The organism is Rhizobium moroccans (genome assembly GCF_057559155.1).
Genome location: NZ_JBHFJG010000043.1, coordinates 1 through 100,149, shown reverse-complemented (window position 1 = coordinate 100,149; position 100,149 = coordinate 1). Strand labels below are relative to the sequence as shown.

Annotated in this window: 106 protein-coding genes and 2 pseudogenes; 36 read left to right on the top strand and 72 right to left on the bottom strand. The window is 61.6% G+C overall.

From position 1 onward, the window contains the following. The 3 genes and pseudogenes from ACE04I_RS20640 to ACE04I_RS20630 all read right to left on the bottom strand — a co-directional run. Window positions 1-655 (bottom strand): annotated as a pseudogene (locus tag ACE04I_RS20640) (tetratricopeptide repeat protein); the annotation flags it as partial. A gap of 129 nt (window positions 656-784) precedes the next feature. After that, window positions 785-1,267, bottom strand: coding sequence for a hypothetical protein (locus ACE04I_RS20635; RefSeq protein WP_046796008.1), 483 nt, complete (start codon window positions 1,265-1,267; stop codon window positions 785-787). Window positions 1,268-1,272: 5 nt separating this feature from the next. Then, on the bottom strand, window positions 1,273-2,289 hold the full coding sequence (locus ACE04I_RS20630; RefSeq protein WP_046796007.1) for a polyprenyl synthetase family protein: 1,017 nt from the start codon (window positions 2,287-2,289) through the stop codon (window positions 1,273-1,275). 106 nt (window positions 2,290-2,395) lie between these two features. Between ACE04I_RS20630 and ACE04I_RS20625 the strand changes: the two genes are divergently transcribed. The 4 genes from ACE04I_RS20625 to ACE04I_RS20610 all read left to right on the top strand — a co-directional run bounded on the left by ACE04I_RS20625 (window position 2,396) and on the right by ACE04I_RS20610 (window position 4,566). Further along, the gene (locus tag ACE04I_RS20625) at window positions 2,396-2,626 is read left to right on the top strand and encodes a putative signal transducing protein (protein ID WP_046796006.1); all 231 of its coding nucleotides are present in this window, start codon (window positions 2,396-2,398) and stop codon (window positions 2,624-2,626) included. Further along, a complete protein-coding gene (locus tag ACE04I_RS20620) occupies window positions 2,623-3,393 on the top strand; it encodes a tRNA1(Val) (adenine(37)-N6)-methyltransferase (RefSeq protein WP_487206657.1) in 771 nt (256 codons plus the stop codon). The genes ACE04I_RS20625 and ACE04I_RS20620 overlap by 4 nt, the downstream gene beginning before the upstream one ends. A gap of 89 nt (window positions 3,394-3,482) precedes the next feature. Beyond that, window positions 3,483-4,349: a S49 family peptidase gene (locus ACE04I_RS20615; protein WP_046796004.1), complete on the top strand. Its 867-nt coding sequence runs from the start codon at window positions 3,483-3,485 to the stop codon at window positions 4,347-4,349. A gap of 25 nt (window positions 4,350-4,374) precedes the next feature. Further along, window positions 4,375-4,566, top strand: a complete 192-nt coding sequence (locus ACE04I_RS20610) for a hypothetical protein (RefSeq protein WP_046796003.1) — start codon at window positions 4,375-4,377, stop codon at window positions 4,564-4,566. A gap of 11 nt (window positions 4,567-4,577) precedes the next feature. On the opposite strand, the gene ACE04I_RS20605 is transcribed toward ACE04I_RS20610, so the two are convergent. Continuing rightward, window positions 4,578-4,895, bottom strand: coding sequence for a type II toxin-antitoxin system RelE/ParE family toxin (locus tag ACE04I_RS20605; protein WP_046796002.1), 318 nt, complete (start codon window positions 4,893-4,895; stop codon window positions 4,578-4,580). After that, window positions 4,895-5,179 (bottom strand): hypothetical protein, encoded by a 285-nt coding sequence (locus tag ACE04I_RS20600; RefSeq protein WP_046796001.1) that lies wholly within the window; start codon window positions 5,177-5,179, stop codon window positions 4,895-4,897. The genes ACE04I_RS20605 and ACE04I_RS20600 overlap by 1 nt, the downstream gene beginning before the upstream one ends. A gap of 145 nt (window positions 5,180-5,324) precedes the next feature. On the opposite strand from ACE04I_RS20600, the gene ACE04I_RS20595 reads away from it, so the two are divergent. The 7 genes from ACE04I_RS20595 (at window position 5,325) to ACE04I_RS20565 (ending at window position 11,563) form a co-directional block, all read left to right on the top strand. Then, window positions 5,325-6,281 carry a glycine--tRNA ligase subunit alpha gene (locus tag ACE04I_RS20595; RefSeq protein ID WP_046796000.1) on the top strand — a complete coding sequence of 319 codons (957 nt, stop codon included), beginning with the start codon at window positions 5,325-5,327 and terminating at the stop codon, window positions 6,279-6,281. Window positions 6,282-6,393: 112 nt separating this feature from the next. Beyond that, window positions 6,394-6,945: a LemA family protein gene (locus ACE04I_RS20590; protein ID WP_046795999.1), complete on the top strand. Its 552-nt coding sequence runs from the start codon at window positions 6,394-6,396 to the stop codon at window positions 6,943-6,945. An 86-nt stretch (window positions 6,946-7,031) separates the two neighbouring features. Next, window positions 7,032-8,291 carry a 3-phosphoshikimate 1-carboxyvinyltransferase gene (locus ACE04I_RS20585; RefSeq protein ID WP_046795998.1) on the top strand — a complete coding sequence of 420 codons (1,260 nt, stop codon included), beginning with the start codon at window positions 7,032-7,034 and terminating at the stop codon, window positions 8,289-8,291. Window positions 8,292-8,333: 42 nt separating this feature from the next. Then, window positions 8,334-10,277 (top strand): DUF2207 domain-containing protein, encoded by a 1,944-nt coding sequence (locus ACE04I_RS20580; protein WP_046795997.1) that lies wholly within the window; start codon window positions 8,334-8,336, stop codon window positions 10,275-10,277. Between the two features lie 122 nt (window positions 10,278-10,399). Beyond that, on the top strand, window positions 10,400-10,870 hold the full coding sequence (locus ACE04I_RS20575) for an endonuclease domain-containing protein (RefSeq protein ID WP_487207556.1): 471 nt from the start codon (window positions 10,400-10,402) through the stop codon (window positions 10,868-10,870). A gap of 18 nt (window positions 10,871-10,888) precedes the next feature. After that, window positions 10,889-11,026, top strand: a complete 138-nt coding sequence (locus ACE04I_RS20570) for a hypothetical protein (RefSeq protein ID WP_156176904.1) — start codon at window positions 10,889-10,891, stop codon at window positions 11,024-11,026. Between the two features lie 93 nt (window positions 11,027-11,119). Further along, window positions 11,120-11,563, top strand: a complete 444-nt coding sequence (locus ACE04I_RS20565; RefSeq protein WP_046792203.1) for an SRPBCC family protein — start codon at window positions 11,120-11,122, stop codon at window positions 11,561-11,563. 757 nt (window positions 11,564-12,320) lie between these two features. Here ACE04I_RS20565 and ACE04I_RS20560 read toward each other — a convergent pair. The 6 genes from ACE04I_RS20560 to cysG form a co-directional block, all read right to left on the bottom strand. Further along, entirely contained in the window at window positions 12,321-12,953 is a 633-nt protein-coding gene (locus tag ACE04I_RS20560; protein ID WP_046792202.1) for a LysE family translocator, read from the bottom strand. Between the two features lie 165 nt (window positions 12,954-13,118). Further along, window positions 13,119-13,934, bottom strand: a complete 816-nt coding sequence (locus ACE04I_RS20555; RefSeq protein ID WP_046792201.1) for a ferredoxin--NADP reductase — start codon at window positions 13,932-13,934, stop codon at window positions 13,119-13,121. A 144-nt stretch (window positions 13,935-14,078) separates the two neighbouring features. After that, on the bottom strand, window positions 14,079-14,591 hold the full coding sequence (locus ACE04I_RS20550) for a DUF934 domain-containing protein (RefSeq protein WP_046792958.1): 513 nt from the start codon (window positions 14,589-14,591) through the stop codon (window positions 14,079-14,081). Beyond that, window positions 14,591-16,264, bottom strand: a complete 1,674-nt coding sequence (locus ACE04I_RS20545) for a nitrite/sulfite reductase (protein WP_046792200.1) — start codon at window positions 16,262-16,264, stop codon at window positions 14,591-14,593. The genes ACE04I_RS20550 and ACE04I_RS20545 overlap by 1 nt, the downstream gene beginning before the upstream one ends. Window positions 16,265-16,271: 7 nt before the next feature. Further along, window positions 16,272-16,586 (bottom strand): DUF2849 domain-containing protein, encoded by a 315-nt coding sequence (locus ACE04I_RS20540; RefSeq protein ID WP_046792199.1) that lies wholly within the window; start codon window positions 16,584-16,586, stop codon window positions 16,272-16,274. Beyond that, a complete protein-coding gene (cysG, locus tag ACE04I_RS20535; RefSeq protein WP_046792198.1) occupies window positions 16,583-18,034 on the bottom strand; it encodes a siroheme synthase CysG in 1,452 nt (483 codons plus the stop codon). Before cysG ends, ACE04I_RS20540 begins: the two co-directional genes overlap by 4 nt. A gap of 245 nt (window positions 18,035-18,279) precedes the next feature. Here cysG and ACE04I_RS20530 point away from each other — a divergent pair, with 245 nt between their 5' ends. The 3 genes from ACE04I_RS20530 to ACE04I_RS20520 all read left to right on the top strand — a co-directional run bounded on the left by ACE04I_RS20530 (window position 18,280) and on the right by ACE04I_RS20520 (window position 20,489). Continuing rightward, complete coding sequence (locus ACE04I_RS20530) at window positions 18,280-18,858, top strand: deaminase (protein WP_487207555.1); 579 nt, start codon at window positions 18,280-18,282, stop codon at window positions 18,856-18,858. A gap of 15 nt (window positions 18,859-18,873) precedes the next feature. After that, entirely contained in the window at window positions 18,874-19,725 is an 852-nt protein-coding gene (gene mazG / locus ACE04I_RS20525) for a nucleoside triphosphate pyrophosphohydrolase (protein ID WP_046792196.1), read from the top strand. 74 nt (window positions 19,726-19,799) lie between these two features. After that, on the top strand, window positions 19,800-20,489 hold the full coding sequence (locus tag ACE04I_RS20520) for a methyltransferase family protein (protein WP_052760309.1): 690 nt from the start codon (window positions 19,800-19,802) through the stop codon (window positions 20,487-20,489). A gap of 10 nt (window positions 20,490-20,499) precedes the next feature. On the opposite strand, the gene ACE04I_RS20515 is transcribed toward ACE04I_RS20520, so the two are convergent. From ACE04I_RS20515 to dusB, 11 genes are all read right to left on the bottom strand, one after another. Further along, complete coding sequence (locus tag ACE04I_RS20515; RefSeq protein WP_046792195.1) at window positions 20,500-21,393, bottom strand: arginase family protein; 894 nt, start codon at window positions 21,391-21,393, stop codon at window positions 20,500-20,502. Between the two features lie 144 nt (window positions 21,394-21,537). Then, complete coding sequence (locus tag ACE04I_RS20510; protein WP_046792194.1) at window positions 21,538-22,557, bottom strand: acyltransferase family protein; 1,020 nt, start codon at window positions 22,555-22,557, stop codon at window positions 21,538-21,540. Between the two features lie 153 nt (window positions 22,558-22,710). Beyond that, window positions 22,711-24,078, bottom strand: coding sequence for a GTPase HflX (hflX, locus tag ACE04I_RS20505; RefSeq protein ID WP_487207554.1), 1,368 nt, complete (start codon window positions 24,076-24,078; stop codon window positions 22,711-22,713). Between the two features lie 42 nt (window positions 24,079-24,120). Then, the gene (gene hfq, locus ACE04I_RS20500; protein ID WP_046792193.1) at window positions 24,121-24,363 is read right to left on the bottom strand and encodes an RNA chaperone Hfq; all 243 of its coding nucleotides are present in this window, start codon (window positions 24,361-24,363) and stop codon (window positions 24,121-24,123) included. 109 nt (window positions 24,364-24,472) lie between these two features. Next, complete coding sequence (locus ACE04I_RS20495; protein ID WP_046792192.1) at window positions 24,473-25,336, bottom strand: D-amino-acid transaminase; 864 nt, start codon at window positions 25,334-25,336, stop codon at window positions 24,473-24,475. Between the two features lie 23 nt (window positions 25,337-25,359). Then, window positions 25,360-26,736: a Trk system potassium transporter TrkA gene (gene trkA, locus ACE04I_RS20490; protein WP_046792191.1), complete on the bottom strand. Its 1,377-nt coding sequence runs from the start codon at window positions 26,734-26,736 to the stop codon at window positions 25,360-25,362. A gap of 52 nt (window positions 26,737-26,788) precedes the next feature. Beyond that, complete coding sequence (gene ntrX, locus ACE04I_RS20485) at window positions 26,789-28,153, bottom strand: nitrogen assimilation response regulator NtrX (protein WP_046792190.1); 1,365 nt, start codon at window positions 28,151-28,153, stop codon at window positions 26,789-26,791. Continuing rightward, window positions 28,143-30,416 (bottom strand): sensor histidine kinase NtrY-like, encoded by a 2,274-nt coding sequence (locus ACE04I_RS20480; RefSeq protein ID WP_046792189.1) that lies wholly within the window; start codon window positions 30,414-30,416, stop codon window positions 28,143-28,145. Before ACE04I_RS20480 ends, ntrX begins: the two co-directional genes overlap by 11 nt. Before the next feature lie 176 nt (window positions 30,417-30,592). Next, the gene (gene ntrC / locus ACE04I_RS20475) at window positions 30,593-32,044 is read right to left on the bottom strand and encodes a nitrogen regulation protein NR(I) (RefSeq protein ID WP_046792188.1); all 1,452 of its coding nucleotides are present in this window, start codon (window positions 32,042-32,044) and stop codon (window positions 30,593-30,595) included. Beyond that, window positions 32,041-33,177 carry a two-component system sensor histidine kinase NtrB gene (locus tag ACE04I_RS20470; RefSeq protein WP_046792187.1) on the bottom strand — a complete coding sequence of 379 codons (1,137 nt, stop codon included), beginning with the start codon at window positions 33,175-33,177 and terminating at the stop codon, window positions 32,041-32,043. The genes ntrC and ACE04I_RS20470 overlap by 4 nt, the downstream gene beginning before the upstream one ends. Next, window positions 33,174-34,193 carry a tRNA dihydrouridine synthase DusB gene (gene dusB, locus ACE04I_RS20465; protein ID WP_046792186.1) on the bottom strand — a complete coding sequence of 340 codons (1,020 nt, stop codon included), beginning with the start codon at window positions 34,191-34,193 and terminating at the stop codon, window positions 33,174-33,176. Before dusB ends, ACE04I_RS20470 begins: the two co-directional genes overlap by 4 nt. 167 nt (window positions 34,194-34,360) lie before the next feature. On the opposite strand from dusB, the gene ACE04I_RS20460 reads away from it, so the two are divergent. Both ACE04I_RS20460 and ACE04I_RS20455 read left to right on the top strand, forming a co-directional pair. Beyond that, window positions 34,361-35,554, top strand: a complete 1,194-nt coding sequence (locus tag ACE04I_RS20460; RefSeq protein ID WP_082118197.1) for a bifunctional 2-C-methyl-D-erythritol 4-phosphate cytidylyltransferase/2-C-methyl-D-erythritol 2,4-cyclodiphosphate synthase — start codon at window positions 34,361-34,363, stop codon at window positions 35,552-35,554. Next, window positions 35,551-36,051 carry a CinA family protein gene (locus ACE04I_RS20455; protein WP_046792185.1) on the top strand — a complete coding sequence of 167 codons (501 nt, stop codon included), beginning with the start codon at window positions 35,551-35,553 and terminating at the stop codon, window positions 36,049-36,051. The genes ACE04I_RS20460 and ACE04I_RS20455 overlap by 4 nt, the downstream gene beginning before the upstream one ends. A 4-nt stretch (window positions 36,052-36,055) precedes the next feature. On the opposite strand, the gene ACE04I_RS20450 is transcribed toward ACE04I_RS20455, so the two are convergent. The 3 genes from ACE04I_RS20450 to ACE04I_RS20440 are packed head-to-tail and all read right to left on the bottom strand — an operon-like array spanning window position 36,056 to window position 37,686. Next, the gene (locus ACE04I_RS20450) at window positions 36,056-36,502 is read right to left on the bottom strand and encodes a type II toxin-antitoxin system RatA family toxin (protein ID WP_046792184.1); all 447 of its coding nucleotides are present in this window, start codon (window positions 36,500-36,502) and stop codon (window positions 36,056-36,058) included. 9 nt (window positions 36,503-36,511) lie between these two features. Further along, a complete protein-coding gene (locus ACE04I_RS20445) occupies window positions 36,512-37,102 on the bottom strand; it encodes a P-loop NTPase family protein (protein WP_046792183.1) in 591 nt (196 codons plus the stop codon). Window positions 37,103-37,116: 14 nt separating this feature from the next. Then, complete coding sequence (locus tag ACE04I_RS20440; protein WP_046792182.1) at window positions 37,117-37,686, bottom strand: P-loop NTPase family protein; 570 nt, start codon at window positions 37,684-37,686, stop codon at window positions 37,117-37,119. 122 nt (window positions 37,687-37,808) lie between these two features. Between ACE04I_RS20440 and ACE04I_RS20435 the strand changes: the two genes are divergently transcribed. Continuing rightward, window positions 37,809-38,003, top strand: a complete 195-nt coding sequence (locus tag ACE04I_RS20435) for a hypothetical protein (RefSeq protein ID WP_046792181.1) — start codon at window positions 37,809-37,811, stop codon at window positions 38,001-38,003. Between the two features lie 45 nt (window positions 38,004-38,048). Here the strand turns inward: ACE04I_RS20435 and lipA are convergent, their stop codons facing one another. The 11 genes from lipA to ACE04I_RS20380 all read right to left on the bottom strand — a co-directional run bounded on the left by lipA (window position 38,049) and on the right by ACE04I_RS20380 (window position 49,174). Then, window positions 38,049-39,023: a lipoyl synthase gene (gene lipA / locus ACE04I_RS20430; protein ID WP_046792180.1), complete on the bottom strand. Its 975-nt coding sequence runs from the start codon at window positions 39,021-39,023 to the stop codon at window positions 38,049-38,051. A gap of 38 nt (window positions 39,024-39,061) precedes the next feature. After that, window positions 39,062-39,310, bottom strand: coding sequence for a GlsB/YeaQ/YmgE family stress response membrane protein (locus ACE04I_RS20425; protein ID WP_046792179.1), 249 nt, complete (start codon window positions 39,308-39,310; stop codon window positions 39,062-39,064). A gap of 80 nt (window positions 39,311-39,390) precedes the next feature. Further along, window positions 39,391-40,836 (bottom strand): dihydrolipoyl dehydrogenase, encoded by a 1,446-nt coding sequence (gene lpdA, locus ACE04I_RS20420; protein ID WP_487207553.1) that lies wholly within the window; start codon window positions 40,834-40,836, stop codon window positions 39,391-39,393. A gap of 76 nt (window positions 40,837-40,912) precedes the next feature. After that, window positions 40,913-41,551: an SGNH/GDSL hydrolase family protein gene (locus ACE04I_RS20415; protein WP_046792177.1), complete on the bottom strand. Its 639-nt coding sequence runs from the start codon at window positions 41,549-41,551 to the stop codon at window positions 40,913-40,915. A 64-nt stretch (window positions 41,552-41,615) separates the two neighbouring features. Continuing rightward, complete coding sequence (locus ACE04I_RS20410; protein ID WP_046792176.1) at window positions 41,616-42,977, bottom strand: pyruvate dehydrogenase complex dihydrolipoamide acetyltransferase; 1,362 nt, start codon at window positions 42,975-42,977, stop codon at window positions 41,616-41,618. Window positions 42,978-42,992: 15 nt separating this feature from the next. After that, the gene (locus ACE04I_RS20405) at window positions 42,993-44,381 is read right to left on the bottom strand and encodes a pyruvate dehydrogenase complex E1 component subunit beta (protein ID WP_046792175.1); all 1,389 of its coding nucleotides are present in this window, start codon (window positions 44,379-44,381) and stop codon (window positions 42,993-42,995) included. 19 nt (window positions 44,382-44,400) lie between these two features. Beyond that, a complete protein-coding gene (gene pdhA, locus ACE04I_RS20400) occupies window positions 44,401-45,471 on the bottom strand; it encodes a pyruvate dehydrogenase (acetyl-transferring) E1 component subunit alpha (RefSeq protein WP_046792174.1) in 1,071 nt (356 codons plus the stop codon). Window positions 45,472-45,621: 150 nt separating this feature from the next. Then, window positions 45,622-45,939: an FtsB family cell division protein gene (locus ACE04I_RS20395; protein WP_046792173.1), complete on the bottom strand. Its 318-nt coding sequence runs from the start codon at window positions 45,937-45,939 to the stop codon at window positions 45,622-45,624. A 134-nt stretch (window positions 45,940-46,073) separates the two neighbouring features. Beyond that, entirely contained in the window at window positions 46,074-47,348 is a 1,275-nt protein-coding gene (gene eno, locus ACE04I_RS20390; RefSeq protein WP_046792172.1) for a phosphopyruvate hydratase, read from the bottom strand. Between the two features lie 93 nt (window positions 47,349-47,441). Next, window positions 47,442-48,290, bottom strand: coding sequence for a 3-deoxy-8-phosphooctulonate synthase (gene kdsA / locus ACE04I_RS20385; protein WP_046792171.1), 849 nt, complete (start codon window positions 48,288-48,290; stop codon window positions 47,442-47,444). 2 nt (window positions 48,291-48,292) lie between these two features. Continuing rightward, window positions 48,293-49,174 (bottom strand): VOC family protein, encoded by an 882-nt coding sequence (locus tag ACE04I_RS20380; RefSeq protein ID WP_046792170.1) that lies wholly within the window; start codon window positions 49,172-49,174, stop codon window positions 48,293-48,295. Between the two features lie 209 nt (window positions 49,175-49,383). Here ACE04I_RS20380 and lexA point away from each other — a divergent pair, with 209 nt between their 5' ends. Beyond that, window positions 49,384-50,097 (top strand): transcriptional repressor LexA, encoded by a 714-nt coding sequence (gene lexA / locus ACE04I_RS20375; protein WP_046792954.1) that lies wholly within the window; start codon window positions 49,384-49,386, stop codon window positions 50,095-50,097. Here the strand turns inward: lexA and ACE04I_RS20370 are convergent. Beyond that, complete coding sequence (locus tag ACE04I_RS20370) at window positions 50,078-52,585, bottom strand: ComEC/Rec2 family competence protein (RefSeq protein ID WP_487207552.1); 2,508 nt, start codon at window positions 52,583-52,585, stop codon at window positions 50,078-50,080. The genes lexA and ACE04I_RS20370 overlap by 20 nt on opposite strands. 281 nt (window positions 52,586-52,866) lie before the next feature. Here ACE04I_RS20370 and gltA point away from each other — a divergent pair, with 281 nt between their 5' ends. Then, a complete protein-coding gene (gene gltA / locus ACE04I_RS20365) occupies window positions 52,867-54,156 on the top strand; it encodes a citrate synthase (RefSeq protein WP_046792169.1) in 1,290 nt (429 codons plus the stop codon). Window positions 54,157-54,191: 35 nt separating this feature from the next. Here the strand turns inward: gltA and lpxB are convergent, their stop codons facing one another. The 15 genes from lpxB to ACE04I_RS20290 all read right to left on the bottom strand — a co-directional run bounded on the left by lpxB (window position 54,192) and on the right by ACE04I_RS20290 (window position 69,424). Then, window positions 54,192-55,370, bottom strand: a complete 1,179-nt coding sequence (gene lpxB, locus ACE04I_RS20360; protein ID WP_046792168.1) for a lipid-A-disaccharide synthase — start codon at window positions 55,368-55,370, stop codon at window positions 54,192-54,194. Beyond that, window positions 55,370-56,251: an LpxI family protein gene (locus tag ACE04I_RS20355; protein WP_046792952.1), complete on the bottom strand. Its 882-nt coding sequence runs from the start codon at window positions 56,249-56,251 to the stop codon at window positions 55,370-55,372. The genes lpxB and ACE04I_RS20355 overlap by 1 nt, the downstream gene beginning before the upstream one ends. A 5-nt stretch (window positions 56,252-56,256) precedes the next feature. Then, window positions 56,257-57,072, bottom strand: a complete 816-nt coding sequence (gene lpxA, locus ACE04I_RS20350) for an acyl-ACP--UDP-N-acetylglucosamine O-acyltransferase (RefSeq protein ID WP_046792167.1) — start codon at window positions 57,070-57,072, stop codon at window positions 56,257-56,259. Continuing rightward, entirely contained in the window at window positions 57,069-57,536 is a 468-nt protein-coding gene (fabZ, locus tag ACE04I_RS20345) for a 3-hydroxyacyl-ACP dehydratase FabZ (protein WP_046792166.1), read from the bottom strand. Before fabZ ends, lpxA begins: the two co-directional genes overlap by 4 nt. After that, window positions 57,529-58,593: a UDP-3-O-(3-hydroxymyristoyl)glucosamine N-acyltransferase gene (gene lpxD, locus ACE04I_RS20340; RefSeq protein ID WP_046792165.1), complete on the bottom strand. Its 1,065-nt coding sequence runs from the start codon at window positions 58,591-58,593 to the stop codon at window positions 57,529-57,531. Before lpxD ends, fabZ begins: the two co-directional genes overlap by 8 nt. Window positions 58,594-58,644: 51 nt before the next feature. Beyond that, window positions 58,645-60,981 carry an outer membrane protein assembly factor BamA gene (bamA, locus tag ACE04I_RS20335; protein WP_046792164.1) on the bottom strand — a complete coding sequence of 779 codons (2,337 nt, stop codon included), beginning with the start codon at window positions 60,979-60,981 and terminating at the stop codon, window positions 58,645-58,647. Between the two features lie 198 nt (window positions 60,982-61,179). Next, window positions 61,180-62,301 (bottom strand): RIP metalloprotease RseP, encoded by a 1,122-nt coding sequence (gene rseP, locus ACE04I_RS20330; protein ID WP_046792951.1) that lies wholly within the window; start codon window positions 62,299-62,301, stop codon window positions 61,180-61,182. 29 nt (window positions 62,302-62,330) lie between these two features. Then, window positions 62,331-63,164, bottom strand: coding sequence for a phosphatidate cytidylyltransferase (locus ACE04I_RS20325; RefSeq protein ID WP_137326760.1), 834 nt, complete (start codon window positions 63,162-63,164; stop codon window positions 62,331-62,333). Next, complete coding sequence (locus tag ACE04I_RS20320; protein WP_046792162.1) at window positions 63,164-63,913, bottom strand: isoprenyl transferase; 750 nt, start codon at window positions 63,911-63,913, stop codon at window positions 63,164-63,166. Before ACE04I_RS20320 ends, ACE04I_RS20325 begins: the two co-directional genes overlap by 1 nt. A gap of 52 nt (window positions 63,914-63,965) precedes the next feature. Next, window positions 63,966-64,526: a ribosome recycling factor gene (gene frr, locus ACE04I_RS20315; RefSeq protein ID WP_046792161.1), complete on the bottom strand. Its 561-nt coding sequence runs from the start codon at window positions 64,524-64,526 to the stop codon at window positions 63,966-63,968. 47 nt (window positions 64,527-64,573) lie between these two features. Then, window positions 64,574-65,296, bottom strand: coding sequence for a UMP kinase (gene pyrH, locus ACE04I_RS20310; protein WP_046792160.1), 723 nt, complete (start codon window positions 65,294-65,296; stop codon window positions 64,574-64,576). 115 nt (window positions 65,297-65,411) lie between these two features. Further along, complete coding sequence (tsf, locus tag ACE04I_RS20305) at window positions 65,412-66,338, bottom strand: translation elongation factor Ts (RefSeq protein ID WP_046792159.1); 927 nt, start codon at window positions 66,336-66,338, stop codon at window positions 65,412-65,414. Window positions 66,339-66,574: 236 nt separating this feature from the next. Beyond that, window positions 66,575-67,342, bottom strand: coding sequence for a 30S ribosomal protein S2 (gene rpsB / locus ACE04I_RS20300; RefSeq protein WP_046792158.1), 768 nt, complete (start codon window positions 67,340-67,342; stop codon window positions 66,575-66,577). Between the two features lie 214 nt (window positions 67,343-67,556). Next, window positions 67,557-68,486 (bottom strand): hypothetical protein, encoded by a 930-nt coding sequence (locus tag ACE04I_RS20295; protein WP_046792157.1) that lies wholly within the window; start codon window positions 68,484-68,486, stop codon window positions 67,557-67,559. A 95-nt stretch (window positions 68,487-68,581) separates the two neighbouring features. Next, window positions 68,582-69,424, bottom strand: a complete 843-nt coding sequence (locus ACE04I_RS20290) for a cell envelope integrity EipB family protein (RefSeq protein ID WP_046792156.1) — start codon at window positions 69,422-69,424, stop codon at window positions 68,582-68,584. Window positions 69,425-69,534: 110 nt separating this feature from the next. Between ACE04I_RS20290 and ACE04I_RS20285 the strand changes: the two genes are divergently transcribed. The 4 genes from ACE04I_RS20285 to ACE04I_RS20270 are packed head-to-tail and all read left to right on the top strand — an operon-like array spanning window position 69,535 to window position 72,411. Then, a complete protein-coding gene (locus ACE04I_RS20285) occupies window positions 69,535-70,005 on the top strand; it encodes a RidA family protein (protein WP_046792155.1) in 471 nt (156 codons plus the stop codon). Then, a complete protein-coding gene (locus ACE04I_RS20280) occupies window positions 70,002-70,742 on the top strand; it encodes a glycerophosphodiester phosphodiesterase (RefSeq protein ID WP_046792154.1) in 741 nt (246 codons plus the stop codon). Before ACE04I_RS20285 ends, ACE04I_RS20280 begins: the two co-directional genes overlap by 4 nt. After that, on the top strand, window positions 70,743-71,936 hold the full coding sequence (locus tag ACE04I_RS20275) for a GNAT family N-acetyltransferase (protein ID WP_046792153.1): 1,194 nt from the start codon (window positions 70,743-70,745) through the stop codon (window positions 71,934-71,936). 43 nt (window positions 71,937-71,979) lie between these two features. Then, window positions 71,980-72,411 (top strand): HIT family protein, encoded by a 432-nt coding sequence (locus ACE04I_RS20270; RefSeq protein ID WP_046792152.1) that lies wholly within the window; start codon window positions 71,980-71,982, stop codon window positions 72,409-72,411. A 23-nt stretch (window positions 72,412-72,434) separates the two neighbouring features. Here the strand turns inward: ACE04I_RS20270 and ACE04I_RS20265 are convergent, their stop codons facing one another. The 8 genes from ACE04I_RS20265 to ACE04I_RS20230 form a co-directional block, all read right to left on the bottom strand. Beyond that, the gene (locus ACE04I_RS20265) at window positions 72,435-72,776 is read right to left on the bottom strand and encodes an AzlD domain-containing protein (RefSeq protein ID WP_046792151.1); all 342 of its coding nucleotides are present in this window, start codon (window positions 72,774-72,776) and stop codon (window positions 72,435-72,437) included. Next, entirely contained in the window at window positions 72,773-73,519 is a 747-nt protein-coding gene (locus ACE04I_RS20260; RefSeq protein WP_046792150.1) for an AzlC family ABC transporter permease, read from the bottom strand. The genes ACE04I_RS20265 and ACE04I_RS20260 overlap by 4 nt, the downstream gene beginning before the upstream one ends. An 86-nt stretch (window positions 73,520-73,605) precedes the next feature. Beyond that, entirely contained in the window at window positions 73,606-76,128 is a 2,523-nt protein-coding gene (gene clpA / locus ACE04I_RS20255; RefSeq protein WP_046792149.1) for an ATP-dependent Clp protease ATP-binding subunit ClpA, read from the bottom strand. Between the two features lie 10 nt (window positions 76,129-76,138). After that, a complete protein-coding gene (gene clpS / locus ACE04I_RS20250; RefSeq protein WP_046792950.1) occupies window positions 76,139-76,492 on the bottom strand; it encodes an ATP-dependent Clp protease adapter ClpS in 354 nt (117 codons plus the stop codon). A gap of 252 nt (window positions 76,493-76,744) precedes the next feature. Continuing rightward, complete coding sequence (locus tag ACE04I_RS20245; RefSeq protein WP_046792148.1) at window positions 76,745-77,095, bottom strand: phasin family protein; 351 nt, start codon at window positions 77,093-77,095, stop codon at window positions 76,745-76,747. A gap of 218 nt (window positions 77,096-77,313) precedes the next feature. Further along, window positions 77,314-77,517 (bottom strand): DUF3126 family protein, encoded by a 204-nt coding sequence (locus ACE04I_RS20240; protein WP_046792147.1) that lies wholly within the window; start codon window positions 77,515-77,517, stop codon window positions 77,314-77,316. 102 nt (window positions 77,518-77,619) lie between these two features. Continuing rightward, a complete protein-coding gene (cysE, locus tag ACE04I_RS20235) occupies window positions 77,620-78,444 on the bottom strand; it encodes a serine O-acetyltransferase (protein WP_046792146.1) in 825 nt (274 codons plus the stop codon). A 111-nt stretch (window positions 78,445-78,555) separates the two neighbouring features. Then, on the bottom strand, window positions 78,556-79,332 hold the full coding sequence (locus ACE04I_RS20230) for an alpha/beta fold hydrolase (protein ID WP_046792145.1): 777 nt from the start codon (window positions 79,330-79,332) through the stop codon (window positions 78,556-78,558). A gap of 143 nt (window positions 79,333-79,475) precedes the next feature. Here ACE04I_RS20230 and ACE04I_RS20225 point away from each other — a divergent pair, with 143 nt between their 5' ends. The 3 genes from ACE04I_RS20225 (at window position 79,476) to ACE04I_RS20215 (ending at window position 81,263) form a co-directional block, all read left to right on the top strand. Next, window positions 79,476-79,730: a hypothetical protein gene (locus ACE04I_RS20225; RefSeq protein WP_046792949.1), complete on the top strand. Its 255-nt coding sequence runs from the start codon at window positions 79,476-79,478 to the stop codon at window positions 79,728-79,730. 97 nt (window positions 79,731-79,827) lie between these two features. Then, window positions 79,828-80,073: a zinc-finger domain-containing protein gene (locus ACE04I_RS20220; protein ID WP_046792144.1), complete on the top strand. Its 246-nt coding sequence runs from the start codon at window positions 79,828-79,830 to the stop codon at window positions 80,071-80,073. A gap of 23 nt (window positions 80,074-80,096) precedes the next feature. Beyond that, window positions 80,097-81,263, top strand: a complete 1,167-nt coding sequence (locus tag ACE04I_RS20215) for an FAD-dependent monooxygenase (protein WP_046792143.1) — start codon at window positions 80,097-80,099, stop codon at window positions 81,261-81,263. Here ACE04I_RS20215 and ACE04I_RS20210 read toward each other — a convergent pair whose 3' ends face one another. Then, window positions 81,264-82,454 (bottom strand): cystathionine beta-lyase, encoded by a 1,191-nt coding sequence (locus ACE04I_RS20210; protein WP_046792142.1) that lies wholly within the window; start codon window positions 82,452-82,454, stop codon window positions 81,264-81,266. Between the two features lie 358 nt (window positions 82,455-82,812). Here ACE04I_RS20210 and ACE04I_RS20205 point away from each other — a divergent pair, with 358 nt between their 5' ends. The 4 genes from ACE04I_RS20205 to ACE04I_RS20190 all read left to right on the top strand — a co-directional run bounded on the left by ACE04I_RS20205 (window position 82,813) and on the right by ACE04I_RS20190 (window position 87,105). Next, window positions 82,813-83,835 (top strand): amino acid ABC transporter substrate-binding protein, encoded by a 1,023-nt coding sequence (locus tag ACE04I_RS20205; protein WP_046792141.1) that lies wholly within the window; start codon window positions 82,813-82,815, stop codon window positions 83,833-83,835. A 114-nt stretch (window positions 83,836-83,949) separates the two neighbouring features. Further along, entirely contained in the window at window positions 83,950-85,140 is a 1,191-nt protein-coding gene (locus ACE04I_RS20200) for an amino acid ABC transporter permease (protein WP_046792140.1), read from the top strand. A gap of 4 nt (window positions 85,141-85,144) precedes the next feature. After that, a complete protein-coding gene (locus tag ACE04I_RS20195; RefSeq protein WP_046792139.1) occupies window positions 85,145-86,299 on the top strand; it encodes an amino acid ABC transporter permease in 1,155 nt (384 codons plus the stop codon). A 32-nt stretch (window positions 86,300-86,331) separates the two neighbouring features. Further along, window positions 86,332-87,105 carry an amino acid ABC transporter ATP-binding protein gene (locus ACE04I_RS20190; protein WP_046792138.1) on the top strand — a complete coding sequence of 258 codons (774 nt, stop codon included), beginning with the start codon at window positions 86,332-86,334 and terminating at the stop codon, window positions 87,103-87,105. 79 nt (window positions 87,106-87,184) lie between these two features. Here the strand turns inward: ACE04I_RS20190 and ACE04I_RS20185 are convergent, their stop codons facing one another. After that, window positions 87,185-87,844 (bottom strand): hypothetical protein, encoded by a 660-nt coding sequence (locus ACE04I_RS20185; protein ID WP_046792137.1) that lies wholly within the window; start codon window positions 87,842-87,844, stop codon window positions 87,185-87,187. Between the two features lie 640 nt (window positions 87,845-88,484). Here ACE04I_RS20185 and ACE04I_RS20180 point away from each other — a divergent pair. Further along, the gene (locus ACE04I_RS20180; protein WP_487207551.1) at window positions 88,485-88,799 is read left to right on the top strand and encodes a hypothetical protein; all 315 of its coding nucleotides are present in this window, start codon (window positions 88,485-88,487) and stop codon (window positions 88,797-88,799) included. Window positions 88,800-88,924: 125 nt separating this feature from the next. Next, window positions 88,925-89,131: a hypothetical protein gene (locus ACE04I_RS20175; protein ID WP_487207550.1), complete on the top strand. Its 207-nt coding sequence runs from the start codon at window positions 88,925-88,927 to the stop codon at window positions 89,129-89,131. A gap of 6 nt (window positions 89,132-89,137) precedes the next feature. Here the strand turns inward: ACE04I_RS20175 and ACE04I_RS20170 are convergent, their stop codons facing one another. Then, the gene (locus ACE04I_RS20170; RefSeq protein WP_046792135.1) at window positions 89,138-89,419 is read right to left on the bottom strand and encodes a hypothetical protein; all 282 of its coding nucleotides are present in this window, start codon (window positions 89,417-89,419) and stop codon (window positions 89,138-89,140) included. A gap of 81 nt (window positions 89,420-89,500) precedes the next feature. Beyond that, window positions 89,501-90,550: a non-homologous end-joining DNA ligase gene (ligD, locus tag ACE04I_RS20165; protein ID WP_487207549.1), complete on the bottom strand. Its 1,050-nt coding sequence runs from the start codon at window positions 90,548-90,550 to the stop codon at window positions 89,501-89,503. Window positions 90,551-90,702: 152 nt separating this feature from the next. Between ligD and ACE04I_RS20160 the strand changes: the two genes are divergently transcribed. Further along, complete coding sequence (locus ACE04I_RS20160; RefSeq protein ID WP_156176902.1) at window positions 90,703-91,383, top strand: hypothetical protein; 681 nt, start codon at window positions 90,703-90,705, stop codon at window positions 91,381-91,383. 400 nt (window positions 91,384-91,783) lie between these two features. Here the strand turns inward: ACE04I_RS20160 and ACE04I_RS20155 are convergent, their stop codons facing one another. Beyond that, window positions 91,784-92,848, bottom strand: a complete 1,065-nt coding sequence (locus tag ACE04I_RS20155; protein WP_046792132.1) for an IS110 family RNA-guided transposase — start codon at window positions 92,846-92,848, stop codon at window positions 91,784-91,786. A 78-nt stretch (window positions 92,849-92,926) separates the two neighbouring features. On the opposite strand from ACE04I_RS20155, the gene ACE04I_RS20150 reads away from it, so the two are divergent. Then, the gene (locus tag ACE04I_RS20150) at window positions 92,927-93,295 is read left to right on the top strand and encodes a MarR family transcriptional regulator (RefSeq protein WP_046792131.1); all 369 of its coding nucleotides are present in this window, start codon (window positions 92,927-92,929) and stop codon (window positions 93,293-93,295) included. Here ACE04I_RS20150 and ACE04I_RS20145 read toward each other — a convergent pair. From ACE04I_RS20145 to ACE04I_RS20125, 5 genes are all read right to left on the bottom strand, one after another. Then, window positions 93,284-94,186: a LysR family transcriptional regulator gene (locus ACE04I_RS20145; RefSeq protein ID WP_487207548.1), complete on the bottom strand. Its 903-nt coding sequence runs from the start codon at window positions 94,184-94,186 to the stop codon at window positions 93,284-93,286. The two genes, ACE04I_RS20150 and ACE04I_RS20145, sit on opposite strands and share 12 nt — an antisense overlap. 540 nt (window positions 94,187-94,726) lie before the next feature. Beyond that, complete coding sequence (locus tag ACE04I_RS20140; RefSeq protein ID WP_046792947.1) at window positions 94,727-95,092, bottom strand: hypothetical protein; 366 nt, start codon at window positions 95,090-95,092, stop codon at window positions 94,727-94,729. Window positions 95,093-95,405: 313 nt separating this feature from the next. After that, window positions 95,406-95,654 (bottom strand): hypothetical protein, encoded by a 249-nt coding sequence (locus tag ACE04I_RS20135; RefSeq protein WP_046792129.1) that lies wholly within the window; start codon window positions 95,652-95,654, stop codon window positions 95,406-95,408. Then, window positions 95,539-95,775 carry a hypothetical protein gene (locus ACE04I_RS20130; protein WP_052760307.1) on the bottom strand — a complete coding sequence of 79 codons (237 nt, stop codon included), beginning with the start codon at window positions 95,773-95,775 and terminating at the stop codon, window positions 95,539-95,541. Before ACE04I_RS20130 ends, ACE04I_RS20135 begins: the two co-directional genes overlap by 116 nt. Continuing rightward, window positions 95,775-96,458 carry a lysozyme gene (locus tag ACE04I_RS20125; RefSeq protein WP_487207547.1) on the bottom strand — a complete coding sequence of 228 codons (684 nt, stop codon included), beginning with the start codon at window positions 96,456-96,458 and terminating at the stop codon, window positions 95,775-95,777. The genes ACE04I_RS20130 and ACE04I_RS20125 overlap by 1 nt, the downstream gene beginning before the upstream one ends. 620 nt (window positions 96,459-97,078) lie before the next feature. Between ACE04I_RS20125 and ACE04I_RS20120 the strand changes: the two genes are divergently transcribed. After that, the gene (locus ACE04I_RS20120) at window positions 97,079-97,477 is read left to right on the top strand and encodes a DUF1236 domain-containing protein (RefSeq protein WP_046792127.1); all 399 of its coding nucleotides are present in this window, start codon (window positions 97,079-97,081) and stop codon (window positions 97,475-97,477) included. A 419-nt stretch (window positions 97,478-97,896) separates the two neighbouring features. On the opposite strand, the gene ACE04I_RS20115 is transcribed toward ACE04I_RS20120, so the two are convergent. After that, window positions 97,897-99,027, bottom strand: a complete 1,131-nt coding sequence (locus ACE04I_RS20115; RefSeq protein ID WP_046792126.1) for an acyltransferase family protein — start codon at window positions 99,025-99,027, stop codon at window positions 97,897-97,899. 124 nt (window positions 99,028-99,151) lie between these two features. Further along, complete coding sequence (locus ACE04I_RS20110; protein WP_487207546.1) at window positions 99,152-99,898, bottom strand: tail fiber domain-containing protein; 747 nt, start codon at window positions 99,896-99,898, stop codon at window positions 99,152-99,154. Window positions 99,899-99,948: 50 nt separating this feature from the next. Here ACE04I_RS20110 and ACE04I_RS20105 point away from each other — a divergent pair. Then, window positions 99,949-100,149, top strand: a pseudogene (locus ACE04I_RS20105) (IS21 family transposase); the annotation flags it as partial.

The following is a 100,149-nucleotide window of genomic DNA, read 5'->3' as shown; positions in this document are numbered from 1 at the left end:
CCGATTCCTGATTGGTGATCGCCGCGGACAGGTGGTTGCGGGCAGCCGTCTTGTCGCCCGCCACGATCGCCATGGCGCCGAGGTGATAATCGGTGAAGACCTTGAACCAGTCCGGGCCCTTGAGCGCGCGCACGCTTGCCATCGCCGCCTTGCCCTTGCCGGCGCCGACATCCGCCCATGCGGTGATCAGCGCATGGGTCAGCCGGTCGAGGTCGTTAGGCCCCTCGTAGGGGAGTAGCGCCTTTGCTTCCTTGAACTTGCCGTCGCGAATGGCGTCGAGCCCACGTACGATGGTGGTGATCCGCTCGACGGCCTTGTCGTCCTTGAGGGCGTCGGCTTCCTTGAGGCCCTCCTCGAACTCGCCATTGAGGAAGAGCGCGATCATCAGCCTTTCGCGGATTTCGAGATTGGCGGGATCGAAGCCGAGCGCCTTGCGGTAGAGCGTGATCGCGGTCGGATAGTCATGATCCACGTCGGCGGTGCGGGCTGCGAGAAATGCGCCGGAGAAGGAATGCACGTTCTCGGGGGTGAAGGTTACGATTTCCTTCGCGGTGGGAGCTTCCTCGGAAGGAGCGGCCTTCGCCGTCATGCCGAAGGAGAGTACTGCGACGAGAGCCGCGCTGGAAAGCAGAAGAAGGCTGGAGTTCCGCCGCATGAATATGCCTTTCGCTGATGGTGGCGCGACGTTTCGCGCTCGCCGTCCCGCATCACTTGATTCACGATAGAATGGCTTTTTTGGTACCGGACTGCAAGAAATCTCGGGCTTCGTTTCCTGCCGCGGCGATCACGAAGCGAGCAGCGCCATCCGTTCCAGGTCCTTCGGCCGCCCGCAAAGCCGGAAGACGGCGAGAAGGTCGTCACGGCTGGCGATGAAGGTTTTGGCGGTGCGATAGCTGACTTCCTGTCGCTCCTTGATTGCCACTCGATGCCAGGCACCCTCCGAGAGCGCGTCGAAGCCGGCCATGATTTCCACCGGTATTTTGCCGAGATCCGGGCGCAGCAGGATTTGCGAACGAAAACGCTCGGTACCGGTGCCGGCCACGTTGGGAAACCCATGCCGGCGGACAAGCCGCTCCGCGTCGGCAATGGAAATCAGAACATCGATATCGGCAATCGGCGTCGGCATCCGGTATCCGTGGAGCCGCATCGCGGTTCCGCCGAACACGCACCAGGGATCCCGGCACGCCGACATCAGGTCGGCGAGACGGTTCAGCGCCTCTTCGAGCCGATGGTTGTCGTCCCCAGCCCTGTCGTCCGGAGCACCCATCAGCTTTAGTTGACGCGCTGGATCGAGAAGTCGATCACTTCCATGAGCGCGGATTTGAGCGGCGAGGCCGGCAGCGGTGCCAGGGCATCCCGCGCGATGGTGCCGTAATGCTCCGCCCGGCTGATAGTGTCGTTGAGCGCGCCGTATTTGTTGATGAGCCCGAGCGCCTTTTCCAGGTTCTCGTCGCTGCTTTCGCCCTTCTCGATCGCCTCGCGCCAGAAGGCCCGCTCGGCTTCCGTGCCGCGGCGATAGGAGAGAATGACCGGAAGCGTGATCTTGCCTTCGCGGAAATCGTCCCCGACATTTTTGCCGAGATCGGCTGCCTTGCCGCCATAGTCCAGCGCGTCGTCGACGAGCTGGAAGGCAAGCCCAAGGTTCATGCCGTAGGATTTGAACGCGGCGCGGCCGGCCTTGTCGGCATTTGCGATGATCGGGCCGACTTCAGCCGCCGCAGCGAAGAGGGCCGCCGTCTTGGCGCGGATGACGGCGAGATAATCGTCCTCCGTCGTCTCCATGTTCTTGGCGACGGAAAGCTGGAGAACTTCACCCTCGGCGATCACAGCCGCGGCCGTGGAAAGCACGTCGAGCGCCTCGAGCGAGCCGACATCCACCATCATCCGGAAGGCCTGGCCGAGCAGGAAATCGCCCACCAGCACGCTCGCCTGATTGCCCCATATGGTGCGCGCGGTGGATCTGCCGCGGCGCAGGTCACTTTCGTCCACGACGTCGTCATGCAGCAGCGTCGCCGTGTGCATGAACTCGACGCTGGTCGCGAGCTTCACATGGCCATCGCCCCGGTAGCCGAAGAGCGAGGCGGACGCGAGCGTCAGCATGGGCCGCAGGCGCTTGCCGCCCGAAGAGATCAGGTGGTTGGCGACCTCCGGGATCATCTGCACGTCGGAGCCCGCCTTCGACAGGATAAGCTGGTTCACCCGTTCCATATCCGCTTTGGTGAGATCCACCAGTGGCTTGACGGAAGCCGGTTTGTTTTTGCCTTCTTCAAGCGGTATCACGACGCCCAACGATCGGACTCCTGTTCAAATCTTGTGCAGGACAATAGAAAGGGGAACATAGTGCGGCAAGGGCCAAATCGCTTTTTCGCCCAGTTTTGGAAGGGTTTCCCAAGGGATGCGTGAATTAATCCGAACGAATGATGCCGTGCTTCTGTCGTTTGCGGAAAGCCTCATGAAGGATGCGGGCATCCATTGCCTGATCGCCGACCAGGCGATGAGTGTGCTCGAAGGCTCGCTCGGCCTCCTGCCGCGCCGCTTCCTGGTCGATGAGGAAAGGGCGAAACAGGCTCGCCGCATATTGATCGACGCAGGATTAGAGGCGGAGTTGAGGGACGACCAGGCATGAAGGAGACCGTCGATGCCTTTCATCGCGGCCGCTTCCATGTAATCCAGCCGAAGGGGGAAGGACATCGCTCCGGCGTCGACGCAATGCTGCTTGCCTCTCTTGTCGAGGGGGAAGGGCCGATCAGCGTGGCCGACCTCGGCGCGGGCGCGGGCGCGGCCGGACTGGCCGTAGCGTCACGCCTCGATCACGCGAAAGTGCTTCTTGTCGAGCGTTCGCCGCTGATGGCCGACTACGCCCGCAAGACGCTCGCCTATCCCGAAAACGAAAGATTTGCCGATCGGGTGCGGGTGATCGAGGCGGATGTGACGCTCACCGGTAAGGCACGGCTTGCCGCGGGGCTTGATGACGAGGTCCATGACCACGTCATCATGAACCCGCCGTTCAACGATGCAGCGGACCGGCGCACGCCCGACCAGTTGAAGGCCGAGGCTCATGCGATGAGCGAAGACCTGTTCGAGAGCTGGCTTCGTGCCGCGGGCGCGATCATGAAGCCGGGCGGGCAACTTTCCCTGATCGCCAGGCCGCAATCGATCGGCCAGATCATTGCCGCCTGCGGGAAGCGTTTCGGCGGGCTGGAGATCACGGCCGTCCATCCTCGTCCCGGCGAGGATGCCACCCGGATACTGGTTACCGCGATCAAGGGTTCGCGAGCGCGGCTTACATTCAGGGCACCCCTCATCCTGCATGGCGAGACGGGGCATGGTTTCACGAAGGAGGCCGACGACCTCAACAACGGCCGCGCCGTCTATTCCCGCCGGAAACGCTGAAATTACTGAATTTTCACCGATCAACCATTGCGTTTGCGGTCCGCTTACATACATCACGGGTTCACGATTTGCGTCTGACAGGATGGACAATGGCAGGTTTTTTTCAGCGTTTGATGCCGAAACGGTTTCGCAAGAAGGGGGTGACCATCCCCGTCGTCAGGCTTCACGGCGCAATCATGACCGGCGGCGGGCAGTTCCGCCCGGTTCTGAACCTTGCCACCGTCGCGCCCGCTCTGGAAAAGGCCTTCGCCAGGAAGGACGCGCCGGTCGTCGCCATCTCCATCAATTCGCCGGGCGGCTCGCCGGTGCAGTCGCGGCTGATCTTCCAGCGCATCCGGTCGCTGGCCGAGGAGAAGGACAAGAAGGTCCTTGTCTTCGTTGAGGATGTCGCGGCCTCCGGCGGCTACATGATCGCGCTTGCCGGCGATGAGATATTCGCCGATCCGACCTCGATCGTCGGATCGATCGGCGTCGTTTCGGGCGGCTTCGGTTTTCCGGAACTCCTGCGCAAGATGGGTATCGAGCGCCGCGTCTATACCGCTGGGGAGAACAAGGTGATCCTCGATCCCTTCCAGCCGGAAAAGGAAGGCGACATAGAATACTTGAAGACGCTGCAGCTCGAAATCCACACGGTCTTCATCGACATGGTGAAGGCGCGCCGCGGCAGACGGCTGGCAGATGATCCGACGGTCTTTTCCGGCCTGTTCTGGACCGGCACCCGCGGGCTGGAGCTGGGGCTGGTCGATAGCCTCGGCGAGATGCGGGATACGTTGAAACGCCGTTATGGGGCGGATACGAAGCTGGAATTGATCGGCAGCGCGCGGACGCTTTTCGGCCGCAAGGTTCCGGGCGTCGTGTTCGGCGGTGGCCATGCCGGCGAAATTGCCGCGGGCGCCACGGCGGGCCTTGCAGCCAGCCTCGAAGAAAAGGCATTGTGGAGCCGTTACGGGCTTTGAAGACCGCGCGAGGATACGAGGGGAAATGGCGCAGCTCATATTTCTGATTATTTTGTTGGGTGGCGGATGGCTGCTCTACAAGAAATTCATCAAGGATGCAGAAAAGCTGACGGAACGTTCCCGCCGGCAGGAAAAGGAGCGCCAGACCGGCGCGATTGCCACGCTGGAAAAGGATCCTGTGACCGGGGAGTATCGCGTAAAGAAGGACGAGGAGTGAGGCCCGGCCTTCTATTTTCTCCCTTTTATCTGTCGTTCCCAATTTGAGCCCGCATAGCCCACACAGATGATGAACACCGTGCGCGTTTCATCATCCACCGTGAAACAGATGACAGCTTTTTCCGCTGCGGGAATGGCGCGGAGCCTTGGCCGTAGATCGTCGCGAATGCTGCCGATCTTGGGAAGGTCCGCCAGTCGATAAGTGGCAGCTTCTATCTCTGCAAGTTTCCGATCTGCTGTGATTTTGCCGCTATAGTCCTCAATGAATTTGTGGATATCGACCAGATCTTGTTCGGCTCGGGGATGATACTCAAGTCGATAGACTGGCATCAGCTACCCTTGTGCTTTTCTTCGAGCCGTGCACGTACGCGGTCGAAGAGATTATCCTTGTCCATCGCTATCCACTGATCCCTGGGCAATTCCATCCGTCGACGGATTTCGTCCGCCATGCCTGCGAGAGGATCACGGGCCTCGGTTGTTTCCTCGCTCTGTCGCAGGGTGTCGATGCCGGCTTCCAGCACCTTCTCGACCGAAGGAAATTGACCGCTCTCGACCAACTGCTCGGCATAATGCAGATATCGCTCCGATAGGGTCACGTTGTTTTTGACGTTCATCGCGGTTCTCCGGAAATTGCCCGATCCTACCATAGATCGAAATTCAGCGGCATAGTGCAATATGGGCGAACGCATAAATCCTTGACCCTTGGCTGCCCTCGTGGCACTCGTCCGCGACGAAATCACAAAATTCCGGCCATAATCCATGACGAACCTGCCCGACCATATGTCTCCGAAGCGCTCCTTCCAGGGGCTCATCCTCGCGCTCCACAATTATTGGGCGGACAAGGGCTGCGCTGTACTGCAGCCCTATGACATGGAGGTCGGCGCCGGCACCTTCCACCCCGCAACCACGCTTCGCGCGCTCGGGCCGAAGCCGTGGAAGGCGGCCTATGTGCAGCCGTCCCGCCGCCCTTCGGACGGTCGTTACGGCGAAAACCCGAACCGGCTGCAGCACTATTATCAGTATCAGGTCATCCTGAAGCCGAATCCCTCCAACCTGCAGGAGCTCTATCTCGGCTCGCTGGAGGCGATCGGCCTCGATCCCCTGCTGCATGACATTCGCTTCGTGGAGGACGACTGGGAAAGCCCGACCCTCGGCGCTTGGGGCCTCGGCTGGGAATGCTGGTGCGACGGCATGGAAGTCTCGCAGTTCACTTACTTCCAGCAGGTCTGCGGCATTGAATGCTCGCCGGTCGCGGGCGAACTCACCTATGGCCTGGAACGGCTCGCCATGTATGTGCAGGGCGTCGACAACGTCTACGACCTGAACTTCAACGGCCGCGAGGGCGAGGAAAAGATTTCCTATGGCGACGTCTTCCTACAGGCCGAGCAGGAATATTCCCGCCATAACTTCGAGTTCGCTGACACCGCCATGCTGCACCGGCATTTCATCGACGCGGAAAAGGAATGCCAGGCGCTTCTCGCTGCCGGCGCTCCGGGCGCCAGCGCCAATCAGATGCTGCACAAATGCGTCTTCCCGGCCTATGACCAGTGCATCAAGGCAAGCCACGTCTTCAACCTTTTGGATGCACGCGGCGTGATCTCCGTCACCGAGCGCCAGAGCTACATCCTGCGCGTACGTACGCTCGCCAAGGCCTGCGGCGAAGCTTTCCTTCTGACGGATGCCGGCGGTGCGAATTTCGGCAGGGAAGCCGCCTGAGGAAGGCTGGATTTCTCCAGCCCTTTGGCTCTAACCCTTTGGAAATTTGACGCAACCGACGATTTATGCCTAGTGTCCCGCCGTAGACTTCCGGTCTCAGGGGGATTCGCGCATGTATATCCTGCTCGGCATCATCGTCGTCGTCGGCCTCTATCTGGTCTTCCTCTACAACAGCCTGGTGAAAAGCCGGCAGATGGCCGAAGAGGCCTGGTCCGGCATTGACGTGCAGTTGAAGCGTCGCGCCGATCTCATCCCGAACCTCATCGAGACGGTGAAGGGTTACGCGGCGCACGAGAAGAGCACGCTTGAGGAAGTGATTTCGCTTCGCAATCAGGCACAATCCATCCCGAGCGGAGATGTCGCTGCCCGCGCGCAGACAGAAGGGCTGCTCTCCCAGGCGCTCGGCAAGCTCTTCGCGCTGGCGGAGGCCTATCCCGATCTCAAGGCCAACCAGAACTTTTCGGAGCTGCAGGCCTCGCTGGAAACCATTGAAAGCGAGATCCAGATGTCCCGGCGCTACTATAATGGCGCCGCCCGCGACCTGAACGTCAAGGTGGAAAGCTTTCCGTCCAATCTCGTCGCCGGCCAGTTCGGCTTTTCGCAGCGCGAGTATTTCGAAATCACCGACGAGGCGGATCGCGCCGTGCCCGCCGTCAAGTTCTGACGCCGTTGGACTTTGGCGAAGAAGGCATTTATGAGCGGGCTCGCGCCCTTTGATCGACTGCGCGAGCGACGGAAGAGACAGACATCATGGCCAGAGCCAAGCTCACGATAATCCCCCCCGGCAAGCCGCTTATCGGCCGCGCCGCTCCTCCCGGCTCGAAATCGATCACCAACCGCGCATTGCTTCTGGCCGGTCTGGCTAAGGGTACGAGCCGGCTCACTGGTGCGCTGAAGAGCGATGATACGCGCTATATGGCGGAGGCTCTGCGCGCCATGGGAGTGAAGGTCGAAGAGCCCGACGCGACCACCTTCGTGGTGACCGGCTCCGGCAAGCTTCAGCCCCCCGCAACACCGCTCTTTCTCGGCAATGCCGGTACTGCGACCCGCTTCCTGACGGCCGCTGCGGCGCTCGTCGATGGCAAGGTCGTGGTCGATGGCGACGAGCATATGCGCAAGCGGCCGATCGGCCCGCTGGTCGAGGCACTCCGCTCGCTCGGCATCGACGCCTCAACCGAGACCGGCTGCCCGCCGGTGACGGTCAACGGCAAGGGCGGCTTCGAGGCAGAGCGGGTGCGGATCGACGGCGGACTTTCCAGCCAGTATGTCTCCGCACTTCTCATGATGGCGGCAGGCGGCGCCCGCCCCGTCGTCGTGGAATTGCTCGGCGAGCATATCGGCGCGCTCGGCTATATCGATCTCACGGTTGCCGCCATGCGCGCCTTCGGCGCAAAGGTCGAGCGCACCAGCCCCGTCACCTGGCAGGTGGAGCCGACTGGCTACCGCGCCGCCGATTTCCACATTGAGCCGGATGCCTCCGCCGCGACCTATCTCTGGGCCGCGGAAGTGCTGACCGGCGGCCAGATCGATCTCGGCACGCCGGCCACAGATTTCACCCAGCCCGATGCTAAGGCCTACGATCTGATCGCGAAATTCCCGCATATGCCCGCGGAAATCGATGGCTCCCAGATGCAGGATGCCGTGCCCACGCTCGCCGTGCTTGCCGCCTTCAACGAGACGCCGGTGCGCTTCACCGGCATCGCCAACCTGCGTGTGAAGGAATGCGACCGCGTTCGCGCGCTATCGACAGGCTTGACCAATATCCGGCCGGGTCTCGGCACGGAGGAGGGGGATGACCTGATCGTCGCCTCCGATCCGGCGCTCGCGGGTCAGGTGCTGCCTGCCGATATCGATACTTTCGCCGATCACCGCATCGCCATGAGCTTCGCGCTCGCGGGCTTGAAGATCGGCGGCATCACCATTCTCGATCCCGATTGCGTGGCGAAGACCTTCCCGGCCTACTGGGATGTGCTGGCCTCGCTCGGGGTAGCTTACGACGAAGACGCATAAAGGTTTGCAAAAGGCGCGCGGCGCGCAAAGAGGAGGAAGGTCGTGATACGGTGGTTCTCCGGTTTCTGCGTCGCGTTCTTCGCCTTTCTGTCGGTCTTCGTTCTCGCCCTTCCGGCGGTGGCTGAGGAATATATCCGCTCCTATCATTCGGAGATCCGGGTGGCGCCGAATGGCGAACTGGCGGTCGTCGAAACTATTACGGTGAATGCCGAGGGCCGGAATATCCGTCGCGGCATCTTTCGCGATTTTCCTCTGACCATGCAGGATGCGGCGGGCCGCACGGTACGCGTCGGCTTCGATGTGGTATCCGTCACCCGCGATGGCCGGCCGGAGCCCTGGCAGACCGAATCCGTCACCGGCGGCACCCGCATTATCGCCGGTTCGCAGGATGTGCTGCTCGATTATGGCGAGCATACCTACGTCATCACCTACACGACCGACCGGCAGATCCGCTTCTTCGACGATCATGACGAACTCTACTGGAACGTCACCGGCAATGGCTGGCAATTCCGCATCGCCAATGCTTCGGCGCGCGTGACGCTGCCGGAGGGCGCGCGTATTACCCAAACGGCAGCCTTCACCGGCGCTTTCGGCGCGAGGGAACGCGACGCGACCATGTCGGGCAACGGCAATACGGCCGTGTTCGCCACCACGAGAACGCTCGGCCGGCAGGAAGGCCTTACCATCGTCGTCGGCATTCCGAAGGGCGTGATTGCGGCTCCGTCCGCCGATCAGCAGCGAGCCTGGTGGCTGCGCGACAATATGGGTCTTCTGATCGGTTTCGGCGGGCTCGTTCTGGTGGCGCTCTATTATGGCCGCAGTTGGCTTGCGGTCGGCCGCGATCCGGCGCGCGGTGTCATGGTGCCCCGCTGGGATGCGCCGGACGGCATCTCCCCGGCGCTCGTCAATTACATCGAGAACAAGGGCTTTTCCGGCGCGGGCTGGACAGCGCTTTCGGCAAGCGCGCTGGACCTTGCCGTGAAGGGCCATGTCACGCTGGAGGATCTGGATAAATCCATCACCATCCGCCGCACGGACAAGCACGCGGAAAAGGCCCTTCCGGTCGGTCAGGCGGCGCTCCTGCAGGCCGTCGGCGGTCCGGGCGATGCGCTGGTGATCGACAAGGCGAACGGCGACCGCGTGCAGACGGTCGGGGCGAGCTTCCGCCGCGCCATGGAAAGAGAGCACCGCGGCAAATACTACCGTTCGAACACCGGCTATGTGATCGGCGGCATCGCGCTGAGCCTGCTGATCCTGGGCGCGGTGCTCATCTTCGGCAATCTCGATCCGGATATGATCGCCGTTCTGATCGTGCCCACCTTCTTCGCCGTGTTCTTCGGCATCTTCGCGGTGAATTTCGGCAAGGCCATGCGGCGCAAGAGTTCGCTGGCCTCCAAATTCATGATGATCCTGATGATGGGTTTCTTCGGTTTCGTGGCGATCTCCACGCTCTCGGGCATCGTTGTCGGGCTTGCCTCGGAACTGACTGGCATGGACCATTGGCCGATCTTTGTCGCCGTTGGCGGCATCGTTCTCCTGAACGTCATCTTCTTCTTCCTGATGGGCGCGCCCACTCCGCTCGGGCGGAAGATGATGGACGGCATCGAGGGATTGCGGACCTACCTCACGCTTGCCGAAAAGGACCGCATGAACATGGCGGGCGCCCCGCAGATGTCGCCGCAGCATTTCGAAACGCTGCTCCCCTATGCGGTCGCGCTCGATGTCGAAAAACCCTGGAGCCGCGCCTTTGAAACCTGGCTCGCCACGGCGGCGGCCGGTGCGGTGGCAGCGGCTTACGCGCCTACCTGGTATAGCGGGCATTCCATCGGTAATTTCGGCGAGCGCATCGGCGGCTTCTCCTCCTCCATGGCGGATACGATCGCCTCCACCATCCCGACGCCGAAATCCTCCTCGTCCTCCTCCGGCTTCGGCGGAGGCGGCTTCTCCGGGGGTGGCGGCGGCGGAGGTGGCGGTGGCGGGTGGTAGCTTCTGCCGGCGACGGTTCGGCATAGCGTCACCTCCCCCTCAAGGGGAGGGTGAGTGTCTGCCTCGACGGCCTGCCCATATCCGATATGTTGCATCTTGAGATTGAAATTCGGCCGGATGACATGATCAAGAAGAAGCCCTCGAAAACCACTCCGTTCAAGGTTGCCAATGCACGTCGCCTGCGCAATGGCAGCACTGATGCGGAGGCGAAGCTTTGGCGCAATCTGTACCGCATTCCCATGGAAGGGACGCATTTCCGTCGTCAGGTGCCAATTGGCAGGTATTTTGTTGATTTCGCCTGCCATCAAATCGGTCTGGTGATCGAGCTCGATGGCGGTCAGCACGCGGAAGACGCCGCAGTCCTATACGATAACGAGCGCACGGCATTTCTCGAAAACCAAGGCTATCAGGTCATCCGTTTCTGGAACCATGAGGTGACGAGCGAGCTGGACGCCGTTCTCGACACGATATTTGCCATTGTGCAGCAGCGCCTAACTTTGCTAGCAGAGGCCGACAATTTTCACCCCACCCCGGCACTGCGTGCCGACCCTCCCCCTCAAGGGGAGGGTGAGTGCGGCACCGTCAGAAGATAAAAAAGAAAGGATGGCCCGATGGATGAGCAATCGAACGGTAGTTCGCTCTGGAACAAGTTCTTCGACACGGATTCGATCGCCGGCACCGGCCGTATCGTCGGCCTGATCGTCGTCTTCGTCGTCATCGGCGGCGGGATCTCCTGGTTTTTCGGCTAGGGCGCACCTGAAATTTTTTCCGGCCCTGTCGGATCGGCGAACTTCGGTTCGTCCTAGTGTCGTACGCTCCATCAATTCAGAAGGATCACGACCATGCCAAGCACTATTCGTCTGCATCGCGTCCTCGCAACCAGCCCGGAAAAGGTCTATCGCGCCTTCATCGAGGCTGACGCACTTGCCAAATGGCTTCCGCCGAACGGCTTCACCTGCACCGTTCACCAGTTCGAGGGAACGGAAGGCGGCAAGTTCAAAATGTCCTTCCGCAATTTCACGACCGGCAATAGCCACTCGTTCGGTGGCGAATACCTGGAACTCGTACCGGGCGAGCGGGTGCGCTATACGGACAGGTTCGACGATCCCAACCTGCCGGGCGAAATGCAGGTAACCGTCATCCTGAAGAAGGTTTCGGTCGGAACCGAGATCGATATCACGCAGGCCGGCGTGCCCGACCTCATTCCCGCCGAAGCCTGCTATCTCGGCTGGCAGGAATCGCTGCGAAACCTGGCGAAGCTTGTCGAGCCGGATATCAACGAATAGCGCATTCTCCAGGACTGCTCCTTCCAAGCGCGGATTCCTCCCTTGGCTCCACGGTCTCTTCGTCATCCCGGCCCTGAGCCGGGATCCAGCCACGCGAAGTCCTTCGCGTGAAAAGACTCTTCCGCGCCGCCGCCGCGGCGCTGCTGGATCCCTGTGACTGATCCTCGGATCAAGTCCGAGAACAGGGATGACGGAGGAGGCGTTTCGCCTTCTCATACGCCCTGGCCACGCCCGGCATGCCGTCGTGGTTTGGATTAGGATCGGACGGGGCGCTGAAAGCTGCCTCGTAAGTTTTAGTTTAGGTGACACCTCTCAGCGCCCCGTTCGGCGGTTTATGCCCGCGACTTCGATCTCTCTGCCGTGGCCGCGCAAGGGACATTAAGGCGAAGAACTTGCCGTTTTTAGGCCGAACCCTCTCGCCACCCATTCACTGTCGCCACCATGTGTGCCGCACAGGCACGCCCGGCGCGCTTTTTCGGGCATCAAGAGATGATGGGCCGGTCCGAAACCCGTCATCTCTCCCCGTGTCGCCGGAGGGAGACCATTTTCCGCGAACCCGGATCATGAGGTTTTGCGTCTTGCCCTCATGACCCGCGCCGGTTCCGCCTCGCCGGGACGCCTCCCGGTGTATCCGTGACGGAACGGGGAGATTGTAGGCACAGGTTCGGAGAACGGGGATGAAGGGAGGCAAAAATTTCTTTAAGTCGCTGATATAATTGAACGGCTTATCGGGGAACGTCCCCGCCCCTGCGACTTGTCAGCGACGCGCTTCCGTCGCCATTCGCACGGCAAGGCCCGCCAAAACCGTCCCCATCAGCCATCGTTGGATGACGAGCCATGTCGGGCGATTGGCGAGGAAGACCGCAATCGTTCCAGCCGCAATCGCGATCATCGTGTTGACGATGACGCTTATGGAGATCTGCGTCAAACCGAGGACCAGCGATTGGGTCAGCACGCTGCCATGATCCGGGCTTATGAATTGCGGCAGCAACGAGAGATACATGACCGCTATCTTGGGATTGAGCAGATTGGTTAGAAATCCCATCAGGAAAAGCTTACCGGGGCTGTCTTTCGGCAGATCCCTCACCTGAAAGGGAGACCTCCCACCCGGCTTCACCGCCTGCCATGCCAGATAAAGCAGGTAAAGCGCACCTGCGAACCGCAGCGCATCATAGGCATAGGGAACAGCCATGACGATCGCGGTAATCCCGAATGCGGCGCACATCATGTAGAAAACGAAGCCAAGGGCAACGCCGCCCAGGGATATCAGCCCCGCTGTGCGGCCCTGGCAAATGGACCTTGAAATCAGATAGACCATGTTCGGGCCGGGTGTCAGCACCATGCCCAGTGCAATCAAAGCAAAAGCAAGCAGACTGGTTGTTTCCGGCACGAACGAAGCCCCTCTTTTGATCCTGTTTACAGGACCGCTTTCGAAACGTCACTGGATCGATTGCTCGGGCTTCGCCGTCGCTGCCCCGGCCCTTCGCTTTGGCTCAGGGCGTTCGGTCCTCGAAACGATTCACTGGATCGTTTCGTCGGCTACGCCGACCGGACCTCACCCCACAAATGCCCGCTCGATGACGAATTCGCCCGGCTTGTTGTTGGCGCCTTCGTTAAGGCCGGCCTTTTCAAGCAGTTCCTTGGTGTCCTTCAGCATGGCCGAAGAACCGCAGATCATGCCGCGGTCGATCGCCGGATCGAGCGGCGGAACGCCGAGATCGGTGAAGAGCTTGCCGTTTTCGATCAGGTCCGTGATGCGGCCCTGGAAGGGATAATCCTCGCGGGTCACGGTCGGATAATGCTTGAGCTTGTCGCCGACGATTTCAGACAGGAACTCGTGGTTCCGGATCTCTTCCATCAGGTCGAAGCCGTATTTCAGCTCCGCCACTTCGCGGCAGGTATGGGTGAGGATCACCTCGTCGAATTTTTCGTAGGTTTCCGGATCGCGGATGAGGCTTGCAAACGGCGCGATCCCGGTGCCGGTCGAAAACATGTAGAGACGCTTGCCGGGGGTCAGCGCATCGAGCACCAGCGTGCCGGTCGGCTTCTTGCGCATCAGAACCGTGTCGCCCGCCTTGATCTTCTGGAGATGCGAGGTCAGCGGCCCGTCCGGCACCTTGATCGAGAAGAATTCCAGCTCCTCGTCCCAGGCGGGGCTTGCCACCGAATAGGCGCGGTAGATCGGCTTTTCGCCGACCATCAGGCCGATCATCGCGAACTCGCCCGAACGGAAGCGGAATGCGTCGGGTCGGGTCATCCGGAAGCGGAACAGGTGCTCGGTGTAATGCTCGACGTCAAGCACCGTCTCGGCATAGACGCCGTCCGGGATCTTCGCCGCTACGAAATCTTCATTCTTTGCTGGAGCGTTCATGCCTGGTCCGTCTTGGTCTTTTTGGGTTCGCGACAAGCGAATTATACCATGCGAGGCCGCTTTTGAAGGCATCACAATGCCTTTGTCGCCGCCTCGCGCAAAATATGTGCCTCATTCTCCGGTTTTTGAAGAGGCCAGCCCAGTTTAACCGGCAGCCGCGGCCTTTCGCCGCCAGCTATAGGCCTGCTGGCCTTCGGCTGGCCGCGCCGTAGGCTGATAGTGGACGGCGATCCCCGGCAGGCGGCCCTCTTCCAGCCGCTTCAGCGCGGTTTCGTTCTTCACGGCGAAGCTGTCTATCCCCACCCGCAGCATCAGCGGGATCTGGTCAATCAGCACATCACCGACCGCGCGAAGCTCGTTGCGATAGCCGAGCCGCTCGCGCAGCAGCGAGGCATGGCTGAACGCCCGGCCGTCGTTGAAGGCGGGGAAGGCCACCGCGACGATCTCGAGGCGATAGAGATAGGGTTCGAGCTTGCGCACGTCGTCGGCGGGCTTGACCAGCACGCCGAGCCCGACATCGTTGCTTTCCTCTGCCCTGGCGATCAGCTCATCGAGCGGCAGCAGCACTTTCTGCTCTTCCGTCGCCTTCAGCTCCTCGGTTTCGATCACCCAGGGATCGTTTTCGACGAAGCCGGTTTCTCTCCATATCTTCGTCATCATGCCGCCTCCGCCTTGGCATCGCCATAGAGCGCGTCCTTGAAAGGCTGCGGCCCGACGCGGCGATAGGCATCGAGAAAGATCTCATCCTTCGAGAGGCGAAGGCTGAGATAGGTGTCGACGATGGTCTCGATCGCGTCCGTCACCCGCTCGGGCTCGAAGCCGCGGCCGATGATCTCGCCGATCGAGGTATTCTCGTCGCCGGAACCGCCGAGCGTGATCTGGTAGAGCTCGGCCCCCTTCTTCTCGACACCCAAGAGGCCGATATGGCCGACATGATGGTGGCCGCAGGCATTGATGCAGCCGGAAATCTTGATCTTCAGCTCGCCGATCTCTGCCTGCCGCTCCGGCGAACCGAAGCGGGTGGAGATTTCCTGCGCGACGGGGATCGAACGGGCGTTCGCCAGCGCGCAGTAGTCGAGCCCAGGACAGGCGATGATATCGGTGATGAGCCCGGCATTGGCGGTCGCCAGCCCCTGCGCCACCAGCGCGCGATAGACCGGCTCGAGATCGGCAAGCGCCACATGCGGCAGGATGACGTTCTGCTCGTGGCTGATGCGGATTTCGTCGAAAGCATATTCCTCGGCGATATCGGCGATCGCATCCATCTGCTCATGCGTGGCATCGCCCGGAATGCCGCCGATGGGCTTGAGCGAAATCGTCACCATGCCGTAGTCGGGATGCTTGTGCGGCTGCACGTTCTGGCTCACCCAGCGGGCAAAAGCCTCGTCGGTCTTCTTCCAGCCGGCGAGCTGCGCCCAGCCTTCGGCGCGATCGGCCAGCGCCGGAGGCGCGAAATAGGCGCCGATCGCCTGGACATCGGCTTCCGGCAGCTTGAGTTCGGTGCCCTGCAGATGGACGAATTCCTCCTCGACCTGGCGGGTCAGCTCTTCGACGCCGGTCTCGTGCACGAGGATCTTGATGCGCGCCTTGTACTTGTTGTCGCGCCGGCCATAAAGATTGTACACGCGCATGATGGCGGTGATGTAGGAAAGCAGATCCTCTTCCGGCAGAAAATCGCGGATCTTCTTGGCAACAAGCGGCGTACGCCCCTGCCCGCCGCCCACATAGACGGCAAAACCGAGTTCGCCGGCCTCGTTCTTCTTCAGATGCAGGCCGATGTCATGCACCTGGATCGCGGCGCGGTCGCGCTCCGCACCGGTGACGGCGATCTTGAACTTGCGCGGCAGGAAGGAAAATTCCGGGTGGACGGAGGACCACTGGCGCAGGATTTCCGCATAGGGACGCGGATCGGCGACCTCATCGGCCGCAGCACCGGCGAAATGGTCGGCGGTGACGTTGCGAATGCAGTTGCCGGATGTCTGCAGTGCGTGCATCTCGACGGTCGCAAGCTCGGCCAGGATATCCGGCGTATCGGAAAGCTTCGGCCAATTGTACTGGATGTTCTGGCGGGTGGTGAAATGGCCATAGCCGCGGTCGTATTTGCGCGCGATATGCGCCAGCATCCGCATCTGCTTCGCGTTCAGCGTGCCATAGGGTATCGCGACGCGCAGCATATAGGCGTGCAGTTGAAGATAGACCCCGTTCATCAGGCGCAGAGGCTTGAAGGCATCTTCCTCCAGCTCGCCGGAAAGGCGGCGCGCCACCTGATCGCGGAACTGCTCCACGCGGCTCGTTACAAAAGCGTGGTCGAATTCGTCGTAACGGTACATGATTTCCTCAGACTGCGATGAATGCCGGATCGGCGGGGCGGAAGCCGGCGGCATATTCCATGGTCGGGCCCTGGGCCCGAATGCGCTCGCGCAGGCGAAGCGGCCAGATCTGCCCGCCGGCTTCCTGCACCTCGATGACGTTCACATCCACGACGCGATTGGCGGCGAAATCGCGCTTGCCGATCGCTTCCAGGGAGGCGATGGCCTCCGGATGGCGCGCAATCAGTGCGTCCTGCAGCTTCTCCGTCCACTGGCCGTTCGCATCGAGCCAGACGGCGATGCCGTCGGACAGGCGGTTGGCGGTCAGAACCTTGTCGGTCATCCTCTCATTCCCACTTCCTCGCGAGCCTTCGCATGTTCGGCCTTGAATGCCGAAAGCGGCTCGGACTTCTCGAAATTCGCACCGGCGACAGCCTCGCCGATAATCACCATTACCGGGCCGGAGAGATCCTCCCGCGCCTCGAGATCGGGCAGCTCCCGCAGAACGCCATGGAAAAGCCGCCGGTCGGCGCGGCTGGCATTCTCGACCACCGCAACGGTCGTTTCAGGCGCAAGCCCGGCTCCCATCAGCCGCTCGGCGACGGAGGCGGCGACCGTGCGCCCCATATAGACGGCAATCGTCGCGCCGGAAACGGCAAGGCTCGCCCAATCCGGCAGGACGTCGCCGGCAAGGTCATGGCCGGTGGTGAAGATCAACGACGAAGCGACACCGCGCAGCGTCAGCGGCAGGTCGAAATCGGCGGCGGCGGCGAAGGCCGAAGTAATGCCCGGCACGATCTCGTAGGTGACGCCCGCCTCGCGCAAAGCCGCCATTTCCTCGCCGGCGCGGCCATAAACCAGCGGATCGCCGGATTTCAGGCGAACGACGCGCTTGCCCTGGCGGCCAAGCTCGACCAGCAGCCGGTTGATCTCATCCTGGGACTTCGAATGGCAGTTCTTGCGCTTGCCGACGGAAAGGCGTTCCGCGTCGCGGCGGCCCATATCGACGATCGCCTGCGGCACGAGCGCGTCATAGACGATCGCATCGGCCTCCATCAAAACGCGCTGGGCGCGCAGCGTCAGCAGGTCTTCCGCGCCAGGACCCGCGCCCACCAGCCAGACATGGCCTTCGGCGCGGCCGGAACCCGAAAGCAGCGCATTGGCCGAGCGGCGAGCACCGGCCAGATCGTTCGCATCCACTGCGCCTGCGACATCGCCGGAGAAGAAGCGGCGCCAGAAGATGCGGCGCGAGACGCCACGCGGCACCAGCCGCTCGGCTGCGTCGCGATATTCGGCGGCAAGGCCTGCAAGCCGGCCGAGAGAGGGCGACAGCATCTGATCGATGCGGGCGCGGATCATCTGCGCGAGAACCGGTCCGGCACCCTCGGTGCCGATGGCGACCGCCACCGGCGCACGGTTCACCAGTGCCGGCGTGTAGAAATCGCAAAATTCCGGCTGGTCGACGGCATTTGCGGGAATTTTCCTCGCCCGGGCGGCAAGAACGATGTCGCGATCGAGGGCCGCATCGCCGGTCGCGGCGAACACGAGAGCGGCATTTTCCACCTGTTCGGGAGAGAATTCGGCCGCGACGATCTCGATACCCTGCCCTGACAGGAAAACGGCATAATCCGCTTCCGGATCAGATGCATAGGCGACGATCTTCGCATCCGTGTTCAACAGAAGCCGGACCTTCGCAAAGGCTTCGTCGCCATTCCCGAACACGGAAACCCTCTTGCCGCTGACGCGGAAGAAGGCGGGAAAGACCGAAAGGCGCTCGGATTTGTTGAACATGCGGACATCCTGATCCATGCGCGCACCCTACCCTGAAGACGGCTGCAAGATGAAGAAACGGATATGCCAAGAGATTGCACCTACAGCATTTTCCTTCTCGCAAGCGCGCGATCTGGAGTAAAAGCCACCGCATGGCGGAAATCTGGCCCTTTCCACCGGGGTTTATGGGGGAATCGCAATTTTCGCCTTCCGCCATCAACCTCGTCCGCCTAGACTGCAACGCACAATCCGGAAGCTGAACATCGATGACGATTGCCGCCCGCCTGCTCGACGTGATCGAGCACGATATCCTGCCTTTGACCCATCGGGGCGTCGCCGCCGGCAACAAGGTTTTCGGCGCCGCGATCCTTAAGAAATCCGACCTTTCGCTGGTGATCGCCGAGACCAACAACGAACTCGAAAACCCGCTCTGGCACGGCGAAGTCCATGCCCTCAAGCGGTTCCACGAAACGACTCCCGGCATCCCGACCAAGGATCTGATCTTCCTTTCGACCCACGAGCCCTGCACGATGTGCATGTCGGCGATCACCTGGGCCGGTTTCGACAATTTCTACTATTTCTTCAGCCATGAGGATTCGCGCGATGCCTTCGCGATCCCCCACGACCTCAAGATATTAAAGGAAGTCTTCGGCCTGGAGCCCGGCGGCTATCGGCGCACGAACGCGTTCTGGCATTCTTATGCGCTTGCCGACCTCGTCGAGGCCGAAAGCGAGCCGCGGCGCACGGAGCTGAAGACGCAGGTGGCGCGCATCAGAGCGGCCTATGACGGACTTTCCGGCATTTATCAGTCCGGCAAGGACGATAACAAAATCCCTCTCGCCTGAGATCAGGACACGATCATGGAAGCATCCAAGGATATTTCGCGGCTGATCGAGATCATGGCGGCGCTCCGCACGCCGGGCACCGGCTGCCCCTGGGATCTCGAGCAGAATTTCTCGACGATCAAGCCCTATACGATCGAGGAAGCCTATGAGGTCGCCGACGCGATCGAGCGCAACGACATGGACGATCTCTGCGAGGAATTGGGCGATCTTCTGCTGCAGGTCGTGTTCCACGCCCGCATGGCCGAGGAGGCGGGAGAGTTTTCCTTCGGAAACGTCGTCGAGGCGATCACCAGGAAGATGATCCGCCGGCATCCGCATGTCTTCGCGGTTTCGGATGCCGCGACCCCGGACGCGGTGAAGGTGCAGTGGGATGCGGTGAAGGCCGAGGAAAAGCGCGAGCGCGCCGAAAGGCGGGCCAAGCGTGCCCTCGGGTCAAGCCCGAGGGTGACGGAGGATTTCAATGCGGGCTTTCTCGGCAGCGTCCACCGCAGCCAGCCGGCGCTGACCGAGGCGGTGAAGCTCCAGCAACGGGCCGCCAAGGTGGGGTTCGACTGGTCGGAGGCGGAACCCATTCTCGACAAGATCGAGGAGGAGATCGGCGAACTTCGCGAGGCGCTGCACAGCGGCAGCCAGGACAAGGTGGCCGACGAACTCGGCGATCTCATCTTCGCACTCGTCAATATCGGCCGGCATGTGAAGGCCGATCCGGAAGAAGCTCTCCGCAGCACGAATACGAAGTTCCGGCGGCGTTTCAACTATATAGAAACGTCTCTTCAACAATCGAATGAGACATTGGAGGCCGCCACGCTGGAGCGCATGGAAGAGCTCTGGCAGGCGGCCAAGGCGATCGAGCGGCAGATCGGCTGAGCATTCCCGCTGGCGCTTGCCTTGCCGGAACCCGACGATATCTATTTTTGATCGATCCGGATCGGGAGAATGGCATGCAGGAAGATAGCGCTCGGCTGGGCGCCCGCACGGCGCGGGCGACAGTGCTTTTCATCGTCTTTCTCGCCATCCTGATATTCGTCACGGCCGGAACGCTGAACTATTGGCAAGGCTGGCTCTATCTCGCAAACTTCACGTTCTGGATCGCTGTCACCGGCTGGTATGTGGTGACCTACGATCCCGCGCTGGCCGCAAGGCGGATGAGATCGGGGCCGACGGCGGAAACCGAACCGGCGCAGAAACGCATTCAGGCCTTCAACAGCGTCGTCATGATAGCGCTCTACCTGGTGTCCTGCCTGGACTACCGGTTTTCCTGGTCGTCGGTGCCGACGGCGATCGTCATCCTCGGCAATATCTTCACGGCGCTAGGTTTCATCGGCTGCCTGATCGTCTTCCGGCAGAATTCCTATGCGGCGGCGACCGTTGGCGTGCAGGCCGGGCAGACCGTCGTTTCCGACGGCCTCTACGGCATCGTGCGGCACCCGATGTACAGCGCAGCACTACTCCTCTTCGCCGGCACGCCGCTTGCTCTCGGATCGTACTGGGGACTGCTGCCGGTGCTTTTCATCGTCGGCGGACTGGTGGCCCGGCTGCTGGACGAGGAGAAACACCTGCGCCTGAATCTGGCGGGATACGCAGCCTATTGCGAGAAGGTGCGATACCGGCTGATCCCGCTGCTCTACTAGTTCGCCGTGTTCAGCGCGCTGCAGTTCCGAGCGCTGCGGCGAGTAGATCGGCCAGGCCGCGCCCGGCGCTGCCGTCCTCATCAAGGCGCGGATTGTAGATAGTGATCTCGATGCCGACTGCCTTGCCGCTCGCCAGGGCAACCCGAAGCGCGGCCCTGAGCTCGTCCCACGACAACCCGCCCGGCACGCGGAAATCGACAGCCGGCATGATGGCGTCGTCGAGGCAGTCTGCGTCGAGATGGATGAAGAAGCCGTCCAGCTCCTCACGCGTCAGGTGGTCGACCGCTTCGCGCGCGGCGGCCTCGATGCCCATCGCGCGCACGGCGAGAAGGTCGAGCGCCTTGAGCTCTTCGGGGAGCGGCTGGCTTCCGTACTCCTCCTGATCCTTGTGATCGCGATACGCGAACGCGACGGCGTCTTCGGGGCGGACCAGAGGAGCGCGGCCTTCGATGTCGGTCAAGAGCGACGGGCCGTGGCCGGTCACGAAGGCGAGGTCCATCGAGGCACCCTCGCCATTGGGTTCCGCCTCGGGCTGGAAGAAATCGGCGTTGCCGTCGATGAAGAACAGGCCGTGGCGGCCGCGCCGTCGAAACGCGAGCATCGAGCCCAGCAGGATCGTGCAATCGCCGCCCAGCACCACCGGAAACTCGCGAGCGTCAAGCACCGCTTCCACGGCGTCGGCGAGCTTGGGCGACCACGCCGCAATTGCCCCGGCATTCAGGACGCCGGTCTCGGGATCGGGCTTAGGGTCCTTCGGAGGCACCGCCAGTCGCTCGGCGCGGCGCGCATGGATACGCTCCGCAAGACCGAGATCCAGGAGCTGGCCGGACAAGCGCTCCACACCGTCCGTCGCCAAGCCCAGCGTAGACGGGGCTTCGACAATTGCATAGGGAAGGGTCGGCATGCGCACCTCCGTCAGCGGCTATTTTGCGGAGCCCGGCTTCGTCCCGTAACGGCAGCTTCTGGTAATTGTTCCCTCAAAGCCGAGTGTCGTTTGTCCACCCATCTCAGCCGTGCGCGTTTATGGGCTCGCGGCAAGGACAGCAACCTATACCGTCCGCTCTCCGGTGATGCGCCTCTGCAGATGGTTCTCGAAGAAGCGGTTGAGCGCCCTTCTTGTGGGTTTCTCGACAAGGTAGAAACTCGTCAATGCGGCCAGGACGCCAGCCAGGAGCAGCAGAAGCGTCGGAGCCGTGTCGGCCCGGTAAAGCTTGTAGAACGGCTGCTGCCAGAGATAGAGCGAATACGACCACAGCCCCGCATAGGTGAGCACCCTGGTCGACAGGAACTTCTTGAAAACCGGCGCGGCGCTGTCGATCGTGGTGATCGAAAGCGCAAGCATGGATGTCGACAGGCCGAACGAGAGGGTGTGATCGGGCAGCATCTTCGCCACCACCGCGACCAGCAGCGCCGCCGGGGACAGCCACCACGGGCTTCGGCGCCCGCGGAGAATCAGCCAAAGGCCGCCGGCCATGAATATGCCCGCGACCGACACGTCGCTGCGCCAATGGGTGTAGAGGACACTCGCGCCGAGTTCCGTCCGGACGATGCCGTTCAGCATTGCCGCAGCGCCGAGCGCGACCACCAGGGCGCCGACCGGAAACAACCAGCGGCGGTGTAGAAACGCGATTCCCGCCAGGAGAATATAGGCATGCTCCTCGACGCAGAGCGACCATAGGTGATCAAACAATGCCACCGTATGGGTATAGATCATCGCGTAGTTGATCGTGAACGTCAAAGCAAGCAGCGCCGCCACGGGACCGTGCGACAACTCCGTACCCTGAAAGAAAAGCGTGGTGATGACTACAAACGCAAGGAGAGCCGGGTAAATTCGCGAAAAACGCCTGAAGAAGAAAGTAGGCAATTCTGCTCGCTTCACGAACAGTATTTCCGACATCAATCGCCCCGATAAAACGAAGAACAGATCGACGCCGAATGTACTAATACCAGGCTTGAATTCGTCCAGCCAGAAATGGCCTAATATTACGAAGAGTACCGCTATACCGCGCCAGCCATCCAGATAGGCAAGATGCGTTCCGGTTTCTTCACGCGGCTGATTTTGTACCATGCGAATACCATAATTGCCGGCCCCGCAACGATACTGCAAAATTCCCGGCCGTCGTCAACGCTTCATTTTGCACTGCAAAAAACCGGCAATATCATGACGCGGCACGGCAGACGGCTCCGGCCATTGATGCCAGCCGCGGCGCGGACGGAAGTCCTAGCGCTCCCAGTCTTCCTTGGCGGGTTTGGGGCCGTTGCCGAGCCGGCGCTCCAGTTCCGCGGCCTGGCGCTCGGTCAGCCGGACGTCGAGCGTCACCGAACCGTCCTCGTTATCCTGGCGATCGTCCACCACGGCGTCGCTGTAGATCCAGGAAACCAGGGAAAGCTTGTCCGCCGGAATGGTGATCGTGGTCTCGGTCAGCACGCCCGAAAGCCGCCTGGCGATCTCCTGCATCAACGCGTCGATGCCCTCGCCCGAAATGGCGGAAACCGCCATCACGTTCTCTCGGGCACCGGCCTTTTCCGTGATCGCCTCGTGGGTTTCGGGATCGAGCTTGTCGACCTTGTTCCACACCTCGATGATGCGCTCGGCTCCTTCCTTTTCGCCGATGCCGAGATCGGCGAGAATGCGAAGCACGTCGCCCGCCTGGGCGGCATTGTCCGGATCGGACATATCGCGCACATGCAGGATGAGGTCCGCCTCCAGCACCTCTTCGAGCGTCGCGCGGAAGGCGGCGACGAGATGCGTCGGCAGGTCCGAGATGAAGCCGACCGTATCGGACAGGATGACGGTCCGCCCATGCGGCAGCTTCATGCGGCGCAGCGTCGGGTCGAGCGTAGCGAAGAGCATGTCCTCGGCAAGCACCCCCGCGCCGGTGATGCGGTTGAAGAGAGTCGATTTTCCGGCGTTCGTGTAGCCCACCAGCGCCACGATCGGGTGCGGCACCTTGCGGCGCTTGGCGCGATGGAGCTGGCGGGTGCGAACGACCTGCTCCAGCTCGCGCTCGAGGCGAACGATTCGGTCCTGCAGGAGCCGGCGGTCGGCCTCGATCTGTGTTTCGCCGGGGCCGCCCATGAAGCCCGCGCCGCCGCGCTGGCGTTCGAGGTGAGTCCAGCTCCGCACGAGCCGGCCCTTCTGGTAGTTGAGATGGGCGAGATCGACCTGCAGCGTGCCTTCCTTGGTGGAAGCCCGGCGGCCGAAGATTTCGAGGATGAGGCCCGTCCGGTCGATGACCTTGGCGTTCCATTCCTTTTCGAGATTGCGCTGCTGCACCGGCGTCAGCGGATGATCGACGATGACGAGACCGGCATCATGCTCGTCGAGCAGCGCCTTGATCTCTTCGATCTTGCCGGTGCCGATGAGGGTTGCCGGACGCGGCTGGCCGACCGACACGATCATGCCCTCGGTGATCGTCAGATCGATCGCCTTGGCAAGCCCAACCGCCTCTTCCAGACGCGCCTCGTTGGAGCGCTGGGGAGCGGGCATGGCATCCCCCTGCCCGGCCCGCGGCTTGCCCTGTTTCAGGACAGGCACGACGACGGCCGCACGCATGTCGTCCCGGTGACGCTTGGTCTCCGGGATCATCGAATCGTTCGAGGTATCGCGAATGACTATCTCTACCTGTCCTTAAGCCGCGTTCTCTTCGGTTTCGAACATCTGCAGGGGCTGGCCCGGCATGATGGTCGAAATCGCATGCTTATACACCAGCTGAGAATGGCCGTCACGGCGAAGAAGGACACAGAAATTGTCGAAAGAGGTTACGACACCGGTCAGCTTTACGCCGTTGATCAGGAAAATCGTGAGAGAGATCTTCTGCTTGCGAACTGTATTGAGAAATAAATCCTGCAGGTTCTGAGAACGTTCCGCCATAGCGCCGCTTCTTTCTTTTTTGCCGGCCGACGAGGACCGGGAGTGATCACGCTTTTAGAGACGGGTGGGAATGCCTCGTGCTTCCCCTTCCCCCCGGATGCCTTGGTTATCAAATCGCTGTCTTCTCCGCAACTTCGAAAAAGGCGTCGCGGATGCCCTGGGAAACGCCCCCCGGATGGCCGTTCGCGATGGGTCTGCCATCCACTTCGACGATGGGAACGCAAATGCCCGTCGCGGAGGTGAAGAACACTTCGCGCGCCGACATCATCTCCTCGACGGAGAACTCCCGCTCGACATATCGCAGCCCGAGCTTATCGGCCACGTCCATGGCCGTGGTGCGGGTGATTCCCTTGAGAATGCCGTGTTCGGCCGGCCTTGTGACCAGAACGCCATCGGCATCGACGATCCAGACATTGGAGGAAGCGCCCTCCATCACGATGCCCGCGGCATCGATAAAGATGGCGTCCTGCGCGCCGGCATCCTTCGCCTGCTGCTTGGCGAGCACGTTCGGCAGCAAGCCGACGGTCTTGATGTCGACCCGATCCCAGCGGTTCTCCGGAACCGTGATGACCTTGATGCCGGTCGCATATTTGCGGGCGGCGACCGAAGGATCGGTGCTCTTGGCGGTGATCGTCAGCGTCGGCGGGGTCGTCTCGGCGGGGAAATAATGGTCGCGCCGCGCAACCCCGCGGGTTACCTGCAGATAGAAGATGCCGTTCCTCACCCGGTTGCGCCTCAGAACCTCGCGGAGGACGAAGGTGAGCGCCGCACGGCCCATGGGCGACGCCATGCGCAGTTCGCGCAGGGAGCGGTCGAGGCGATCGAGATGCCGCGTCAGGTCGACGATGAAGCCGTTGCGGACCTCGCAGACCTCGTAGACGCCATCGGCGAACTGGAAACCGCGATCCTCCACATGCACGGCAGCTTCCGAATGCTGCACATACCGGCCGTTGACATACGCAATCCTCGACATGGACTTTCCTTGCTCGAAATCTGTCAGAAATATTGGATGGAAACGCGAAACAGCTGCTCGACATCGCGAACGGCCTCGGGAACGGCGAAGAGGACGACCCGGTCGCGCGATTTGATCTTCGTATCGCCGCTCGGGCGGAGCACCTCGCCGCCCCGGTAGATCGCGCCGATGCGGATGCCGTCGGGCAGATCGAGTTCGCGGAACGGCCTTCCGACGAGCGGAGAGGTTTCCAGCGCCTCGGCCTCTATCACCTCGCCCGTGCCCTGCTGCACCGAATAGACGGAGCGGATGCGCCCCTTGCGGACATGCTGGAGAACGCGCGAGATCGTGACGGCGCGCGGATTGATCTGCGCGTCTATGCCGAGCGAATCCGTCACCTTGTTGAGGGAGGAACTGTTGATCAGCACCAAGTTCGACTTGCAGCCATTGGCCTTGGCCATGACCGCCGAGAGGATGTTGATCTGGTCGCTGTTGGTCAGCGTCACCATCAGGTCGGCTTCCTGAATATCCGCCTGGGCGAGGATATGCTGGTCGAGGGCCGAACCGTGCAGCACGATCGTGTTGCGCAACTGCTCCGAGATCGCAAGCGCGCGCTCACGATTGCTCTCAATGATCTTGATGCGCGTGCGCGGCTGGTGCTCCTCGATCGTGCGGGCGACGTAATAGCCGATATTGCCGCCGCCGGCGATGATGATGCGGCCGGCCTCCTGCTCCTCATGCCCGAAGAGGCCGAGCGTGCGCCGCACATGCTCTCGCTGGGCGATCACATAGGCAAGATCGCCCACCTGGAGCTGATCGGCGGAGCGGGGGATGAGCACGCGGCCGTTGCGATAGATGCCCACCACGGTCGCCATCAGATCCGGAAAGAGCTGCGAAAGCTGCTGGAGCGGCGTGTTGACGACCGGGCAATCCTCCATGCATTCGATCGCCACCATCGAGATACGGTCGTCCGCGAACCGCACGACATCGGTGGCACCCGGAAAGGAGATGCGCCTGAGCACCATCTTGCCGACCTCGATCTCCGGCGAGATCGTGACGTCGATCGCCATGTTCTGGCGGCTGAAGAGATCGGCATATTCCGGCTGCAGATAGTTCTGCGCGCGAATGCGGGCGATCTTGGTCGGCACGCTGAAAAGCGCATGCGCCACCTCGCAGGCGACGATATTGACTTCGTCGTGCAGCGTGACCGCGATGATCATGTCGGCGTCTTCCGCGCCCGCCTTGGCAAGCACGTCCGGATGCGCGCCATGGCCCACATAGCCGCGCACATCCAGCGTCTCGGTGATCACGTTGATCAGCGAAGCCTCGGTGTCGATCACCGAAACGTCGTTGTCCTCCTGCGACAGGCGCTCGGCGATGCCGTAGCCCACCTGCCCCGCTCCGCAAATTATGACTTTCATGACTGGACTTTCATCGGATGACGCCGCCCGGAGGACTCAAGGATACGGGCCCTTATACGCCAAGCGATTTCAGTTTGCGATGCAGCGCGGAGCGCTCCATGCCGACGAATTCGGCCGTGCGGGAGATATTGCCGCCGAACCGGTTGATCTGGGCGATGAGATAATCGCGCTCGAACATCTCGCGCGCCTCGCGAAGCGGCAGCGTCATGATGTGATAATCCCCCTTGGCGGAAACCTTGGGCAGCATGTCGCCGAGATCGGTGGGCAGCATGTCGGCGGAAATGGCGGTATCGGGACCATCCGAGCGGGCGAGAATCATCAGCCGCTCGATATTGTTGCGCAGCTGGCGGATATTGCCCGGCCAGTCATGCGCCTGCAGAACGGCAAGCGCATCCTCGCCGATCTTGCGCGGACGGATGCCCGCCTGCTCGGAAATCTGGCGCATGAACATGTCGATGAGGAAGGGAATGTCCTCCCGCCGCTCGGCGAGCGCCGGCACCTTGACCGGCACCACAGCGAGCCGATGATAGAGGTCCTCGCGGAAGGAGCCCTCGGCGATCAGGCTCTCCAGATTGTAGGCGGTCGACGAGATGATGCGCACGTCCACCTTCACGCGCTTGGAACCGCCGACACGCTCGAACTGCTGGTCGACCAGCACCCGCAGGATCTTGTTCTGGGTCTCGCGCGGCATTTCGCCCACTTCGTCGAGATAGAGAATGCCGCGATGGGCCTCCTCCAGCGCGCCGATCTTGCGCGGCTGGCCGGGAGCGCCTTCCGTGCCGAACAGCGCGACCTCCATCCGGTCCGGGGTGATGGTGGCAGCATTCAGCGCCACGAAGGGACCGCCTGCGCGGGAAGACTTCTTGTGGATCATCCGGGCGACGAGCTCCTTGCCGGCTCCGGACGGCCCGAAAATCATGATGCGGCTGTTGGTGGGCGCAACCTTGTCGATCGTCTGGCGAAGCTGCGAGACGGCGACCGACGTGCCGACGAGCTCCGCCGCATCGCCGGCGCGCTTCTTGAGCTCGCTGACCTCGCGCTTGAGCTTGGAATTTTCCAGCGCCCGCTCGGCGATCAGGATCAGCCGGTCCGCCTTGAACGGCTTCTCGATGAAATCGAAGGCGCCGCGCTTGATCGCCGAAACGGCGGTCTCGATATTGCCGTGACCGGAGATCATCACCACCGGCATTTCCGGATGGCGGCTCTTGATCTCGTCCAGCAAGGCCAGACCGTCGAGCTTGGAGCCCTGCATCCAGATATCCAGGAATACGAGCCGCGGCGCACGGTCCGAAATGGCGGCAAGCGCGCTGTCGCTGTCGTAGGCGGTGCGCGTTTCGTGCCCTTCGTCGGACAGAATGCCGGAAACGATCTCGCGGATATCCGCCTCGTCATCCACGACCAGAATATCAGACGCCATATGCCACTTCCTTGTTATTGTCGGTTCCGGGCGCGGCCGCATGCGCGACATGCGGCAGCAGCACCCTGATCATGGCCCCGCGGCCATGATCGAAATCGGCGGGCGCATCGTGCAGTTCGAGCTGCCCGCCATGTTCCTCGATGATCTTCTTGACGATCGCGAGCCCGAGGCCCGTGCCCTTCTCGCGCATGGTCATATAGGGTTCCAGGATCCGGTGCCGGTTCTCGGTCGGAAGGCCGCTGCCGTTGTCGACGACATCGACCACGAAAAGATCGCGGTTGTGATCGAAGCGGGCGCGCGCGAGCACCTTGCGCCCGTCGCGCTCCTGATCGCTGGGAACCGCCTCGATCGCCTCTACCGCGTTCTTCACCAGATTGCCGAAAGCCTGGCCGAGCATGCGTGCATCGAACATGCCGATCAGCGGCTCCTCGCCGAGATCCTTGAAGAAGTCGATATGGGTGGTTCCCATCTCCCTCAGGAAGACCGCGTCCCGCAGGATATCCCTGAGGTCGGCCTCCTCCTTGGCGGGCTTGGGCATGCGGGCAAAGGAGGAAAATTCATCGACCATGCGGCCGATATCGCCCACCTGACGCACGATCGTATCGGTGCACTGGTCGAAGACGGCACGGTCGCTCTCGTCGATCTGCTTGCCGTAGCGCCGCTTCAGACGTTCGGCGGAAAGCTGGATCGGCGTCAGCGGGTTCTTGATCTCGTGCGCGATGCGGCGCGCCACGTCCGCCCAGGCGGTGGAGCGCTGGGCGATGACGAGATCGGTGATGTCGTCGAGGGTGATGACGTAGGAATCGTTCGGCGAGCGCTGCTCCTCGCGCGTCACCTGCACGGAAAGCGTCCGCTCCTTGCCGCCGCGCATCAAATTCACCTGCTTGCTGAATTCGCCGCGGGCGCGCGCCGCCGCTTCCGTCAGGACCTGGTCGATCTCGGGCGCGACGTCCTGCAACCGCTCGCCCACCAGCTTATCGGCCGGCAGGCCGAGGAATTCCTCCGCCGAAGGGTTGGCGATGGTGATACGGCGATCGTCCTCCACGCCGATCACGGCGGCGGTCACGCCCGAAAGCACCGCCTCGATGAAGCGGCGGCGATCGTCCACCTCGTCCTTGGCCTCGAGGATTTCGTCGTGCTGGCCGCGGATTTCCGAAATCATCTTGTTGAAGGTGCGCGAGAGGTTCCCGACGTCGCCATCGGCGGCGCGCACCGGCACCACCACGTCCAGATTGCCGGTCGCCACGCTGTCGGCCGCGCTGATCAGCAGGCGGATCGGCCGGACGATCCGGTCGGCGACCGCGATGGCGGCCCAGATCGCGGCAAGAAGCACGATCAGCGCAAAACCGAGATAGAGCACCGCGAAGGCGAGCTGCAGCGAGGTCCGGCCGGCCTGCATGGCCTGGTACTCGACCGTGTTCTCCTCCATGAGCCGCATCGCCGACATCACCTTCGGATCGACGGCCCGGATCGTATAAAGAAGCGTGCCGGAAATTCCGTCGAGCTTGATGACCGCGCCGACGAGATTGGTGACGCCGGGCGGGATGAGCGTCGGCTGGCCCTTGGCGGCACTTTGCAGCGCATCCTGAGGGATCGCCGGAAGCGGCCGCTCCGTCTTGATATCGGCCTGCGCGACCGCCTGCCCGTCGTCACGCACGAGGAAGGCCCCGAGCATTCCGCGCCCGCGCGCCTGGCGGGTCATCAGCTCGATGAAGCCGGTACGGTCGAGATAGAACATCGCCCTGTTGCGTTCCAGGTCGTTGCCCATGGAGGCTGTCTGCCCCTGAAGGTAGCTCGCATTCTCGAGCTGGTAGGCGCGCGCCACATCCAGCGACGAGCGGACGATCGCCTGGGTTCGCAGCGAAAACCAGCGGTCGAGACCGACATTGAGCGTAAGGCTCGCGAAGATCGCGACCAGCACGGCCGGCGTGATGGCGACGATGGAGAACAGGACGACGATGCGCACGTGAAGGCGTGCGGCCGCCCGCCCCTTGGCCCGTGCCTTCACGAGACGCGAGACCTCGCGGCCGATCAGGTACATCAGCCCCAGGATGAAGAAGGAATTGAGGACGGCGGAAGCGATCACCACATTCGTGGTGGGCGCGATCGGGGTGAGCCCGAGCAGCACGAAGAGCGTGAGCATCGCGCAGATGAGCGCGCCGCCGCCAAGCAGAAGCCCCGGCAGAGCGAAGGAGGCTCTCCGGTCCTGTACGGCCCCTGACGGCTCCTCGTCAGCCATCGGCGCGGTCGCACGCTGCGTCATTGAATAAACTCCGATCTCCCCGTTCCTCGCGGAATCATTTCATCGGGTGAAACGAACGCCGTTCGAGGAAGTCGCCGGTCTGCCGCCACCGGAAATTCCAAGTCCGCCATGCGTGACCTTTAAGCAACGCATTGTGGCGAAAATGCAACGAATTCCGAGCAGGTGTCAAGCGGAGCTCAGCTCGCGCGGGAGCTGCGGTAGACCGATACGCCGAGTTCGCGGATCTTTTTCCTCAACGTATTGCGATTGAGGCCGAGGAGATCGGCCGCCTTGATCTGGTTACCGCGGGTTGCGGTGAGCGCCGCGAGAATCAGCGGGTATTCCATTTCCGTCAGCACGCGGTCGTAGAGGCCCGGAGGCGGCAGGTTATCGCCGAAGCCCGCGAAATAGGTCCGCATGTTTTCCTCCACCGCCTGGGCGATGGTGAGCGAGCCCGAGCGGGCGCCCATCTTGTCGATCGGGCTGTCCGGCACGTCCGCACGCAATTCCGCCTCGATGATCTCGCGGCCGATCACATCCTGGGGATAGAGCGCCATGAGGCGGCGCACGAGGTTTTCGAGTTCGCGGACATTGCCGGGCCAGGCATAGGACTTCATCAGGTCGAGCGCCTCGATATCGAAACGCTTGGGATCCAGGCCTTCCTTCTCACCCATCTGGATGAAGTGGCGGACGAGATCGCCAATGTCCTCGGCACGGTCGCGAAGCGGCGGCAGCCGCAGCGGCACGACGTTCAGCCGGTAATAGAGGTCTTCGCGGAACAGCCCCTGATTTATGAGCTGCTTCAGGTCCTTGTTGGTGGCGGCGACGATGCGCACATCGGTGCGGATCGGCGTGCGTCCGCCGACGGTCGTGTATTCGCCCTGCTGCAGGACGCGAAGAAGGCGCGTCTGGGCATCCATCGGCATGTCGCCGATTTCGTCGAGGAAGAGCGTGCCGCCCTCGGCCTGCTCGAAACGGCCGGTCGAACGGTTCTGCGCGCCGGTGAAGGCGCCCTTCTCGTGACCGAAGAGTTCCGATTCGATGAGGTCACGCGGAATTGCCGCCATGTTGATGGCGACGAACGGCCCGTTCCGGCGCTTGCCGTAATCGTGCAGGGCGCGGGCGACGAGTTCCTTGCCGGTGCCCGATTCACCGGTGATCATCAGCGTCAGGTCGGTCTGCATGAGGCGCGCCAGCACGCGGTAGATTTCCTGCATGGCGGCGGAACGGCCGACGAGCGGCATGCCGTCCTGCATCTCGTCATCCAGCCGCGCCGGCTTGCGCTTCGGCTCAGCGAGCGCCCGCCCGATGATGGCGATCAGCTCCGTCAGATCGAAAGGCTTCGGGAGATAGTCGTAAGCCCCCTTCTCCGATGCCTTGATGGCGGTCATGAAGGTGTTCTGCGCGCTCATGACCAGAACCGGCAATTCCGGCCGCGACTTCTTGATGCGCGGCAAGAGATCGAAGGCGTTCTCGTCCGGCATCACCACATCGGTCACCACCAGATCGCCCTCGCCCGCGGAAATCCACCGCCAGAGGGTGGCGGCATTGGACGTGATCCGCACGTCATAGCCGGCGCGGGTCAGCGCCTGGTTCAGTACGGTGCGGATGGCCGCGTCGTCGTCGGCGACAAGGATCGTGGCAGTCATATAGCAGTTCCTGTGGTGTTCAGGGGTCGGCCTTCGAGGCTGTCTTCCCTATGCATGGGCATCAGAACGCGGAAGATGGTGCGGCGGGCCTGGCTGTCGCATTCGACAATGCCGCCATGCCCGCCGATGATCTTGGCCACGAGCGCGAGCCCGAGGCCGGAACCGTTGGTCTTGGTGGTGATGAAGGGATCGAACAAATGCGGCAACAGGTCTGGCGGGACGCCCGGTCCGTTGTCGATGACGCAGAATTCGAGCGGCAGGGAAATCTTTTCGCGCGTACCCGCAACCGAAAGGCGGATGCCCGGCCTGTAAGCCGTCGTCAGCATGATTTCGCCGTCCTGCTGATCCCCGACCGCTTCCGCGGCATTCTTGATGAGGTTCAGGAATACCTGCACGAGCTGGTCCCGGTTGGCGTAGACCGGCGGCAACGACGGATCGTAAAGCTCGGAAATCTTGATGTCGCGCGCAAAGCCCGCCTTGGCGACCGCCTTCACGTGATCGAGCACGGAATGGATGTTGAGCGGCACCCGATCCACCGGGCGCTCGTCGGAAAACACCTCCATCCGGTCCACCAGCGAGACGATGCGGTCGGTCTCGTCGCAGATGAGCCGCGTCAGCGCACGGTCCTCGTCGGCCACCGAGGTTTCCAGCAGTTGCGCGGCGCCGCGAATGCCCGAAAGCGGGTTCTTGATCTCGTGCGCCAGCATCGAAGCCAGCCCCGTGACCGAACGCGCGGCGGCGCGATGGGTGAGCTGCCGGTCGATCTTGTCGGCCATCGAGCGCTCCTGGAAGACCACCACGACCGATCCGGGTTCGCTGACGACCGGCGCGACGTAGAGATCGACCAGTTTTTCCTGGCCAAGCCGTGGCGATGACAGATCGACGCGATATTCGTTGACCGGCGCCTTGCGCTCGCGCACCTGGTCGATCAGCGCCAGAAGCGGGCTGCCGAAGGGAATGAAGGTGGAAATCTTCTGCTTGGCCAGATGCGGGGCGCTGGCGCCGAAAAAGGCCTCCGCCTCCCAGTTGGCGAAAGCGACCCGGCCCGCGGCATCCACCAGAATGACCGGATTCTGCACGGAATTGAGGACGGCCATGGCAAGGCCGTCCGCCTGGACGGACGACTTCGTCATGCGGCCTCCCTGCGGGCAAGATCAGCCGTCTGGCTCAGCGCCGAGACCATGCGCCGGGTCACCTCGGCGGGCTCTTTCGACACCATGATCGCCGCTTTCTCATCGACCGGCAGGTCCGGAGCGAAGCGGTCCAGATACCAGCCGAGATGTTTGCGCGCATGGCGAAGGCCGGCTTCGCGGCCGTAGAATTCGAGCATCATTTCGTAATGTTCCGCAGCGAGCGCGGCAATCCCTTCACGGTCCGGGCCCAGGTGGCCGGCAAGGACGCCGACATGCCAGGGCCGGCCCTGCGCGCCGCGCCCGACCATGACCGCATCTGCGCCGGAGCGCCTCAGAATATCCTCGGCATCCGCCGGCGTTTCCACGTCCCCATTGGCGACAAGCGGAATGGAAACCGCATCGCGGACGAGGCGGATGGCATCCCAGTCAGCGCGGCCTTCATAGAACTGCATGCGGGTGCGGCCGTGAATGGTGACGAGCTGGATACCCGCCTCCTCGGCGCGCCGCGCGATCTCCGGCGCGTTGATGGAGTTTTCGTCCCAGCCGAGCCGCATCTTGAGCGTCACCGGCACGTTCACGGCCTTCACCGTCGCTTCGATCAACGAAAGCGCATGGTCGGGATCGCGCATCAGCGCGGAGCCGGAATAGCCGCCCGTCACCTTCTTCGCCGGGCACCCCATGTTGATATCGACGATATCGGCACCGTTATCGACGGCGATCCTGGCGGCCTCGGCCATCCATTGCGCCTCGCGTCCGGCGAGCTGCACCATGTGCGGCGTCATACCGGCATTTTTCAGCCGCGCCCAGGATTCGCCGCGGTTCAGTACGAGCTCGCGGCTCGCGACCATCTCGGTCACGACGAGCCCTGCCCCGAAGCGCCAGGCAAGCTGTCTGAAGGGCAGATCGGTGACGCCGGACATCGGGGCCAGCACGACACGGTTGCGGATGGCGACCGGTCCAATCCGGAAAGGCTTGGCGAGATCTTGAAAAAGCAAATGATGATCTTTCGGGCACATAGAATTTCTGCACTATTTTTATTCAGCTTGCAGGCGTTTGCCAAGAGCAATTCCCTGATTGCGATATTTTTGTGCGCCCTGCTGGAAAACGGCCTTTTGAGTCTATAGTTCTCGCCTGTCAATTCCCTGAGGACGAGAACGGGTTAAGCCGCGTGAGCGACAAATCCATGACAATCGGCATCGTTATCGTCGCGGCCGGCCGCGGCGAGCGGGCCGGTGCGCCCGAAGAAGGGCCGAAGCAGTATCGTCCGATCGGCGGCCGGCCGGTGATCGCCCGCACGCTCGAATGCTTCCTTTCCTGGCCACGGAGTGGGCCGGTGGTCGTCGTCACCCATCCCGACGACGACGGACTGTTCGCCGCCGCGACCGCGGGGATAGCGAATGTCGAGCGCGTCGTCACCACTGCCGGCGGCGATACGCGCCAGCGTTCCGTCTTCGAAGGTTTGCGGGTGCTTTCCGGCACCGATGCCACCCATGTGATGATTCATGATGCCGCCCGCCCCTTCTGCGACCATGCGCTGCTCGACCGGGTGGCGGATGCGCTCGCGGCCGGAGAGGACGGCGCGCTGCCGCTCATGCCGGTGACCGATACCCTCAAGCGCGGCAGCGCCGAGGGCCTCGTGCATGAGACCGTGCCGCGCGCCGGGCTCTATTCGGCGCAGACGCCTCAGGGCTTTCACCTGGCATCGATTCGGGCGGCTCACGAGAAGGCTGCAGCCCTGCGGCGCGGCGATTTCACCGACGACGCCTCCATCGCCGAATGGGCGGGACTTGCGGTCCGGATGGTGGAGGGCTCGCCCGACAACATCAAGCTCACCCTCAAACGGGACATCGATTTGGCTGACGAAAAGCTTTCCCGCCGGGCGCTTCCAGATGTGCGCACCGGCAACGGCTACGACGTGCATCAACTGGAGCCCGGCGACGGCGTGACGCTCTGCGGCGTGTTCATTCCGCACGACCAGACGCTCAAGGGGCACTCCGATGCGGATGTCGCGCTGCATGCACTGACCGACGCGCTGCTCGCCACCTGCGGCGCCGGCGATATCGGCGACCACTTCCCTCCCTCCGACATGCAGTGGAAGGGCGCGCCTTCAAAGATCTTCCTGGAACATGCGGCGAAGATCGTGCGCGAGCACGGCGGAACGATCATGAACGCAGATGTTTCGCTGATCGCCGAAGCGCCCAAGATCGGCCCGCACAGGCAGGCCATGCGTGAAAACCTCGCCGCGATCCTCGGCATCTCGCTCGACCGCTGCTCGGTCAAGGCGACGACCAACGAAAAGATCGGCTTCGTCGGCCGCCGCGAAGGCATCGCCGCGATTGCGACTGCGACGGTCGTCTACCGCGGAGAGAGCCGGTGAGCCTCTTTCCCGCCGATATCGAGGAACAGGCGGGGCGCATCATCGCCGATTTTTCGGCACGCAAACTGATGATCACCACAGCGGAATCCTGCACCGGCGGACTGATCGCAGGCGCCTTGACTGAGATTTCCGGCTCGTCCGCCGTGGTCGACCGCGGCTTCGTGACCTACACCAACCAGGCCAAGACCGACATGCTCGGAGTGACAGAAGGCACGCTTGCCGCTTTCGGAGCCGTGTCGAAGGAAACCGCGCTGCAGATGGTTCATGGAGCGCTTTACCGGTCGCGCGCTTCGGTGGCGGTTGCGGTCACCGGCATTGCCGGCCCCGGCGGCGGATCGGCGGAAAAGCCGGTCGGCCTCGTCCACCTCGCCGCAAAAACTCGAGCGGGAAAGCTCATCCACCGCCAGATGCGTTACGGCGATATCGGCCGCGACCAGGTGCGGCTCGCGACCGTGAGAACGGCGCTGGACATGCTGGTTGAAGCTGCCGGAAGATAAGGGATCAGGCGTAGATCTTGTCCGCCCTCGTCTCGAAGGCTTCGGCGAACATGCGGAAGGCGCGGTCGAACATCGAGCCCATCAGCGCGCCGAGGATCATGCTCTTGAACTCGTAATCGATGAAGAAATGCACCTTGCAGCCGTCCGCCACCGGCTCGAAGCGCCAGCGGTTGTCGAGGTATTTGAACGGTCCTTCGATATATTTGACATCAATGATCCGCTCGGCTGGGTTGAGCAGGACCTGGGTGGTGAAGGTTTCCCGGATCGCCTTGTAGCCGACCGTCATATCCGCGACGAGCAGCGTCTTCTCGTCCCGCTCCTTGCGGGAACGGACCGTGAGCGCCTCGCAGAGCGGCAGGAATTCCGGATATCTCTCGATATCGGCGACCAGAGCGTACATCTGCTCCGGCGTATGCTGCTTGACGTGGCGGTGGACTTCGAACTTGGGCATAGACGGGAGTTAAGCTTCCCTATCGAGAAGATCAAGCAGATGGCGCATCTGGCGGCGCGATTTCAACACCAGAACCGGGACGCCTCGCCCGTATCGCTCGAAGTTTCGAATGAAGATCGGCGCATGTCGCTCCTCGAAGTTCCAGACGTAGCTGACGAACTCGCGGTCGGGCAGTTTCTCCGGGCAGCCGGGAGCCATGTCAGGCCGTGTGCGCCCAAAGGTGCGAATGCTCCTGCTGAAAATCCCCCAAAGGCAAAGCAGCCGGGGCAACCTCACCCAGATGACGATATCGGTTCGCGGCAGCCGGATATCGAAACTGGAAGGATTGCTGCCGTCCATGATCCAGCGATCCTCAGTCACGCGGGCGGCAATCATGCTCCTCTGCTCGGCGCGATCACGCGCAACCCATCCCGGCAGCCAGAAAAACTCGCGGTCCATCGAAACATAGGGGAGATCGAACCGAGCGGCGATCTTCCGGGAGAGCGTCGATTTGCCGCCGCCCGAAGAACCGACCACCAGGATGCGGTTCGCCCGCCGGATCAGCACGGCGGCTGTCTCATCACTGGCATAATCGACGGCGGATCGCGGCGTTTCATCCATATCCCGGCTCCGAATCAGGTCCTGCGGACGAGCAGCTCCAGTAATCTATCGGCGTGACGGTAGGATTTCACCACATGCACGCAAAGATGGCGACCGTGGAGCTCCAGCATCTCCTCGATCTCGGGCACCTCGGTCTTCTCGAAATTCCAGACGTAACGCAGGAATTCCCGGTCGATCTTTTCGGGACAGCCTTCCGCCATCTCCGGCCGCGTCTTCCGCCAATAGCGAACCCAGCGGAAGATCACCCCGAAGAGGGAGACGAGGCGCGGCGGGCGCATCCAGATCACCAGTTCGGCGCGCGGCAGGCGGAGCGGCAAAGAACCGGGGCTCGTGCCGTCCATGATCCAGCGATCCTCGGCCACCGCCTTGCGGATCAACTCCATCGCTTCGGCCCGCGGCCGCACTTGCCAGCCCGGCAGCCAGAAGATTTCGCGGTCCATGGAAATGTAGGGAAGCGAGAGCAGGCCCGCGAGCTTGTGCGAAAAAGTGCTCTTGCCGCTTCCGGAGCAACCGATCACAAGTATGCGGCTCGACCTTCCAAGAAGGCTTACAGCTTCGCCGCGATCGATTATATAACGAACCATAAGTCTGCCGGGATTCAATCAGAAGACGGTGAAGAGCAAACCGTTTGCTATGATCCTCGAGCGCAGTCAAGACATGAGGGGCGTTGCAGCCAGCATACCAAAGCATCCGAAAGACAAGACCGATGGACGACTTCTCCCAGATGATAAAGCTGCTCGAATCAGCAAAGCAGCTCGCAGACATGAACCAGATGCCGATGCTGGCCTATCTGATAGAGATGGCCAAGGCCGAAGCGCGCGGCAACCGCTTCACGCTGCGCGATAGAAAGCGCGGCCAAGACAAGCAGGACAAGAAAGAGAAGCCGCAGGCCGCCGAGTGAGGATCGGCGGCGCTACGGCATCGGGAAGTTTGGGGGAGCTTCGCTCTATTCCGCGGCTGCGAGCAGCTTCTTTTCCCGCGCGGCCCTCAACCGGGCAAAGTCGTCGCCGGCGTGGTGCGACGAACGGGTGAGCGGGCTGGAGGAGACCATCAGGAAGCCCTTGGTGTAGGCCACCGTCTCGTAGGACTTGAATTCCTCCGGCGTTACGAACGCTTCCACCTTGTGATGCTTGCGGGTCGGCTGGAGATATTGGCCGATCGTCAGGAAATCGACGTCGGCGGTCCTGAGGTCGTCCATGAGCTGCAGCACTTCGTTGCGCTCTTCGCCCAAGCCCACCATGATGCCGGACTTCGTGAACATCGTCGGGTCCAGCTCCTTCACCCGCTGCAATAGGCGGACGGAGTGAAAATAGCGGGCGCCGGGGCGAACAGTCAGATAATTCCCCGGAACGGTCTCCAGATTATGGTTGAAGACGTCCGGCTTGGCGGCGACGACACGCTCCAGCGCACCGGGCTTTTTCAGGAAGTCCGGCGTCAGGATTTCGATCGTCGTCGTCGGCGAAGCGGCGCGGATCGCGAAGATCACCTTCTCGAAATGCTCGGCGCCGCCGTCATCCAGGTCGTCGCGGTCGACCGAGGTGATGACGACGTGCGACAGGCCCATCTGCTTGACGGCCTTGGCGACGTTTTCCGGCTCGTCCATGTCGAGCGCGTTGGGCTTGCCGGTCGCGACGTTGCAGAAGGCGCAGGCGCGGGTGCAGATCTCGCCCATGATCATGAAGGTGGCGTGCTTCTTGTCCCAGCACTCGCCGATATTGGGGCAGCCCGCCTCCTCGCAGACCGTCACGAGCTTATGGGAGCGCACGAGATCGCGCGTTTCCATATAGCCCTTGGACACCGGAGCCTTGACGCGGATCCACTCGGGCTTGCGCAGCACCTCGGTATCCGGGCGATGCGCCTTTTCCGGGTGGCGGATGCGCTTTTCCTCGCCTGTGCCGATCCTGTCGAGAATGGTGACCATTAAAACCTGCCTTCAACCCGCCTTACGTGCGGTATTCGTCAACGCCGGACGATCTTGGCCAGAAATAGCAAAATGCACGAACCCACGAAACCCTGCACCAGGTAACCCAGCCATCCGCTGGCGACATGGATGCCGAAGCGATCGAAAATGGCATTGGCGAGCAGCGCGCCGAGAATGCCGATGACGATGTTCATGAAGACGCCGAAACGTATATCCATCAGCTTGCCGGCAATCCAGCCCGCTATGCCGCCGATGACCACCGTGGCAATCAAACCAACACCTTCCATCCGCTTCTCCTGTTCGTTCGGAACCCTTCATATGGTGGGGCACGCGGCCTGGAACAATGGCGCGAGCCCCGAGGGTATTATCAGACGTTCAATGCCCTGCCATAGGCGTCGAGCACGCTTTCCTTCATGGTTTCGGAAATCGTCGGATGCGGGAAGATCGTGTGCATCAGCTCTTCCTCGGTCGTCTCGAGGTTCATGGCGACCACGAAGCCCTGGATGAGCTCGGTGACTTCCGCTCCGACCATATGCGCGCCCAGGAGCTCGCCCGTCTTCTTGTCGAAGATCGTCTTGACCATGCCCTGATCCTCGCCGAGCGCGATCGCCTTGCCGTTGCCGACGAAGGGGAAGCGGCCGACGCGGATATCGCGGCCCTGCTCCTTGGCCTTGGCTTCGGTGAGGCCGACGGAGGCGACCTGCGGATGGCAATAGGTGCAGCCGGGGATCTTCAGCTTGTCCATCGGGTGGACGTTCGGAACGCCGGCGATCTTCTCCACGCAGATGACAGCCTCGTGCTCGGCCTTGTGGGCCAGCATCGGCGGACCGGCGACGTCGCCGATCGCGTAGATGCCGGGCACGTTGGTCTTGCCGTAGCCGTCTATGACGATGAAGCCGCGATCGGTCTTCACACCGACTGCCTCGAGCCCCAGGTTTTCGATATTGGCCTGCACGCCGACGGCAGAGATCATCCGGTTGGCGGTGATCTTCTCGACCTTGCCGTCCTTCATCTCGACATGCGCGGTGATGGAGTTGGCGGCCTTGTCCACCTTGGTGACCTTGGCCTCCAGATGGATCTTCATGCCCTGCTTCTCGAACTGCTTCTTGGCAAGCGCAGAGATTTCCACGTCTTCCACCGGCATGACGGTCTTCATGACCTCGACGACGGTCACGTCGACTCCGAGCGTGCGGTAGAAGGAGGCGAACTCGATGCCGATCGCGCCCGATCCCATGACCAGCAGCGACTTCGGCATTTCCTCCGGCTTCATTGCCTCGAAATAGGTCCAGATCAGCTTGCCGTCCGGCTCGATGCCGGGCAGCGCGCGCGGACGCGCGCCGGTGGCGACGATGATGTGCTTGGCGGTGTACGTGCCTTCGCCGAGCGTGTTCTTCGGTACCGGCCCCATCGGCTCGACCAGCTTCTTGGTGGGTTTGGAAACGAGGACTTCACCCGGCTTGGTGATCTTCGCCTCGCCCCAGATGATGTCGATCTTGTTCTTCTTGAAGAGGAAGCCGACGCCGTTGTTCATCCGATGCGCGATGCCGCGCGAGCGATCGACGATCGCCTTCAGGTCCGGCGTCACGGTTCCCTCGATCTTCACGCCGTAATCGCCCGGATGCTGGGCATAGTGGAAGATTTCGGCCGAACGCAACAGCGCCTTGGTCGGGATGCAGCCCCAGTTGGAGCAGATGCCGGCGAGATGCTCGCGCTCGACGACGGCGACTTTCATCCCGAGCTGGGCGGCGCGGATGGCGGCGATATAACCGCCGGGGCCGGAGCCGATGACGATGAGGTCGTAGGATTGAGCCATTCTCTTCCTGCCTTTTCCTTGTGCTTTCCTTGGGGGCGGCCAGCGGATCACGCGGCCTGCCTCATCAGGAACGTGTTTAAAGCCCCAGCATCATCCGGGCGATGGGCTCGAGGCCCCGCCCGATGGCGCGGGTGTTTTCCGCATCGAGATGCACGCCATCGACGGGCGTGGCGCTCGCGACCGATCCGGCATCGAAGAATCCGCAGCCCAATTCATCCGCGAGATCGCGATAGAGCGAGGCGAGCATCCGGGACTGCTCGATGGCGCCCCTGTACAGGGCGCCGGTCAACGGGTTCGCCGTCTCGCAAAGCGGCGGCGGCGATACGACGAGGATCTCGGGCGGCTCGCATTCGCGCGCCCAATCGTGAAAGCGGATGAGGCTGACGAGCTTCTTCACGCCCTGGCGCGCGCCTATGGCCGTGCCATGGATGATCGGCTTCATGTCATTGGTGCCGAGCATGATGACGACGAGCTCGAGCGGGCCGTGGGTATGAAGCACGGTCGGCAGCAATCGCGCACCGTTGCGGTCGCAATCGCCCAACTGGTCGTCATAGGCGGTGGTACGGCCGCCAAGCCCCTCGGCGATCACATTGACGGAAGGGCCGAGTGCCGCCTGCAGCACGCTCGGCCAGCGGTCTTCGAAAGCATGTCGGCCGCCGGTCTCGGCATCCGTGCCCCAGGTTAGCGAATCGCCATAGCAGAGAACGGTTTTCATGGACGCACCTCGGATTCCCCTCCCTTGCGGACACCCTCCCCGCAAGGGGGAGGGAAAGGCTGGACTACACCAGCATGGCCATCGGGTTTTCGATGTAGCGCTTGAAGGCGGACGCGAGTTCCGCGCCGAGCGCGCCGTCGATGACGCGGTGGTCGAAGGCGAAGGTCGCCGTCATCACCGTGCCCACCTTGATCTCGCCGTCCTTCACGACCGGCTTCTCGATGCCCGCGCCGATCGAGACGATCGATGCCTGCGGCAGGTTGATGATCGAGGTGAAGTTGGAGACGCCGAACATGCCGAGGTTGGACACAGACGTCGTGCCGCCCTGGTATTCCTCCGGCTTCAGCTTCTTGTCGCGGGCGCGCTTTGCAAGATCCTTCACCTCGTTGGAGATGACCGACAGCGCCTTCTCTTCGGCCTTGCGGACGATCGGCGTGATCAGCCCGTCCGGGATCGCCACGGCGACGCCGACATCCGCGTGCTTGTGCAGAACGCGCGCGGTCGAGGTCCAGGAGGCGTTCGCCATCGGGACGTCACGAAGGGCGAGCGCCATCGCCTTGATGATGAAGTCGTTGACCGAGAGCTTGAAGGCCGGAACTTCGCCCTTCTCCGTCTTCTTCACCGGCGCGGACTTGTTGATCTCGGCGCGCAGCTTCAAAAGCGCGTCGATCTCGCAATCCATCGAGATGAAGTAGGACGGAACGGTCTGGCTCGACTCGGTAAGGCGTGAGGCGATCGTCTTGCGCATGCCGTCATGCGGCAGGAGCTCGTAGGAGCCTTCCGCGAAGAGCTTGAGGACGGCATCGTCCGACGGGCCCTTTGCAAGCGCCGGAGCGCCAGCCTGGGCGGCGGCCGGAGCAGCCTTGCCGGTGCCGGAGGCGACGGCCTTCTCGACATCCGCCTTTACGACGCGGCCGTGCGGGCCGGAGCCGGTGACGGCGGAAAGCTCCAGGCCGGCTTCCTTCGCCAGACGGCGCGCGAGCGGCGAAGAGAAGACGCGCTTGCCATCGGCGGTCGGCGCAGGCGTGGACGGCGCCGGAGCGGCATCCGTCACCGGCGTCTTCGGGGTCTCAGAGGTTTTTTCCGCCGGTGCGGCTTCCGCCTTCGGAGCAGGCGCGGCTTCCGCCTTGGCTTCGGCCTTCGGGGCGTCGCCGCCGCCGGCAGCCGCCGCCTTCACATCCTCGCCCTCGGCAGCGAGGATGGCGATCAAGGCGTTGACCTTGACCGCTTCCGTGCCGGCCGGAACGACGAGCTTGGCGACCGTGCCCTCATCGACGGCTTCCACTTCCATGGTCGCCTTGTCGGTCTCGATCTCGGCGATCACGTCGCCAGGGGCAACCTTGTCGCCTTCCTTGACCAGCCACTTGGAAAGATTGCCCTCCTCCATCGTCGGCGAAAGGGCGGGCATGGTGATGTTTATGGGCATCGCGATACCCTCCCCTTACTTGTAGCAGACGGTTTTGACTGCCTGGACGACTTCGCCGACATTCGGCAGCGCCAGCTTCTCGAGGTTCGCGGCATAGGGCATCGGAACGTCCTTGCCGGCGATCGTCAGGATCGGCGCATCGAGATAGTCGAATGCCTGCTGCATGACGCGGGTGGCGATTTCGGTGCCGACCGACGACTGCGGGAAGCCTTCCTCGACGGTGACGAGGCGGCCGGTCTTCTTGACCGACTCGATGACGGTCGGCAGGTCCATCGGACGCAGGGTGCGCAGATCGATCAGCTCGACATCGATGCCTTCCTTGGAAAGCTCGTCGACCGCCTTGGTGGCATAGGTCATGCCGATGCCCCAGGAAACAACCGTGGCGTCCTTACCCTGCTTGTGGATACGGGCCTTGCCGATCGGCAGCACGAAATCATCGAGCTTCGGCACCTCGAAGGAGTGACCGTAGAGGATTTCGTTTTCCAGGAAGATGACCGGGTTCGGATCGCGGATGGCAGCCTTCAGAAGACCCTTCGCATCGGCCGCCGTATAGGGCTGGACGACCTTGAGGCCGGGGATGTGGCTGTACCAGGCGCCGTAATCCTGGCTGTGCTGGGCGCCGACGCGGGCAGCAGCACCGTTCGGGCCGCGGAACACGATCGGAGCGCCCATCTGGCCGCCGGACATGTAGAGCGTCTTGGCGGCGGAGTTGACGATCTGGTCGATCGCCTGCATGGCGAAGTTGAAGGTCATGAATTCGACGATCGGCTTCAGGCCGGCCATGGCCGCACCAACGCCGACGCCGGCAAAGCCGTGCTCGGTGATCGGCGTGTCGACGACGCGGCGCGGGCCGAATTCCTGCAGCAGGCCTTGAGTGATCTTGTAGGCGCCCTGGTATTCGGCGACTTCCTCACCCATGATGAAGACGTCTTCGTCGCGGCGCATTTCTTCCGCCATGGCGTCGCGCAACGCTTCGCGCACGGTCATCGTCACCATCTCGGTGCCGGCCGGGATATCCGGATCGGAGGCGGTCTCGACCTTCGGCTGAGCTGGCACCGGAGCGGCGGCTGAGCCGGTCTCGGTCGGCTTTTCCTCCTGCGGAACGGCGGGAGCCTCCGGCTTGGGAGCCTCGGCAGCGACATCGATGCTGTCGGCGCTCTCGCCCTCGGCGAGCAGAACGGCGATCTTGGTGTTGACCTTGACGTTCTCGGTGCCGGCCGGAACCAGCAGCTTGCCGATCACGCCTTCGTCCACGGCTTCCACTTCCATGGTCGCCTTGTCGGTCTCGATTTCGGCGATCACGTCGCCGGAGGTGACCTTGTCACCCTCGTTCTTCAGCCATTTGCTGAGTGTGCCTTCCTCCATGGTCGGGGAAAGGGCGGGCATAAGAATATCGATCGGCATTATAGTTCCCTCCCCGCGATCAAAGCAGAATGTCGGTATAGAGCTCGGATACATCCGGCTCCGGATCGTTCTGTGCGAAATCGGCGGAGTCCGAAACGATGTCGCGGATATCCTTGTCGATCGTCTTCAGCTCGTCCTCGCTGGCCCAGCCGTTTTCGATCAAGCGGTTCTTGACCTTCTCGATGGGATCGTTTTCCGAGCGCATCTTCTGCACTTCATCCTTGGAGCGATACTTCGCCGGGTCGGACATGGAGTGGCCGCGATAGCGATAGGTGAGCATTTCGAGGATGATCGGGCCCTTGCCCGAACGGCAGTGTTCGAGAGCTTCATCGCCCGCGGCCTTCACGGCGCGAACGTCCATGCCGTCGACCTGGATGCCGGGAATGCCGAAGCCGGAGCCGCGCAGCGAATAATTGGACTGAGCCGTGGCGCGAGCCGTCGAGGTGCCCATCGCATAACGGTTGTTCTCGACGATATAGACGATCGGCAGCTTCCAGAGCGCCGCCATGTTGAAGCTCTCGTAGACCTGGCCCTGGTTGGCCGCGCCATCGCCGAAATAGGCGACGGAGACGGCATCATTGCCACGATACTTGTTGGCAAAGGCAAGACCGGTGCCGAGCGAGACCTGGGCGCCGACGATGCCGTGGCCGCCGTAGAAATTCTTTTCCTTGGAGAACATGTGCATCGAGCCGCCCTTCCCCTTGGAATAGCCGCCCCGACGCCCGGTAAGCTCGGCCATGACGCCGCGAGCCTCCATGCCGGTCGCCAGCATGTGACCGTGGTCGCGATAGGCGGTGATGACCTGATCACCATCCTTCTGCGCCATCTGCATGCCGACGACGACGGCTTCCTGCCCGATGTAGAGATGACAGAAGCCACCGATGAAGCCCATGCCGTAAAGCTGGCCGGCCTTCTCTTCAAAACGGCGGATCAGAAGCATCTCGCGATAAGCGTGAAGATCCTCGTCCTTGCCGAAATCCGGCGTGTTCTTGCCGGTGAATTCCTTCGGAGCGGATTTCGAGGTCGTCTTGGTAGCAGACTTCGCCGCGGATCTGCGGCCGGATACAGACGCGTTTTTGCTCGGCGCCATTCATCCCTCCCTTGCGTGCTGCACTAGGTTCGTTCGGCGCGCAGCATAGGGAAGAAAGGCGACCCCAGCAATGCTATAAATGCATGGCTAGCATTCCGCACAAGTCGTTGAAAATAAACGGAAATATCCGATTAACCGAATTCCGGTTAATCAGAAATAATCGTTGAAGATGACGATCTCGTCGCCCCGCGAGACGTTGAGCTGATAGCGGGCAGTCTCGTCCAGCATGTCCTTTTCCAGCGATCCGTCGCTCAAAAGCTGAACCTGGCGCTCGAGCGCCTCGCGCCGTTCGGTGAGCTTGGAAAGTTCGGCGGCGCGGGCCACCCGCTGGCGCTCGAACTCATCGGTCGCGATCAGACCCAGATCGCCGTGAATGGAATGATAGCCGAAATAGGAAAGGAAGGCGACAGTTATGGCGGGAAGTACGAAACGACCGAATTTTCTCTGCTTATGATGCCTGGTCCACATGCCTTGCCAACCTCGTCACGCATTACGAGGTTTCAAATTCGCAGAACTTGCTTAAGCAATCGTTGACCACGATGAAATGCGAAAGCCCGCGCTTGGCACGCGCGGGCTTTCCAGTTCAGGAATGACAGCCAAGATCAGCCGCGAAGAACACTCCGGCCGGCATAGACGGCCTGCGGGCCCAGCATTTCCTCGATGCGGATGAGCTGGTTGTACTTGGCCATGCGATCGGAGCGCGACAGCGAACCGGTCTTGATCTGACCGCAGTTGGTGGCAACCGCGAGATCGGCGATCGTCGCATCTTCGGTTTCGCCGGAACGGTGGGACATGACGGCGGTGTAGCTCGCCTTATGGGCGGTCTCCACGGCGTCCAGCGTCTCGGTGAGCGAGCCGATCTGGTTGACCTTGACGAGAATGGAGTTGGCGACACCCATGCGGATGCCGTCGCGCAGGCGCGCCGAATTGGTGACGAACAGGTCGTCGCCGACGAGCTGGCACTTCGAACCGACCTTGTCGGTCAGCGCCTTCCAGCCGTCCCAATCGTCCTCGGCCATGCCGTCCTCGATCGAGATGATCGGGTACTTGGCGACCAGTTCCGCGAGGTAGTCAGCCATGGCGCCGGATTCCAGCGTGCGGCCCTCGCCTTCCATGGCGTATTTGCCGTCCTTGAAGAACTCCGTCGAAGCGCAGTCGAGAGCGAGATAGACGTCCTCGCCCGGGCGGTAACCGGCCTTCTCGATCGACTTCATGATGAAGTCGAGCGCTTCCGGCGCGCTCTTGAGGTTCGGTGCGAAGCCGCCCTCATCGCCGACATTGGTGTTGTGGCCGCCGGCATGCAGCTCCTTCTTGAGCACGTGGAAGATTTCAGACCCCATGCGGACGGCATCGCGCAGCGTATCGGCGCCGACCGGCATGATCATGAATTCCTGGAAATCGATCGGATTGTCGGCATGGGCGCCGCCGTTGATGATGTTCATCATCGGAACGGGCAGAACATGCGCGTTCGGGCCGCCGACATAGCGGTAGAGCGGCAGGCCGGAGGTTTCGGCGGCGGCCTTGGCGACGGCGAGCGAAACGCCGAGGATGGCATTGGCGCCGAGGCGCGACTTGTTCGGGGTGCCGTCCAGCGCGATCATCGTCTTGTCGACATGGATCTGGCTCTCGGCATCGAAGCCGCCGATCGCATCGAAGATCTCGGTATTGACCGCCTCGACCGCCTTTTCGACGCCCTTGCCGTGATAGCGCTTACCGCCGTCACGCAGCTCGACCGCCTCATGCGCGCCGGTGGACGCGCCGGAGGGAACCGCGGCACGGCCCATGGAGCCGTCTTCCAGATAGACATCCACCTCGACGGTGGGATTGCCGCGGCTGTCGAGGATTTCACGGGCGATGATATCGGTGATGGCGGTCAAAGGTCTCTCCCTCGAGTTGACGTCCATTGGGGTCACTGACCATGTCTCATAGTCGATGACATGAAAATTACAATGCGGAGCCGGCGGGCGCTTTTATGCCGCCTTGGCCACCGCGTCGAAGGCGAGCAGCTTTTCGAGAAGCCGCGGCATATCCTTCAGGTGAACCATGTTCGGGCCATCGGACGGCGCATTGTCCGGGTCCTCATGGGTCTCGATGAAGACGCCGGCGACGCCGACGGCCACGGCCGCCCGCGCCAGCGTTTCCACGAACTCGCGCTGTCCGCCGGTGGAACCGCCCTGCCCGCCCGGCTGCTGCACGGAATGGGTGGCGTCGAATATGACGGGTGCACCGAGCGAGGCCATGATCGGCAGCGAGCGCATGTCGGAGACCAGCGTATTATAGCCGAAGGAGGCCCCGCGCTCGCAGAGCAGCACGTTGGGATTGCCGCTCTGGGTGAACTTGGCCAGCACGTTCTTCATGTCCCAGGGCGCCAGGAACTGCCCCTTCTTCACGTTGATGACGCGGCCGGTCTTGGCGGCGGCGATCAGAAGGTCCGTCTGGCGCGACAGGAAGGCGGGGATTTGCAGTATATCGACGGTCTTTGCGACGATCTCGCACTGTTCCTCGGAATGGATGTCCGTCAGAACCGGAAAGCCGTATTCCTTCTTGAGATCGGCGAATATTTCCATGGACTTTTCGAGCCCGATACCGCGCTTGCCCGAAAGGGAGGTGCGGTTCGCCTTGTCGAAGGAGGATTTGTAGACGAGGCCGATGCCGAGCTTGGCGCAAAGCTCCTTCAGCGCGCCCGCCATCATGAAGGCATGATCGCGGCTCTCCATCTGGCAGGGACCGGCGATCAGCGACAGCCGCGACTTCTGCGAAAACAGGACGCGCCCCTCGCCTTCACCGGCGAAGACCTCAGTATTGGCGGAGACTTCCATTATCACTCCTCGAAACCGAACAATACGCCCTGGCCGGGCGCCGCGGCGACCAGAACGCGGCCCGCCTTGCGAATGAACGCGACGTCATTAGCAGCAAGGGTGATCTCTGTCACGGCAAGATCGGCAACCCGGAAAATTATGGCGCGGCCGTGAAGGCCGGAAGGTGCGTCATCCGGTGCGAGCGCGAATTCGGGCTCGAGTTCGCCATCCGGCGCGATGCGGACCGCGCAATTCGACGCCTGGATGCGAACTGCCCCCGATTCGGCCTCCGCTTCCGCTTGCGTCTCCATAACCGTCTCCAGCATGGCTGCAAAATCCGAAGGCGCCGGCGCGGAGAGGACGATTTCGCTGAACCCCAGGACATGGTTCGCATGCCGCTCCAGATCGCCCCGGTTGGCGGGCAAGGGATTGACCCTCTCGGCGGCGAACAGCAGGAAATCCGGCGCGCGCTCGTCCGCCGCGAAAGCCAGGCGAAAGCTCGCTTCAGACACCGAGCCATCCGGCAATGTCACCGGGCGGGAGAAATGCAGCATCTCGCCTCTGGAAATGCCATGCCGGCGAAACCGCGCTTCGTCCGCAGCCGCGTCCGTGGATGCAACGACGAGCGCGGACAGACCCTCGCGATGCCCGCCGCCGCGGAATTCGAGATCATGCGCGGTAAAGACATTGCCGCGCTTCGCCGTGCCCGATGCCTGACGGCGATTGGCGACCCCAAGCGGCTCCAGATAGCTGCCGTCGGGAAGGAAAACACAGGCATTGCGGGTGCCGAATGGATGATCGGCATCCGGCGCGACGGTGAAGCCGAGTTCGGAAAGGCGGCTTCTGGCGGCCGCGAGATTCGATACCGGCAGGACGAGATGGTCGATCGGTCTTGGGGAATTCACGGCGACTCCGGAAACAGGCGGATGGAACAGACGTTAGAATATTTTAGAATATATGGTGCGCCTGCGCACAACGGCCAGACGAGGCGTCTCGTCGCCGTTCGCCTCAACGAAATTCATGAGACTTTCACGGAAATTTAGGGACTTGCGGAACACATATGGAACATATAGTGTCCGTTCTGGATTTGTTTCCGATTCAAGGGTTCGCCGCCATGCTCACGCGCAAACAGCAGGAATTGCTTCTGTTCATCCATGAACGCATGAAGGAATCCGGCGTCCCGCCGTCCTTCGACGAAATGAAGGACGCACTCGATCTGGCCTCCAAATCGGGCATCCACCGGCTGATTACCGCGCTGGAGGAAAGAGGCTTCATCCGCCGCCTGCCCAACCGCGCCCGCGCTCTGGAGGTCATCAAGCTTCCGGAAGCCTACACGCCGAGCCTGCAGCCGCGACGGGGCTTTTCACCGAGCGTCATCGAAGGCAGCCTCGGCAAGCCGAAGCCTGCCCCCGCGCCTCCGAAGGCCGCCGAGGAGCAGTCCAATTCCGCTTCGGTGCCGGTGATGGGCCGTATCGCCGCAGGCGTTCCGATTTCGGCGATCCAGAATAATACCCACGATATCACAGTGCCCTACGAAATGCTGGGCGCGGGCGAGCATTATGCCCTCGAGGTCAAGGGTGATTCGATGATCGAGGCCGGCATTCTGGACGGCGATACGGTCATCATCCGCAATGCCAATACGGCTCATCCGGGTGACATCGTCGTCGCCCTGGTGGATGACGAGGAAGCGACCCTGAAGCGCTTCCGCCGGCGCGGTGCCTCCATCGCGCTCGAAGCGGCCAATCCGGCTTACGAGACGCGCATTTTCGGACCGGACCGCGTCAAGATCCAGGGCAAGCTGGTCGGCCTCATCCGCCGCTACCACTGATAAGTTTCGCGAGCGGTTCCGGCAGCGCGGCGTCATAATCGCCGCTTCTCCAATCGTAGTGTCGATGACGGCTCCACGGGCGGTTTTTTCCGTCCATGGCGGCGCGAAAACTCCATAGCGAGGGATCGCCGCTGCCGTTGAATTCTATTTCCAATGCTCCGGTCCGTCGCAGGGTCTTGCCGTTGAAGAGAAGCGCGCCGGAACGGCAATGATCGAACCTTGCGCGCGGCGCTATGACGATGGCCGCGACATCGCAGGCCACGCCCGTCAATCGCCAGTCCTCCACCATCACGATGCCGGCGGCTTGCGAGGTCTTCGCGGCACACCAGGCTTTCGGCTCGCAGGTGAAACGGGCCGCACTTGCCGATACAAGCGCGTTTCGCAACCTCTCACGCGCGCTCGCCACTTCCTCGGGAGTTAAGTCGCGGCGCTTCGCGGCTTCCGCGGATGGCGTTGCGGCCTTGTCACCAATCAGGGACAGGGCGGGGCTTTCCGGAGGTTCCAGAAGCAGGGCGCGATGCCATTGCGAGAAGATGAAGCTCGGCGGCCGGGTGCGGTTCGTCGCCGTCCTTCCCGCTTCGGTCAACGCGGCCATCGTCCCGTCCTCGGCAATCAGCAGGTCGGGGGGAGCGGCCGGCCGCCCGAGCACCGAGAGAAGGACGGCCGCAGCGAATATGGGTAGCCCCATCAGCCGCAGCCTGGTTCTGAGCAGCGTCAGGAACAGAAAGCCGATGGTCGCGACGGGCATAAACCAGGGATGCTGGCGCCCGGCCCCGATATCGCCACCCCAGGACGCCACATGCCTGGCGACCGCGATCACTGCCTCCAATCCCAACCCCATGAGTTTCAGGAAAAACTCCTCCAGACCGAATGGCATCAAGAGCATGCCGATCAGCCCCATCGGCATGACAAGGAAGGAGATGATCGGCATTGCAGCGAGATTGGCCGCCAGTCCATAGGTGGCGATCCGGTGAAAATGCTCGATGGAATAGATCGCCGTGGAGAGCCCTCCGATGAGCGAGGTCGCGAATATCCCAGCGATGAAGTTCCAGCCCGTCAGCAAGGGCGTCACCGCACGGTGACGCAACGGGAATATTTCCGGTTCGCGCCCTGCGGCGCGGCGTTTCCAGAGCGCATAGCCGGCCACCAGCGCGACCGTCGCCGAAAACGACATCTGGAAGCTCGGCCCCATGATCTCGGAGGGCGAGATCGCGATGATGACGAGCGCGGAAAGCGCCACATTGCGCAGGCTGATCGCAGCGCGGTCGAAAAGGACGGCAACCAGCATGACGGCCATCATCAGATAGGCGCGTTCCGCCGAAACCGCGAAGCCGGAGATCAGGTAATAGGCCGTCGCCATGAGAAGCGCGCCGAAGGCCGCGATCTTCTTCACCGGCCAGGCTTGCGCGAAGCCCATGAAAAGCCCCAGCACCATCCGCACGCCGACGAAGAAGATGCCCGCGGCAAGCGCCATGTTGAGCCCGGAGATCGCAACGATGTGGGCGAGGCCCGAAACCCGAAGCGCCTCCGTCGTCTCCTTCGAGATCGCCCGCCTCTCGTCCGTGACGATCGCGGCGGCAAAGGCACCCGCATCGCCGGGAACGACCGCACGGATGCGCGAGGCGATCATGCTGCGCAGATCGAAGAGCTTCCGCTCCATCTCGTCCAGCCAAGGGGCATCATCCTGTCCGGCTGGCTCCGCCCGCTTCGGCGCGCCGTAAAAGAAGCCCACCGCGCCAATATCGTCGAAATAGGCGGAAAAAGCGAAATCCACGAGGCCGGGCAAAGCCGGCCCGGAGGGCGGCGAGAGCCGCGCCCTGCCGGTGATTGTCTCCCCGCTTGCGATTGGTTCATGGCGGCTGCGGGCAAGCAGCGACACCTTCTCCGGAGGGCGACGCAGCACGGGGTCCGCCGTCGCGGCGAGGCGGACGATATAGCGCCACCGGCCCTGCCCGTCCGGCTCCAGGCGCTCCACGCGGCCTGTGATCATGGTGGTCACCGGCGAGTCGAGGATGACGGTCGAGCGGCGCCAGGTCTCGAACTGCGCAAGCATCATTCCGCCAAGGAAGAGCGCAAGCGCAAGCGAAGCAATGCTCCAGGGGCTCGGGCGATAGCGGGTCGCAAGCGCGACAGCCGCGAAAAAGACGAATGCAAGGGCGAGTGGCGATAAGAGAGGATCCTTCGGCAGGCAGAACCAGAAAGCGGCCCCTGCTCCGATCGCAATGGGCACGAACAAAAATCCGTGACCATGCGCCGCTTCTTCGCGGATCATCGCGGGAACGAGGTGCCGGAGGCGGTGAAGGCCTTCCGCGGCCCACGCGGCAAACCCACGGTTGATCCTGGTCGGCCGCCGGATGCCGGACGGAACCACCGCGCCTTGCGGATGTGCCGAAAAAGCAGGCAAAAAGATGTCCTGTTCTACCGGAGGTTCGGCGTGCGGCAGGCGTGGCTTCGCCGCCTCCGCGATATCCGGAACCTCCTTTTCCACCGGCACCCCCGCACCACCCGAAATACAAGCCCTAAGTGCAGAGTGCGGCAGCACGGCGCAACCGTCAACTGCAGATGCAAACCCATGTTTTGCGGGCTTTTGCCGGGCCGGCCGCCTTGCAACTTCCAGGTGCCGGGCCTGTGCCTAATATGATTTCGCGCTGCACAATTTCCCGTCAGGATAGCTTGGCATCCGCCCTCGGATCATATAGCTAAACTCGTGACGCTTAACCCTTATGGCGCTTTTAGGGCGCCATGCCGCCAGAAAGTTGGAGGATCAGCATGACGGATAAAAGCGCAAACCTCGCCTTGGGTGATAAGAAAGTGGAGCTGCCGGTACGATCGGGTTCGATCGGTCCGGACGTCATCGATATCGGTGCCCTCTACAAGAACACCGGCGCATTCACCTATGATCCGGGCTTCACCTCGACGGCGTCTTGCGAATCCAAGATCACCTATATCGATGGTGACGCAGGCATCCTTCTGCATCGCGGCTATCCGATCGAGCAGCTCGCCGAGCATGGCGACTTCCTGGAGACCTGCTATCTGCTGCTCTACGGCGAACTGCCCACCGCCGCACAGAAGAAGGACTTCGATTACCGCGTCACGCACCACACCATGGTGCACGAGCAGATGAGCCGTTTCTTCACCGGCTTCCGCCGCGATGCCCATCCGATGGCCGTCATGTGCGGCGTGGTCGGCGCGCTTTCGGCCTTCTATCACGACTCCACGGATATCACCGATCCGCACCAGCGCATGGTCGCCTCGCTGCGCATGATCGCAAAGATGCCGACGCTCGCCGCCATGGCCTACAAGTACCATATCGGCCAGCCCTTCGTTTATCCGAAGAACGATCTCGACTACGCCTCGAACTTCCTGCACATGTGCTTCGCCGTCCCTTGCGAGGAATATGTGGTGAATCCGGTGCTCGCACGCGCCATGGACCGCATCTTCATCCTTCATGCCGACCATGAGCAGAACGCGTCGACCTCGACCGTCCGCCTCGCCGGCTCTTCGGGCGCCAACCCGTTTGCCTGTATCGCGGCCGGCATCGCCTGCCTCTGGGGTCCGGCTCACGGCGGCGCCAATGAAGCGGCGCTCAACATGCTGACCGAGATCGGCACCGTCGACCGCATTCCGGAATACATCGCCCGTGCCAAGGACAAGAACGATCCGTTCCGCCTCATGGGCTTCGGCCACCGGGTCTACAAGAACTACGACCCACGCGCCAAGATCATGCAGAAGACCACGCATGAGGTGCTCGGCGAGCTCGGCCATAAGGACGACCCGCTGCTGCAGGTCGCCATGGAGCTGGAGCGCATCGCGCTCACCGACGAATACTTCATCGAGAAGAAGCTCTATCCGAACATCGACTTCTATTCCGGCATCACACTGAAGGCGATGGGCTTCCCCACCACCATGTTCACGGTGCTGTTCGCGCTCGCCCGCACGGTCGGCTGGATCGCCCAGTGGGCCGAAATGATCGAAGATCCGCAGCAGCGCATCGGCCGTCCGCGCCAGCTCTATACCGGCGAGCCGAAGCGCGATTATCTGCCGATCTCCAAGCGCTAATCACGCTTCAAGCCTGCAAAAACAAAGAAGCCCGGTCAGCGATGACCGGGCTTCCTGTTTTCCAGGACCTGCATAACGATGCCTGCCGCCGCCTCGCCCGAAGGCACCGGCACCTGCAGCCTTTGCCAGACGAGGTCGAAGCCCTCCAGCATGGCGCGACGCTGAGCGGTGTCGGCGGAAAGCCGCTCCGCCCAACGACAAAGGCTGCCGGCGCGCACCACCTGGTTGAAATATTCCGGCACGATAGGATAATCGGCGATGAGGTTCGGCAGCGCCGCCGACCAGATCTTGATCCGCTTGTGCAGCATCGTGATCAGCCAGTCGGACCTATAGGCGGAAACAACCGGAACCGTGGCGAGCCCCAGCTCCAGGATGACCGTACCGGAAGCGGCGATAGCCGCATCGGCTTCCGCAAAGGCGGTCCACTTGCCCTCCTCGCCCGTCACGATCTCCGGCTTCACCGGAAGTGAGCCGACGATCTCGCGCACCAGCTTCTCCTGGCGCGCAACCGTCGGCAAGAGGAAACGGGTGGGGCCATTACGCATCTCGAATTCCCGCGCAGCCTCGCAGAAGACCGGCAGAAGCGCCTTGATCTCGGCGGAACGGGAGCCGGGCAGCAGGAGAATAGTGCGCTGCTCGCCCTTCCCCTTTACGGGGCGCGCGGCGCGAAGACCGCGAACCTTCACGAGTTCCGGTTCGTCCGTCAGCCTATGGCCGACAAAGCTCGTTTCCGGGCCACCGAGACGCCGCATCGCTTCCGGTTCGAAGGGCAGAACCGCAAGCACATGATCGACATATTCGAGCATCGCCTTGGCGCGGTATTCCTTCCACGCCCATACGCTCGGGCAGACGTAATCGACGATGGGAAGGTCGGGCAGTGCTGCACGCACCTTCTTGGCGACCCGATGGGTGAAATCCGGGCTGTCGATGATGACGAGAACATCGGGCCTTGCGGCGATAATGGCCGCGGCCGTCTGGCTGATGCGCCTGACCAGGCCCGGCAGGCGCGACAGAACCTGCGTCAGCCCCATGATGGAAAGCTCGGAAAAATCGAAGAGCGAGCGCAGGCCTTGCGCCTCCAACGCCTCGCCTCCGACGCCGACGAGTTCGACCGGTCCGCCGTGGGCCGCCTTCAATGCCGCAATCAGGTTGCCGCCCAGCAGATCGCCGGACACCTCACCGGCGACGACAGCGACTTTCAGCGTATCCGCCATCACAAACCTCCACCGGCCAGGCCGGGATCGATACCGCAGACGAAAAGCCCGGCTTCATCGGCCGCCGCGATCAGCGCAGCCTCCTCCAGCACCAGGGCGCGGCCCGCCTCGACGACTATGCCTGCGAGCCCGGCCGCGGCTGCGGTGCGAACCGTCGAAGGCCCGATGGACGGCAGATCGGCGCGAACATCCTGCTGAGGCTTGCAGAGCTTCACGACCACGCCCTTGCGGCGGCTGGAAATCCGCCCTTCGGCTCTCAACCCGGCGACGCGCTCCAGCATCCGGTCCGTGCCTTCCACGCCCTCGAGCGCGACGACGCGGCCGCCGACGCTGACAGCTCCCTGCCCGATATCGAGTTCGCCCAACCGGCGGGCCGCCGCCGCGGCGGCTTCGATATCGCGGCGATCCTCCTCGGAAGGCACCTGCCTGCCGAGCGGACCGGTCCTGGCAAGAAGGTTCGGAGCGATCTCGTGGGCGCCGATGACGCGGCATCCCTGAGCTTCGAGTATGCCGATCGTCATCTGCAACAAGGCATCGTCGCCGCCCGAAACCAGAGTACGGAACAATGCCGGCAATTTGCGCAGCATCTTCCAGTTCGGCCGAACGTCGCGCCAGTCCGGCCGGCGCGTCACCCCGCCGGAAAGCACGACCCGGTCAATGCCGCGCTGGCGGAGAATTCGATTGAATCCGGCAATGTCGGCAATCGCCATGGTCGTCGTCTCGAACCCCTCGAAACGCTGATCGGTTTCATGCCTGAGAAGAATGATGAACGGATCTTCCCCCGCCGCCCGCGCGGCCTCCGCCAGATGCACGGGCAGGAGACCGTTTCCCGCGATGATGGCCAGCCGGCCTTTTGCCGCCAGGCTCGCAGGCGCGGCCATGGGCATCAGCCCTTGCCGCGATAGGGCGACGAAAGCGCGCGGTCGCTGTCTGCAGCGATGAAATCGAGGATTTCCATCACTTCCGGGCAATCCTGGTACTCGTCCCGGATCGCAGCCGCGTTGACGCGGATATTGCCCTCACCCTCGAATATCTGCTTGAAGGCGCGGCGCACCCGATGGATCGTGGCGCGCTCGACACCGGCGCGCGTCATGCCGACCACGTTAAGGCCGCCGAGAATGCCCGGATTTCCGTTGAGCATGCCGTAAGGAATGACATCGTAATTCACGGCAGACAGCCCGCCGATGAAGGCCTGTCGCCCGACACGGGTGAACTGGTGCACCGCGCAGCCGCCGCCGAGAATGGCGCGGTCTCCGACATGCACATGGCCGGCAAGCATGACATTGTTCGACATGATGATGCCGCTGCCGAGCTGGCAGTCGTGCGCAACGTGTGAATTGGCGAGGAACAGGCAATCGCTGCCGACCACCGTCTTGCCGCCGCCGCCAACCGTGCCGCAATTCATCGTCACGCCTTCGCGCATGGTGCAGTTGTCGCCGACCGTCAGGGACGAATCCTCGCCCGCTTCGTGAAGGCTCTGGGAAACGCCGCCGATCACCGCCATCGGAAAGATACGGCAATTACGGCCGATCTCCGTATTGCCGGTCACCACCGCATGGGAGATCAGCTCCACTCCGTCCTTCAGCACGACGCGCGGGCCGACCTGCGAGAAAGGGCCGACCACGACGTTCTCGCCAATGACGGCGCCGTCCTCGACCAAGGCAAGCGGGTGAATGCGAGCGCTGGCAGCGATCTTGCTCATTCTGCGTCCTTACGCACGATCATCGCGCCTATATCCGCTTCCGCAACCAGGGCGCCATCCACCTTGGCGTCACAGTGGAACTTCCAGATATTGCCCCGCTGCTTCTGCTTCTTCACATGATATTCGACACGGTCTCCGGGCACGACGGGTTTGCGGAAACGGGCGTTGTCGATGGTCATGAAATAGACCAGGTTTCCACACTCGCCTTCCTTGCGCGCGCAGATGGCGCCGGCGGTCTGCGCCATGCCTTCCACGAGAAGAACACCCGGCATGATCGGACGTTCCGGGAAATGTCCGGTGAAATGCGGTTCGCTTGCCGTCACGTTCTTGATGCCGATCGCGGAATTGTCGCCGTCGATCTCGATAATCTTGTCGACCAACAGAAACGGATAGCGATGCGGCAAAAGCTTCATGATTTCCTGAATATCGGCCGCGCCGAGGACCGGCTTGGTCTCATCAGTCATTCTTTTCTCCTTTGCGTTTTGCCCTTTCGTCGGAGCGCGCCATCTTTTCCGCCACCTCGCGAAGGAAATCCTTCATCGGCCGAGCCGGAATACCACCATAGCGCGCGCCCGCGGGCACGTCGGCCACGACGCCGCTCATGGCTCCGATCTGCACGCCGTCGCCAATAGTGATGTGACCATTGATGCCCGAAGCGCCGCCGATAAGCACGCCATTGCCGATCTTGGTGGAGCCGGCGATGCCGGCGCCGCTGGCAATACCACAGTGGCGTCCGATCTGCACGTTATGCGCGATCTGAACCTGATTGTCGATCTTCGTACCTTCGCCGATGACCGTATCGTCCATGGCGCCGCGATCGACGGTTGTATTCGCGCCGATCTCGACATTGTCCTGAATGATGACGCGGCCTACCTGCACGATCTTCAGCATGCCCCTGGGACCGGGTGCGAAACCAAAACCATCCTGGCCGATACGCGCGCCGTTATGGATGATGACCCCATTGCCGATCAACGCCGCGAGAATGCTGGCCCCAGCCGCAATCGTGCAATCCCGGCCGATCTTCACATCCGCGCCGACGACGCTGCCCGCACCGATGCGGGTGCCCGAGCCGATTTCCGCGCGCGCGCCGATCACCGCCATCGGCTCCACATGCACGCCGGGCTCGAGCTTCGCGGTCGGATCGATGAAAGCGGCCGGAGAAATCCCCTCGGCTTGCGAAGTGACCGGCGCCGGGCGCATCGCGATCGGGTGCAGCAGCGCTCCCGCTTGGGCGAATACCGTATGCGGGGTCTTGCTGAGAAGGACGGGAATATGTTCGGGGATTGCCGACCGCAAAGCCGCGTCACAGAGAATGGCCGAAGCCCGGCAGGTCGCCAGTTCGTCCTTGCTCTTGCGCGAAAGAATGTAGCAGAGCTGCCCTTCCCGCGCGCGCGCGACCGGCGCCACCGAGTGGATCAGCCGGTCTCCTGCCGAATCGTCAAGCAGTTCTGCCCCAAGATGGGCAGCCAGCTCGCGCAGGCGCACACCACCATGGGGCGGAAAGAATTCATTGTTCTCCATCAAGCCTAAAGCTCCAGAACAGTTGTTGTCCGCAGTTCTGGACGGGCGTGATCAGAACTGGTTCGCCATGCTGAACCGGAATTCCTGGGTCTCGTCGAAGTCTTCCTTCGCGACCGGTACGGCATAGTCGAAGCGGAGTGCGCCGAAGGGCGAAGCCCAGGTCACACCGACACCGACCGATGCACGGATCGAAGAGTCCGTACCGACCACACCGCCGCTATTGGCAACCTCGTTGCCCCAAAGCGAACCGGCATCAGCGAAGAGCGCGCCGCGCAGACCGAAGTCCTGCGGGAAGCCCGGCATCGGGAAGGAGACTTCCGCCGACGCGTTGAAGTAGGTCGTGCCGCCGAGCGGATCGCCGTTCGGCATACGCGGGCCGATACCGTCGTTCTTGAAACCACGGATCTGACGGCCACCGATCATGAACTGATCGAAGACGTTGAGCGAATCACCCGTGCCGACGACATGACCGGCACCCACCGCCAGCGAGCCGATGATATCGGATTCATCCGACAGCATGTGGAAGTAACGCGCGCGGCCAGTGATCTTGTAGAACTCCGAATCGCCGCCGAGACCCGCATATTCATGCGTCAGCGTGGCATAGATGCCTTCGCGCGGCAGCGTGGTGCTGTCGACCGTGTTGTAGGTCAGCGTCTGGGAAATGGACGACTGGACGAACTCGCCGTGCTCGATCAGATCACGGTAGGGCTCGGAGAGATTGTCGCCGACATCCCAGTCGTCTTCACCCTCGTAGTTGATCTGCTTGTAGGTATAGCGGAACGTCGTCGCCAGCTCTTCGGTGATCGGCGCGGTTACGCGCAGCGTCACGCCCTGCTCGTCGTAATCGTAATAATCTTCCGACGAAGTCTGGTTCTTGAAGATGTCGAAGCCGGCAGCCAGTCGATAACCGAGGAAATAGGGCTCGGTGAAGGAGAGCGTGTAGCTGCGCGCATTGTCGAAACCGCCGCCCACGGCGACACGGATAAACTGGCCGCGGCCGAGGAAGTTCTTCTCTTCGATCGAGGCTTCGAGGATGAGGCCGTCGCCACCGGCGGAATAACCGGCGCCGATGCCGAACGAACCGGTCGGCTGATCCTCGACGTCGACCACGACCACCACGCGGTCGGGCGAAGAGCCTGCCGAAGTGGAAATGTTGACGTTCGTGAAGTAGCCCAGCGCTTCCAGACGACGCTTGGCGCGCGAGATCATCTCCTGATTGAAGGCATCGCCTTCGCTGAAGTCGAACTCGCGGCGAATGACGTAATCACGCGTGCGGGTGTTGCCACGGATCTCGATGCGCTCGACATAGGCGCGCTCGCCCTGGTCGACCAGGTAGGAAACGCCGATGGTCTGCGTATCGAAATTGCGGTTGCCGCGCGGCGTGACGCGAGCAAACGGATAGCCGGCCGCAGCCACGCGACGGGAGATCTCTTCCATCGACCGCTGGATTTCGCGAGCGTTGTAGACGTCGCCGGCATGAGTGCGCACCAGACCCTGCAGATCCGCGGAGTTCACGCCATCGACCGTGGATTCCACCGCGATGTCGCCGAATTTGTAGCGAGGACCTTCCTCCACCGTGAAGGTGATGTTGTACTGGTTGGTCGACTCGTCGAGAACGGCCTCGGAGGAGATGATGCGGAAATCCGGATAGCCGTGATTGTAGTAGAACTGGCGCAGCGCCTCTTCATCGGCGCGCAGCTTGTCCTCGTTGTAGACGTCCTTGCGGGTCAGGAAGGACAGCGGACCCGATTCCTTCGTGGTGATGACCGACTGGAGACGACCGTCGCCATAGGCCTGGTTACCGACGAAGTTGATGTTGGAAATCTTCGTGCGCTCGCCTTCGTTGATGACGAAAGCGATGTTGACGCGGCCTTCGCCGACCGGAACCACCTGGGTGGTGATCTCGACATCGCTGCGGCCGGTTGCGGAATAGGCTTCACGCAGGCGCTCGATATCGGCGTTGACCAGTGCCTCGCTGTAGGGGCCCAGAGCCTGGGTCTGGACGACCGACTGCAGCTTGTCGTCCTTGATCTTGCGGTTGCCGTTGAAGACCACCTGATTGACGAGCTGATTCTCGCTCACCGTCACGACGAGCGCGCTGCCCGACACGCTGATTCGGACATCGGAGAAATAACCGGTCGCGTAGAGACGCTTGACCGATTCGTCGATGTCGGCATCCGAGAAGCTGACGCCCGGCTGAATGGTCAGATTGGAACGGACCGCCTCCTCGCCGGAGCGCTGCGCGCCCCGAACCTGGACACTGCGAATAACTGCCGCTTCGGCAGACGGCGCGGAAGCAAGCACCAAAACACCCGCGCCCGACGCGATTACACCAGCAGACAGCGCAAACGCCGACACTGCGTTCAAAAACTTTGAACCAGCCTTCATTTTCAATTCTTACCTTTTCCCGTTGTCCTCAGCGGGTTGGAACCCGACTCCGGCCACGTGTGTCGTTTTACCTGCTTTTACTCTACAAGCAAGGCATCGCGTTAATTTCTGTTTACTTCCTTCCAAGGCGTGACCCAATGGCCACGCAACTCTTCGAAACAGGGTAAACAAAGGGTTTATTGTGTAAAATGAAGGCCCTCACCCGATCAGGTTGCTGATGTCGTTCCAGGTTGCAAAGACCATCAGGCTCAGCACCATAGCCATTCCGATGCGAAACGCGATCTCCTGCGCCCCCGCCCCGAGCGGCTTTCCCCGAACCGCTTCGATTGCGTAGAAAACAAGATGCCCGCCGTCAAGTACCGGCACCGGCATCAGGTTGAGAAGGCCGATAGAAACGGAAAGCACGGCGGCAAGCTGGATGACCGCCGCGACCCCGAGCGTCGCCATCTGGCCGGAAGCCTGGGCCACCCGCACCGGACCACCGAGCTGATCTGCCTTCATCCGGCCGGTAACGAGATTGCCGATATAGCGGAACGTGCCGGTGACGATGTGGCCGGTTTCCTTCACCCCTTCGGAAACCGCTTCCATCGGGGAGAAGGTCTGGACGCGGAAATTGCCGCGCTCCCCATTGGTGACGATGCCGATGATCCCAAGCTCGATCCTGTTGCCGAACTGATCGGTGATCTCCTCGCGCTTTGGAACCATGGGCAGATCCAGTTCACGGCCGTTACGCTCCACCGTCACGACGATCGGCGTCTCCGGCCGCACGCTCACATAGCGGCGAACGTCGTCGAAAGTGTCGATACGCGTCCCGTCGAGCGCCACGAGCCGGTCGCCCGGCTCGACGCCTGCGGAAGCCGCGGCACTTTCCGAACGAACCTCGGCCACCACCGGATCGGCCACGACCTTTCCATAGGTGGCGAACAGGACGGCGAAAATGGCGATAGCGAGCAGGAAGTTGGCGATCGGCCCGGCGGCCACCGTTGCGGCGCGCTTCCAGAGCTTCGCCCCGGCGAGCGTCTTCGCCTTTTCGGCCTCCGTCATCCCCGCAAGGCCGCTGGCGTCCGGAAGGCTCGCGACATCATCGTCGCCGAAGAATTTCACATAGCCGCCGAGCGGTATGGCCGAGAGCTTCCAGCGTGTGCCATGCCTGTCGGTAAAGCCCGCGATCTCCGGCCCGAAGCCGACGGAAAACGCCGTCACCCGAATTCCGCACCAGCGGCCGATCAGGTAATGGCCCATCTCGTGAACGAAGACGAGCAGCGACAGGACCAGTATGAAGGGGATGATATAGCCAGTGATCAGTCCGAAAATCGCCATCGCCATGTCCGTTTCGTCATTCGCGCCGGTCAGAGCCCGAAAAGGAAGCTTGCCACCGACGCATCAGGATGATCTGCCGAAGCCCCATATACAAGCGTTAAAAGAAAGGCCGCGAAACAGGCGAAAACGAGGCCATCCACCCGGTCCATGACCCCGCCGTGGCCCGGAATGAGATGGCTTGAATCCTTCACCCCGAATCGACGCTTGATGAACGATTCGAAGAGATCGCCGATCTGGCTGGAAACCGACAGGAGCAGCGCAAGCGCCAGCGTCCAGAAGGAAAGCCGATAGAAGACGAGGGAGGCGACGGCCGAGCCGGCGATCACGCCCGAAACCGCCCCGCCGATAGCTCCCGACCAGGTCTTTCCCGGCGAGATCCTCGGCGCGAGCTTCGGCCCCTTCAAGGCCCGGCCGATGAAATAGGCAAGGATATCGGTTGCCCAGACGACTGCGAAGACGAACAGCGTCGCCACGAAGCCGGATTGGTCGGCGCCGCGGATCGCCGCAAGGGAAACGCCGGAAAGCCCCGCATAGAGAACGCCGCCCGGCAGCCACCAGTTGGCACTGCCGAGGGGGACGAGCAGCAGGGCCGTGATCGTGAATCCGCCGAGCAGTGGAACGTTGAGCGACGCTTCGCCGAAGGCGATATTGACCGCGATGAGGATGGTGGCCACCCAGCCGAACATGTTGCCGCGGAAAGCGGATTCGTCGAGCCGGGTAATCGTCGACCATTCGTAATAGATGAGCAGCGCCATCAGCGCTGCGATGAGGCGGAACGGCAGGCCGCCGGCCCATGTTGCGCCCAGGACGATAGCCGCCAGCGCGATCGCCGAAACGATCCGGCGCTTGAGTTCCGATCCCATCAGCCGACCACCGCAGCAGCGGCAGTCTTTGCCGAAAGACCTCCGAATCGCCGGTCGCGGGATGCGAAGATCCTCAGCGCATCGAAAAAGAGCTGCCGGTTGAAGTCCGGCCAGTATTCAGGCAGGAAAACCAGCTCGGAATAGGCGGCCTGCCAAAGCAGGAAGTTCGACAGGCGCTCTTCGCCGCTGGTGCGGATGATGAGATCCGGGTCCGGAATGCCGGCGGTGTCGAGATTGTCGCCAATGCTCCGCGCGTCGATATCTTCGGCCTTCAGGCGGCCAGCCTCGACCTCGCGGGCAAGCTTGGCGACCGCCCGCGTGATTTCGTTGCGCGCCCCGTAATTGAAGGCGATGACGACCGTAAGCCCAGTGTTCAGGCGGGTCGTCTCCTCGGCTTCCAGGAGGAGCGGCAGGATATCGCCGCGCAGGTTCTGCTTGTCGCCGATCACGCGGATGCGCACGTTCTCCCGGTGGAGCTCGGCGAGATCACGCCGGATGAACCTGCGCAAAAGACCGAGGAGATCGTTGATCTCGTCTTCCGGGCGGCTCCAGTTTTCCGAGGAGAAGGCAAAAAGGGTCAGATACCGGACCCCCGCCTCGCCCGCGGCGCGCACCGTCTCGCGAACGGCTTCCACGCCTTTGCTGTGACCGATCGCGCGCGGCAGGCCGCGCTTGTTCGCCCAGCGCCCGTTTCCATCCATGATGACGGCGACGTGTTCGGGTATGATCGGAAGATCAGGAGTGGCCATATTCAGAGCAGTTCCTCGGCGAGCGAAGGCAGGTCAACACGCGAGCTTCGTATCAGACCTGCATGATTTCCTTTTCTTTCTCCACAAGCAAGCGGTCGACTTCGGAAATTGTGTCATCCGTCATCTTCTGCACCCTCTCCGATTGCGAGCGGCTGTCGTCCTGCCCGATAACGCCATCCTTTTCGGCTTTTTTCAGGCCGTCCATGCCGTCACGGCGAACGTGGCGAATCGCGACCTTGGCCTTTTCGGCGTAGTCATGGGCGACCTTCACCAGGGACTTGCGGCGCTCCTCGTTGAGCTCGGGCAGCGGGATGCGCAGGTTCTGGCCGTCGACGATCGGGTTGAGGCCGAGATTGGACTCCCGGATCGCCCTGTCGACCGCGCCGACCATCGACTTGTCCCATACGGAGACGGCGAGCATACGCGGCTCGGGCACCGTGATGTTGGCGACCTGGTTCAGCGGCATGCGGGACCCGTAGGCCTCGACCGTTACCGGGTCCAGGATGTTCGCCGAGGCGCGGCCGGTGCGCAGCGATGCGATATCGCTCTTGAAGGCGTTGATGGCGCCGTCCATGCGGCGCTTGATGTCGTTGAGATCGATTGCGTCACTCATGCAACTACTCCCTGCATTTGTCTGTCCGGCAGTTTCCCTGCCGCGCTTCAGTTGTCCGATACGATGGTCTTGCGACCGCCGCCGGTCAAGATTTCAGCGAAACCGCCCTTTTCATGGATCGAGAACACGATGATCGGAATGGTGTTCTCGCGGGCGAGCGCCACGGCCGCCACATCCATCACCGCCAGCCCCTTTTCCAGGACTTCGCTATGGGTCAGCGTTTCGAAGCGCGTGGCATCGGGAACCTTCTTCGGATCGGCGGAATAGATACCGTCCACCTGCGTACCCTTGAAGATCGCCTCGGCGCCGATCTCGGCTGCGCGCAAGGCGGCGGCGGAATCGGTGGTGAAGAACGGGTTTCCGGTGCCGCCGGCGAAGATCACCACCCTGCCCTGCTCCAGATGGTGCAGCGCCCGACGGTGCGAGAAGCTCTCGCAGATCTCCGGCATGGCGATCGCCGAAAGCACCACCGTCTCGATGTCGAGCTTACGCAGCGAGGTGGCGAGCGCCAGCGCGTTGATGACGGTCGCCAGCATGCCCATGTGGTCGCCGGTCACCCGGTCGCCGCCCTTGGAGGCCACGGCCACGCCGCGAAAGATGTTGCCCCCGCCGACAACGACGCCAACCTCGACGCCCATGGCGCAGGCCTCGGCGATATCGGAGGCGATGCGGTCGGCAACCGCGACATCAATGCCAAAACCCTGGCTGCCCATCAGCGCTTCGCCGGAGGCCTTGAGGAGGACGCGCTTGTAGATGGGATCGGGCGACATGAAGGCTCCTTGAAATCGAACTGCCGGAGAAAATATCAAACCGCCTGCGGATACACGAAGGGCACCGGCTTGTCACCCGGTGCCCTCCGCTTTTGACAGGATAAGGTAGGCTCTATCAGCCCTTGGCGGCCGCGGCCACTTCGGCGGCGAAGTCCGTCTCTTCCTTCTCGACGCCTTCGCCAAGCAGCAGGCGGGCCATGCCGGTCACTTCGATCGGCGCGCCGACTTCCTTCTCGGCAGCCTTCACGGCTTCACCGACGGTCACTTCGGGGTTGATGACGAAAGCCTGCGAAAGAAGGGCGACTTCCTCGAAGAACTTGCGCATGCGGCCTTCGACCATCTTTTCGATGATGGCCTCCGGCTTGCCGGAAGCGCGGGACTGCTCGATGAAGACGTTGCGTTCGCGCTCGGCGACGGCTGCATCGACTTCCTCGGCGCGGATGGCCAGCGGCGCAGTCGCAGCGATATGCATGGCGACCTGACGGCCGATGGCGTTCAGGGCGTCCTTGTTGCCGGTCGACTTCAGCGCGACCAGAACGCCGAGCTTGCCGAGACGGTCGGCTGCGGCATTGTGGATGTAGGTCGCGACAACGCCGTCTTCGACGGACAGCAGGGCCGAACGGCGGAGATTCATGTTTTCGCCGATGGTGGCGATCGCGTCCTTGATCGTGTCGGTGACGGACTTGCCGGTCGCCGGATAGGTGGCGGCACCTACGGCCTCAACGGTGCCGTCGGTGGTGAGCGCCACGTCGGCAATGCCGCGAACGATCGTCTGGAAGGCTTCGTTACGGGCGACGAAATCGGTTTCGGAATTGACTTCGACGACAACAGCCTTGGTGCCGGCGCTGGCAACGCCGATCAGGCCTTCCGCAGCCGTGCGGCCCGACTTCTTATCGGCCTTGGCGATACCCTTGGCGCGCAGCCAGTCGATTGCTGCTTCGATGTCGCCGTTGTTTTCAGCCAGCGCCTTCTTGCAGTCCATCATGCCTGCGCCGGACTTTTCGCGCAGTTCCTTCACCAGTGCAGCGGTGATTTCAGCCATTGTGAGCCTCTTGTCGGTTCATGTTGCGTGCCGCCGGAAAACCTCGGCGAACTCAAGGTTTTGGGAACGAATGTACCCGGAAGTATGACAGGGTGATGAAGATCATCACCGGCCTGTCGCCTCAACCGCGAAGCCGCGGGCGGACAGGTCGTTAAACAGACCGAGGCCAGGGATATTCTCTCTGGCCTCGGTCGAATTGGGAAGCGGGAGCGACTTCAGCCGCTCCGACCTTGGCCTTAGGCTTCGGATTCGCCTTCGAGAGCCGGCTCGATCGGGGCTTCGGCGGAAGCGCCGATATCGCGGCCCGAAGCGCCCTGCTGGCGAGCGATGCCGTCGATGGCCGCGCGGGCGATCAGGTCGCAGTAGAGAGCGACAGCGCGCGAAGCGTCGTCGTTGCCCGGGATCGGATAGTCGATCAGGTCCGGATCGCAGTTCGAGTCGATGATGGCGACGACCGGGATGCCCAGGCGCTTGGCTTCATCGATAGCGATCTTTTCCTTGTTGGTGTCGATGATGAACATCAGGTCCGGGGTGCCGCCCATGTCGCGGATACCGCCGAGAGCCTTGTCGAGCTTTTCGCGCTCGCGCTCAAGGTTCAGACGCTCCTTCTTGGTGAAGCCCTGGGCTTCGCCGTTGAGGATTTCGTCGAGCTTGCGCAGACGGGCGATCGAGTTCGAGATGGTCTTCCAGTTGGTCATCATGCCGCCGAGCCAGCGGGAGTTGACGTAATACTGGGCCGAACGCTTCGCCGAATCGGCGATCAGTTCGGAAGCCTGGCGCTTGGTGCCGACGAAGAGAACGCGGCCGCCACGGGCTACCGTGTCGGAAACGACCTGCAGGGCGCGCGACAGCATCGGAACGGTCTGCGCGAGGTCGATGATGTGGATGTTGTTACGATCGCCGAAGATGTACGGCTTCATCTTCGGGTTCCAGCGATGGGTCTGGTGGCCGAAGTGAACACCAGCTTCCAGAAGCTGGCGCATGCTGAAATCAGGCAATGCCATGCCTTTTTCTCCTTTTCCGGTTGAACCTCCGCAAGGCGAACAGCAGATCCTTCGGACCTGCCACCGGCGGAATTGCCCGGATTTCTCCCGGACGATCCCATGCCTCACGTGTGGAATAGGGCTGCCCTTACAGTCGATCCGTCGGAAAAGCAAGGGCCGCAAGGAAAAAGATGACTTAAGCCATCCATCACGGTCCTTCCTCTTCGAATGAAAGTCAGCTCGCCTTCCTCAACGCCGAAAGCAGCTTTTCATAGGTGGGCGCGAGTCGGCGCAGCGAGGCGGCAGCAGCAGCGTCCTCGCGCGCAACCAGATGGTGCTGGAGGGAGCCGATGAGCTGCGCCTGTTCGGCGGCCGTCGCCGATGCCTCCAGATTGCCTATCCGGCGAAGGCAGACCGCGGCATCGTTTGTCCGGCGCGCGCCGACGCGGACCGCGAAGTGAATGAAATGCCCCCGGAGTTCCTCGTCGCAGCCCTTCTCGATCATCCGGGCAAGCTCTTCGGCTGCCTTGCCATTGCCGAGACTTCCCGCAGGCATCTTGTGATCTCCCTCCATGGAAAGCCAGCGGATCGCCGTCGGGATCGAGGCGAGGATCGTATCCTCCTCCGAAACCCGGCTCAGCCGCTCGAAGCCGGTGCGCATGGTATAGGGTTCGCCGTAATCGAGCGTTTCGGCGCGCCAGGCCTCCATGAAATCCGCAACCGGCAGCGAGGCATAGGGATAGCCTTGCGGATCGTGCATCAGCACCCTGCCCCCGGCAACTTCCAGCACCACGACATAATGATCGGCGCCGATCGGCCCGGTCATGCCCGGCTGGTGACGCAGATGCCCCATCTCGACGGGCCCGACCCAGACAGGACCGTCCCGCAGGGACAGTTCGAGATTGCGAAGCGCCTCCTCGGAGGAGCAGGCCTTACTGGTTTTGGAAGTCCAGCCGAGCGCCCGCAGGGCATCGTCGAAGCCCTTTTCCGGATCCCAGCCGTACGGATCGAAGAACGGCTGCTTGCCGCCGATCAGCTGCATGCCGAAAGGGCTGCCGGTCGCAAACTCGATCACCGCCGTCGAAGGTGCGTGATCGCCGAACATCATCGCGAAGGAGTTCGCGTAGCAATAGGGGCCGGAACCGATATAGGGAAAATGCTGCATATCCTGTCTCCTCGCATGGCTGGAGACACGACAAAGGGGGCAAATTTCCCAAAATTGTCAAGCGGTTGGGCGGCGTTCCCGCGGCAAGGTTCCGCCTATTGCGGCGCGGAGCAGTTTTCCGGCCCCTTGTCCAGCATTTCCAGCTTTTCCAGGCTGCCGGTCAGTACGAAGTCACCATAGTCCATGGTGAGGTCGCGGGTGATGCCGTTGCCGTAGAGCTTGAAGGACATGCTGTAGACCGGCGTGGGGTCACCGTCGGCGCCTTCATTGAAATAGGAAATGGTGACGGGCCAATAGGGGGTCTTGGAGAATTCTCCCGCCTTGTCCGCATCGGCATCGCCCGGCGCCGGCGCCTGTTCCTTGCCGAGCACTGTCGTGGTCATCAGGCTCTGATCGCCGTTTTCCGAACCGTCGAAAATCCGCGATTCGAAGAAGCGGTTGCCCTTCTTGGCATTCTCGATGACTTCGAGCATGTGCTCGGTCGGAAAATCGCTGGTCGCAAGATCGATCTGCCGTTGCTCGGGCGCAGATATCGCCACCTTCACGCCGCTCTCCCCCGCGACCGCCTCGCCCCTCACCTGCTTGTCGAGCTGCTCGTCGGTGAAGGATTTCGTCTCGAAGCGGAATTCGCGGGCCAGCGCATTTTCGAACGTGGTCGTCTGCTGGTCGGTCATGCGCGTTTCCTCACCGGTGCTGATCCTGGTGACGAAACGGAAATTGGTGGTGAACCCGGTACAGGCGGAGCCGGTGAATTCGTAGACCATGCGGCCGTACATGCCCTCGATTCCCGAGCGCTCCGAAGCTTCCTTGAGCTTGAGATCGTAGACGGCGCGGTGCGGCACGAGCATTCGCGCACTCTCCGCCCCGGCATTTGCGGAGATCGCTCCGCTCAAGGCGAACGCGGCGGTCAGGATGGCCCCGAAGCTCATGCGATACATTCATTATCTCCTGTTGGACTCAGGGCTCGGTGTTATAAGAACGCAATCAACAAGCTTATCTGCTTGATGCAGGATTTTGGAAGACATTACAACGAAACCGGGAGTCGAAAATGTCCGATGCCATCGATAGCCGATTGAAGGAACTGGGGATCACGCTTCCCGCCGCAGCAGCGCCGGCAGCCAATTACGTGCCCTTCACCATCAGCGGCAATCTTCTTTTCCTCTCGGGACAATTGCCGATCGAAGATGGCAAAGTTGCGGTGACCGGGTTGGTCGGCCGCGACGTGGACGTCGCAAGGGGCCAGCGCGCCGCGGAACTCTGCGCGATCAACATCCTCGCCCAGGCCAAGGCGGCACTTGCGGGAGACCTCGGCAGGATACGCCGCATCGTGAAGCTCAACGGCTTCATCGCCTCGTCGCCCGACTTCACCGAACAGCACCTCGTCATGAACGGCGCTTCCAACCTCATCGCCAATGTGCTGGGCGAGCCCGGCAAGCATGCCCGCGCCGCCGTCGGCATGGCATCCCTTCCGCTCAATGCCGCCGTCGAAATCGACGCGATCATCGAGATCGAAGCATGACCTCCGCATCCTGGGTCAAGGAATTGCCCGTCGCCCATCGCGGCTATCACGACATGAACAAATCCGTCTGGGAGAATACGCTGTCCGCCTTCTCGCGGGCGGTGGAAGCGGGCTTCGCCATCGAATGCGACCTCCAGCTCGCCGCCGATAGCGTGCCGGTGGTCTTTCACGACCACGACCTTGAGCGGCTCTGCGGCATCAAGGGCGATGTGCGCGAACGGACCTCGGCCGAACTCGGCATGCTCGCCGTCGGCGGGACGAAGGACCGAATTCCGACGCTGAAGCAGATGCTGGCGCTCGTCGCCGGAAAGGTGCCGCTCGTCATCGAGCTCAAAGGCCGCGCACTCAAGGGCCGCGAAGGCGAGGATGACGGCTTTATCGAAGCCGTGCTCGAAGTGCTGGAAGGCTATCAGGGCAAGGTCGCCCTCATGAGCTTCGATCATCACCTCCTGAAGGAGCTGAAGGCTGCAGAGGCTCCCTATCCGCTCGGCCTCACCGCCGAAGGAAACAAGCCGGAGGATTTCTTCAGGCACGACGAAGCCATGCAGCTCGGGCTCGATTTCATCTCCTATCACTGGGCGCATCTGCCGAACAGCTTCGTCACCGGGCAGAGACAGGCACAAATTCCGGTGATCACCTGGACCGTGAGGGATGCAAAGGCCCGCGAAGATACCTATAAATATGCGGACCAGATGACATTCGAGGGTTTTGACCCACGGGAGATGGCCGCCGTCTAAATGCCAGGCAACCTCACCATCCGCATCGAAAAATCCTTCTGCGCGATCAACCGGGAAAGCTGGTCGCGCCTTTCCGGCACCTCGAATGCTTCTTTAGACATCGCTTATAATCCATTCATTTCCCATGCGTTTCTCTCCTCCCTGGAGGAGTCCGGCTCGGCTGCCGCAAAGACCGGCTGGCTAGGGCAGCATCTGCTCCTGGAAAACGATGCGGGAACGCTGATCGGAGCGGTTCCGGGCTATCTGAAAAGCCATAGCCAGGGCGAATACGTCTTCGACCACGGCTGGGCGGACGCCTTCGAACGGGCCGGCGGCCGCTATTATCCGAAGCTTCAATGCACCGTGCCCTTCACGCCCGCGACGGGTCCGCGCCTCCTCATCTCCGCCGGCTATGATCCGGAAGCCACCCGCGCGACGCTTGCCGCCGGTCTCCAGGAGGTGACGCGCCAGCTCGGCGTCTCCTCCGCGCATGTGACCTTCCTGCCGGAGGCGGAACTGCCCGCCTTCGAAGAGGCCGGCTATCTGCATCGCACCGACAAGCAGTTCCATTTCTTCAACGAAGGCTATGCCGACCACGACGAGTTTCTGGAAACGCTGGCTTCCCGCAAGCGCAAGGCGCTGAAGAAGGAGCGCCGGGCCGCGGTCGAGAACGGCATCACCATCGAGTGGCTGACCGGCACGGACCTTACGGAAGACATCTGGGACCAGTTCTTCTCCTTCTACATGGATACGGGCGGCCGCAAATGGGGCAGGCCCTATCTCACCCGCAGCTTCTATTCGCTGATCGGCGAGCGCATGGCAGACGACATCCTCCTCGTCATGGCAAAACGCGCGGGCAAATACATCGCCGGCGCCATCAACTTCATCGGGGGCGATGCGCTTTACGGCCGGCATTGGGGCTGTATCGAGGATCACCCCTTCCTGCATTTCGAGGTCTGCTATCATCAGGCGGTGGACTTCGCGCTGGCCAAGGGCCTGAAACGGGTGGAGGCGGGCGCGCAAGGGGAGCACAAGCTGGCGCGCGGCTATCTGCCGGTCACCACCCATTCAGCGCATTACATCGCCCATCCGGGTCTGCGGCGGGCGATCGCCGATTATCTCGAGCGCGAACGCCATGAGGTCGAGTATATGAGCGAATACCTGTCCGAACACAGTCCGTTCCGTAAGGGTGAGCGGCAGCAGGAACAGGATTGAGCCCGGCGCAATCGGGTTCATCAATCAAGGAGAGGACATCACCATGAGCGGCCAGACCTATGACGAGAACAACATCTTCGCGAAAATCCTGCGTGGCGAAATCCCCTGCCACCGCATCTACGAGGACGACCATACGCTCGCCTTCATGGATGTGATGCCGCAATCGCCGGGCCACCTGCTGGTGGTGCCGAAGACGCCCTCCCGCAACATACTCGATGCCGATCCGACGGTGCTCTCGGAACTTATTCCGATCGTCCAGAAGCTTGCCAAGGCCGCGAAAGAAGCCTTTGAGGCGGATGGGATCACGGTCATCCAGTTCAACGAGCCCGCCTCCGGGCAGACCGTCTATCACCTGCATTTCCACGTCATCCCCCGCTACGAGGGTCTGGCGCTCAAGCCGCATTCCGGCAAGATGGAAGATAATGAGGTGCTCGCGTCCCAGGCGGAAAAGATCATCGGCAAGCTCGGGAACTGACCCGAGCCTTCACGGGGCCGGTATCAGAAACCGAGCCACCAGAGCCCGCTTGCGAGAAGCGCCATGGAAACGGCGACCCCGACGCCGACCTTCTGGCCGGACAGGAGGAAGGCGACGAACCCGAGGCCTGCAGCAGCCAGCCGCAGCCATAGCGGCGAGCCCGCAAGCGTTCCGGTCGGAAAAACGATGAGCTTGGCGGTGACGGCCATCACAAGTGCCGTCGCCACCGCCCTCACCCAGTGCAGCGCTTCCGAATCTTCGTTCAGGCGGTTGCCGGTGAGAACCCCCAGCCAGCGCCAGATGTCGGTTGCGAGAAAGCCCGCTACGGCGATCACCAGATAGCTCCACCACCAGGCCTCGGTCATCGCGCGCTCCCTGCCCGCCTGCGCCGGCGGATATAGAACCGGTCGACGAGATAGGCGGCCGTGCCGCCGCCGATCCCCGCATAGAGCACGTCGAACTCCGGCGCCACCAGCGCCATCAAAGGCCCGCCGACGATACCGACCACGAAAGCAAGCTTCACCACGCTGTGATGCGCCGTCGCCCAGATCGAGGCAACGAAATAGACCGGCGTCAGCATGAAGAGCGTGCCGGCGACAAGCGGCGGAAATTGCGACACCAGCCCATAGCAGATGGCGACGATGCCGGTGTTGATCGTCGTAAGCGTCAGGCCGAACCCCAGGAAATAGACGGCGCGGTGTTCGCGCGGCACGTCGCGAAGCGTTCGAAGCGCGAACACCCAGGCGGTGATTGCGATGAAATGGGAAGCGAAGAGCAAGAGCCAGGTGGGCGTCCGCCGCGTGCGCATCTCGGGCACGATCGAAGCGACCATCGGCATCATGCGGATGGACGACAGCGTCACCGCGAGGAAGCAGGCCGCAAGCGGCGCCCCGGTCGTCATCATGCCGACAAGGATCATCTGCGCCGGCAGAGCCCATATGCCGAAGGTCATGAACATCGCCTCGCCGCGCGAGATCCCCGCCTCCAGCGCAAAGGCGCTGAAGCCGACGAAGGACGTCATGAGTATGAGGGCGGGCAGCGAGGTGATGCCCTTCATTCCGGTATAGAACCAGAACGAAGCGGGCCGCGTATCACTGTCTAGGGACATGAAAAATCCGGATAGCGCAAAGGTACTTCAATACAGAAACGACAATGCCGGGACGAGCCCGGCATTGTCGGCTGGTGACGCCAGCCTCACTTCTTCTTCGGCACCCTTGGAACGGTGCTGCCCTTGCGGGGCGATGTCTTGGGCGGCTCTTCCGATGCTATCACATCGGCATCGACCATCGCGCGCGCCTTGGCCGATCCGCCGTCCTTGTCCTTGCCGGACTTCTTCGGCGTCTTGGCTTTTGCCTTGGGCGCAGCCTCTTCGGCTGCTTCTTCCACTTCGGCTTCCGGCTTCGGTTTCACCGGCGCGGTTTCCGGAATGGCTTCGAGGATCAGGCCATCCTTGCCGTCTTCCTTCTTGCCGACCGTGACGTTCACCACGCCGCCCTTGCGCAGCTTGCCGAACAGGATCTCGTTGGCAAGCGGCTTCTTGATGTGCTCCTGGATGACACGCGAGAGCGGACGCGCGCCCATCTTCTCGTCGTAACCCTTTTCGGCGAGCCAGGCGATCGCATCCTCGTGCAGGTCGAAGGTGACGTTGCGTTCCGAAAGCTGCGTCTCGAGCTGCATGACGAACTTCTGCACGACCTGATGGATGACTTCCGTCGGCAACGGTGCGAACGGGATCACGGCATCCAGGCGGTTGCGGAATTCCGGCGTGAAGAGGCGGTTCAATGCTTCCTCGTCTTCGCCGGTGCGCTTGGACGAACCGAAGCCGATGGCAGCCTTGGCCATTTCCGAAGCGCCCGCATTCGTCGTCATGATCAGAATGACGTTGCGGAAGTCGATCTTCTTGCCGTTATGGTCCGTCAGAGAGCCGTGGTCCATGACCTGCAGCAGGATATTGAAGATATCCGGATGCGCCTTCTCGATCTCGTCGAGCAGGACCACGCTATGCGGATGCTGATCGACGCTATCGGTCAAAAGGCCGCCCTGGTCGAAGCCGACATAGCCGGGAGGTGCGCCGAGCAGCCGCGAGACGGTGTGGCGTTCCATATATTCCGACATGTCGAAGCGCAGCAGCTCGACGCCGAGCGAGGAGGCAAGCTGCTTGGCGACTTCCGTCTTGCCGACGCCGGTGGGCCCGGAAAAGACATAGGCGCCGATCGGCTTGTTCGGCTCGCGCAGGCCCGCACGGGCAAGCTTGATGGCGGTCGAAAGCGCCTCGATCGCCTTGTCCTGGCCATAGACCACAGACCGCAATTCCTTTTCCAGGTTGGCGAGAACCATCTCGTCATCCTTGGAAACGGTCTTCGGCGGAATGCGCGCCATCGTGGCGACCGTGGCTTCGATTTCCTTTTCGGTAATCAGCTTGCGGCGCTTCGAGGCCGGCAGCAGCATCTGCGCCGCACCGGTCTCGTCGATCACATCGATCGCCTTGTCCGGCAGCTTGCGGTCGGAGATGTAGCGGGCCGACAGTTCGACGGCGGACTTGATCGCCTCGTTGGTGTAACGAAGCTTGTGATAGTCCTCGAAATAGGGCTTGAGGCCCTTCATGATCTCGATCGCGTCATCGATCGACGGCTCGTTGACGTCGATCTTCTGGAAGCGACGGACGAGCGCCCGATCCTTCTCGAAGAACTGGCGATATTCCTTGTAGGTGGTCGAGCCGATGCAGCGGATCGCCCCGGACGAAAGCGCCGGCTTCAGGAGGTTGGACGCATCCATTGCGCCGCCCGAGGTGGCGCCCGCACCGATCACGGTGTGGATCTCGTCGATGAAGAGCACCGCGCCCGGATATTCCTCGAGCTCCTTGACGACCTGCTTCAGCCGCTCTTCGAAATCGCCGCGATAACGGGTGCCGGCAAGCAGCGTGCCCATGTCGAGCGAGAAGATGGTGGCGTCGGAAAGCGCTTCCGGCACCTTGCCTTCGACGATCCGCTTGGCTAGGCCCTCGGCGATCGCCGTCTTGCCGACGCCGGGGTCGCCCACATAGAGCGGGTTGTTCTTGGAGCGGCGGCACAGCACCTGGATGGTGCGGTTCACCTCCGCATTGCGGCCGATCAGGGGATCGATCCTGCCCTCGCGGGCCTTGTCGTTCAGGTTGACGCAATAGGCCTTCAAGGCGTCCTGCGGCTTCTTGGCCGATCCCTCGTCCTGCTCGCGGGCAGGCTTGGAATCCGGATCGGCCTCCTCGGCGCCGCGCGGCGGACGGACCTGGGAGGAGCCGGGCCGCTTGCCGATGCCGTGGGAAATGTAGTTGACCGCATCGTAGCGGGTCATCTCCTGCTCCTGCAGGAAGAAGGCCGCATGGCTTTCCCGCTCGGCGAAGATCGCGACCAGGACGTTTGCCCCGGTCACTTCCTCGCGACCGGAAGACTGGACGTGGATCACCGCGCGTTGGATGACGCGCTGGAAGCCGGACGTCGGCTTGGAGTCCTCGTCATAACCGGTGACCAGATTGGAAAGCTCGTTGTCGACATAGTCGCTAACGGTCTTGCGCAGGACTTCGAGATTGACGTTACAAGCGCCCATGACCGCCGCTGCGTCCGCGTCGTCTATCAACGCGAGAAGCAGGTGTTCGAGCGTGGCATATTCGTGATGCCGCTCGTTGGCAAAGGTCAGTGCCTGATGCAGCGCCTTTTCAAGACTAGGCGAAAAAGTTGGCACGTGGGGTTCCTCACTTCTTTTCCATGACACATTGCAGCGGATGCTGGTGTTGCCGGGAGAAGTCCATGACCTGGCTCACTTTGGTTTCCGCCACCTCGTATGTAAATATTCCGCATTCCCCCACGCCGTGGTTGTGGACGTGGAGCATGATGCGCGTCGCCGCCTCGCGATCCTTCTGAAAAAAACGCTCCAGAATGTGAATGACGAATTCCATCGGCGTATAGTCGTCATTCAGGAGAAGCACGCGATAGAGATTCGGCTTCTTGGTCTTCGGCTTCGTGCGGGTGATAACCGAAGTTCCCCGATTGGCATTGTCTCCGTCCGTGCCTTTTTCACGTTCCATCAAGATCGGCCCTGCGATCATCTTCATTCATTCCCCAATCATCCGGTGGAAGTTCCGAACGGTTTCCGGCCGGACATCAGATTTTTACTAACTTAGTTCATTGGACGCAGATTTTAAGCCCCCTTCGCCGCCGCGCAATCACTAATCCGCTAACGCGCATGCATTAGCGGCGGAAAACTCCGGCCGCGAGGAGCGGAAACGAAAAAGCCGGCGCCGCGAAGCGACGCCGGCCTCTGACGATGAAGGCCGTTGACCGTTTTTCTTCCTGGCCGCTCAGGCGGCGGCGGTCGTCGCCGGGTTTGCAGGCTTCGCAATAGGCGCCTCGTACGGCTTGTAGACGGCCTTGGCGAGATCGGCATAGATTTCGCTCATTCTGGTCGCTTCGGCAATGAAACCTTCGTAGGACGACTTCAAATAATTCGCCTGCAGCTCGAAAGCCGCTTCGACGCTACGGGCGCTGACGAAGGCTTCCATGAAGACCGTCACGTCCTGGAAAGATTTGCGGGAGTAATCGTTTGCCTCGGTGGCGATCGTCTGGAACCCCTTGGCCACCTCGGAATAGCTCTTCAGCATGGCGTCCATCGCCTCCCTGGTCGTCCCCTCGGCATCGTCGAAGTGGAACATGGCATCGCCCCTTGTTCATTCGGAGATGCTCATAGAATTGCCTCGCCCCGTCAAAGTCAAGACGGAATTGTGCGCCGCACAATCATACGAGGCGCACATGAGCGGCGTGATTCGACGGCGGGCACCGGGAAGCTTTCGCTCTCCCGTGAAACTGAGGTGGCGAAACAAAAAACGGGCCCGTGAAGGCCCGCTGCATGGGATTTTCGCCCTGAAGCCGATCAGAGATCGACGTCGAGAATAGCCATGGAGAAATTGTAGGACCGGTCGCCGTCCTCATCGTCGATATAGACGACACCCAGGAATTCGTCGCCCAGATAGACTTCGGCGGAATCGGTCTTGCGCGGACGAGCCTTCACAACGACCTGCGGGTTGAACGTGCGCTTGAAATAGGCGTCGAGTTTCTTGATTTCGTCCGGTTTCACGAGGTTCTCCGTTGCTTTTCGCGTTGCGGCGCTTTTGGCACGGGATAAAGGCGAAAGTAAAGGCAGCAAAGCATCCACCGCCCACAGGCGGCGGAGCGGAACTCAGTCCTCGGACATCAAGATCTGGTCCATCAGGCGCGCGGGCTCGGAACATCCCGCCGTGCCGACCACCCTGGCTGGAACGCCCGCCACCGTCGACTTCGACGGCACCGGCTTCAGCACGACGGAACCCGCCGCAACGCGCGAGCAACTGCCGATCTCGATATTGCCGAGGATCTTGGCGCCCGCGCCGATCAGCACGCCGTTGCCGATCTTGGGATGCCGGTCTGCGCCTTCCTTGCCCGTCCCGCCGAGCGTCACGCCGTGCAGGATGGAAACATTGTCGCCGATGACCGCCGTCTCGCCCACCACGAGACCGGTCGCATGGTCGAGGAATATGCCCTTGCCGATGCGCGCCGCCGGATTGATATCCGTCTGGAAGACGCTGGACGAGCGGCTCTGCAGATAGAGCGCGAAATCACGCCGGCCGCACTCGAGCAGCCAATGGGCCAGCCGGTGGGTCTGGATGGCATGGAAGCCCTTGAAATAGAGGACGGGCTCGAGGAATCGCACGCAGGCGGGATCACGGTCGTAGACGGCCTGGATGTCGACCCGAAGGACGGCGCCCCATTCCGGCCGGTCGGCCAGCATTTCGAGGAAGGTCTGGCGAAGCAGCACCGCCTGCAGGTCGGGATGATCGAGCCGCTCGCAGATGCGGTGGATGACGCATTCTTCCAGCGACTGGTGATTCAGCACGGTCGAATAGAGGAACGCGGCCAGCAGCGGATCGCTCTCCGCGGCGGCCTTGGCCTCCTGGCGCATCGTATCCCAGATCGGGTCCACGGCGGAGACCATGTCCCTCTGGCGGATTTCGGTTCTTGCGGCCATCGCCGTCTCCCTGTTTGCCGTAGGCGACTTCATATAGAATAATCTTACAGGAAGACCAATGGGAGCGAAATCGCATTCCGTTGATCGTAACTGTGAGATTGCGGCAAAGGTTCAGAACTCGGCGTAGAAATCGAGGACCGCCTTCTTGAAGACCCTATCCCCCACGGCCAGCATGTGATCGCGGCCGGGAATGTCGAGCGCGCGGGCATTCTGCATCAGCGCGGCGAGTTCCTGGGGGGAGCCGGCGATATCGTCCTTCGTCCCGACGCCGATCAGCGTCGGCGCCTCGATGCGCCCCATGTCGGAGCGAGAAACCAGGTCGCGCGAGCCGCGAATGCAGGCGGCAAGCGCTTCCCGGTCGCTCTTCGTCTGGTCGGCGAAGGCGCGGAACATGCGCCCGCGGGCGTGTTCAACATCGTCCAGGGAAGGCGCGAGAAGCGCGTCCGCGATCGAGTCCCAATCGCCGACGCCCTCCGTCATGCCGCTGCCGAGCCCCCCGAGCACCAGCGAGCGGACGCGTTCGGGATGGCGCAGCGCAAGGAATACGGAAATCCGCGCGCCCATCGAATAGCCCATCACATGCGCCTCGGGAATGCCGAGATGGTCGAGCAGCGCGGCCGCGTCCTCGGCCATCACCCAGGGCCTGTAAGCCTCCGGGTCATAGGGCTTGTCGCTGGCACCATGGCCGCGATCATCCATGGCGATGACCCGGTAGCCGGCATCGCCGAGCGTCTTCAGCCAGCCGGGATGCACCCAGTTGACGAGCGCGCTGGAGGCGAAGCCATGAATCAGCAATACCGGATCGCCGGAGGGATCACCCTCGTCGAAATAGGCGAGTTTCAATCCGTCATGGGAAAAGGAAGAGAAGGAGGGAGCATTCAGGTTCATCGTCGGCGGTCCGCTTTTTTGGCGCGACCATAGAGGATAGCGCCGGGGGAATGAACCCTCATCCGCAGATTTTCCGCCGCTCGCCCGGCTTCCCTCCGGCGAACTCGCTCGCTATAAGCACGCCGAACGAAAGGATAGGAATTTTGGCAGCACGCGACCGCTATTCCCGCAAGCTCGAATGCCCGCAATGCGGCCACACCGGCTTTGCGGAAGTTTCCGAGGACGACGACCCGCGCCGCAAGGACCGCGGCTTTTCCGTCGATGAAATGCCGGGAGGTTTCTCCACCGAATTCGCATCGCGCGATCCGAAGAAATACATGCTGCGCTGCCTGTGCGGCCACAAGTTCCGGTTCGAAAGCAAGAGCTACTATCCGCCCGGCGGCGAGCCGCGCCGATAGCGGCAACATGGCCTGGCGGCTCGCCGGGTTTTATCACTACACATTCGGAGCCGGGAGAGATAATGTCCGGCGAAATCTTGAAGTTACGGAGATCATCATGGCGGGACACGGCATTCCCCACTTCCAGAACGACGGCGGACATCGGCTGATCCAGATCGGCGTGAAGGAATTCATGTGTACCGGCGCTTCCGTGCCCTTCGATCATCCGCATATCTTCATCGACATGGGCGACGACGTGGAGAAGGTCTGCTCCTACTGTTCCACGCTCTACCGGTACAATCCCGCGCTCAAGGCGGACCAGACCGACCCTCCGGGTTGCGTCTTCCACGTCCAGGCCGCCTGACCTCCCTGCGCGCGGCATAGGCGATGCCCGTCGAAACAGTTGCGATCATCGGCGCCGGAATGGCCGGACTTGCCGCGGCACTCGCCTTTGCGCGACGCGGGATAGCTTCCGATATCTTCGAACAGGCGCCGGCGCTCACCGAGATCGGTGCGGGCCTCCAGCTTTCGCCGAACGCCACCGGCATTCTGGCGAGGCTCGGCGTTCTCCACGAGCTGGAAGAGGTCTGGACCGAGCCGGAGCGGATAGAACTCGTATCGGGCACGACGCTGCGTCCCATCTCCCATATGCCGGCCGGGGCCTTCGCCCGCCATCGCTGGGGCGCGCCCTATGGAGTGCTGCACCGCTCCACGCTGCAACGCGCCCTGCTGAACGCGGTCGAAACCAACCCGCTTTGCCGCCTGCATCTCGACAGCCGGATCACGGACACCGACCCGCAGGCGCTTGCGATCACGGCGGGCCGAAAGCCTGATCTGGTGGTGGGAGCCGATGGGGTCTGGTCGAAAACCCGCTCGCGGATTTCCAATGCCCCGGTACCGAATTTTTCAGGCAATATTGCCTGGCGCTTTGCCATCCCGAATGCCGCCGCCCCCTCTTTCCTGAAAAAGGATGCGGTCACCGCCTTTCTCGGGCCGTCGAGCCATCTGGTGTCCTATCCCCTGAAGGAGACCGGCGGTTTCAACATCGTGGCGATCGCTTCGGGCGTGAACCCCGGCGAGACCTGGGAGGCGGAAACCACAGATAGCCAGCGGCGGATGCTGCTCCGGCAGTTCCTGCGCTGGAACAGGGCAATCATCGCCATGCTGGAAGAGGCCGCTCAGCCGATCTTCTGGCCGCTTTACGAGGTAAGCGCGGGGCGCTGGCAGAACGGCCGCGACATGGTGCTGATCGGCGATGCCGCCCATGCCATGATGCCTTTCGCCGCCCAGGGCGCGGCCATGGCGATCGAGGACGCGTTCGCGCTCGCCGCGAAGGTTAGCGGCCCCCTGCCCCTCGTGCGCGCCCTTTCTGAATTCGAAACCGAGCGCGGAGCGCGCATCGCCCGCGTGAGAGCGCGCGGCGCGTTCAACCGCTTCGCCTATCATGCCCGAGGCCCGCTGAGATTCGGCCGCGACGTGGTTCTATCGCTGCGTCCGCCGCAATCGCTCGCGGCGGATTTCGACTGGCTCTACGGTTACCGTATCCCGGACTGATCAGACGGCAGCGGCGGCAGCGAATCCCGCCTCAATATCCTTCCTGAGATCGGCGACGTCTTCGAGCCCGATCTGCAGCCGGATTACCGGGCCTTCCGCCGGCGCCTTCCGGATGGTGCGGTCGGAGAGGTTGACGTGCACGGCAAGGCTCTCGTAGCCGCCCCAGGAATAGCCGAGCCCGAAGATCGTGAGCGCGTCCAGGAAGGCATGGGCCTTGGCCTTGAACTTCTCCGGCGCATCAGCCTTCAGCACGAATGAGAAGACCCCCGTCGATCCCTTGAAGTCCCGCTTCCAGATTGCATGGCCGGGAAAGCTCGGCAGCGCCGGATGGAGGACCCTTGCCACGTCTTCCCGGCCTTCCAGCCACTCGGCGATCGCAAGCGCGCTTTTCTGGTGGTGCTCGAGCCGTACGCCCATGGACCGCAGGCCGCGCAGGATGTGATAGGAATCGTCCGGCGCGCCGCAGATACCGAGCGTGATCGTCGCCTCCTGAAGCTGCGGCCAGTATTTGCCGTTGGCGGAGACCGAGCCCATCACGATATCGGAATGGCCAGAGGGATATTTCGTCGTCGCATGGATCGAGATGTCGACGCCGAAATCCAGCGGCCGGAAATAGAGCGGCGTTGCCCAGGTATTATCCATGGTCACGATGCAGCCGTGCCGGTGCGCCGCATCCGCGATCGCGCGGATATCCTGCATCTCCATCGTGTTGGAGCCCGGCGCCTCGGTGTGGATCAATTTGGTGTTGGGTCTGATGAGCGCCTCTATCCCCGCGCCAATTTCCGGATCGTAGTATTCCACCGTCACGCCGAGCCGCGTCAGCATCGTGTTGCAGAAATGGCGGCAGGGCGTGTAGACGGAATCCACGATCAGCGCATGGTCCCCGGCAGAGAGAAAGGCCAGGAACGGCACGGTAATGGCCGCCAGTCCCGAGGGAACGAGGATCGTCCCTGCCGAACCTTCGAGTTCGTCCAAGGCCCTGCACAGCGCATCCGTCGTCGGCGTTCCGCGCGTGCCATAGGTGTACTTCTGCGCGCGCGTTTCCATGGCCCGGCTGTCGGGAAAAAGAACCGTCGATGCGTGCACCACCGGCGGATTGACGAAACCGTGAAAGCTGTGGGGATCATGGCCGATATGCGCCAGACGGGTATTGGGACCGGCATCGGCGAGCAAGGTATCTTTCTTCTTCATCTCTCGGGGAAGCTTTCATTAAGGAAACGAACGACGTTGTTTTGTTGCAGCCGGTTCGGGAAGGGTCAACCCCGTTGCAGTCTGTCCCGAACCGCCACGACAACCGCTGCGCGATCAGAGGCGAGATTTTCGGCAACGGATGCTCAATTGGTAATCATTTGCTCTCAAATCAGGCATGATTAATGAATTTACCTCGTTTCCGCCGCAATTCGGGCGAGCGAGGCTTGACCATGTCAGTATTTACGAATGAGATAGGAACGCTCGCGCCGGGAGGGTCAGCGGGCCGCCGGCTGCATTTCAAAGAACAAGGGGAGCGGCGCGGTGTATCAATTCAAGAAAACAGATAAAGGTTGGGAAAATGAAAAAGACGCTTCTGTCAGCCGCAATTGGCGCTGCAGTCATGGGCCTCGGCTCGGCTGCCTCCGCGGCCACGCTCGATGATGTCAAGGCCAAGGGTTTCGTTCAGTGCGGCGTCAATACCGGCCTTGCCGGCTTCGCAGCGCCGGACGCGTCGGGCAACTGGACCGGTTTCGACGTCGACTACTGCAAGGCCATCGCCGCCGCCATCTTCGGCGATGCGACCAAGGTGAAGTACACGCCGACCACCGCACAGGTCCGCTTCACCGCTCTGCAGTCGGGTGAAATCGACGTGCTTGCGCGTAACACGACCTGGACGATCAGCCGCGATACTTCGCTCGGCCTGAACTTCCGCTATGTCAACTATTACGACGGCCAGGGCTTCATGGTGCCCAACAGCCTCAACGTGAAGTCCGCGCTCGAACTCTCCGGCGCCGCCGTCTGCGTTCAGTCCGGCACCACGACCGAGCTCAACCTCGCCGACTACTTCAAGGCCAATAACCTGCAGTACAATCCGGTCGTCTTCGAAAAGCTCGAGGAAGTCAACGCCGCCTACCAGTCCGGCCGTTGCGACGTCTACACGACCGACCAGTCCGGCCTCTATTCCCTGCGCCTGTCGCTTTCCAATCCGGGCGATCACATGATCCTGCCGGAAATCATCTCCAAGGAGCCGCTCGGCCCGGCAGTCCGCCAGGGTGACGACCAGTGGTTCGACATCGTGATGTGGGCCGGCTACGCCATGGTTCAAGCCGAGGAATTCGGCATTACCCAGGCCAATGTCGACGAGATGAAGGAATCGACGAACCCTGACATCAAGCGGTTCCTCGGCACCGAAGCCGATACCAAGATCGGCACCGACCTCGGCCTCACCAACGAGTGGGCCTACAACATCGTGAAGCAGGTCGGAAATTACGGCGAGGTATTCGAGCGTAATATCGGCCAGAACACGCCGCTGAAAATCGAGCGCGGCCTCAATGCTCTCTGGAGCAAGGGCGGCCTGCAATACGCGCCCCCGGTCCGCTGATCGCTGGATCGTGAATTGATAAGGCGGCCCCGGCCGCCTTATCTCGCTTGAGAACTCATAAAAACGCATAAGAAAAAGAAGACCTGAACAAGGTCATAAGGGGATTTGGCTAGCATGACAGACGCTGCACTCGCGCCTCCCGAGGCGAGGACTCTCCGGTCCTATGTCTACGACCCCAAATACCGGGGTATTTTTTTCCAGGTACTCGCACTCGCAATCGTCGTCATCTTCGGCTGGTGGATATTCCATAACACGACAGAGAACCTTGCCCGGGCTGGTACGGCATCCGGGTTCAGCTTCCTCAATGGACGCGCCGGCTTCGACATCAGCACGACGCTGATCTCCTATACGAACGACTCCACCTATGGCCGCGCCATCGTGGTCGGCTTCCTCAATACGCTGCTGGTCGCCTCCCTCGGCATCGTCACCGCCACGATCATCGGCTTTCTCGTCGGTCTGGGGCGCCTTTCCAGAAACTGGCTGATCGCCAAGCTCTGCACCGTTTATGTGGAAATCTTCCGCAACATCCCGGTGCTGCTCGTCATCTTCTTCTGGTACAAGGGCGTGCTCGACACCCTGCCGCAGGTAAGAGATTCGATCGCGCTCCCCTTCAGCACATTTCTCAACAATCGTGGGCTGGCCTTCCCCAAACCGATCTGGGGCGAAGGTGCGGTGTTCGTACCCATCGCCTTCGTGCTCGGCATCATCGCCGCGCTCGCAATCGCGCAATGGGCCACGAAGAGACAGATGGCAACGGGGCAGCAGTTCCCGATCATCTGGACGGGCATCGGCCTTGTCGTCGGGCTGCCTATCCTCGCCTTCCTGGCGGCGGGCGCGCCCCTCACCTTCGATCCTCCGATCGCCGGCCGTTTCAACATGACGGGCGGAGCCCGGATACTGCCGGAATTCGTTGCCCTCTACCTGGCATTGTCCCTCTATACGGCTTCGTTCATCGCCGAGGTGATCCGTGCCGGCATCCGAGGCGTGGCGAAAGGACAGACCGAAGCCTCGTCCGCACTCGGACTTCAACCGGCGATGACGACACGTCTCGTCGTGGTTCCCCAGGCCCTGCGCATCATCATTCCACCGCTGACCAGCCAGTATCTCAATCTGACGAAGAACTCTTCGCTCGGTGTCGCCGTCGGCTTCCCCGAACTCTTTTCCACGACCAGCACGACCCTCAACCAGACGGGACAAGCCGTGGAAGCGATCTTCATCATGCTGACAGTCTATCTCACCATCAGCATTCTGACGTCGCTGTTCATGAACTGGTTCAACGCCAAGATGGCCCTGGTGGAAAGATAAGATCATGAGCGCAAAGAACGTCGCTTTCGTCCGTCCCCAAATGCTGCCGGCCGAACCGGCCCCGCTCAGCATCAGGAGCGTCCCAGGCTGGATCAGGGCAAACCTGCTCGCGACACCGAGGGACACGATCCTCACTGCCCTGGCGATCGCCTTCCTGCTCTGGGTGCTGCCCGGCATGCTCGAATGGCTGTTCTTCAATGCCGTCTGGTCCGGCTCCGACCGCAGCGCCTGCACCACCATCGCGCAGGGCGGCATCCAGCCCGACGGCTGGTCCGGCGCCTGCTGGGCTTTCATCGGAGACCGCTTCCAGCAGTTCATGTTCGGACGCTACCCCTATGACGAGCGCTGGCGGCCGATACTGGTCGGTATCATGTTCATCGCGCTCCTGGTGCCGATCCTGATTCCGAAGCTGCCGCGCAAGGGCCTCAACGCCATACTGCTTTTCGGCGCCCTGCCGATCGTCGCCTTCTTCCTGCTGCATGGCGGGTTCGGGTTGCGAGAGGTGGAGACACCCCTCTGGGGCGGCCTGATGGTCACCCTGATCCTGTCCTTCGTGGGTATCGCCGTCTCGCTGCCGATCGGCATTCTCCTCGCGCTGGGGCGCAGGTCCAATATGCCGATCATCCGCACGCTCTGCGTCGGCTTTATCGAGATCATCCGCGGCGTGCCGCTGATCAGCGTGCTCTTCATGGCGAACGTGATGCTGCCGCTCTTCCTGCCGACCGGCTGGACGATCGACAACTTCCTGCGCGCCCTCGTCGGCGTGGCGCTCTTCGCCTCCGCTTATATGGCCGAAGTCATCCGCGGCGGCCTGCAGGCCATTCCGAAGGGGCAGTTCGAAGGCGCCGACTCGCTCGGCCTGAGCTATTGGCAGAAAATCCGGCTGATCGTCATGCCGCAGGCGTTGAAGCTGGTCATTCCCGGCATCGTCAACACCTTCATCGGCCTCTTCAAAGATACCTCGCTGGTGTCGATCATCGGCATGTTCGACCTGCTCGGCATCGTGCGCCTCAACTTCACCGATACGACCTGGATCACGCCGGTCACGCCGCTAACCGGCCTCATCTTCGCCGGCTTCATCTTCTGGCTTTTCTGCTTCGGCATGTCGCGCTACTCCGCCTTCATGGAGAGGCACCTCGACACCGGCCATAAGCGCTAAGCTGGCAGCAAACGATAACAAAGGGGAAAAAGATGGCAGAAGCCAAACCCAAGAAAATGACGATTTCCGACACCGACGTCGCCGTCGAGATCATCAAGATGAACAAGTGGTACGGGGATTTCCACGTGCTGCGCGACATCAATCTCAAGGTCATGCGCGGCGAGCGCATCGTCATTGCCGGCCCGTCCGGCTCCGGAAAATCGACGATGATCCGCTGCATCAACCGCCTCGAGGAACATCAGTCCGGCCGCGTCGTCGTCGATGGCATCGAGCTCACCAACGATCTCAAGAAGATCGACGAGGTGCGGCGCGAGGTCGGCATGGTGTTCCAGCATTTCAACCTCTTCCCGCATCTGACGATCCTGGAAAATTGCACGCTCGCGCCGATCTGGGTCCGCAAGATGCCGAAGAAGCAGGCGGAAGAGGTCGCCATGCACTATCTCGCGCGCGTGAAGATCCCCGAGCAGGCGCATAAATATCCCGGCCAGCTTTCCGGCGGTCAGCAGCAGCGCGTGGCGATCGCCCGGTCGCTCTGCATGAACCCGAAGATCATGCTTTTCGACGAGCCGACCTCTGCACTCGACCCGGAAATGATCAAGGAAGTGCTGGACACCATGGTGGGCCTCGCCGAGGAAGGCATGACCATGCTCTGTGTCACCCACGAGATGGGCTTTGCCCGCCAGGTGGCCAACCGGGTGATCTTCATGGATCAGGGACAGATCGTCGAACAGAATTCTCCCGCGGAATTCTTCGACAATCCACAGCACGAGCGCACCAAGCTCTTCCTCAGCCAGATCCTGCACTGAGCGGGGCTTTCACGAAAAAGGGCGCCGAAAGGCGCCCTTTTTATTAGAGGTACTTATTTATTCGAGGGGCACGCATCCGCTACCACGTGAAGGAATAGCGGGCGTTCACGTTCACTGCGGTGTCGGTCGAAGTCGTCGTCCGCCCTAGCGAGCCGCTGAGGGTCATGTTCTTCCCGAATTTCTGTTCCAGCCCGAGATCGGCGCCGAGTGTCTCGAAATTATTGGCCGCCTTGCCCTTCACGACAAAGGCGGTGCCAACCGTGCCGGGGCGCGCAATGCGTAGCGATTGGCTGGTTTCCAACCCGCACCACTCCTGCGCGACACCGTCATAGCGCATCGCATAGCTGCTGCGCCGCTCGACGTCGATCGTCGGCGTCGCGACGCGCTTGTCATAATAGTTCATGGTGATTGCGCCGCTGCCGTGCAGCGCATCGAAGGACAAATCGATGTCGCGGTTGCTTTCATAGGCCGGCCTCTGGATGGCCTGGGTCTTCACCCTGCCCCAGACATTGACCGGCGTCTCCACCAGCGCCCCGCCCTTGGAGGCCGACATGCCCATATTAATGCCGGCCTCGGGCTCGAGCCTGGTCGGCAAGCGCATGCCCATCTTCACCGAATAGCTGGTGTCCGAACTCTTGGCCGGTTGCCAGATCAGCCGCCCGCTATCGGCGATCGCCGGACCCGTCGCAAGAAAAATGGAAACCATGGCCGCCATGCCGGCGCGAATCGTCTTGGTCATGAGAACTCCCGGACGAAATCAAAATAGTCTACCCGCCAGGCAGCCTGAAGCCGCCCGGTTAAAAGCCATTGAATGTGCTTGACGCGTTTCGCTGGTCCTGCCCGCGAAATCCAAATCCGGTCTTCCCCGTGCAACACGACGGAACCGATATCGCTAATATAAGAGCGGAAGCGGCTCTTCCCAAGCCGAAATTTTCGTAAACATGGGATTGATCCGCCCGCGTTGCCGATTTGCTGCAGTCTCGGACGGCATCCGGCATGCTGAGCCATGGCGATGCCGCGGATGGCGGTGACGCCATGCAAGCTAGGAACTTACCGAGCCCATTCGGAACGAGAGTTGTTACCCGTGTCTCCGGTAAGTTCTGTTACCTATATCTCCGGGTCGGACAATGAAGATAATGGCGACCCCTGCAGGAATGCCAGAAGTTCCAAATTTCTAAGTGTTTTCAATGAGAATCGCCAATGGTGAGGGGAATTCAAGTGCCGTTGATTTGATTAGCGAATTTTAGACTGTCCCCTCACCTTTTGTGGGATCGAAACGGCCCTTCCTCTTCAGTCCCTCCCTCACATGAATGGAACGTTAATCGCCTGTTCAAAGTTCGGCGCGCAAATTTCGACTGTTGGGAAATGGAGGCCCTATCATGAAGAAGATCATCATCAGTGCCATCGCAGTCATATTGGCTTCTGCCTCTCCGATCCTTGCCCAGACTTACCGTAGCGACGCGCGTGAATATCGCCAGGAACAGCGAATTTACCGCGGAGCCGCACGCGGAGAGCTAACGCCGAGAGAGTTGCACAATCTTCGCCGCCAGCAGCAGCGGATTGACCGGGCGCAGTGGCGTGCAGGCAGAGACGGGTACGTTTCGCCTCGCGAGCGTCGTCAGATTGAACGGATGCAAGATCGAGCCTCGCGGAACATCTACCGCAAGAACAATAACCGGCGCATTCTCTACTGACATCTTCTATGGCGGCTCACGCGTTCGGCAGAGCCGCCATCTACTTCAACCTCCCCTCCCTTTTCGCCATCTCAGTTCGCCCTATCCTTTTCGGGATGAGCGACATCCCTCCTCCGACACTCCCAATGGGAGACCAGAACCGGCACCTGTTCTGCCAGATGGCGGTCGAGATACCGCTGCAGGAGCTGATCGAGGATGCGGTGAAGGCTGGATGGGAGGAGACGGAGGTCCTGACGGCAATCATCGAGGTCGCCGACAACCTCATGCTCGCGGCCGGCTCGAATGCAGAGTTGGAGGCGCTGCTGCATGCATTGAAGCGGAAGCTCGAATAGCTGCCCCTAATTCCCGACGACCGTCACCAGCTTACGGTCCATTATGCAATTCTCGATCGCTTCTGTGTGCTCATTGAGGAAGGCAACAAGGGTTGCAGGGTCCGGCATCTTCAGAGTGCATTCATATACCGCTCTGGCGCCGAACTCGGTTGGGCTGACCTCCGGATCATTGCGCAAATCCTTCAAAAGGTCGGATGCATCCTTCATGCACGCCTCTAGCGTGGTGGCGAAGTGAAGATCCTCGTCGTCGCCCGGAATGATCTGGTATCCGTAAACTACAATCCCCACGGCGAGTCCTCCCTGCTGTGCCGTTCTCACTTGGGATAGGCCATATTCCCCAAAACCGCCATCTGCCAATATTGATAGATTTCAATCGGGCAGGCGATAGACATCACCCGCGTCCGCTTCGTCCCTAATCCCTTTGAATGATGGATGCCTAAGCTTTCCGTCATGGGTCCAGCCGCGATACTCGATTTCGGCAATGAATGCCGGCGCGGTCAGCACCAAGTTCTTGCCGCGGATCGTCACTGGCGGCAGTCTCGTCTTGAGCTTGTCGAGTTGCTTCTTGAGCCGCCTCGCCTCGTCCTGGCTGAAGCCTGTCCCTACCCCACCGACATAGACGTGATCCACGCCCTTGTACGCGGCCAGGAGAAGGCTTGCGACTGCGTCCGGCACCTTCGTGGACGGCTCGTAGCCGACAACCGTGAAGCTGTCGCTGAGGACGCATTTGATCTTCAGCCAGTCGCCGGTGCGTCCGGATCGATACGGCCGGTCCCGATGCTTGGCAATAATGCCCTCAAGACCGGACTGGCAGGCATGGCGAAGCATTTCCTCCGGATCTTCATCGAAGTTCTCGGAAAGACGGATAGAGCCGTCAGCGCCTACGAGAAGGCTTTCCAGCATCGATCGCCGGCCCTCGTATTCCATGCCCCTCAGATCGTGGCCGTCGAAGTATAGGAGGTCGAAGGCGTAGAGAAGGGAATTTCGGGACGGAAGCTTGCCACCGCGGCCGCCGAGGGAGTTCTGCAGCATGCCGAAGTTTGGTAGACCATGCTCGTCGAGAACGACCGCCGCCCCGTCCAGGATCATCGTCGTCGGCCCGAGAGCCTTCGCCGCGTCAACGATCGCCGGAAACCGGTGCGTCCAGTCGTGGCCGTTGCGGGTGAGGATGCGAACGCGGTTCGGCTCGATATGCACCGCTAGCCGGTAACCGTCCCATTTGATCTCGAAGAGCCATTCCGGCCCATGCGGCGCCTTCGGCTTCAGGAGAGCTAGGCACGGCTCTACCCGCTCCGGCATGGGGTCAAAGGGAAGCTGCGGCTGCTTGGGATCACGCTTGCGGATCGGCCGGCTTTGGAGCGGCAGATCGGTTTCGTTGAGCAGCGGCTTGGAGGGTGGTTTTCTCGGGCGCTTGGTCATGCCCGATATTACATCAGCGAGTTCTTAATAACATTCATCATTGACTCATCGCATCAGATGAGAACATAATCAGAACATCGGAGCCGCAATGCGGCGGCGCTCCCTATGAAAAGTTACAAAGGAAGAACGTGCTTCGGCGCGAAGGAGAAGTCGTGTCCGATGCCGAGAGGCCTAGAAAATTGGTTTCGCTGAGAGACGTGCCGGAGGAGATAATCGAGATTGCCTGCACGCAATGCGACTTTCGGCAGGATCTGTCGAAAGCGGAGGTTCTCAAGACGTCCTCACCCGATGTGCTGCTTGAAGTCCTCGTCATGAACGCAACAAAGGACTGTGAGCATCGACGCGCCTTCGGAAGCCAGCCGCCGTGCGGCGCTTATACCGACCAGGTGCGCAGTGCCGAAGCGGCTATCCTCGCAAGAAAGGAGAGCGAGCGGAAGGAAAGAGAAGAAGCTGCCCGACAACGCGCGGCAGAGAAAGCCCGCCAGGCAGAGCGGGAGAAGAACGCGGCGATCCGGGTTGGCGGCTACAATGGCTGGATGGGCTGGCAGAAAATCCCAGAAGGATCGAAGCCTCGATACCGCTGGCAACATAGCTGGGCGGAAGAAGAGCCGGAGGATTTCATCGGCCTCGATGGCACACAGCCGATCGGCAGGGTCTTCCAGCTTGAGGCGGCGGCCACCAGCAAGGATATCTGGTTCTGGATTTTGTACGGCGTCGAAGGGCGTCGTCGGAAGCGCCCAGGAAAAGGCAGCGGTTGGGAGAATTCGCGGCTGGACGCCATGTGCCGCGTCGAGCAGCTCTACGATGAAATGAGCAGCAAACGATGTGCCTAGCGTCGAATACAAGGGCTTTGCCCACCCGAGGGTGGAAGCGCAGATACCCAGACTGACCGATGCGCATTCCTTCGACCAGTACTCAAGATCACCTGCCGCTGAAGGATAGGAGTGATCCTGTTCGCGAGTAGTCGACGAACAGGACGGGCCGCTCCAGCTATGCAGAGCGACCCGCCGGCGAGACGCGTTTATTGCGATGCCCTCAGTCGAAACGGTGCTGTATCAACTACGGCCTTAGCGACAGCTAGCCGCTAGCCTTTAGCCTCCCCGCGGGGCAAGTCCCACAATCTTTCGCGTGCCTAGGCGCACTCACACAATGCCGGTTTTCGTTGCCCATCTTTTGCGTTTCAAGAGACCAACACATTGGTTTTCGTCCCGCCTATGCATAGGCAATGGCAGATCACGCGAGTCCCTGCACCTCGCCCGCCGCCACCCCTGAATTCGACGCCGTTTTCACGCGAACGTAAACTCCGCCCTTGACCAATATTGCCCAAATTATTCGGGCCAGCTTGTTTGCCACCGCTACAGCAGCAACCTTGAAGGGGCGTCGAGCTTTCAGCCTTTTTGACCAGCGCACCATCCCACTGTCATCTTTGACGGTGCCAAGCACTGTTGCCCCCGCCAAGTAGAGCAGCGAACGAAGTTCACGATTGCCCATCTTCGAGATATGCCCCAGGAGAATTTTGCCGCCGCTTGAATGTGACTTCGGCGTCAGACCAATCCAAGCTGCGAAATGGCGCGCCGTTTTGTATTCGGAGGGATCTGGAACGATTGCCTTCACTGCCGCAGCGATCCGGGGCCCAATCCCCGGTATCGTCATTAGTCGCCGCATATCCTCGTCACGATCTGCGCGCTCAACGATCTCTCGATCTAGTTTTTCTATGCGCTCTGACAAGCGTTCGATTTGCAGAACGATTTCCTCGAGGGCATCTCTGGCAATCTTAGGAAGTTGTGTCCCGTCCGTGCCACGAACAGCCGCCGCAAGCGACTTGAAGCTTGCAAGTCCGGTATTCGTGGTAAATCCAAGTTCCGACAAGTGACCGCGTAGCGCATTTGTAGCCTGCGCTCTTTGACGAACGAAAAGGCTCCGGGCGCCGAAGATCATGGTCGCTGCCTGTTGGTCAACCGACTTGATCGGAACAAACCGCATCGTCTTTTGTGTGGCCGCTTCGGCGATTGCCTGCGCATCCAAGGCGTCGGTCTTTCCCCGCTTAACGAAGGGTTTCACATATGTGGCGTGTATCAGGCGCACCTCATGGCCCAGTTCCGAGATGCAGCGCGCCCAGTAATGCGCAGTTCCACACGCTTCCAGAGCGACCACGCATCGTGGCAATCGCTCGAAAAAGCCCAGCACTTCCGCGCGGCTAAGCTTGCGATCGAGCAACGGTGCGCCATCCTTATCCGCGCCGTGCACTTGAAAAACGTTCTTGGCAATGTCTAATCCGATGGTGGCGATATTCTCCATGACCGGTCCTCCTCAACCGAGTGGCAGAACGATAGTGTTCTAGCACGAGGGGACTTCGGATGCCGCACGAGAGAAGATATGACAGGCGCACTTAATGCTCATTGGCAAAGCCAGCTTTTCTCGGCCTATGCTCTGCAGGAGGTCCTCGGCAAACCGGCAGAGGGTGAAACGCCGCAATCGCGTTTAAAGCAAGTGGGGATGATGACGGTGCTCTTCGTGATGCATCAGCGCCACGAAAAGCTAACTCTATCCAATATCGTTAAAATCACCGGATTGACGCGCAATGCCGTCGCGGAATCGGTCGATCCGCTTGTCGAGCGTGGCATACTCACAGAGACGATCGTCAAGAACTCCATGGGGCGCGGAACTGCCCGGCAGTTTGAGTTCTGTCCAGAACTGTTCGATCGCCTAAGGTTGGGCGCCGAGCAGAGAAAGTCAGGGACGTAGTGGTCGCGAGGCTGTTGCAAGCGAGCGAGCGATTTCCACGATCTCATCGCGGTTCGCGGTGGGGTCTTCCTTGCTCCAGGCGAGCCCCATGCCGATCGTAAAATCCACTCCCTTCACTTCCCGAAGGCAAAACGACCGATGAGGCAGATCCTGCGTCCATTCGGGAACGAAACCGACACCAAGCCCCGCGGCAACGAGCGAAACCATGGAGAGGGTGTCGTCGCAGCTATAGGCGACGTGATCGACAAGGTCGTGTTTTCTGAACTGCTCGGAGAAGTACTTTTCCGTATAAGAGAGGTTTGAGCGAGAAAAGGAGATGATCCGCTCGCGTTTCAGATCGCTCATGGTAATTGTTTGCGCCGTCGCCAGCGGGCTTTCAGTGGGCACCGCCAAGAGATAACGCTCATTGGCGATCTTCTGCCAACGCAGCGATCCGATGTTCTCGAATGGCCGGATGAAACCGAGATTGATGCGGCCCTTTTCCAGATCGCGGACGATCGCATCGGTGGAGCCGCTGCTGATGTGAATCTCGATATCAGGAAATCTCTTGCCGATCTTGCTGAGAAAGAGTGGCAGGACACCGAAGGTTGCCGGGTATATGGTTCCGATCGTGATCCGGTCGACATTCTTGCCTGCAACAGCCCTGACGACCGCGGAACTGTTTTCGACCTCTCGCAGAATACGGATACACCGCTCGTAGAAAATTTCGCCGGCCTTGGTCAATTGAACGCGACGGGTGGAGCGGGTGAGAAGCTGAACCCCAAGCTCCTTTTCCAGCGTCTGGATCTGCACGCTGAGGGCGGGCTGCGCCATGGACAGCGCCGCAGCCGCGCGACCGAAATGAAGTTCCTCGGCCAGCGTGGCAAAGCATCTCATGTGGCGCAGTTCCATTCTGTCCTCTCCAACTGATGCAAAGATTCGCTTGAGGGGCAGATCATCCGTTGGTTTTCCAGCCAGATCAATCTAGAAGACGTTTATAACGTCAAGCTATGAATACTGGCAGCAGCCGTCTATGCGGAGCCGGTCAAATGGTGGTGCTATGAGCACTATCCGCAGTGGGAGGAGATCAAGAGAAATGCGCGAAAGAGCGTCTGAATAAAGAATGGTGCGGGACAAGTACAAATCTTGTCTAAGAACAAACATGCTCTACTTAGAAGGAAATGCCTCGCTTCCCGTCACCAACAGTCGAAACCACTGACGGAACCCGACTGCTGCAATGCAGATCGGTGGTCGAGAAGCCAATCAAAGACTTGGTCACTGCTGCTGTAGAGGCGGGCTGGAACGAAGAAGAAGTCCTTTCAGCAATTGCGGAATGTGCCGACGACCTTCTGTTCGCATCCGTTCATCTTCGGAAGCATGATTTCAAACACTAGCCCGCGCTGCCGCATTGCCCACCTGCAGCTTATCGCCCCATGAGAAGTCCCGCAATTCTCAGCGTGCAGGCAATGAAGGCCGGTCACCTTCGATCCTCTGCAGGATTTCGCGCACCACCCTGATATCGGAACCCAGGGTATTGAGCGTGCTTTCAAGCGAGCGCATGGAAACGGCTGCCTCGCTCGCCTGCTTCTCGACAGCAGCGATCCGGATTTCCTGAGTATCGAGTGTACGGAGAGCGACCTCCGCCGCGGTGAGCCTCTTGTCGAGCCGCTCGATCGCCGCAGAGTTCGCCCGCATCTCGGATTGCACCTGGTTCCAGGTGGCGCCCCAGGCGAAGAAAATCCCGATGAAGCCAATCAGGCTCACCAGAGTGTTCAGGTTCCATTCGAACTTCCAGGTGGGAGTTGGTACCGTGACCATGTCCGTATCCTTGCTCGTCAATTCCCCGGCCCTCATATGATGCGTGTTGTGGTATAGAGTTCATGCGCCCTCGGCCTGTGGTAAGATCGACCGAAAGCGGGATTGGTGCCGATATGCGATGCGAGAAGTGCGACGATACCGGTTGGATATGTGAGGCTCACCCGAACCGGCCTTGGGCTGGCCCAAAGGCCTGCCATTGCGGCGGGGCCGGGATGCCCTGCCCCGTTTGCAATCCGGATGAAGGTGAAGAGCGTGAGCCTGAACTCAGTCGAGTGATGCGATCCGTGACCCGATCGCCCGGAAAGACGGTAAGCTAGGCGCCTTTGGCTTCTGCCCCGTGCCGCGCGCATTCTTCCCGGCTCCAAAGGTCAGCAGAGCAGATCCCGACCACCGTCCGGTCAATCTTTCGCTGATCGGCTGGCGTGGCTCCACGAGCCCCGATGAGGTCAGTCCCCACCACCCGCCGCAGCCCCGACACACTTTTCGGCGCCGAAGTCCCACAAGCCGTGAGGACAAACGTCAAAATCGCTACGAGCCCGATCCGAAGCATCACCTGCTTCATTGTTATGCCTTTCGATCGATAGACGAGCCTCGTCACCGGCTTGTTTCCAGAACCAGCCGCCGATGAGCACGAGGATGAGGAGGATACCGAAGGCACCGAGAATGCGGGGCGTAGAAGTCATCACGCCCTCACCTTCCGATAGATGCCATAGAGGGTCAAAACAACAATTATCACGGCAATGGCAATCCGGGTCCAATCGCCGCTCGAAAGCTCGTCCTGTTGGCCGCTGACCACATCCACGATCTCGGGAATAGCAGGGCCGATGGTCGCACCAGCACCCGCCGCACCGGTACCGCCGACCACGGCAACATCGGTCGCGGGAGCCTTCGTCTTCGCTTCGACAGTGTTGCTCGAGACGAACTCGCCCTTTGCCCACAGGCCAGCCTCGGCAGCACGGCGATTGACGAGACCCTTCACCTTCTTGCCACCAGCGTGAACCCACTTCATCAACTCGACCGGAACGGCGTCATAGTCGCCCTTGTTGAGCTTCTTGAGCAGCGTGGACTTGTCGAGCTTGCCGGTGTTGAAATCGAAGGAGACCAGCACCGCGAACTGATTGTCGGTCAGCGGCACCTTCACGAAGCGCTCGACGCGCTCCTCAAACTTCCGGAGATCGTGGCTTAGGATTTCCTCGGCCTGAGCCTCAGTGATCTTCATGCTTTCCGTGACCATGGGCGCGCCGGCGGCGGAGGTGTGGCCGTAGCCGATCGTCAGAATACCGGCCACGTCTCGATAGGCGCGGGTCTTGAGGCCTTCCCACTGCTTGACGTGCGAAAGCCCCGCCGCGTTGATGCGTCGTGTCATGATTTTTCTCCGATGTTGAAGGGAACCGTTAGGGGGGATGCGTGGTTAACCTGCCATCGCACCCGCCAGAGACCTCCAGCGGCGGTGCGAGGCTGCGGATCCCCGTCACCCCGAAATAATACAATTCGCAGCACAGAGGCCTGGTGGAGTAGCAGCCACCAGGCCTCCTTCATTTGATATTTACCTGATCCAGAAGAACAGATTGCTTGGAAGCGGTTGCCGCTTTACGGCGGTTTTGCCGTGGAAGTCTCCCCGACCCGCTGCGGCGTGAGGGGCCCGGACAACGCCTGAACAGTTCGGGCCTCTCCTTTCCTCCCCCATTTCTAGGGGTTTTTCGGTCAGGACAGCGTGTAGAATGAGCCGCCGCGAAGAGCTTCCCACTCCCTAGCGGCGGGGCTCGACATGGTTCCGTCAGGCTATGTCGGGCCTCTTTCCTCGCGCCGGCGCGAGGCTAGCGGTTTCCGGCCTATGCTTATTAGCATGCATTCCAACCACGGAACCGACCCTGCCGAAGAATACCTCCTCCTTTTATTCGAGTTGCTTAGGACTAAAGCCCCATCCGGGAACCTATTTGACTTCCGGCCTGTTGTGAGCACGACGTAACAGAGAGGAGAACACCAATGAAATGGACATGTATTCTATCAACTGCCGCAATCCTATTTGCCGGCACAGCCGTTGCCCAAGAGGGTAAGGGTGCAGCCACTGGCATGGTAGGCGGCGCCGCCACTGGCGCAATCGTAGGCGGCCCAGTCGGCGCAGGTATTGGTGCCGTGGTGGGCGGTGTAGCCGGCGGGGCCATCGATCCGCCGCCGCGGGAAGTGGTAACGTATGTCGAAGAAGCACCGATGCCAGCGCAGCCGATTGTGGTGGAACAGGAGATCGTGGTCGGCAAGCCGGTACCTGAAACCGTAGTTTTAACCCCTGTGCCTCAAAACCCCGATTACGCTTATACGGTCGTCAATGAACGCCGCATAATCGTGGAGCCGAAATCCAGGACAGTCGTGCAGGTTCTAGACTGATCTAAGCCATAGGGGCGGCGATCGTGGCATGTCGCCGGTCTTATGGCGATTAGGGCCGAGGTAACGGTTCATGCTCCGTATTTTCGGCCCCAAGTCGCGCGTGCTCATTCTCCTGGGAGCACCGCGACCATAGCGCCGGCAAGAGTCCAAACTTGCCGGCGCTATGCTCTACCCCTACGACGCGGGAACACCGCCCATTCATGAGAGTTTGGTGAAGGTCGCGGCCGAATGCCGATTGACCTCCCCGCGACCGTAGGACCGGCAGGAGCGCGAACTGCCGGTCCTATGCTTGCCTTGATCGAGCATCTTCAAAGGGCCACATAAGGAGTGCGGCAAGGCGCTCCTTCAGCAGCCAGCCGCTGGCCGGTGCACAGTCTTGGGGTGCGCCGGCCGAATACTCATCTAAGAGATTGCGAATTTCAGGCGTTGCTCGGTGTTGGGTCCAGAGGCCTCTCACCTTCCTTCGGACTTGGGCGCGTTGCGGCCCCAATAAGGTCCCCACCAGTGGCCTTTCGACCAAAGCCCTTTACTATCCGCGCTACCGGTTTCTCGAAGAAGTAATGGACAGCAGCACCGGCAAGAATGCAGGCGACGCTAAGAAAAATCGCTGCATTCACACCGCCAAGACTTCTTGCAACAGTCGGTACATCCAGAAGAACTAAGACTGGTGTGTGGACGAGGTAGAGTGAGAAGCTGATCGTGCCGAGCCAAACTAACGGCTTGGAAGACAAAAAGCCATTGATCGACCTCAATCTTGAGAACGATCTCGCGGCCAGGACAGGGATGATAGCGACGATTACCGCGAAGTTGAGCAGGCTATTATTCTGCCAGACAATAGCGGCCGCAGTGAATGCAAACGATACGGAAATCAATGCGGCGTACCACTGAACGTCCATGTTTTCCAGCTTTGAGTTCAGCGGCTCTTCGACCTTGCAGATCGCTACACCAAGCGACATCCCGGCAATCCCCTTCAGCACCCCAAGGCTAACGAAGGGGTACACAGCACCAATGGCCATAAGCCCATGCGCGTGAATGGCGATGAAGAGGTAAGCCGCCACAATGATTGCTAGCAACACAGCCAAACTGCCTCTAATCAGAAGAGGCAACAATAGCGCTGAAAGCCAAAATTCGATCCCGATCGACCAAGAGGGATCATTAATCACCGCCACATCCACGATCCCCAACGTCATCAGGAACGCCGCGTTTTCCAGGATCAGCGGGATGTCCGAGAACATCACGTCCGGCGGCGCATAATGTCCAACCGAGCGGTTTAACTCATAGACGACGATGCAGAGTAGGATGGTCGCGACATGCAGAGGCCACAGTCGCCAAAAGCGCATCCAGAAAAACGCGCGGAAGCCATACTTCTCGGCTAGCAGCAACTTCGACAGGACGAAGCCCGAGAGAACGAAGAACAAATCAACGGCTAAAAATGCACCGTAAAACGGCCTATCCGCTGCCCAACCGGTGATGCCACCAATTACGTGACTTAACATGACGCTCGCAGCAAGAAGCCCTCGAACGCCGTCGAGATGAAGAATTCGTGGCATTTTTCCCCGCCCAATCCTACGAGGCTTATACGAAAGCCATTCGCGGGAAGCAATAATTACGTCAATCGATCAACAATCACCCTCGATTCACGTCAGCCTGGATCCTCGCGCCACCATCGCGGCGTTATGCCAGCTCCAGCGCGGAGATACGCTCCGCCATCGCCTTCATTTCCGCTTGCTGCTCCAAAACCATGAGCGTCAGGCTCTGGACGGCTGCCACGAGGTCCGGCGTCAACCTGCCGTGGTCCACAGCCTGGTATACCGGTCGTGTTCCCGTCTTCACCCACTCGGCGCCCTCGATCTCGCCATTGCGGACGTCCTCAAAGACCTGTGCGGGAATGATCTGCTCTGGAACTTCACGGTCGGGCGTCTGTATCTCCACCGGTTCACCGGTCTCCGGGTAAATGACCGTGACTGTATCGCCGGGGATCACTTGGGCGGGAATGACCTTCTCGGGAATGGTGGCCGTGCCGATATCTTCCTTGGCATCTTTCTGGCCGCTCACCGCATGCGGTGCTGCCTGCTGTAGCTCATGTGCGATGAAACCCGTTTGCAGGCCGGCCTCGGGATACTCCGCCCAGGTGAAATTCACCGGGCGCATAGCCATGACGCGCAGGACGGCATCATCGAGATGATCGAACTGGTCTCCAGCCAGGGTGAAGCTCACCAAAGGCTCGACATTGGTCTTTAGGCGGTAATCGGACGTCGTTCCGTAGGTGGTATCGGTATTGGTGTGATTGATGGTCCCAATACTGGACCCGCTTGAGTTCTGAAATACGACCGACCCGCCGCCTGCCGCGACTCCAGATTGTTGATTTGCACTGAGAGCTGACCCGGGATTGCGGGAAATTATCACTGAGATTTGACCCATGTTTCAATCATCCTTCGCGAGGTTTCAGCGGGGGCTCTGGAGTGATCGACATGGCGTTACTGAGCGTAATCCGACGCTGGCATTTTCGAGAGCATCTATCGATCCGGGAGGTTTGCCGCAGGACCGGCCTGTCCCGGAACACTGTCCGCAAATACCTGCGCCTGGACGGCGTGGAGCCGAAGTTCAAGGTCCCAGAGCGACCGAGCAAGCTTGATCCGTTCGCGGATCGGCTGTCGGCCTGGCTGAAGACG

Excerpts from the sequence above, each read along its gene's own strand:
- ACE04I_RS20585 (WP_046795998.1), top strand. The coding sequence starts at position 7,032 with ATGGCCAGAGCCAAGCTCACGATAATCCCCCCCGGCAAGCCGCTTATC.
- ACE04I_RS20570 (WP_156176904.1), top strand. The coding sequence starts at position 10,889 with ATGGATGAGCAATCGAACGGTAGTTCGCTCTGGAACAAGTTCTTCGAC.
- ACE04I_RS20515 (WP_046792195.1), bottom strand. The coding sequence starts at position 21,393 with ATGCCGACCCTTCCCTATGCAATTGTCGAAGCCCCGTCTACGCTGGGC.
- ACE04I_RS20470 (WP_046792187.1), bottom strand. The coding sequence starts at position 33,177 with ATGACGAAGTCGTCCGTCCAGGCGGACGGCCTTGCCATGGCCGTCCTC.
- ACE04I_RS20200 (WP_046792140.1), top strand. The coding sequence starts at position 83,950 with ATGACAGACGCTGCACTCGCGCCTCCCGAGGCGAGGACTCTCCGGTCC.
- ACE04I_RS20520 (WP_052760309.1), top strand. The coding sequence starts at position 19,800 with ATGCAGGAAGATAGCGCTCGGCTGGGCGCCCGCACGGCGCGGGCGACA.
- lpdA (WP_487207553.1), bottom strand. The coding sequence starts at position 40,836 with ATGGCTCAATCCTACGACCTCATCGTCATCGGCTCCGGCCCCGGCGGT.
- ACE04I_RS20625 (WP_046796006.1), top strand. The coding sequence starts at position 2,396 with ATGCGTGAATTAATCCGAACGAATGATGCCGTGCTTCTGTCGTTTGCG.
- ACE04I_RS20320 (WP_046792162.1), bottom strand. The coding sequence starts at position 63,913 with ATGGCCACTCCTGATCTTCCGATCATACCCGAACACGTCGCCGTCATC.
- ACE04I_RS20270 (WP_046792152.1), top strand. The coding sequence starts at position 71,980 with ATGAGCGGCCAGACCTATGACGAGAACAACATCTTCGCGAAAATCCTG.
- lpxB (WP_046792168.1), bottom strand. The coding sequence starts at position 55,370 with ATGGCGGATACGCTGAAAGTCGCTGTCGTCGCCGGTGAGGTGTCCGGC.
- ACE04I_RS20415 (WP_046792177.1), bottom strand. The coding sequence starts at position 41,551 with ATGAAAACCGTTCTCTGCTATGGCGATTCGCTAACCTGGGGCACGGAT.
- ACE04I_RS20595 (WP_046796000.1), top strand. The coding sequence starts at position 5,325 with ATGACGAACCTGCCCGACCATATGTCTCCGAAGCGCTCCTTCCAGGGG.
- lpxD (WP_046792165.1), bottom strand. The coding sequence starts at position 58,593 with ATGGAGAACAATGAATTCTTTCCGCCCCATGGTGGTGTGCGCCTGCGC.
- ACE04I_RS20435 (WP_046792181.1), top strand. The coding sequence starts at position 37,809 with ATGGACGACTTCTCCCAGATGATAAAGCTGCTCGAATCAGCAAAGCAG.
- lexA (WP_046792954.1), top strand. The coding sequence starts at position 49,384 with ATGCTCACGCGCAAACAGCAGGAATTGCTTCTGTTCATCCATGAACGC.
- ACE04I_RS20450 (WP_046792184.1), bottom strand. The coding sequence starts at position 36,502 with ATGCCCAAGTTCGAAGTCCACCGCCACGTCAAGCAGCATACGCCGGAG.
- clpS (WP_046792950.1), bottom strand. The coding sequence starts at position 76,492 with ATGATCGCAGGGCCGATCTTGATGGAACGTGAAAAAGGCACGGACGGA.
- ACE04I_RS20130 (WP_052760307.1), bottom strand. The coding sequence starts at position 95,775 with ATGACTTCTACGCCCCGCATTCTCGGTGCCTTCGGTATCCTCCTCATC.
- ACE04I_RS20285 (WP_046792155.1), top strand. The coding sequence starts at position 69,535 with ATGTCCGATGCCATCGATAGCCGATTGAAGGAACTGGGGATCACGCTT.
- ntrX (WP_046792190.1), bottom strand. The coding sequence starts at position 28,153 with ATGGCGTCTGATATTCTGGTCGTGGATGACGAGGCGGATATCCGCGAG.
- ACE04I_RS20425 (WP_046792179.1), bottom strand. The coding sequence starts at position 39,310 with ATGGAAGGTGTTGGTTTGATTGCCACGGTGGTCATCGGCGGCATAGCG.
- gltA (WP_046792169.1), top strand. The coding sequence starts at position 52,867 with ATGACGGATAAAAGCGCAAACCTCGCCTTGGGTGATAAGAAAGTGGAG.
- ACE04I_RS20220 (WP_046792144.1), top strand. The coding sequence starts at position 79,828 with ATGGCGGGACACGGCATTCCCCACTTCCAGAACGACGGCGGACATCGG.
- ACE04I_RS20195 (WP_046792139.1), top strand. The coding sequence starts at position 85,145 with ATGAGCGCAAAGAACGTCGCTTTCGTCCGTCCCCAAATGCTGCCGGCC.
- pyrH (WP_046792160.1), bottom strand. The coding sequence starts at position 65,296 with ATGTCGCCCGATCCCATCTACAAGCGCGTCCTCCTCAAGGCCTCCGGC.
- ACE04I_RS20110 (WP_487207546.1), bottom strand. The coding sequence starts at position 99,898 with ATGGGTCAAATCTCAGTGATAATTTCCCGCAATCCCGGGTCAGCTCTC.
- ACE04I_RS20545 (WP_046792200.1), bottom strand. The coding sequence starts at position 16,264 with ATGTACCGTTACGACGAATTCGACCACGCTTTTGTAACGAGCCGCGTG.
- ACE04I_RS20260 (WP_046792150.1), bottom strand. The coding sequence starts at position 73,519 with ATGTCCCTAGACAGTGATACGCGGCCCGCTTCGTTCTGGTTCTATACC.
- ACE04I_RS20205 (WP_046792141.1), top strand. The coding sequence starts at position 82,813 with ATGAAAAAGACGCTTCTGTCAGCCGCAATTGGCGCTGCAGTCATGGGC.
- ACE04I_RS20295 (WP_046792157.1), bottom strand. The coding sequence starts at position 68,486 with ATGCAGCATTTTCCCTATATCGGTTCCGGCCCCTATTGCTACGCGAAC.
- ACE04I_RS20405 (WP_046792175.1), bottom strand. The coding sequence starts at position 44,381 with ATGCCGATCGATATTCTTATGCCCGCCCTTTCCCCGACCATGGAGGAA.
- ACE04I_RS20245 (WP_046792148.1), bottom strand. The coding sequence starts at position 77,095 with ATGTTCCACTTCGACGATGCCGAGGGGACGACCAGGGAGGCGATGGAC.
- ACE04I_RS20140 (WP_046792947.1), bottom strand. The coding sequence starts at position 95,092 with ATGGTCACGGTACCAACTCCCACCTGGAAGTTCGAATGGAACCTGAAC.
- ACE04I_RS20120 (WP_046792127.1), top strand. The coding sequence starts at position 97,079 with ATGAAATGGACATGTATTCTATCAACTGCCGCAATCCTATTTGCCGGC.
- ACE04I_RS20325 (WP_137326760.1), bottom strand. The coding sequence starts at position 63,164 with ATGGGATCGGAACTCAAGCGCCGGATCGTTTCGGCGATCGCGCTGGCG.
- frr (WP_046792161.1), bottom strand. The coding sequence starts at position 64,526 with ATGAGTGACGCAATCGATCTCAACGACATCAAGCGCCGCATGGACGGC.
- bamA (WP_046792164.1), bottom strand. The coding sequence starts at position 60,981 with ATGAAGGCTGGTTCAAAGTTTTTGAACGCAGTGTCGGCGTTTGCGCTG.
- ACE04I_RS20445 (WP_046792183.1), bottom strand. The coding sequence starts at position 37,102 with ATGGATGAAACGCCGCGATCCGCCGTCGATTATGCCAGTGATGAGACA.
- ACE04I_RS20180 (WP_487207551.1), top strand. The coding sequence starts at position 88,485 with ATGAAGAAGATCATCATCAGTGCCATCGCAGTCATATTGGCTTCTGCC.
- ACE04I_RS20565 (WP_046792203.1), top strand. The coding sequence starts at position 11,120 with ATGCCAAGCACTATTCGTCTGCATCGCGTCCTCGCAACCAGCCCGGAA.
- ACE04I_RS20540 (WP_046792199.1), bottom strand. The coding sequence starts at position 16,586 with ATGACCGACAAGGTTCTGACCGCCAACCGCCTGTCCGACGGCATCGCC.
- tsf (WP_046792159.1), bottom strand. The coding sequence starts at position 66,338 with ATGGCTGAAATCACCGCTGCACTGGTGAAGGAACTGCGCGAAAAGTCC.
- ACE04I_RS20510 (WP_046792194.1), bottom strand. The coding sequence starts at position 22,557 with ATGGTACAAAATCAGCCGCGTGAAGAAACCGGAACGCATCTTGCCTAT.
- ACE04I_RS20610 (WP_046796003.1), top strand. The coding sequence starts at position 4,375 with ATGGCGCAGCTCATATTTCTGATTATTTTGTTGGGTGGCGGATGGCTG.
- trkA (WP_046792191.1), bottom strand. The coding sequence starts at position 26,736 with ATGAAAGTCATAATTTGCGGAGCGGGGCAGGTGGGCTACGGCATCGCC.
- ACE04I_RS20530 (WP_487207555.1), top strand. The coding sequence starts at position 18,280 with ATGACGATTGCCGCCCGCCTGCTCGACGTGATCGAGCACGATATCCTG.
- hfq (WP_046792193.1), bottom strand. The coding sequence starts at position 24,363 with ATGGCGGAACGTTCTCAGAACCTGCAGGATTTATTTCTCAATACAGTT.
- ACE04I_RS20230 (WP_046792145.1), bottom strand. The coding sequence starts at position 79,332 with ATGAACCTGAATGCTCCCTCCTTCTCTTCCTTTTCCCATGACGGATTG.
- ligD (WP_487207549.1), bottom strand. The coding sequence starts at position 90,550 with ATGACCAAGCGCCCGAGAAAACCACCCTCCAAGCCGCTGCTCAACGAA.
- ACE04I_RS20460 (WP_082118197.1), top strand. The coding sequence starts at position 34,361 with ATGACAATCGGCATCGTTATCGTCGCGGCCGGCCGCGGCGAGCGGGCC.
- ACE04I_RS20135 (WP_046792129.1), bottom strand. The coding sequence starts at position 95,654 with ATGAAGCAGGTGATGCTTCGGATCGGGCTCGTAGCGATTTTGACGTTT.
- ACE04I_RS20125 (WP_487207547.1), bottom strand. The coding sequence starts at position 96,458 with ATGACACGACGCATCAACGCGGCGGGGCTTTCGCACGTCAAGCAGTGG.
- rpsB (WP_046792158.1), bottom strand. The coding sequence starts at position 67,342 with ATGGCATTGCCTGATTTCAGCATGCGCCAGCTTCTGGAAGCTGGTGTT.
- ACE04I_RS20605 (WP_046796002.1), bottom strand. The coding sequence starts at position 4,895 with ATGCCAGTCTATCGACTTGAGTATCATCCCCGAGCCGAACAAGATCTG.
- ACE04I_RS20495 (WP_046792192.1), bottom strand. The coding sequence starts at position 25,336 with ATGTCGAGGATTGCGTATGTCAACGGCCGGTATGTGCAGCATTCGGAA.
- ACE04I_RS20185 (WP_046792137.1), bottom strand. The coding sequence starts at position 87,844 with ATGACCAAGACGATTCGCGCCGGCATGGCGGCCATGGTTTCCATTTTT.
- ACE04I_RS20280 (WP_046792154.1), top strand. The coding sequence starts at position 70,002 with ATGACCTCCGCATCCTGGGTCAAGGAATTGCCCGTCGCCCATCGCGGC.
- pdhA (WP_046792174.1), bottom strand. The coding sequence starts at position 45,471 with ATGGCGCCGAGCAAAAACGCGTCTGTATCCGGCCGCAGATCCGCGGCG.
- lipA (WP_046792180.1), bottom strand. The coding sequence starts at position 39,023 with ATGGTCACCATTCTCGACAGGATCGGCACAGGCGAGGAAAAGCGCATC.
- ACE04I_RS20575 (WP_487207556.1), top strand. The coding sequence starts at position 10,400 with ATGATCAAGAAGAAGCCCTCGAAAACCACTCCGTTCAAGGTTGCCAAT.
- ACE04I_RS20215 (WP_046792143.1), top strand. The coding sequence starts at position 80,097 with ATGCCCGTCGAAACAGTTGCGATCATCGGCGCCGGAATGGCCGGACTT.
- rseP (WP_046792951.1), bottom strand. The coding sequence starts at position 62,301 with ATGGCGATTTTCGGACTGATCACTGGCTATATCATCCCCTTCATACTG.
- cysG (WP_046792198.1), bottom strand. The coding sequence starts at position 18,034 with ATGTTCAACAAATCCGAGCGCCTTTCGGTCTTTCCCGCCTTCTTCCGC.
- ACE04I_RS20210 (WP_046792142.1), bottom strand. The coding sequence starts at position 82,454 with ATGAAGAAGAAAGATACCTTGCTCGCCGATGCCGGTCCCAATACCCGT.
- ACE04I_RS20635 (WP_046796008.1), bottom strand. The coding sequence starts at position 1,267 with ATGGGTGCTCCGGACGACAGGGCTGGGGACGACAACCATCGGCTCGAA.
- ACE04I_RS20600 (WP_046796001.1), bottom strand. The coding sequence starts at position 5,179 with ATGAACGTCAAAAACAACGTGACCCTATCGGAGCGATATCTGCATTAT.
- ACE04I_RS20145 (WP_487207548.1), bottom strand. The coding sequence starts at position 94,186 with ATGGAACTGCGCCACATGAGATGCTTTGCCACGCTGGCCGAGGAACTT.
- ACE04I_RS20275 (WP_046792153.1), top strand. The coding sequence starts at position 70,743 with ATGCCAGGCAACCTCACCATCCGCATCGAAAAATCCTTCTGCGCGATC.
- cysE (WP_046792146.1), bottom strand. The coding sequence starts at position 78,444 with ATGGCCGCAAGAACCGAAATCCGCCAGAGGGACATGGTCTCCGCCGTG.
- ACE04I_RS20155 (WP_046792132.1), bottom strand. The coding sequence starts at position 92,848 with ATGGAGAATATCGCCACCATCGGATTAGACATTGCCAAGAACGTTTTT.
- fabZ (WP_046792166.1), bottom strand. The coding sequence starts at position 57,536 with ATGACTGATGAGACCAAGCCGGTCCTCGGCGCGGCCGATATTCAGGAA.
- ACE04I_RS20355 (WP_046792952.1), bottom strand. The coding sequence starts at position 56,251 with ATGGCCGCGCCTGCGAGCCTGGCGGCAAAAGGCCGGCTGGCCATCATC.
- ACE04I_RS20150 (WP_046792131.1), top strand. The coding sequence starts at position 92,927 with ATGACAGGCGCACTTAATGCTCATTGGCAAAGCCAGCTTTTCTCGGCC.
- ACE04I_RS20115 (WP_046792126.1), bottom strand. The coding sequence starts at position 99,027 with ATGCCACGAATTCTTCATCTCGACGGCGTTCGAGGGCTTCTTGCTGCG.
- ACE04I_RS20265 (WP_046792151.1), bottom strand. The coding sequence starts at position 72,776 with ATGACCGAGGCCTGGTGGTGGAGCTATCTGGTGATCGCCGTAGCGGGC.
- dusB (WP_046792186.1), bottom strand. The coding sequence starts at position 34,193 with ATGTGCCCGAAAGATCATCATTTGCTTTTTCAAGATCTCGCCAAGCCT.
- ACE04I_RS20555 (WP_046792201.1), bottom strand. The coding sequence starts at position 13,934 with ATGAACGCTCCAGCAAAGAATGAAGATTTCGTAGCGGCGAAGATCCCG.
- ACE04I_RS20480 (WP_046792189.1), bottom strand. The coding sequence starts at position 30,416 with ATGACGCAGCGTGCGACCGCGCCGATGGCTGACGAGGAGCCGTCAGGG.
- ACE04I_RS20190 (WP_046792138.1), top strand. The coding sequence starts at position 86,332 with ATGGCAGAAGCCAAACCCAAGAAAATGACGATTTCCGACACCGACGTC.
- lpxA (WP_046792167.1), bottom strand. The coding sequence starts at position 57,072 with ATGAGCAAGATCGCTGCCAGCGCTCGCATTCACCCGCTTGCCTTGGTC.
- kdsA (WP_046792171.1), bottom strand. The coding sequence starts at position 48,290 with ATGGAAGTCTCCGCCAATACTGAGGTCTTCGCCGGTGAAGGCGAGGGG.
- ACE04I_RS20290 (WP_046792156.1), bottom strand. The coding sequence starts at position 69,424 with ATGTATCGCATGAGCTTCGGGGCCATCCTGACCGCCGCGTTCGCCTTG.
- ACE04I_RS20590 (WP_046795999.1), top strand. The coding sequence starts at position 6,394 with ATGTATATCCTGCTCGGCATCATCGTCGTCGTCGGCCTCTATCTGGTC.
- ACE04I_RS20410 (WP_046792176.1), bottom strand. The coding sequence starts at position 42,977 with ATGCCCATAAACATCACCATGCCCGCCCTTTCGCCGACGATGGAGGAG.
- mazG (WP_046792196.1), top strand. The coding sequence starts at position 18,874 with ATGGAAGCATCCAAGGATATTTCGCGGCTGATCGAGATCATGGCGGCG.
- ntrC (WP_046792188.1), bottom strand. The coding sequence starts at position 32,044 with ATGACTGCCACGATCCTTGTCGCCGACGACGACGCGGCCATCCGCACC.
- ACE04I_RS20620 (WP_487206657.1), top strand. The coding sequence starts at position 2,623 with ATGAAGGAGACCGTCGATGCCTTTCATCGCGGCCGCTTCCATGTAATC.
- ACE04I_RS20175 (WP_487207550.1), top strand. The coding sequence starts at position 88,925 with ATGGGAGACCAGAACCGGCACCTGTTCTGCCAGATGGCGGTCGAGATA.
- ACE04I_RS20550 (WP_046792958.1), bottom strand. The coding sequence starts at position 14,591 with ATGACGAAGATATGGAGAGAAACCGGCTTCGTCGAAAACGATCCCTGG.
- ACE04I_RS20395 (WP_046792173.1), bottom strand. The coding sequence starts at position 45,939 with ATGTGGACCAGGCATCATAAGCAGAGAAAATTCGGTCGTTTCGTACTT.
- ACE04I_RS20440 (WP_046792182.1), bottom strand. The coding sequence starts at position 37,686 with ATGGTTCGTTATATAATCGATCGCGGCGAAGCTGTAAGCCTTCTTGGA.
- hflX (WP_487207554.1), bottom strand. The coding sequence starts at position 24,078 with ATGATCCCGGAGACCAAGCGTCACCGGGACGACATGCGTGCGGCCGTC.
- ACE04I_RS20615 (WP_046796004.1), top strand. The coding sequence starts at position 3,483 with ATGGCAGGTTTTTTTCAGCGTTTGATGCCGAAACGGTTTCGCAAGAAG.